The sequence below is a fragment of the Demequina subtropica genome, assembly GCF_000971235.1.
GTDB lineage: Bacteria > Actinomycetota > Actinomycetes > Actinomycetales > Demequinaceae > Demequina > Demequina subtropica.
Map to the genome: position 1 here is coordinate 1 of NZ_BBMB01000013.1, position 114,751 is coordinate 114,751.

The 114,751-nt window shown below is 71.1% G+C and carries 100 protein-coding genes and 3 tRNA genes (1 of these 103 cut by a window edge); 33 read left to right on the forward strand and 70 right to left on the reverse strand.

The genetic code is table 11. From position 1 onward, the window contains the following. The first annotated feature begins 117 nt into the window (after window positions 1–117). A complete protein-coding gene (locus tag AOM06_RS12240; protein WP_062306715.1) occupies window positions 118–1,230 on the forward strand; it encodes a DNA cytosine methyltransferase in 1,113 nt (370 codons plus the stop codon). A 201-nt stretch (window positions 1,231–1,431) separates the two neighbouring features. On the opposite strand, the gene AOM06_RS12245 is transcribed toward AOM06_RS12240, so the two are convergent. The 3 genes from AOM06_RS12245 to AOM06_RS12255 form a co-directional block, all read right to left on the reverse strand. After that, window positions 1,432–2,370 carry an FRG domain-containing protein gene (locus tag AOM06_RS12245; protein ID WP_082105562.1) on the reverse strand — a complete coding sequence of 313 codons (939 nt, stop codon included), beginning with the start codon at window positions 2,368–2,370 and terminating at the stop codon, window positions 1,432–1,434. 77 nt (window positions 2,371–2,447) lie between these two features. Next, window positions 2,448–3,164 carry a TY-Chap2 family putative peptide chaperone gene (locus tag AOM06_RS12250; RefSeq protein WP_062306725.1) on the reverse strand — a complete coding sequence of 239 codons (717 nt, stop codon included), beginning with the start codon at window positions 3,162–3,164 and terminating at the stop codon, window positions 2,448–2,450. After that, entirely contained in the window at window positions 3,164–4,642 is a 1,479-nt protein-coding gene (locus tag AOM06_RS12255; protein ID WP_062306728.1) for an ADP-ribosylglycohydrolase family protein, read from the reverse strand. The genes AOM06_RS12250 and AOM06_RS12255 overlap by 1 nt, the downstream gene beginning before the upstream one ends. A 77-nt stretch (window positions 4,643–4,719) precedes the next feature. Between AOM06_RS12255 and AOM06_RS12260 the strand changes: the two genes are divergently transcribed. From AOM06_RS12260 to AOM06_RS12275, 4 genes are read left to right on the forward strand one after another with little or no spacing between them, the layout of a single operon-like run. Next, complete coding sequence (locus AOM06_RS12260; protein ID WP_062306731.1) at window positions 4,720–5,364, forward strand: NUDIX hydrolase; 645 nt, start codon at window positions 4,720–4,722, stop codon at window positions 5,362–5,364. Next, window positions 5,361–5,732, forward strand: coding sequence for a hypothetical protein (locus AOM06_RS12265; protein WP_062306736.1), 372 nt, complete (start codon window positions 5,361–5,363; stop codon window positions 5,730–5,732). The genes AOM06_RS12260 and AOM06_RS12265 overlap by 4 nt, the downstream gene beginning before the upstream one ends. Window positions 5,733–5,783: 51 nt before the next feature. After that, complete coding sequence (locus AOM06_RS12270; RefSeq protein WP_062306741.1) at window positions 5,784–6,539, forward strand: TY-Chap2 family putative peptide chaperone; 756 nt, start codon at window positions 5,784–5,786, stop codon at window positions 6,537–6,539. A gap of 9 nt (window positions 6,540–6,548) precedes the next feature. After that, on the forward strand, window positions 6,549–7,307 hold the full coding sequence (locus AOM06_RS12275; RefSeq protein ID WP_062306747.1) for an N-formylglutamate amidohydrolase: 759 nt from the start codon (window positions 6,549–6,551) through the stop codon (window positions 7,305–7,307). 269 nt (window positions 7,308–7,576) lie between these two features. On the opposite strand, the gene AOM06_RS12280 is transcribed toward AOM06_RS12275, so the two are convergent. Continuing rightward, window positions 7,577–7,650: transfer RNA gene (locus tag AOM06_RS12280), tRNA-Pro, on the reverse strand. A 176-nt stretch (window positions 7,651–7,826) separates the two neighbouring features. Here AOM06_RS12280 and AOM06_RS12285 point away from each other — a divergent pair. Both AOM06_RS12285 and AOM06_RS12290 read left to right on the forward strand, forming a co-directional pair. Next, window positions 7,827–9,107: a flavin-containing monooxygenase gene (locus AOM06_RS12285; RefSeq protein WP_228372950.1), complete on the forward strand. Its 1,281-nt coding sequence runs from the start codon at window positions 7,827–7,829 to the stop codon at window positions 9,105–9,107. Beyond that, on the forward strand, window positions 9,104–9,988 hold the full coding sequence (locus tag AOM06_RS12290; RefSeq protein WP_062306753.1) for an SDR family NAD(P)-dependent oxidoreductase: 885 nt from the start codon (window positions 9,104–9,106) through the stop codon (window positions 9,986–9,988). The genes AOM06_RS12285 and AOM06_RS12290 overlap by 4 nt, the downstream gene beginning before the upstream one ends. 18 nt (window positions 9,989–10,006) lie before the next feature. Here the strand turns inward: AOM06_RS12290 and AOM06_RS12295 are convergent, their stop codons facing one another. Next, complete coding sequence (locus AOM06_RS12295; protein WP_062306756.1) at window positions 10,007–11,182, reverse strand: GGDEF domain-containing protein; 1,176 nt, start codon at window positions 11,180–11,182, stop codon at window positions 10,007–10,009. Beyond that, window positions 11,179–12,372 carry a GGDEF domain-containing protein gene (locus AOM06_RS12300; RefSeq protein ID WP_062306761.1) on the reverse strand — a complete coding sequence of 398 codons (1,194 nt, stop codon included), beginning with the start codon at window positions 12,370–12,372 and terminating at the stop codon, window positions 11,179–11,181. Before AOM06_RS12300 ends, AOM06_RS12295 begins: the two co-directional genes overlap by 4 nt. A 128-nt stretch (window positions 12,373–12,500) precedes the next feature. Between AOM06_RS12300 and AOM06_RS15140 the strand changes: the two genes are divergently transcribed. Together AOM06_RS15140 and AOM06_RS12310 are read left to right on the forward strand one after the other, a co-directional pair. After that, on the forward strand, window positions 12,501–13,511 hold the full coding sequence (locus AOM06_RS15140; RefSeq protein WP_062306765.1) for a pyroglutamyl-peptidase I: 1,011 nt from the start codon (window positions 12,501–12,503) through the stop codon (window positions 13,509–13,511). A gap of 40 nt (window positions 13,512–13,551) precedes the next feature. After that, window positions 13,552–14,163 carry a nucleoside deaminase gene (locus tag AOM06_RS12310; protein ID WP_062306770.1) on the forward strand — a complete coding sequence of 204 codons (612 nt, stop codon included), beginning with the start codon at window positions 13,552–13,554 and terminating at the stop codon, window positions 14,161–14,163. Between the two features lie 12 nt (window positions 14,164–14,175). Here AOM06_RS12310 and AOM06_RS12315 read toward each other — a convergent pair whose 3' ends face one another. Beyond that, entirely contained in the window at window positions 14,176–15,525 is a 1,350-nt protein-coding gene (locus tag AOM06_RS12315; protein ID WP_062306775.1) for an MFS transporter, read from the reverse strand. 91 nt (window positions 15,526–15,616) lie between these two features. On the opposite strand from AOM06_RS12315, the gene AOM06_RS12320 reads away from it, so the two are divergent. From AOM06_RS12320 to AOM06_RS12330, 3 genes are read left to right on the forward strand one after another with little or no spacing between them, the layout of a single operon-like run. Further along, a complete protein-coding gene (locus tag AOM06_RS12320) occupies window positions 15,617–16,543 on the forward strand; it encodes a serine aminopeptidase domain-containing protein (protein ID WP_062307314.1) in 927 nt (308 codons plus the stop codon). Next, the gene (locus tag AOM06_RS12325; protein ID WP_062306779.1) at window positions 16,540–17,325 is read left to right on the forward strand and encodes a glycerophosphodiester phosphodiesterase family protein; all 786 of its coding nucleotides are present in this window, start codon (window positions 16,540–16,542) and stop codon (window positions 17,323–17,325) included. Before AOM06_RS12320 ends, AOM06_RS12325 begins: the two co-directional genes overlap by 4 nt. Then, entirely contained in the window at window positions 17,322–17,735 is a 414-nt protein-coding gene (locus AOM06_RS12330; RefSeq protein WP_062306782.1) for a DUF1801 domain-containing protein, read from the forward strand. Before AOM06_RS12325 ends, AOM06_RS12330 begins: the two co-directional genes overlap by 4 nt. A 14-nt stretch (window positions 17,736–17,749) precedes the next feature. Here AOM06_RS12330 and der read toward each other — a convergent pair whose 3' ends face one another. Genes der through AOM06_RS12385 form a run of 11 tightly spaced genes read right to left on the reverse strand, consistent with a single transcriptional unit; the run spans window position 17,750 to window position 26,973 of the window. Further along, window positions 17,750–19,228, reverse strand: coding sequence for a ribosome biogenesis GTPase Der (der, locus tag AOM06_RS12335; RefSeq protein ID WP_062306786.1), 1,479 nt, complete (start codon window positions 19,226–19,228; stop codon window positions 17,750–17,752). Continuing rightward, window positions 19,225–19,923 (reverse strand): lysophospholipid acyltransferase family protein, encoded by a 699-nt coding sequence (locus AOM06_RS12340; protein WP_228372951.1) that lies wholly within the window; start codon window positions 19,921–19,923, stop codon window positions 19,225–19,227. The genes der and AOM06_RS12340 overlap by 4 nt, the downstream gene beginning before the upstream one ends. Beyond that, window positions 19,920–20,654, reverse strand: coding sequence for a (d)CMP kinase (gene cmk / locus AOM06_RS12345; RefSeq protein ID WP_062306791.1), 735 nt, complete (start codon window positions 20,652–20,654; stop codon window positions 19,920–19,922). The genes AOM06_RS12340 and cmk overlap by 4 nt, the downstream gene beginning before the upstream one ends. Beyond that, window positions 20,651–21,703: a prephenate dehydrogenase gene (locus tag AOM06_RS12350; RefSeq protein ID WP_062306795.1), complete on the reverse strand. Its 1,053-nt coding sequence runs from the start codon at window positions 21,701–21,703 to the stop codon at window positions 20,651–20,653. The genes cmk and AOM06_RS12350 overlap by 4 nt, the downstream gene beginning before the upstream one ends. Window positions 21,704–21,710: 7 nt before the next feature. Beyond that, window positions 21,711–22,073 carry a chorismate mutase gene (aroH, locus tag AOM06_RS12355; protein WP_062306800.1) on the reverse strand — a complete coding sequence of 121 codons (363 nt, stop codon included), beginning with the start codon at window positions 22,071–22,073 and terminating at the stop codon, window positions 21,711–21,713. Between the two features lie 28 nt (window positions 22,074–22,101). Next, window positions 22,102–22,851 carry a pseudouridine synthase gene (locus tag AOM06_RS12360; RefSeq protein WP_062306805.1) on the reverse strand — a complete coding sequence of 250 codons (750 nt, stop codon included), beginning with the start codon at window positions 22,849–22,851 and terminating at the stop codon, window positions 22,102–22,104. Then, on the reverse strand, window positions 22,851–23,396 hold the full coding sequence (gene scpB / locus AOM06_RS12365) for an SMC-Scp complex subunit ScpB (protein ID WP_062306810.1): 546 nt from the start codon (window positions 23,394–23,396) through the stop codon (window positions 22,851–22,853). Before scpB ends, AOM06_RS12360 begins: the two co-directional genes overlap by 1 nt. Continuing rightward, window positions 23,393–24,250 (reverse strand): segregation and condensation protein A, encoded by an 858-nt coding sequence (locus AOM06_RS12370; RefSeq protein ID WP_062306816.1) that lies wholly within the window; start codon window positions 24,248–24,250, stop codon window positions 23,393–23,395. Before AOM06_RS12370 ends, scpB begins: the two co-directional genes overlap by 4 nt. Before the next feature lies 1 nt (window position 24,251). Further along, entirely contained in the window at window positions 24,252–25,067 is an 816-nt protein-coding gene (locus AOM06_RS12375) for a ParA family protein (RefSeq protein ID WP_062306820.1), read from the reverse strand. A 32-nt stretch (window positions 25,068–25,099) separates the two neighbouring features. Continuing rightward, window positions 25,100–26,017: a site-specific tyrosine recombinase XerD gene (gene xerD / locus AOM06_RS12380; protein ID WP_062306825.1), complete on the reverse strand. Its 918-nt coding sequence runs from the start codon at window positions 26,015–26,017 to the stop codon at window positions 25,100–25,102. Between the two features lie 2 nt (window positions 26,018–26,019). Next, window positions 26,020–26,973: a heme o synthase gene (locus AOM06_RS12385; protein ID WP_082105563.1), complete on the reverse strand. Its 954-nt coding sequence runs from the start codon at window positions 26,971–26,973 to the stop codon at window positions 26,020–26,022. A 174-nt stretch (window positions 26,974–27,147) separates the two neighbouring features. Here AOM06_RS12385 and tkt point away from each other — a divergent pair, with 174 nt between their 5' ends. From tkt to pgl, 4 genes are all read left to right on the forward strand, one after another. After that, the gene (gene tkt / locus AOM06_RS12390; RefSeq protein ID WP_228372952.1) at window positions 27,148–29,211 is read left to right on the forward strand and encodes a transketolase; all 2,064 of its coding nucleotides are present in this window, start codon (window positions 27,148–27,150) and stop codon (window positions 29,209–29,211) included. 228 nt (window positions 29,212–29,439) lie between these two features. After that, window positions 29,440–31,011 (forward strand): glucose-6-phosphate dehydrogenase, encoded by a 1,572-nt coding sequence (zwf, locus tag AOM06_RS12395; protein WP_062306833.1) that lies wholly within the window; start codon window positions 29,440–29,442, stop codon window positions 31,009–31,011. Then, entirely contained in the window at window positions 31,008–31,928 is a 921-nt protein-coding gene (locus AOM06_RS12400) for a glucose-6-phosphate dehydrogenase assembly protein OpcA (protein WP_062306837.1), read from the forward strand. The genes zwf and AOM06_RS12400 overlap by 4 nt, the downstream gene beginning before the upstream one ends. Further along, a complete protein-coding gene (gene pgl / locus AOM06_RS12405) occupies window positions 31,925–32,647 on the forward strand; it encodes a 6-phosphogluconolactonase (protein ID WP_062306842.1) in 723 nt (240 codons plus the stop codon). The genes AOM06_RS12400 and pgl overlap by 4 nt, the downstream gene beginning before the upstream one ends. A gap of 127 nt (window positions 32,648–32,774) precedes the next feature. Here the strand turns inward: pgl and AOM06_RS12410 are convergent, their stop codons facing one another. The 11 genes from AOM06_RS12410 to uvrA form a co-directional block, all read right to left on the reverse strand. Then, complete coding sequence (locus AOM06_RS12410) at window positions 32,775–33,056, reverse strand: SelT/SelW/SelH family protein (RefSeq protein ID WP_062306845.1); 282 nt, start codon at window positions 33,054–33,056, stop codon at window positions 32,775–32,777. A gap of 241 nt (window positions 33,057–33,297) precedes the next feature. Further along, window positions 33,298–33,660, reverse strand: coding sequence for an RNA polymerase-binding protein RbpA (locus tag AOM06_RS12415; RefSeq protein ID WP_062306850.1), 363 nt, complete (start codon window positions 33,658–33,660; stop codon window positions 33,298–33,300). An 18-nt stretch (window positions 33,661–33,678) separates the two neighbouring features. Further along, entirely contained in the window at window positions 33,679–33,924 is a 246-nt protein-coding gene (gene secG / locus AOM06_RS12420; protein ID WP_062306854.1) for a preprotein translocase subunit SecG, read from the reverse strand. Window positions 33,925–34,014: 90 nt separating this feature from the next. Continuing rightward, window positions 34,015–34,803 (reverse strand): triose-phosphate isomerase, encoded by a 789-nt coding sequence (gene tpiA / locus AOM06_RS12425; protein ID WP_062306858.1) that lies wholly within the window; start codon window positions 34,801–34,803, stop codon window positions 34,015–34,017. A gap of 5 nt (window positions 34,804–34,808) precedes the next feature. Beyond that, entirely contained in the window at window positions 34,809–35,999 is a 1,191-nt protein-coding gene (locus tag AOM06_RS12430; RefSeq protein ID WP_062306862.1) for a phosphoglycerate kinase, read from the reverse strand. Between the two features lie 106 nt (window positions 36,000–36,105). Beyond that, window positions 36,106–37,110, reverse strand: coding sequence for a type I glyceraldehyde-3-phosphate dehydrogenase (gene gap, locus AOM06_RS12435; protein ID WP_062306866.1), 1,005 nt, complete (start codon window positions 37,108–37,110; stop codon window positions 36,106–36,108). Window positions 37,111–37,282: 172 nt separating this feature from the next. Next, on the reverse strand, window positions 37,283–38,266 hold the full coding sequence (gene whiA, locus AOM06_RS12440; protein WP_062306871.1) for a DNA-binding protein WhiA: 984 nt from the start codon (window positions 38,264–38,266) through the stop codon (window positions 37,283–37,285). Window positions 38,267–38,286: 20 nt separating this feature from the next. Further along, window positions 38,287–39,234 (reverse strand): gluconeogenesis factor YvcK family protein, encoded by a 948-nt coding sequence (locus AOM06_RS12445; RefSeq protein WP_062306876.1) that lies wholly within the window; start codon window positions 39,232–39,234, stop codon window positions 38,287–38,289. Next, window positions 39,231–40,151: an RNase adapter RapZ gene (gene rapZ / locus AOM06_RS12450; protein ID WP_082105564.1), complete on the reverse strand. Its 921-nt coding sequence runs from the start codon at window positions 40,149–40,151 to the stop codon at window positions 39,231–39,233. Before rapZ ends, AOM06_RS12445 begins: the two co-directional genes overlap by 4 nt. Further along, window positions 40,148–42,031, reverse strand: coding sequence for an excinuclease ABC subunit UvrC (gene uvrC / locus AOM06_RS12455; RefSeq protein ID WP_062306880.1), 1,884 nt, complete (start codon window positions 42,029–42,031; stop codon window positions 40,148–40,150). The genes rapZ and uvrC overlap by 4 nt, the downstream gene beginning before the upstream one ends. Before the next feature lie 16 nt (window positions 42,032–42,047). Next, on the reverse strand, window positions 42,048–44,888 hold the full coding sequence (gene uvrA / locus AOM06_RS12460) for an excinuclease ABC subunit UvrA (RefSeq protein WP_062306884.1): 2,841 nt from the start codon (window positions 44,886–44,888) through the stop codon (window positions 42,048–42,050). A 100-nt stretch (window positions 44,889–44,988) separates the two neighbouring features. Here uvrA and AOM06_RS14830 point away from each other — a divergent pair, with 100 nt between their 5' ends. Further along, window positions 44,989–45,732, forward strand: a complete 744-nt coding sequence (locus tag AOM06_RS14830) for a helix-turn-helix domain-containing protein (protein WP_062306890.1) — start codon at window positions 44,989–44,991, stop codon at window positions 45,730–45,732. Window positions 45,733–45,775: 43 nt separating this feature from the next. Then, complete coding sequence (locus tag AOM06_RS14835; protein ID WP_062306894.1) at window positions 45,776–46,075, forward strand: YciI family protein; 300 nt, start codon at window positions 45,776–45,778, stop codon at window positions 46,073–46,075. Window positions 46,076–46,108: 33 nt separating this feature from the next. Here the strand turns inward: AOM06_RS14835 and AOM06_RS12475 are convergent, their stop codons facing one another. From AOM06_RS12475 to polA, 6 genes are all read right to left on the reverse strand, one after another. Continuing rightward, window positions 46,109–47,140 (reverse strand): TerC/Alx family metal homeostasis membrane protein, encoded by a 1,032-nt coding sequence (locus AOM06_RS12475; protein ID WP_062306899.1) that lies wholly within the window; start codon window positions 47,138–47,140, stop codon window positions 46,109–46,111. Between the two features lie 61 nt (window positions 47,141–47,201). After that, the gene (uvrB, locus tag AOM06_RS12480) at window positions 47,202–49,274 is read right to left on the reverse strand and encodes an excinuclease ABC subunit UvrB (protein ID WP_062306902.1); all 2,073 of its coding nucleotides are present in this window, start codon (window positions 49,272–49,274) and stop codon (window positions 47,202–47,204) included. A gap of 44 nt (window positions 49,275–49,318) precedes the next feature. Further along, window positions 49,319–49,912 carry a dephospho-CoA kinase gene (gene coaE / locus AOM06_RS12485; RefSeq protein ID WP_062306905.1) on the reverse strand — a complete coding sequence of 198 codons (594 nt, stop codon included), beginning with the start codon at window positions 49,910–49,912 and terminating at the stop codon, window positions 49,319–49,321. A 93-nt stretch (window positions 49,913–50,005) separates the two neighbouring features. Beyond that, complete coding sequence (gene rpsA, locus AOM06_RS12490; RefSeq protein ID WP_062306910.1) at window positions 50,006–51,493, reverse strand: 30S ribosomal protein S1; 1,488 nt, start codon at window positions 51,491–51,493, stop codon at window positions 50,006–50,008. Window positions 51,494–51,623: 130 nt separating this feature from the next. Beyond that, window positions 51,624–52,646 (reverse strand): 6-phosphofructokinase, encoded by a 1,023-nt coding sequence (locus tag AOM06_RS12495; RefSeq protein ID WP_062306914.1) that lies wholly within the window; start codon window positions 52,644–52,646, stop codon window positions 51,624–51,626. 10 nt (window positions 52,647–52,656) lie between these two features. After that, entirely contained in the window at window positions 52,657–55,314 is a 2,658-nt protein-coding gene (gene polA, locus AOM06_RS12500) for a DNA polymerase I (RefSeq protein ID WP_082105567.1), read from the reverse strand. A gap of 18 nt (window positions 55,315–55,332) precedes the next feature. Here polA and AOM06_RS12505 point away from each other — a divergent pair, with 18 nt between their 5' ends. The 5 genes from AOM06_RS12505 (at window position 55,333) to AOM06_RS12525 (ending at window position 59,516) form a co-directional block, all read left to right on the forward strand. Then, entirely contained in the window at window positions 55,333–55,743 is a 411-nt protein-coding gene (locus AOM06_RS12505) for a PaaI family thioesterase (RefSeq protein ID WP_062306918.1), read from the forward strand. Window positions 55,744–55,912: 169 nt separating this feature from the next. Continuing rightward, window positions 55,913–56,977 (forward strand): branched-chain amino acid ABC transporter permease, encoded by a 1,065-nt coding sequence (locus AOM06_RS12510; protein ID WP_169747764.1) that lies wholly within the window; start codon window positions 55,913–55,915, stop codon window positions 56,975–56,977. A 1-nt stretch (window position 56,978) separates the two neighbouring features. Next, window positions 56,979–57,953, forward strand: coding sequence for a branched-chain amino acid ABC transporter permease (locus AOM06_RS12515; protein ID WP_062306930.1), 975 nt, complete (start codon window positions 56,979–56,981; stop codon window positions 57,951–57,953). After that, window positions 57,946–58,785: an ABC transporter ATP-binding protein gene (locus AOM06_RS12520; protein WP_062306933.1), complete on the forward strand. Its 840-nt coding sequence runs from the start codon at window positions 57,946–57,948 to the stop codon at window positions 58,783–58,785. The genes AOM06_RS12515 and AOM06_RS12520 overlap by 8 nt, the downstream gene beginning before the upstream one ends. Further along, on the forward strand, window positions 58,785–59,516 hold the full coding sequence (locus AOM06_RS12525; protein ID WP_062306936.1) for an ABC transporter ATP-binding protein: 732 nt from the start codon (window positions 58,785–58,787) through the stop codon (window positions 59,514–59,516). The genes AOM06_RS12520 and AOM06_RS12525 overlap by 1 nt, the downstream gene beginning before the upstream one ends. A gap of 411 nt (window positions 59,517–59,927) precedes the next feature. Here AOM06_RS12525 and AOM06_RS12530 read toward each other — a convergent pair whose 3' ends face one another. Both AOM06_RS12530 and AOM06_RS12535 read right to left on the reverse strand, forming a co-directional pair. Further along, window positions 59,928–61,202, reverse strand: a complete 1,275-nt coding sequence (locus AOM06_RS12530; RefSeq protein ID WP_062306941.1) for an ABC transporter substrate-binding protein — start codon at window positions 61,200–61,202, stop codon at window positions 59,928–59,930. 164 nt (window positions 61,203–61,366) lie between these two features. After that, window positions 61,367–61,996: an ANTAR domain-containing response regulator gene (locus AOM06_RS12535; RefSeq protein ID WP_228372953.1), complete on the reverse strand. Its 630-nt coding sequence runs from the start codon at window positions 61,994–61,996 to the stop codon at window positions 61,367–61,369. Window positions 61,997–62,017: 21 nt separating this feature from the next. On the opposite strand from AOM06_RS12535, the gene AOM06_RS12540 reads away from it, so the two are divergent. From AOM06_RS12540 to AOM06_RS12550, 3 genes are all read left to right on the forward strand, one after another. Then, window positions 62,018–62,091: transfer RNA gene (locus AOM06_RS12540), tRNA-Leu, on the forward strand. 71 nt (window positions 62,092–62,162) lie between these two features. Further along, the gene (locus AOM06_RS12545) at window positions 62,163–62,651 is read left to right on the forward strand and encodes a methylglyoxal synthase (protein WP_062306948.1); all 489 of its coding nucleotides are present in this window, start codon (window positions 62,163–62,165) and stop codon (window positions 62,649–62,651) included. Between the two features lie 175 nt (window positions 62,652–62,826). Next, a complete protein-coding gene (locus AOM06_RS12550) occupies window positions 62,827–64,188 on the forward strand; it encodes an alpha/beta hydrolase-fold protein (protein WP_062306951.1) in 1,362 nt (453 codons plus the stop codon). Between the two features lie 96 nt (window positions 64,189–64,284). Here AOM06_RS12550 and AOM06_RS14625 read toward each other — a convergent pair whose 3' ends face one another. The 22 genes from AOM06_RS14625 to AOM06_RS12660 all read right to left on the reverse strand — a co-directional run bounded on the left by AOM06_RS14625 (window position 64,285) and on the right by AOM06_RS12660 (window position 96,104). Next, window positions 64,285–69,273 (reverse strand): alpha-L-arabinofuranosidase family protein, encoded by a 4,989-nt coding sequence (locus tag AOM06_RS14625; RefSeq protein ID WP_169747765.1) that lies wholly within the window; start codon window positions 69,271–69,273, stop codon window positions 64,285–64,287. 450 nt (window positions 69,274–69,723) lie between these two features. Then, window positions 69,724–71,142: a pyruvate kinase gene (pyk, locus tag AOM06_RS12560; protein WP_062306954.1), complete on the reverse strand. Its 1,419-nt coding sequence runs from the start codon at window positions 71,140–71,142 to the stop codon at window positions 69,724–69,726. Between the two features lie 18 nt (window positions 71,143–71,160). Beyond that, window positions 71,161–72,627: a glutamate synthase subunit beta gene (locus tag AOM06_RS12565; RefSeq protein ID WP_062306958.1), complete on the reverse strand. Its 1,467-nt coding sequence runs from the start codon at window positions 72,625–72,627 to the stop codon at window positions 71,161–71,163. Then, window positions 72,620–77,155, reverse strand: coding sequence for a glutamate synthase large subunit (gene gltB / locus AOM06_RS12570; RefSeq protein ID WP_062306961.1), 4,536 nt, complete (start codon window positions 77,153–77,155; stop codon window positions 72,620–72,622). The genes AOM06_RS12565 and gltB overlap by 8 nt, the downstream gene beginning before the upstream one ends. Before the next feature lie 122 nt (window positions 77,156–77,277). Further along, window positions 77,278–78,207, reverse strand: a complete 930-nt coding sequence (lgt, locus tag AOM06_RS12575) for a prolipoprotein diacylglyceryl transferase (protein ID WP_062306968.1) — start codon at window positions 78,205–78,207, stop codon at window positions 77,278–77,280. Beyond that, window positions 78,204–78,992, reverse strand: coding sequence for a tryptophan synthase subunit alpha (gene trpA, locus AOM06_RS12580; RefSeq protein ID WP_062306972.1), 789 nt, complete (start codon window positions 78,990–78,992; stop codon window positions 78,204–78,206). The genes lgt and trpA overlap by 4 nt, the downstream gene beginning before the upstream one ends. After that, window positions 78,989–80,203, reverse strand: a complete 1,215-nt coding sequence (gene trpB / locus AOM06_RS12585; RefSeq protein ID WP_062306977.1) for a tryptophan synthase subunit beta — start codon at window positions 80,201–80,203, stop codon at window positions 78,989–78,991. The genes trpA and trpB overlap by 4 nt, the downstream gene beginning before the upstream one ends. Continuing rightward, window positions 80,200–81,009 (reverse strand): indole-3-glycerol phosphate synthase TrpC, encoded by an 810-nt coding sequence (trpC, locus tag AOM06_RS12590; RefSeq protein ID WP_062306981.1) that lies wholly within the window; start codon window positions 81,007–81,009, stop codon window positions 80,200–80,202. The genes trpB and trpC overlap by 4 nt, the downstream gene beginning before the upstream one ends. 77 nt (window positions 81,010–81,086) lie before the next feature. Continuing rightward, window positions 81,087–81,323, reverse strand: a complete 237-nt coding sequence (locus AOM06_RS12595) for an HGxxPAAW family protein (protein WP_062306986.1) — start codon at window positions 81,321–81,323, stop codon at window positions 81,087–81,089. Window positions 81,324–81,358: 35 nt separating this feature from the next. Then, window positions 81,359–82,909 (reverse strand): anthranilate synthase component I, encoded by a 1,551-nt coding sequence (locus AOM06_RS12600; RefSeq protein ID WP_062306990.1) that lies wholly within the window; start codon window positions 82,907–82,909, stop codon window positions 81,359–81,361. Then, window positions 82,906–83,271: a phosphoribosyl-AMP cyclohydrolase gene (hisI, locus tag AOM06_RS12605; protein ID WP_062306994.1), complete on the reverse strand. Its 366-nt coding sequence runs from the start codon at window positions 83,269–83,271 to the stop codon at window positions 82,906–82,908. Before hisI ends, AOM06_RS12600 begins: the two co-directional genes overlap by 4 nt. Window positions 83,272–83,415: 144 nt before the next feature. Further along, complete coding sequence (locus tag AOM06_RS12610) at window positions 83,416–83,823, reverse strand: hypothetical protein (protein WP_156163700.1); 408 nt, start codon at window positions 83,821–83,823, stop codon at window positions 83,416–83,418. 158 nt (window positions 83,824–83,981) lie between these two features. Beyond that, entirely contained in the window at window positions 83,982–85,757 is a 1,776-nt protein-coding gene (locus AOM06_RS12615; RefSeq protein ID WP_062307004.1) for an ABC transporter ATP-binding protein, read from the reverse strand. Next, a complete protein-coding gene (locus AOM06_RS12620) occupies window positions 85,754–87,622 on the reverse strand; it encodes an ABC transporter ATP-binding protein (protein ID WP_062307011.1) in 1,869 nt (622 codons plus the stop codon). The genes AOM06_RS12615 and AOM06_RS12620 overlap by 4 nt, the downstream gene beginning before the upstream one ends. Then, on the reverse strand, window positions 87,619–88,389 hold the full coding sequence (hisF, locus tag AOM06_RS12625; protein ID WP_062307016.1) for an imidazole glycerol phosphate synthase subunit HisF: 771 nt from the start codon (window positions 88,387–88,389) through the stop codon (window positions 87,619–87,621). Before hisF ends, AOM06_RS12620 begins: the two co-directional genes overlap by 4 nt. After that, on the reverse strand, window positions 88,389–89,315 hold the full coding sequence (locus AOM06_RS12630; RefSeq protein ID WP_169747766.1) for an FKBP-type peptidyl-prolyl cis-trans isomerase: 927 nt from the start codon (window positions 89,313–89,315) through the stop codon (window positions 88,389–88,391). The genes hisF and AOM06_RS12630 overlap by 1 nt, the downstream gene beginning before the upstream one ends. Window positions 89,316–89,356: 41 nt before the next feature. Next, a complete protein-coding gene (pafA, locus tag AOM06_RS12635; RefSeq protein WP_062307026.1) occupies window positions 89,357–90,766 on the reverse strand; it encodes a Pup--protein ligase in 1,410 nt (469 codons plus the stop codon). A gap of 18 nt (window positions 90,767–90,784) precedes the next feature. Further along, complete coding sequence (locus tag AOM06_RS12640) at window positions 90,785–90,973, reverse strand: ubiquitin-like protein Pup (RefSeq protein ID WP_062307033.1); 189 nt, start codon at window positions 90,971–90,973, stop codon at window positions 90,785–90,787. A gap of 10 nt (window positions 90,974–90,983) precedes the next feature. Then, entirely contained in the window at window positions 90,984–92,498 is a 1,515-nt protein-coding gene (dop, locus tag AOM06_RS12645) for a depupylase/deamidase Dop (RefSeq protein WP_062307038.1), read from the reverse strand. Then, window positions 92,498–93,907, reverse strand: coding sequence for a proteasome ATPase (gene arc, locus AOM06_RS12650; RefSeq protein ID WP_062307042.1), 1,410 nt, complete (start codon window positions 93,905–93,907; stop codon window positions 92,498–92,500). Before arc ends, dop begins: the two co-directional genes overlap by 1 nt. Beyond that, window positions 93,907–94,914 carry a tRNA (adenine-N1)-methyltransferase gene (locus AOM06_RS12655; RefSeq protein WP_062307048.1) on the reverse strand — a complete coding sequence of 336 codons (1,008 nt, stop codon included), beginning with the start codon at window positions 94,912–94,914 and terminating at the stop codon, window positions 93,907–93,909. Before AOM06_RS12655 ends, arc begins: the two co-directional genes overlap by 1 nt. Before the next feature lie 74 nt (window positions 94,915–94,988). Continuing rightward, window positions 94,989–96,104, reverse strand: coding sequence for a M50 family metallopeptidase (locus tag AOM06_RS12660; protein ID WP_062307053.1), 1,116 nt, complete (start codon window positions 96,102–96,104; stop codon window positions 94,989–94,991). Window positions 96,105–96,204: 100 nt separating this feature from the next. Here AOM06_RS12660 and AOM06_RS12665 point away from each other — a divergent pair, with 100 nt between their 5' ends. Further along, on the forward strand, window positions 96,205–97,038 hold the full coding sequence (locus AOM06_RS12665) for a RecB family exonuclease (protein ID WP_082105571.1): 834 nt from the start codon (window positions 96,205–96,207) through the stop codon (window positions 97,036–97,038). 3 nt (window positions 97,039–97,041) lie between these two features. Here AOM06_RS12665 and AOM06_RS12670 read toward each other — a convergent pair whose 3' ends face one another. Both AOM06_RS12670 and AOM06_RS12675 read right to left on the reverse strand, forming a co-directional pair. Next, on the reverse strand, window positions 97,042–98,634 hold the full coding sequence (locus AOM06_RS12670; RefSeq protein ID WP_062307057.1) for a methyl-accepting chemotaxis protein: 1,593 nt from the start codon (window positions 98,632–98,634) through the stop codon (window positions 97,042–97,044). A gap of 106 nt (window positions 98,635–98,740) precedes the next feature. Further along, window positions 98,741–99,430, reverse strand: coding sequence for an HAD family hydrolase (locus AOM06_RS12675; RefSeq protein ID WP_062307062.1), 690 nt, complete (start codon window positions 99,428–99,430; stop codon window positions 98,741–98,743). A gap of 24 nt (window positions 99,431–99,454) precedes the next feature. Here AOM06_RS12675 and AOM06_RS12680 point away from each other — a divergent pair, with 24 nt between their 5' ends. Then, window positions 99,455–100,321, forward strand: a complete 867-nt coding sequence (locus tag AOM06_RS12680) for a PAC2 family protein (RefSeq protein ID WP_062307069.1) — start codon at window positions 99,455–99,457, stop codon at window positions 100,319–100,321. A gap of 66 nt (window positions 100,322–100,387) precedes the next feature. Here the strand turns inward: AOM06_RS12680 and AOM06_RS12685 are convergent, their stop codons facing one another. Continuing rightward, on the reverse strand, window positions 100,388–101,251 hold the full coding sequence (locus tag AOM06_RS12685) for an undecaprenyl-diphosphate phosphatase (RefSeq protein ID WP_062307075.1): 864 nt from the start codon (window positions 101,249–101,251) through the stop codon (window positions 100,388–100,390). Window positions 101,252–101,316: 65 nt separating this feature from the next. Between AOM06_RS12685 and AOM06_RS12690 the strand changes: the two genes are divergently transcribed. Further along, window positions 101,317–102,279 carry an aldo/keto reductase gene (locus AOM06_RS12690; RefSeq protein WP_062307080.1) on the forward strand — a complete coding sequence of 321 codons (963 nt, stop codon included), beginning with the start codon at window positions 101,317–101,319 and terminating at the stop codon, window positions 102,277–102,279. Window positions 102,280–102,343: 64 nt separating this feature from the next. On the opposite strand, the gene AOM06_RS12695 is transcribed toward AOM06_RS12690, so the two are convergent. Then, complete coding sequence (locus tag AOM06_RS12695; protein WP_062307084.1) at window positions 102,344–102,649, reverse strand: hypothetical protein; 306 nt, start codon at window positions 102,647–102,649, stop codon at window positions 102,344–102,346. A 42-nt stretch (window positions 102,650–102,691) separates the two neighbouring features. Here AOM06_RS12695 and AOM06_RS12700 point away from each other — a divergent pair, with 42 nt between their 5' ends. Then, on the forward strand, window positions 102,692–102,949 hold the full coding sequence (locus AOM06_RS12700) for a DUF5703 family protein (protein ID WP_228372954.1): 258 nt from the start codon (window positions 102,692–102,694) through the stop codon (window positions 102,947–102,949). 86 nt (window positions 102,950–103,035) lie between these two features. Continuing rightward, on the forward strand, window positions 103,036–104,103 hold the full coding sequence (locus AOM06_RS12705; protein ID WP_062307089.1) for a hypothetical protein: 1,068 nt from the start codon (window positions 103,036–103,038) through the stop codon (window positions 104,101–104,103). A 77-nt stretch (window positions 104,104–104,180) separates the two neighbouring features. Here the strand turns inward: AOM06_RS12705 and AOM06_RS12710 are convergent, their stop codons facing one another. The 4 genes from AOM06_RS12710 to AOM06_RS14975 all read right to left on the reverse strand — a co-directional run bounded on the left by AOM06_RS12710 (window position 104,181) and on the right by AOM06_RS14975 (window position 107,391). After that, window positions 104,181–105,479, reverse strand: a complete 1,299-nt coding sequence (locus AOM06_RS12710; RefSeq protein WP_062307092.1) for a M20/M25/M40 family metallo-hydrolase — start codon at window positions 105,477–105,479, stop codon at window positions 104,181–104,183. A gap of 19 nt (window positions 105,480–105,498) precedes the next feature. After that, the gene (locus AOM06_RS12715; protein WP_062307096.1) at window positions 105,499–106,899 is read right to left on the reverse strand and encodes a glycosyltransferase family 39 protein; all 1,401 of its coding nucleotides are present in this window, start codon (window positions 106,897–106,899) and stop codon (window positions 105,499–105,501) included. A gap of 133 nt (window positions 106,900–107,032) precedes the next feature. Continuing rightward, window positions 107,033–107,120, reverse strand: a tRNA-Leu gene (locus AOM06_RS12720). A 127-nt stretch (window positions 107,121–107,247) separates the two neighbouring features. Further along, window positions 107,248–107,391 carry a GPGG-motif small membrane protein gene (locus tag AOM06_RS14975; RefSeq protein ID WP_169747767.1) on the reverse strand — a complete coding sequence of 48 codons (144 nt, stop codon included), beginning with the start codon at window positions 107,389–107,391 and terminating at the stop codon, window positions 107,248–107,250. A gap of 233 nt (window positions 107,392–107,624) precedes the next feature. On the opposite strand from AOM06_RS14975, the gene AOM06_RS12725 reads away from it, so the two are divergent. Next, a complete protein-coding gene (locus AOM06_RS12725) occupies window positions 107,625–107,996 on the forward strand; it encodes a hypothetical protein (RefSeq protein WP_062307100.1) in 372 nt (123 codons plus the stop codon). A 2-nt stretch (window positions 107,997–107,998) separates the two neighbouring features. Here AOM06_RS12725 and AOM06_RS12730 read toward each other — a convergent pair whose 3' ends face one another. From AOM06_RS12730 to imuA', 3 genes are read right to left on the reverse strand one after another with little or no spacing between them, the layout of a single operon-like run. Next, entirely contained in the window at window positions 107,999–111,391 is a 3,393-nt protein-coding gene (locus AOM06_RS12730; RefSeq protein ID WP_062307104.1) for an error-prone DNA polymerase, read from the reverse strand. Beyond that, window positions 111,384–113,084: a DNA polymerase Y family protein gene (locus AOM06_RS12735; RefSeq protein ID WP_228372955.1), complete on the reverse strand. Its 1,701-nt coding sequence runs from the start codon at window positions 113,082–113,084 to the stop codon at window positions 111,384–111,386. The genes AOM06_RS12730 and AOM06_RS12735 overlap by 8 nt, the downstream gene beginning before the upstream one ends. Continuing rightward, complete coding sequence (imuA', locus tag AOM06_RS12740) at window positions 113,081–113,767, reverse strand: DnaE2-dependent mutagenesis accessory factor ImuA' (RefSeq protein ID WP_156163701.1); 687 nt, start codon at window positions 113,765–113,767, stop codon at window positions 113,081–113,083. Before imuA' ends, AOM06_RS12735 begins: the two co-directional genes overlap by 4 nt. A gap of 164 nt (window positions 113,768–113,931) precedes the next feature. Here imuA' and AOM06_RS12745 point away from each other — a divergent pair, with 164 nt between their 5' ends. After that, window positions 113,932–114,751, forward strand: the 5' end (the start) of a protein-coding gene (locus AOM06_RS12745) for an alpha-amylase family glycosyl hydrolase (protein ID WP_156163702.1). Its footprint extends 1,013 nt past the window's final position; the window shows 820 of its 1,833 coding nt (coding positions 1–820); the start codon lies at window positions 113,932–113,934; the stop codon falls past the right edge of the window.

Here is a 114,751-nt window from a genome sequence, read left to right on the forward strand (position 1 = left end):
CCTCACGTGCTGCGCCAAGGATGCTCGACCGGCGCGCCTGGAGCGAGCCAACGTTCTCGCTCCAGCGGTCGGAGTGTCGAAGCCCACCGTCGGATTCGCCCGGTAGCATCGTCTGTCGTGGCGCCCCAACCGATTCGTATCCTCGACCTCTTCGCGGGCGCCGGCGGGCTCACTGCAGGATTGACGAAAGCGGACCCACGTTTCGCGAGCGTCGCAGCCGTCGAGATGGACCCTTTCGCCGCGGCTAGCTACGCCCTGAATCACCCCGACGCCGAGGTCTTCGCACTGCCAATCGAGCAGTGGCTCGAGGACCATGAGATTACCCGCGGGGTCGATGTGATCGTCGGCGGACCGCCGTGCCAAGGCTTCTCAACTCTCGGCAAACAGGACGAGCAAGACGAGCGCAACCTCCTGTGGCGGCAGTATGCCGAGACAATCGTCCGTTACCGACCGAAGTACTTCGTGGTGGAGAACGTCGCCGCCTTCGCGAAGTCACCGCAGTTCGAGCAGTTCCGCCGCGAGACGGAGCCTGGCGGCACACTCAGCGAATACAACTTCGAACACACCGTGTTGAATGCAGCCGATTTCGGTGCACCGCAAGCACGCAGGCGCGCGGTCGTCATTGGCCATCTGCGGAACCTTCCCTTCCCTGGTTTCCCCACACCTACGCATGACGCGAAAGGATCCTTCGGACTCCGACCACACCGGACTGTTCGTGAGGCGTTGGCGACGGTGCCGGACCGCCCGGATCGAGACCATCTCTTGGACGAGCGTCGCACCGCAGTCGGGGGTCGACGGGCTCCGGGCCCGTTCCTTCCTCGGGACATGCACTGGAGTCGCGACTACGCGGACATGTCGCTGCAGCGCTTCGCCGCTATCCCGCCGGGCGGAAACCGTTTCGATCTGCCGGACGAGCTGCTCGCGCCCTGCTGGCGTAAGCACCAGTCAGGATCCGCCGACGTGATGGGCCGGATGCATTGGGACAAACCCTCTGTCACCGTCAGGACCGAGTTCTTCAAGCCCGAAAAGGGTCGCTACCTTCACCCTGAGGCGAACCGCGCCATCACGCACTTCGAAGCAGCGATCTTGCAGGGCTTCCCCGCAAACCACCAGTTCGTCGGATCACGCGTAGCAATTGCACGCCAAATCGGCAATGCGGTGCCCATTCCTCTTGGCGAGGCGATAGGCCGCATGATTGCCGCGCAGTTCCCCGTGATGGCGGACGCGTAACACGGTCATCACATGCGAGCTGCCACCCTGTGGCGCACCGCTGTGGAGGGTCGTCGGGTCACTTGCACAGCACTGCGCCCCCAACCCTTTGCAAGGGTGGGAACGCCCCGACGTTGGATTACCCGCCTGTCTCAGATCGGCGTGCGTGGCCCAGTCGGGGCGGCTGCCGTCAAAGCGACGCCAGAGGCCCGGCGCCAGGCGTCAGCGCACTATGACGAGCACGTCGGGTCGCTTCACGAGCCAGTGCGCAAGCCCGTACATGTCCGGGTACATCGCGGACGTGCGGATCCCGTAACGGCGCTCAAGCTGCTCACGGATCTCGGCCTTCGCGTCCAGCAGGATGCGGAACGTGAACACCGGCGCCCGATCAGCCGGAAGAACGCCGTCGCGAGCCCGCGTGAGTTCGAGAGGCATCGAGCTGTAGTCACGCATCTGGTCGATGCTCCATCGCGAGCGCTCGCCGGGTGCCACTCGTCCGATGCCCGTGCGTGCGGCCTCGATCGCAACGCCATCGAGCAGGAATCCTGCGCTCTGAGCGGCGATGCGTGAGTGGTAGACCGGCGGACGCCAGTAGCGCCGAAGCGTGCCGGTGCCCCACCGCTTGTCTGCCCGATGCGCATCGTGCTTGAGGCTGTGCCAGAGCGGCTCGCGGGTGTGCCAGTTCTGATTGAGGGTGACGTCGCTCTTGTCGGGAGCCACGAAGGCGAAGATGCGACCGTCGGCCTCCTCCTCGGGCTCTGCAACCGAAGTCACAGGCCGCTCGGTCGCGAACCAGAGCGCGAACATGGGATTCTCGGTGACGTCGAGCAGCCGTGTGGGTCCCCCGACGTGCTGCAGCTCGGCGAAGATCTCGAGCGCCGGCGTTCCATCGAAGCGCCAGTCTGTGCGCGCATGGTCGAGTATCCGCTTCTCGGCGTCGACCATCTCCTGTTCCGTCGGCGGTCTTCCGAGGACTCCGCGAAGCGTGCGGTAAAGGGAGCTCTCAACACCCCAGTTGGCGTTCCGCGCGCCTCGCCACAGCAGGCGTTGCGCAGGGTAGCTCCCGGTAAGTTCGTTCACCTGCGCCTGGAAGTCCGACCAGCTCGCGATGGGCTCGGACTCCCATTCGCGGAAGAAGTCTGCAGCAAGCATTCCGGCCATCAGCGCCCCTCAGTCGTGTTGAACGGACACTATCGAGGCGGGCGGGTCCATCCGGCCTGATCTCGCTCGTGTCGCGCTCAGGTCCACGCTTCCGCGCCGAGTGCGCGCACGATCGCGGGAGCAAGCCTCGCGCCCATCCCGCGGTAGGTCTCAAGCAGGTTGGTCGACCCGGCCGCAGTCCGCACGAACCCATACCTGTCGATCACCGCGACGGCCTCAAGGTCGCGCATGAGCAGCCACGCATGGGTCACGGGGATCTCGTACAGCGCACCTTCATCGTCGGTCTCCTTCCACCCGCCCTTGAGCTCATCGAGCGACGCCCAACCCGCGGCCTCCCCCATCCACGACAAGTCCTGGAGCACATGCGGATCCCCGGCGCGCTCGCCCCGCAGCGTCCACGAGTATCGCGAGTTGACCATCGCGCCGAGGATCCACGCGATGGCCCGGTAGCCGATGGTGATGCCGGTGGTCGCCGGGGTCTCGGCGGGCTTGCCCATCCCGTGCGCGTCTTCGATCTTGCGCAAGATCGCATGGGGGTTGACCTGCTCGAGCAGCGCGAGCGGTGCGACGCCGAACTCGCGGTCCTTGATCGCGATGCCCGCAATGCGCGAGAACCCGACGCGCACGTGTCGGTCGTCAATGGTGCCGACCGCCTCTACGACCGTGCCGACTTCGTCGTACACCGACTCAATCAGTCCCAGACGTGGGTGGCGCCGGCACAGCTCCGACGCGACCCACCACAGCTGCGCGTCGACGAATCGGTCCGCCGCGCGGAACGCCTTGGCGTTGGTCATCACTTCACCTCCGCGAGGTAGGCACGGAACGCTGCGTTCGGTGAGGCCGCCGGCAGCGCCGCCACGACGTCTGCGAACGCCTGCTCCGGCTCCACGCCGAGGTGTCGCGTCGCGTACAGCGCCGCGACCGTGGGCGTCCGCGACTGCGCCGCGACGCAGTGGAGGTAGACCCTCTTGCCCTCGGCCCGCAGTGCGGCCACCGCATCGGCCGCCTCCTCGAGCACGAAGGCGAGGTGCTCGTTCGCCTCCGGCGACGCATCGTCGATCAACCAGACCTCCGCAACGTCCGCCCGTCCGATACGCGTGGGCACCTCGCGCGCGCCGAGCTGGCACAGGGAAACGACCGCGTCGATCTCGGCGGGCAGGTCGGCGAGGTTGTCGACGCCGCCCATGAGGACGCCGGCGTCGTGCGGATGGACGGCGAGCGCGTCGCGTCCGGTCCACCGCGAGTAGTCGACCCTGTCCCCCGTGAGCCAACCGCGCGAGTCGGGCGTGCCGCCGCGGACCGCGAGCACGGCGAGCCGCGTCAGGTCCCGCGCACCGAGCCCCGGGTAGCCGTGGAGCAGCCGCTGCCAGCCGACAGGGATGGCCGAGGCGCCGACGAGGGCGCCCGCGAGCGCGCCGGCGATCGCGGCGACGGTGTCGGTGTCGTTGTGGATCCGCACCGCCTGCTCCACCACCCGGCGGAACGCGGCGGGCGTGTGCGTCGAGGGGTCGTCGAGGACGATGCCGCCCGCGCGGATCGCGGCGTACGCGGCCTGGACGGCGTCGACCACCCAGCCGTTGTGCGGGAACAGGTCGGGGTCGGCGCCGTCGGCTGCGGCGAGCAGCGCTGCCCACCGCTCGCGGCGTGCCTCGGGGAGGGCGGCGAGCGCATCGTCCAGGCGCACTCGGCCGTCGCGCACGGCGAGGTGGATGAGCACGCTCCACAGGGCGGCGCCGTCGCGGGCGTCGTCCTCCCAATGCGTCAGTGCGGCGATTGCGTCGGCGGCCGCGGCGACGCGGGCGACGCTGTCCACCTCGCCCATGTACGCGAGCCCGACCGGTGCCGTCCGCATGACCGAGCCGTTGCCGCCACTGCGGCCGTTCGCCTCGTGCACCCGGCGCGCCGACGTGGACGCGGCCGCCGCATCGTCCCCCCGCATGCCCCGGAGGACCTGCGAGGTCTGGATGCCGATGTCCTTGGCGCCGCGCGACCAGACGGCCCAGTCCCGGACGATGCGGTCCTGCGCCTCAGTGCTCGCCAGGTCCAGCCCGTCGGCGACGGCACGGAGGATGGGGACCGCCATGGCAGTGTCGTCGGTCCATTCGCCGGGCGCCCAGGTGTGGTTGCCGGTCATGTCGGCGGCGGTGCCGGCGAGGGTGAGGTGCGGGCGGGCGGGGCCGAACTCGTACGGCGCGCCGATCGCGTCGCCGACGGCCGAGCCCAGGATGGCGCCGGCGGCGCGGTGGGCGGTGGAGTTGCTGGTCTTCGTCATGGCGGTCCCCCTCAGATGTCGTTGGCGCAATTTTGCGTCAATTGACAAGTTAACGCAAGGGTGCGACATTCGATGCCGTGAAGAACTTCCGCGACTCCTCCGGCAAGGCGCTGAGCGACTACCCGCGGCCCTCCGTGGCCGTCGACATCGCGGTGCTCACCGTCGTCGGCGGCGCTCTGTCGGTACTACTCGTGGACGACCCCCGCGACGGATCACGCCGACTCCCGGGCACCTTTCTCCACGAGGGCGAGGTGCTGGCCGATGCGGTGCACCGTTCACTGGCCGACAAGGCCGGGGTGGCGGGACTCGAGCCTGTGCAGCTGCGGGTGTTCGACTCGCTCGACCGCGACTCGCGCGGATGGGTGCTCTCGGTCGCGCACCTGGTGGCGGTGCCCGCTCCCCTGCTGGGCGGGGTGACTCTGGTGCCCGTCACCGAAGTCGGCCCGCTCGCATTCGACCACGCCGCGATCCTCGAGCTCGCGGTCGCGCGGCTGCGGGCGGACTACGCGGAGCACCCCGATCCGTGGGGCCTGCTCGGGGATAGGCCGTTCACGCTGCTCGAGCTCGAGCGGCTTCATCGCGCGGTGGATCCCGAGCGCCCCGGTCGCAAGGACACGTTCCGCCGACTAATGGAGCCGCAACTGGTCGACACGGGCGAGCTTGAACAGGGAACCGTAGGCAAACCTGCCAGGCTGTTCATCAGATCTCGGGGGGACTCATGACGAACGCGACACCAGAGCCGATCACTCAGCTCGAACTGATCGCACTGCAGCGGCTTTACCTCGATGCCCGGTACCGGGGCGCAGCGGAGGATGCCTCGACCATCAAGGCGCTCTTCGAGAGCCGCGCCAAGGAGTTCGCCGTCGGGCGCTCTCTCGCGGACATCATGGACGCGATCGATGAGGACGGCGAGAACTACTGCTTCTACCTGTCGTCGCTCGACGAACTGCCGCCTGCTCCGCCGAAGGAGTGTTTCGAGCCGCGGCTCAACCGTGAGGAGCGCGAGCGCTGGTTGCGCGCGTACCAACAGGACGGCGCCGACTGGACCGACACCGACATCCTCATGGCCATGGGATCCGGGATGAACTGACAGCGCCCGCGACCACCACACCACCCCACCACCCGCTGAGGAGCACCCACCATGTCGAACTTCGGTCTGGAAGCGATGGGCGACGAACGCATCCGCATCGCCGCATCATGGGATATCGCCGCACGCGTGGTCGCGATCGACCCCGCGTCCCGCGTCTACGAGTACCACCCGATGGGCGGCATGTACGACTGCCTGGCGATCGGCCGCCAGGGAATGCAGATCGACATCAACCGCAATGGATCGGTTCACGTCCGCGAGAGCGTTGGCGGCGAGGCGAACCCGCTTGTACCGCTGGAGCAGTGGCACGACATCGTGTCGTCGGCACCGGGGACCGCGGCAATCGTGGGCACCATCGCCGCGCACTGCCGCCTCGACGGAGCCAAGAAGCCGTCGCGCGCACCGTGGCCCTTGACCTACCAGGTCGTCGCACGCGTCCTCGCGAGCCGGATCTTCGACTCCGCCGTGTGGGACTGCCGCCTCCAGCTCGATGACTCCTCGGGCCACTACAGCGAGCCGCCGCTGCGCTTCGAATCGCCGTCGCCCGAGGCAAAGTCCATTCCTCCGACCGAGTTCTGGGCGATCATGCGCAACGACGAGCCCATCGCCTACCTGTGGAACGGCTGGGCCTGGAACGGCGTGGGCGAACGCATCAACCTCGCATCCCGGTTCGCGCGCGGCGACTCCATTGACGCGCTCGCTCGCGACCTCGTCACCAGGTCCGGAGTGAAGGCGTCGACCGAGCTACCCCCGGTGCGGGTCCAGGTCGAGCCGCAGGGCTTCGTCACACCGCCGATGTTTCATCACTGAGGCTGGCGCATGACCTCGCCCGTGATCCTCCACGTTCCCCACGCTTCGCGCGGGATCCCGGCGGACGTGCGCAGAGGGATCCTCCTCGACGATGCCGCCCTCGAGCACGAGCTCGACATGATGACCGACTCCTTCACCGACGTCATCGCGGCGCGCGCGACCGAAGCCGCGGGCATCGAGGCGCTGGTGATCACCGCCCCGGTCTCGCGCCTGGTGGTCGACGTCGAACGCTTCGTCGACGGGTCCGAGCCGATGGAGAAGGTCGGCATGGGCCCGATCTACACGCACACCCACGACCAGCGCACCCTTCGCGACACCGTTGATGCGGCGCTGCTCGATCGTTACTTCCACCCGCACACCCAGGCAGTCGAGGACGCCGTGACCGCGGCGCTCGAGGCCCACGGCCAAGTCGTCGTGATCGACTTGCACTCGTACCCGACGCATCGTCTCCCCTACGAGATGGCGGAGCACGATGCGCCGCGTCCGCAGATCTGCCTGGGCACCGATGCGTTTCACACTCCGGCGTGGTTGCTCGACGCAGCACGCTCCGCCCTCGATGGCTTCGAGATCGGGCTCGACTCGCCGTTCGCCGGCACCTACGTGCCACTCCGGTTCTACGGGCACGATGCGCGGGTCGCCTCGATCATGGTCGAGATCCGGCGCGACCAGTACATGGACGAGTCCACCGTCCGCGCGCATGACGGGCTCGAGGCACTAGTTGGCGCGTTGGCCGACCTATGCGCGGGCGTCGACAGCGCGCAGCTCTGATATACGGCCAGCTCGCTCACATCGAGCAGGGGCTCGAGGCCCCAGGAGTTTTCCACGGTGCGGTGTTCGGCGCTCATGCCGCATAGGTGCGGAGCGCGCACCCCAGGCGTCCGGGACCAACCGGCACCAACGCGGGCCTGCCGTGGCGCAGCGGGCCAGGGGCTCCTCAGCGAGCCCAAAGTGATGAGTAAATGATGACCGGGTCATGTCACTCCATGCAAAAAGTCCTGGCAACCCGTGAGTTACCAGGACTTTCCGCTTGCTACACGTCGGGCTGACAGGATTTGAACCTGCGACCCCTTGACCCCCAGTCAAGTGCGCTACCAAGCTGCGCCACAGCCCGTGACAGCCCGATAACTATATCGGAATCCGGAGGCCTCCAAGACCACTTTCGACGCCAAGTCGCAGAAGAAGGCGCATAACTTGGTCAGCCCCGCGTCAACCCAGAAGACCGAGCCGCTTCCGCATCGTCCCTCGTCTCCCCTAGTCTCGGAGCACTGCTCAACGACGAGGAGACACGTGCTCGACACCGCCATCATCGGCGCGGGCCCCGCTGGCCTGGCCGCCGCGTACGCGCTCAAGCAGCGCGGCCTGCCGTATACCCACATCGAGCGCAATCAGGGCATCGGCGGGGTGTGGGACATCGACGCCCCGGGCAGCCCGATGTACGAGTCGGCCCACTTCATCTCCTCCAAGACCCTCTCGGGCTTCCCCAGCTTCCCCATGCCGGACGCCTACCCCGACTACCCGAACCACCGTCAGATCCTCGCGTACCTGCACGCGTTCGCGGCCACGAACGGCCTGGCAGAGGCCATCGAGCTCGACACGGCGGCGGCGAAGGTCGAGCCCACCGGAGACACCTACCGGCTCACGAGGGAGAACGGCCTCACCACCGAGCACGCCCAGGTGATCATCGCGTCCGGCGCCCAGTGGATCCCGAACATCCCCCCACTCCCCGGCACATACGAAGGCGAGATCCGCCACACCGTCACCTACCGCAGCGCCAAAGAACTCGAAGGCAGAAGCGTCCTGGTGGTCGGCGCTGGCAACTCCGGCGCGGACATCGCGTGCGACGCCGCGCGCGCAGCGGACCACGCCGCCATCAGCCTCCGCCGCGGCTACCACTTCATCCCTAAGCACGTCTTCGGGATGCCGTCCGACGTCTTCGCGACGGGCGGCCCGACGCTCCCGATGTGGCTCGAGCAGCGCGTCTTCGGCGCGATGCTGCGCGTCCTCAACGGAGACGTCACCCGCCTGGGACTGCCCAAGCCCGACCACAAGGTCTTCGAGACGCATCCGCTCATGAACACGCAGCTGCTTCACCACCTGGGGCACGGCGACATCACGGCCCGCCCGGCCATCAAAGACACCCACGGCACCACCGTGACCTTCATGGACGGCTCCACGGAGGACGTCGACCTGATCCTGCTCGCCACCGGCTACCGCCACGAGGTGCCGTACGCGCAGGAACTCCTGGGCTACGACGCCCACCCCGATCTCTACCTCACCGCCTTCTCACGCCACGCGGGGCTGTACGGCCTCGGCTTCGTGGAGACCAACGGGGCCTCGTACGTCCTCATGGAGCAGCTCGCGACGATGATCGCGCAGCACATCGAGGATCGCGAGCAACGCCCCGACCGGTGGATCGAGTTCGAGCGCGTCATCGCGACCGACACCCCCGACCTCACGCGCGGCGTCCGCTTCGTCGACTCGCCCCGGCACGTCGGCTACGTCGAGTCGACCGCGCTCACCCGCTACCTGCACCGCACCGCCAGGCGCATGGGCTGGAGCATCCCGTGAGGCGGCCCTTCGACCTCACGGGCCGCATCGTGGTGGTGACCGGCGGCGCTGGCGGGATCGGGCGGGCCTTCAGCGCGGCAGCAGCAGCGCGCGGCGCACGCATCGTCGTGGTCGACATGAGGGACGATGCGGCACGCGCCGCCGTCGATGCCCTTCCGGGCGGCGCCTCGCGCCACAGCGCCGAGGGGGGCGACCTCACCGACCGCGTGCAGGCGGAGGCGATCATCGGTCGCATCGCCGACCGCCATGGCCGCATCGACGTGCTGGTCAACAACGCCGGCATGACCAGCGCCGCCCGCTTCGACGAGCGCAGCGTCGAGAGCATCGAGCACGAGCTCGCCGTCAACCTCACCGCGCCTCTGGTGCTCACCAGGCTCGCGGTCCCGCTCCTGCGCGAGGCGCCCGACCCGCGCGTCATCACCACCGTCTCGCTGGGCGGCATCTTCCCGCTCGGCGAGACCCCGATCTACACAGCGAGCAAGTTCGGACTCCGCGGAGCGATGCTCTCGATCGCGCTCGACATGCGGCACAAGGGCATCACGATGAGCGCGGTGCTTCCCTCCGCGACCGACACGCGGATGCTCCGCCAGGAGGCGCTCGACGGCGGCAACTCGCTCCAGTTCCAGGACCCTCCGCAGACCCCCGAGCACGTCGCACGGACGATGATGGGCCTGCTCGACCGCCCACGCCTCGAGGCGTACCCGCGCCCGTCGGAGTCGTGGCTGGTCCGCGCCGCGATGCTGGCGCCCGGCGCTCTCCCCCGGCTCATGCCTCTGTTCCGGGGCCGTGGAGAGCGCGGACAGGCGCGCTACGTACGCGAGCTCCGTCAACGCGGGCTGGTGCGCACCGTGGACGGCGCGGAGGTCGCGGTCGAGGACTGAGGCGGGAGCGGAAGCGCCTCAGACGCCGCGAGGCGCCTCGTCGGCGGCATGCTCCGGCGCGCGGTAGACGACCTCGGTGTTGCGTCCGGCGCGCTTGGCCTCGTAGAGGGCCTCGTCGGCCCGCGCCATGAGGATCGCGAGCCCGAGGCCGGGCTCCGCGGCGGCGAGCCCGTGGCTCGCGGTCGGCATCGCACCGCATTCGGCCCTGCAGTACTCGCCGTACCGCAGCGTGACCTCGCGGGCGCGGGCCGCGGCTTCCTCGACGTCGATGTCCTGCAGGACGATGACGAACTCGTCGCCGCCCAGGCGTCCCAGGATGTCCTCGGGCCCGAGCGCCTCGCGCCACGCGCGTGCGAACGACACCAGGGCGCGGTCGCCTTCGGCGTGCCCGCGGGAGTCGTTCACGGACTTGAAGCGGTCGAGGTCCGCCATGACGAACACGAGCCGCCGCGAGGAGTCCCACGTCAGGACCGCCTGCTCCGCTCGCTGGTAGAGCTCTCCGCGGTTGAGCACGCCGGTGAGATCGTCGGTGACGGCACGATGCTCGAGCTCGGCCCGCGAGTGCACGTGCGCGAGCTGGCTGACGGCCTGGGTCACCGTGGCGACCGACACCATCTGGATCAGCGCGGTCACGCCGCTGCCCGCGATCGTGGCGAAGGCAGCGCTCTCGGGCCCTTGGAGGAAGAAGATGACCCAACGAACGGTGTAGAAGACCGTGAGGAAGGACGCGACCGCTGCCATCAGCCTGACCTCGGTACGGCCGAGCCTCCCGTTGTGCCGCCACAGCTCGTATGCCGTCGATCCAGCGCAACCGCCGAGTGCGATGAGCATGTACGCGCCGCCGGCCCAGGAGTTCTCCGCGGGGCCCTCGAGCAGCGTCGACACCCCGGCACCGACGACGACCGTCGAGAAGAGCCACCAGGGCAGCGACTCTCCGCGCACGCGTAGCGCGGTCGCGATCATCAGGCATCCGCCCGCCACCGCCGCCATGTTTGCGAGCGGAGACGTGTACGCCTGGACCGGCGTGCCATCGCCGACATACAGGGCTGTCCCCAGCGTGAAGGCGACCAGCGACCCGAGCCACGTCGCCGCGACCGAGCCGCGACCGTCGCGCCGTGCCGCGATCCCGGTGTAGAGCATCGCCAGGAGGACCAGCAGCGCGAGCGCGATCCGCATGCTCAGCTCGTCGATCACGAGGTGGCCTCATGCGGCAGCGCGCCACGTCCGTGGGAGCGGACCGCGCCTCCCCGCGCGGCCTTCGCCTCGTACAGCGCCATGTCGGCACGCCCCACGAGCACCGTGACGCTCGTCTCGGGCTCGACCACAGCGATCCCGTAGCTCGCGGTCGGCACGAGCGTCACATGCTCGGCCGCCGCGTCCTCGAGGCGCGGCGCGAGCGATGCGATGCGAGCACGCGCGCCCTCGACGTCCACGTTGCGCAGCAGCGCGAGGAACTCATCGCCGCCGAGCCGCCCGAACAGGTCGCCCGGCTCGAGAGCCGACCTCCAGGCGTCGGTGAAGGCGATGAGCGCGCGGTCGCCCGCGGCGTGCCCCCACCCGTCGTTGAGCTCCTTGAAATGATCGAGGTCGCAGGCCACGAGGACGCATGGCACCGTGCGCGCATCGGCGACGCCGTCCTGGATCCGCTCCATGAGCGCGGTGCGCGACAGCACGCCCGTGAGGTCGTCGGTGGTGGCGCGCCTGACCAGGTCGACGCGGCGACGGTTCTCGCCGAGCGCCGCCATCGCGAAGGTCACCGTGGCGACCACGCCGATCTGCACGAGCGCCGTCGCGGCGACGCCGAACGAGGTGCCGAACGCCCCTTCCTCCGGACCTTCGATGGTCAGGTCGATCCAGCGCCCGACGTAGACGAGGGCCAGGACTACACCGGCCGCGAAGAAGGCCGTGTAGGCACGCCTCTCGACCAGCGCATCGGCCGCGTCGGCGACGTCCAGGCGCCCCCGCTCGATCCACATCTCGACCGCGACCGTGCCGTAGACCCCCGCGAGCATCGTGTACATGAAGGCGGAGCCCGCCCACTCGTTCGCGCCCGGGCCGTCGACCGCGGCGGCGGCGATGGTGCCGGCGATCATGAAGGCCTCGGGGAACCACGGCACCTTGAGGCCGCGGATGGCACGGGTCGCGTTGAAGACGGACAGGACGGCCGCCACCCCCACGGCATTGCCGAGCGGCACCAGCAGCCACTGCAGCGAGGTGCCGTTGCCCATGTCGAACAGCAGGCTCACGATGGTGAGGATCATGGTCGCGCCCCACCAGCGGGGCGCCGTGGAGGACCACGCACGTGCCACCGAGCCGAGCGTGTGGATGAGCGACAGCGCGACGACGACGCCGAGTGCCACTCGCACGCTCGTCGGGTCGATCATGGTGCTCACCGTAGGCGCGCGAGCGTGCGCGAATCCACGAGTGTGGGGAACCCCACAACCCCTCAACCGGGCGCCGGGACCTTCGCCTTGGGCGCGGCACCTGGAGGCGCAACGCCTACGCTAGTGCCATGTCACGTGTCCTCATCACCGCGTTCGAACCGCTGCCGAGCATCGTGGGCGACGGCGCGGCCGACGCGTCCCGCATCCTGGCGGAGACGTGGCAGGGCTCCGCCGAGATCGTCGCGCGCGACCTCATCCCGGCCTACACCGAGTCCTCACGTCGTCTCCGGGCCTCGGTGGCCAAGCACCTCCCGGATGCCGTCCTGGTGGTCGCCACCGATCCGGAGGCGACCACCATCACGGTCGAGCGGCTCGCGGTCAACCTCGACGACGCCCCCTTCCCCGACGCGCACGGCGCGCAGCCGATCGACTCCCCGGTGGTCGCCGGCGCCCCCGCGGGCCTGTGGACCACGCTGCCCGCGCGCGAGATCGTGGAGGCGCTGGTGGCCCGCGGCCTGCCCGCGCGCCTCTCGGTCAACGCGGGAGGCGGCCTCGCCAACCACGTGTTCTACGTGCTGCAGCGCGAGCTGGCCGAATGGGGCGTGCCGAGCGGGCTGGTCCGGGTGCCTCCGACCGCGCCCACCGCCGCGGGAGCCCTCGCGCTGCCGGTGGAGGTTCTCGCCGAGGCCCTGCGCACGGTGGTCCAGACCGTCCTGGGCGAGGCGCCCCCGGAGGAAGAGCCCGCCCCGGAGCCCGAGCTCGAACCCGCCTTCGACCCCGAGGCCACGCAGCCGTTCCTCATGGCGATCCAGGAGCCGATCGCCGAGGCGCCCGCGGCGCCGCCGCGCATGGTCACGCCCACGCTCGCACCGCTCGCCGACGAGCCGCCGGCCGCGCCGCCCGCGCCCGAGCCGTCCCTTCCCCCGGCCGCGGGACGCCCCGAGGAGCCTCCGGTGCTGGTCCCGCCGTGGGGGCCCACCTCGAGCGACGTGCCCGTGTACGAGCCGCCGGTGCCCGCCCCCACCAGGGAGACGCGCCCGGATACCGCCGCCCGGCCCGACGTCGATGCGGATCCCCAGGACGAGCCGACACGCCACCCCACGTGGGACGAGATCATCTCGGGCAAGACCACCGACTGACGCCACCGCTCCCCCGCACCCCGCCTATCCAGGAGGTTCGATGGCCGACGGCCTCGCGACCAGCGTGACGCTCACCCTGCCCCCGTGGCTCATCGCGGAGCTGCCGTCGCTGCCCGACGTGCTCGCGACGCCCGAGGAGCAGATGGCGCTCGTGCATCGTCTCGCGGACCGCAACTGGCGCGAGGGCGGCGGCGGGCCGTTCGCCGCGATCGTGGTCGAGGCGGGCAGCGGACGGCTTGTCTCGGTCGGCGTCAACGTCGTGCTCGGCACGGGCATCAGCGCCGGCCATGCCGAGGTGGTCGCGCTCGCGCTCGCCCAGCGACGGCTCGGCTCGTGGGACCTCGGCGCGGACCACGACCTCGCGCTCGTGGTGAACTGGCGCCCGTGCGTCCAGTGCTACGGCGCGGCCCTGTGGTCGGGCGTGAAGCATCTGGTGGTCGCCGGAGAGGGACCCGAGCTCGAGCAGCTCACGCGCTTCGATGAGGGTCCCGTGGTCGCCGACTGGGCCGAGCAGTTCGAGGCCCGCGGGATCGAGGTGACCTCGAACGTGCTCCGCGACGAGGCGCTCGCGGTGTACCGCGCCTACGGCGAGTCCGCCTCGACGGTCTACAACGCGCGCGGGACCGGCCCGATCGAGGCACCCCTCTCCTGAGGACGAGGCCCGTCAGCGCGTGGGCACCTTGACGAAGAGCATGCTCACGAACCCCGCGAGGACCACGGCGACGATGCCGAGCACGCCCCAGATGGTCTCGTGGGTGAGGGTGATCGCGACCCACCACATCGCCGGCGCGAGGAACGAGACCGCGCGTCCCGTGGTCGCATAGAGCCCGAAGATCTCGCCCTGCTTGCCCGGGGGGCTGATGCGCGCGAGCAGCGACCGCGACGCCGACTGCACGGGTCCCACGAACAGGCACAGCGTCAGTCCCGCGATCCAGAAGACCACGGGTCCGAGCGGCTCGAGGAACGCGACCGCGAGTCCCGCGACCACCATGCCGGCGAGCGACCACAGGATGAGGCGGCGCGGACCGAAGCGGTCGTCGATCAGGCCCGACGCCATCGTCGCCACGCCCGCGACCAGGTTGGCCGCGACCCCGAAGTACATGACCTGGCTCTCGGAGAAGCCGTACGCGACCGACGCGATGATCGCTCCGAAGGTGAACACGCCGGCGAGGCCGTCGCGGTAGACGGCGCTCGACAGCAGGAACCACAGCGTGTGACGCTCCTCGCGCCACAGCCGCACCAGGTCGCGCCACAGGCGCGCGTAGCCGCCCAGGAAGGACACGGGCGCCCGCCCGGTGCCCGGCGCCTCCGGCACATAGCGGAAGAGGGGCCATGCAAACGCGATGGTCCACACCGCGCACCCCACCGCGATGATCCGGTAGGCCATGCCGTTGGACGTGTCCATGCCGAACCAGTCCAGCTCGGTCAGCACCACCACCAGCACCAGGGCGACGATGCCACCCGTGTAGCCGAAGCCCCAGCCCAGACCCGACACGCGGCCCATGGTGCGCGGCGTGGTCACCTGGGTGATCAGCGCGTTGTAGTGCACGCCGCCGATCTCCGAGAAGATCGAGCCGATCGCGATGAGCCCGGCGCCGACCACGAAGTACGCGGGCGCCGCCTGCACGAAGTACAGGCCCGCCATGCAGACCACGAGCAGCGCGGTGCACCACGCGAGCCAACGCTTGCGCCGGCCCGAGGTGTCCGCCCGCTGACCGATCACCGGGGCGAGCACCGCGATCACCACGGCCGCGAGCGTCATCGCGAGCCCGAAGGATCCGGACAGGTCCGCCTTGGCCGCCTCGTAGGCAGGGTCGTCCTCCCCGAGCGCCACGACCGCGGGATCCATGAACGAGTCCGAGACGAGGTAGAGCGCGGCGAACACGAACGTGATGATCACGGAGTTGTACGGCTGGGTCGCCCAGTCCCACAGCGCCCACGCGAAGACCCGGCCGCGCGGGACGCGACGGTCCTCGACGCCGGGCTCCGGTGACGTCGTCGTCTCGGATGTCATGCGCCAAGAGTGCCCGGCCCCGGTGAAGGATGCACGACCAACACGCGAACGAGGGATGAACACCGGCCGCCGAGGTGGCACGATCGGAGGCATGGACCCCATCGCGACCTGGGATGACGATGTGCTCGCCGGGTTCGAGGCGCGCGCCCTGGGCCCCGCGACGCTGGTGCGCTCCGCCGCTCCCCCGGCTGCGCCGCGCTGGGCCGTGCTCCACGTCCACGGCTACAACGACTACTTCTTCCAGGCCCACCTCGCCCGGTTCTTCGAGGAGCATCGCCTGGCGTTCCACGCGGTCGACATGCGCCGCGCCGGACGGTCGCTCCGGGAGGGCGACGTTCCTCACCTCATCGCGAGCATCGACGAGCTCGGCGACGACATCGCGGCGGCGGCCGATGCGGTGGCCGGCGCGCATCCCGGCCTCCCCCTGGTGGTCCACGCGCACTCCAACGGGGGCCTCGCGGCCGCGATCTGGGCCTCGGCGCGGCCTCACGCCGCCCTCGCGGGCCTGATCCTCGACAGCCCGTACTTCGCGCGCGCCGGCACGCGCGCCGAGCGCATCGGCCTGCGCGCCGTGCCGCTGCTCGCGCGGGCCAGGCCTCGCATGATCCTGCACGACGCGCCGTCCCACTACGCCGCCCATCTGCTCACCGAGGCGGGCGGCGCGTGGGGCTTCGACGTCGCCTGGAAGAACCCCGCCGGGGTGCCTGCGCGCGCCGCGTGGCTCGCGGCGGTGCTCGACGCCCAGTCGCGCGTGGCGCGCGGGCTCGACATCGCGGTGCCGGTGCTCGTCGCGCGCTCGCACTCCACCGGACCGGACTCTCCCGACAACCCCCTGCTGGGGCTCCAGGACACCGTGGTCGACGTGAGCGCGATCGCGCGGCTCGCTCCGCGGCTCGGCCCCCGCGTGCGCGAGGCCCTCGTCACGGGCGGGGTCCACGAGCTCTCCCTGTCCTCCCCCGTTCCCCGCGCGGCCTACCTAGCCGCCATCGCATCCTGGTTGCCGGAGGTGATCGCATGACCCCGACCCGCACGCCCCACCCCTACTTCGACGCACCGTTCGCCGCGCTCGCGCATCGCGGGTTCTCGCGCGACGGGCTCGAGAACTCGATGGCCGCGTTCCAGGCCGCCGTCGACTTGGGCTTCCGCTACCTCGAGACCGACGCGCACGGCACCGCCGACGGCGTGGCCGTCGCCCTCCACGACTCGTCGCTCGACCGCACCACGGATGCCGACGGCGACGTCGCCGACCTGCCCTGGGAGCAGGTCCGCCACGCGCGCATCGGCGGCGTCGAGGCGGTGCCGCTGCTCGAGGACGTGCTCGGCACGTGGCCCGGGGTACGGGTGAACATCGACGTCAAGGCCGAGTCGGGCATCGTCCCCGTGGCCGAGGCCATCGAGCGCACCGGCGCGCACGACCGCGTCTGCCTCGCCTCGTTCTCGGCGCAGCGCCGGGAGGCGACGCTCGCGCGCCTCACCCGACCGGTCGCGACCTCCGCGGGCACCTCCGAGGCGGCGCGCTTCTTCGCGGGGGGCCTGCTGGGGCTCGGGACCCTCAGGTCGCTTCGCACCGTCGACGCGCTCCAGATCCCGTGGCGTGTCGGCATGGTCCCCGTGCTCACGCAGCGCCACATCCGGCTGGCGCACGAGGCCGGCCGCACCGTGCACGTGTGGACCGTCAACCGTCGCGAGGAGATGGAGTCGCTCATCGACGCCGGCGTCGACGGCATCGTGACCGACCGGGCCGACCTCCTCAAGGAGGTGCTCGTGGCTCGCGGCATGTGGTCGTGGTTCGACCGATGAGCGCGACGGTTCCGACCGACGTGCCCGTCGAGGCCTTCGTCGCCGCGGTGAAGCCCGAGCGCAGGCGCCTCGAGGCCGAGCGCGTGGTCGCGCTCATCACCGAGGTCACCGGCGTCGAGCCCGCGATGTGGGGCCCGTCGATCATCGGCTGGGGCTCCCTCCACTACCGCTACGCGAGCGGTCGCGAAGGGGACACGATGGCGGTGGGCTTCTCGCCCCGGAAGGCCCAGCTCGTGTTCTACGGGCTCAAGGACACGCCGGAGGGCGCGGGGCTGCTCCCCGCCCTCGGCGAGATCACCGAGGGCAAGGGCTGCGTGTACGTCAGGCGCCTCGACCTGGTCGACCTCGAGGTGCTCGAGGACCTGGTCGAGATCGCGTTCGCGCGAGGCGATCTCGACGCCTCCGCCTGACGCGCCGCACGGGGCTACTTGCGCTTGGCTCCGCGCTTCTCGCGCACGCGCACCGAGATCTGGATGGGCGTGCCCTCGAAGCCGAAGTTCTCGCGCAGGCGACGCTCGATGAAGCGCCGGTACTGCGGCTCGAGGAAGCCCGAGGCGAAGATCACGAACCGCGGCGGCCGCGTCGCGGCCTGCGTGGCGAACAGGATCTTGGGCTGCTTGCCGCCGCGCACCGGGTGCGGATGCTCCGCGACCAGCTCGCCCAGGAACGAGTTGAGCCGACCGGTGGAGATGCGCTGGTCCCAGCTCGACAGCACCAGGTCGAGCGCCGGGAGCAGCCGGTTGGTGTGCCAGCCCGTCTTCGCGGACAGGTTCACGCGCGGCACCCACTGGTGCTGCACCATGTCCTTCTCGATCGAGCGCTCGAGGAGGAACCGCTGGTCCTCGTCCATCAGGTCCCACTTGTTGAACACGAAGATCATCGCGCGGCCCGCGTCGACCACCTGCTGCACCACGCGCAGGTCCTGGTCAGTGAGCGGGAGCGAGGCGTCGAGAAGGACCACGCCCACCTCCGCGCGCTCGATCGCGGTCTGGGTCCGCAGCGAGGCGTAGAAGTCGGCACCCTTCGCCATGTGCACGCGGCGGCGGATGCCCGCCGTGTCGACGAGCGTCCAGGGGCGCCCGCCGATCTCGACCTGCTCGTCGACCGGGTCGCGCGTGGTGCCCGCGAGCTCGTTGACCACCGCGCGCTCGGCGCCGGCCAGCTTGTTGAGCAGCGAGGACTTGCCCACGTTGGGGCGGCCCACGAGCGCGATGCGACGCGGCGCGTCCTCGTCCACCTCGACCTGGTGCATCTCGGTGGGCAGGATCGCCATCGCGGCGTCGAGCAGGTCGCCGGTGCCTCGTCCGTGCAGGGCCGAGATGGGGAACGGCTCGCCCAGCCCCAGATTCCACAGCGCGGCCGCCTCGAGCTCGCCCTGGGGGCCGTCCACCTTGTTGGCGGCGAGCACCACGGGCTTGTCGGCCTTGCGCAGCAGCCGCACCACCTGCTCGTCGGTGGCAGTCGCGCCGACCATGGCGTCCACCACGAACAGGACGGCGTCCGCCATCTCGATCGCGGCCTCCGCGGCCTGCGCCACGGAGAGGTCGATGCCGGTGACGTTCTTCTCCCAGCCGCCGGTGTCGAGCAGCGTGAAGTCCCGACCGGCCCACTCGGCCCGGTAGGCGACGCGGTCGCGCGTGACGCCGGGCTTGTCCTCGACCACCGCGAGGCGCTTGCCGATGATGCGGTTGACCAGGGTGGACTTGCCCACGTTCGGGCGGCCGATGATCGCGAGGACCGGCAGGGCCTCCTCGGTGAGCGGCTCGGGTTCGCCGGCGAGGTCCGCGAGGTCCTCGGGGCTCAGGTCGTAGGCGTCGAGGCCGGCGCGCAGCGCCGCCTCGCGGATCTCGTCGAGCGACTCGGGCGCGTCCGACTCGTGGGGCGCGGGAAGCTCGTCAATCATGCGGGGTCCTTCTCTTCGCGCGCGGAACGGCGCGGGTCGTCGAGCGGAAGCTCGAGGTCTGTCGTGTCAAGGGTACGGGCCACCTGGTCGCGAAGCGCCTCGGCGAGCCTCTCGGCCGCCCACGCCTGCTTCGCGCGGCCGCCCCGCACATCGTCCGGAGGGGTGAGCACCACCGGCTCGCCGAACGCCACCACGAGGCGGCGGCCCGGCTTGGGCCACACGTTCACGGACTCGCCCGTGCGGCGCGAGCCGATGATCGCCGTGGGCACCACGGGCGCTCCCGACTGGATGGCCAGCCAGGCCGCGCCCCCGTGGACCGCCTCCGCGGTCCCCACGCCGCGCGTGCCCTCGGGGAACACCCCGATGACGTCCCCGCGCCGCAGCACCGCGAGGCCCTGCGCGAGCGCGTCGCGCCCGGAGCCCTCCACCGTGATCTGCTGCGCCGCCCGCAGGATGGCCCCCAGCGGTCCCGTCATCATGCCCTTGCGGATGAGGAAGTGCGAGCCGCGCGGGATCACGCCGTGCACCACCGGGCCGTCGATGAGGCCCACGTGGTTGCAGACGATGATCGCGGCGCCCGTGCGCGGGACGTTGGAGCGACCCCGCACCTCGGTGCGCCACAGGACGCGCGCGAGGAACCGACCCACCCAGCGGGACCAGCGCGGCCCCCACCGGCTCGGGACGGTTGCGCTCACTCGGCGGGCTCTTCGGGAACGGTGCCGGCGGACGATGCGTCGGTCCCGGGCTCCTCGCCTCGCACCTCCGCGACGAGGTCGAGCACGGCCTGCACCGCCTCCTCGATGGTGAGCTCCGAGGTGTCGAGCGTGTGGACGCCGTCGGCGGCGGTGTGGAACTGCACCACCGTCGCATCCTTCTTGTCGCGGCCGAGCACGGCCTCGCGGACCGTCGCGAGGTCGGCGCCCTCGCCGGCGCGACGGGCGACGCGGATCTCCTCGTCGGCGGTCATGAGGATCCGCACGTCCGCGTCGGGCGCGATCACGGTCGTGATGTCGCGACCCTCGGACACGATGCCGCGGCCCTCGGACAGCCCGCCCTCGAGCTCGGACGCGATGACGTCGCGCTGCCACTGGCCGAGCGCGGCGCGCGCCTCGAGGTTGGTGGCCACCTTCGACACCGTGAGCGCGACGGCGTCGGAACGGATGAGCGAGCTCACGTCCTCGTCCTCGAGCACCACGCGCGGGTTGCGCGGATCGAGCACGAGCGCGACGTTCATCGTCTCCACCAGCGCGGCGACGTCGGACTCCTGCGCGAGGTCCACGCCCTCGCGCATGCACCACAGCGTCGCGACGCGGTACGTCGCACCCGTGTCGAAGTACGCGAGCTTGAGTCGCTGGGCGACCTCGCGGGCCACCGTCGACTTGCCGGTCCCCGCGGGGCCGTCGATCGCGATCGAGATTCCGGTCATGATGCAGCGATCTCCCAACCCTGCCGTTCGAGCGCGGCGACCAGGTCGCCCGCGCTCGCGGGCAGCACGTAGAGCGTCGTCAGACCCACCGGCTGCCGCGGCGAGTGCTCGATGGAGATGTCCTCGACGTTGACGTCGACCTCGGCGGTGTCCTGGAGGAGCCGCAGGAGCTGGCCGGGCGTGTCGGGGACGATGACGGTGACCGACGCCCAGTCACGCGTGGCCCCGCCGTGCTTGCCGGGGATGCGCGCGACCTCGTAGCGGCCGCGGTCGATGAGGTCGGTGAGGGCCTCGCCGATGTCGTCGGCCTCCCTCACCTCCTCGAGGTCGGCGATGATGTGGTCGAGCGTCTCGATGAGGTGCGACCGGTTCATGCGCGCGATGTCGGCCCACATGCCGGGCAGCGAGCCCGCGATGCGCGTGACGTCGCGCAGGCCCTGGCCCGCGAGGGCGACATCGTCCGCGGAGAGGATCCCCAGCGCCGCCGCGACGGCGGAGGCCGCGACCTGCGGGGCGTGGGACACGCGGGCCACCGCCGCATCGTGCGCCGCGGCGTCCATGGTGACCACGTCGCACTGCAGCGCGGCGGGCACCGAGGCGACCAGGGCGAGCGCCTCCGCCGTCGCGCCGTTGGGGCACAGCACCCACGGGCGCGCCTTGAACAGGTCGCCCTGGGCGCCGAGGCCGCCCGAGATCTCGCGGCCCGCCATCGGGTGGGAGCCGACGTAGCGGGACGAGGCGCCGGTCGCGGCGGCGGCGTCCGCGATGGGCGCCTTCACGCTCGCGACGTCGGTGACGACGGCGTCCGGGTAGCGCCCGAGCGCGGCCGCGACCACGGCGGGTGCGGCCGACGGCGGGACGGCGACGATCACGAGCTCGGGAGCGGCCTCCGTGGGCGCCGCTCCGGCCCCGATCGAGCGCGCGAGGGCCTGCGCCTCGGCGTCGTTGTCCTCGATGGTGACGGTCCAGCCCTCGGCGCTGAGGCCGAGCCCGATGCTCGCCCCGATGAGGCCGGCGCCGATGATGTGCGTGCGCGGGTGGTTCTGCATGTCGCTCCTACTGCGCGAGGTCGCGACGCAGGCTCACGGCACCGCGCAGGTACACGTGCGCGATCTCGTCGCGGGGACGGTCGAGGTGCGCGTGCATCATGACGCGCACCACGAGCGGCAGCGCATGCGGGACGGCCATCTCCTGCGCGCACATGAGCGGCACCGCGCCGAAGCCGAGCGTGCGCGCGGCGGCCGCCGGGAAGTCGCTCACGATGTCGGGGGTGCACGTGAAGATCACCGAGATCAGGTCGTCCGTGTGGAGCGCGTTGTCCGCCATCATCGCCTCGACGAGCTCGATGGTGCGGGCGTGCAGGTGGTCCTTCTCGTCGCGGTCCAGGGTGATGGCGCCACGGATCGCACGGATTGTCATGGCGTCATCGTATCGGTCGGGGCGCCGGCTAGAGCCCGGCGATGTCCATGAGGCGCCCGACCTCGCCGGGCGACAGCTCACGGATCTCCCCGGGCGCCATGGTGCCCAGGCGGATCGGACCGAACTGCGTGCGCACCAGCTCGAGGACGGGGTGGCCCACCTTGTCGAGCATGCGGCGGACGATGCGGTTGCGGCCCTCGTGGAGCTCGACCTGCACGAGCGACGAGTCGCTCGCGACGTCGAGCACCGTGCACGCGGTCGCACGCACCGGACCGTCGTCGAGCTCGACGCCCTGCTTGAGCTGCGTGGGCAGGTGCTTAGAGACGCGGCCCTTGACCTTGGCGACGTACACCTTGGACACGCCGTGGGTCGGGTGCGCGAGGCGGTTGGCGAGCTCGCCGTCGTTGGTGAGCAGGAGCAGGCCCGTGGTCTCGGCGTCCAGGCGGCCCACGTGGAACAGGCGCTCCTCGTACTGGCTCACGAACCGGTCGAGCGCGGGACGGCCCTGCGGGTCGCTCATGGTCGACACGACGCCCCACGGCTTGTTGAGGACCACGGTGACATGACCGGCGTCGACGGAGATGCGCTCGCCGTCGACGGCGATCACGACCTCGTCGGGGTTGACGCGCACGCCCAGCTGGTCGACCACCTCGCCGTTCACGGTGACGTGGCCGCGCTCGATGAGCTCCTCGCACTTGCGGCGGGAGCCGACGCCGGCCGCGGCGAGCACCTTCTGCAGCCGGGTCCCCTCGGGACGGTGGATCTCGAGCTCGGACATCAGCGGCCCTCCCCATCGATATCGGCCAGGTCGGGCAGGTACGGCGCGAGCGGCGGGAGGTCGTCGAGCGTGGACATCCCCATGCGCTCGAGGAACTCGGTGGACGTGCCGTAGAGCACCGCTCCCCCGAGCTCCCCCACCTCGGTGACCAGCCCGCGCGCGGCGAGCGTCTTCATCACCGAGTCGACGTTGACGCCGCGCACCTGCGACACCTGCCCCCGCGTCACGGGCTGGCGGTACGCGACCACGGCGAGCGTCTCGAGCGCCGCCTGGGACAGGCGCGCGGACTGCCCGTCCACGATGAAGCGGCCCACCACGTCGGCGAACAGGCGCGACGAGTAGATGCGCCACCCGCCGTCGACCTCGCGCAGCTCGAAGCCGCGCGGCGCCTCGGGGTCGGCGTACTCGTCGCGGAGCGCCTCGATCGCGGCCTGGACCTCGCCCAGCGGCACCTCGAGCGCCGCGGCGAGCTCCGCGGCGGGGACGGGCTCGTCCACCACCATGAGGACCGCCTCGAGCGCCCCGCGCAGCGTCACGTCGTTCACACCGTCTCCCCGTCCTCGGTACCGATGCCGGCGGCCTGCGTGGCCACGCCCATGGCATCGTCCTCGTCGAACTCCGCGGACACCTCGACCGCGGAGTCGCCGCCGGTCCAGCGGACCGTCAGCTCGCCGAGGGAGCGTACCTGGTCGAAGGCGACCACGGCCTCCCGGAAGAGCTCGAGCAGCGCGAGGAAGCGCGCGACGACCACGCTGACGTGCCCCGCATCGTGCACCAGGGAGCGGAAGCTCACGGCGCCCTCGCGCTGGAGGCGCGTGGTGATGACCACCGCCTGCTCCCGCACGCTCACCGCGGGGTTGTGCAGGTGCGCGATGCTCACCGTCGGCACCGCCTTGGGCTGCAGCGCGTGCGCCGCGAGCTGGGCCAGCATCTCCGGCGTCACCGTCCACACGAGCTCCGGCAGCAGCATCGCGAACTGCGGCTCGAGCGGCACATCGCGAGGGATCCGCCGCGGCGCCGCGAGCATCGTCTCGAAGGCGACGGCGGCCTGCTTGAACGCGCGGTACTGGAGCAGGCGCGCGAACAGCAGGTCGCGCGCCTCGAGCAGCTCGAGGTCCTCGACGTCGTCGACCTCTCCCTGCGGAAGCAGCCGCGCCGCCTTGAGGTCGAGCAGCGTCGCCGCCACCACCAGGAACTCGGAGGCCTGCGAGAGGTCCCAGTCCCCCTCGCGCGCCGCGATGGTCGCGAGGAACTCGTCCGTGACGCGCGCGAGCGACACCTCCGTGATCTCGAGCTGATGCTTCGAGATGAGGCTCAGCAGCAGGTCGAACGGACCCTCGAAGTTGTCGAGGTGGACCTCGAAGCCCCGGGGGGCCTCGGGTGCGGCCTGCTCGGTCACGCTAGGCGGCGACCCCGCGCGCCACGAGCTCGCGCGCGAGCTGACGGTAGGCCTCGGCGCCGGCGTGCGCGGGCGCGAAGGTGGTGATCGGCTCCGCCGCGACCGTCGCGTCCGGGAACTTCACGGTGCGGTGGATCATCGTGTCGGTGACGCGCTCGCCGAATGCGTCGCGGACCCGCTCGACCACCTCCTGCGCGTGCAGCGTACGGCCGTCGTACAGCGTCGGCACGATCGCGTCGATGGTGAGGCGGGTGTTGAGGCGGTCCTGCACCTTCTGGATGGTGTCCACCAGCAGCTTGACGCCGCGCATCGCGAAGTACTCCGAGGCGAGCGGGATCACCACGCCGTGGGCGGCGACCAGCGCGTTCACGGTGAGGAGGCCCAGCGAGGGCTGGCAGTCGATGAGGATCGCGTCGTAGTCGTCGAGCACGGGGCGCAGCGCGCGGGCGAGCGCGCTCTCGCGGGCGACCTCGCCCACCAGCTGGACCTCGGCCGCGGACAGGTCGATGTTCGCGGGCAGCAGGTCGAGCCCCGGGATCTTGGTCTCGAGGATGACGTCCTTGGTCGCGACACCCGTCTCCATGAGCAGGTCGTAGACCGTGCGGTCGAGCGCGTCGGCGTTGATGCCGAGGCCCGCGGAGGCCGCGCCCTGCGGGTCGAAGTCGATGAGGAGCACCTTGCGGCCGTACTCGGCGAGCGCCGCGGCGAGGTTGACCGAGGTGGTGGTCTTGCCCACCCCGCCCTTCTGGTTGCACAGCGCGACCACGCGCGCGGGACCGTGGCTGGGAAGGGGTTCAGGTGCAGGGAAGTCGGTCACGCGCCAACCTTACCGCCCGGCGCCGACGCTCCTCAGCGGGCGCGCGGATGCGCCGCGGCATAGACCTCGCGGAGCGTGTCGCGGGTCACGAGCGTGTAGATCTGGGTGGTCGTCACGGACGCGTGGCCCAGCAGCTCCTGCACCACGCGGACGTCCGCACCGCCCGTGAGCAGGTGCGTCGCGAACGAGTGACGGAGCGTGTGCGGCGACACGTCCTCGACGCCCGCGCGCTCGGCGGCGGCCCGCAGGATCGCCCACGCGGACTGGCGCGACAGCCGCCCGCCGCGCGTGTTGAGGAACAGGGCGGGCGTGCCGCCGCCGGCCTGGACGTACGTGGCCCGCGCGCGCACCAGGTACGCCTCGAGCGCCTCCACGGCGTAGCCGCCGACGGGCACGATGCGCTCCTTGCGTCCCTTGCCCCGCAGCAGCACGGTCTCCTGGTCCGGGACCAGCTCGACATCGTCCACGTCGAGGCCCACGGCCTCGGAGATGCGCGCGCCGGTGGCGTACACGAGCTCGAGCAGCGCGCGGTCGCGCAGCGGCGCGAGGCCGTCGCCCGTCCCCGCCTGGGCGAGGATCCGGCCCACATCGTCGATGCTGATCGCCTTGGGCAGCCGCTTGGGGATCGCGCGCGGCTTCACCTGCGCGGAGGGGTCCGCCTGCGTCCAGCCCTCGAGGACCGCGAAGCGGTGCCAGCCGCGCACGGCGACCACGGTGCGGGAGGCCGATGCGGGGGCCAGGGCACGCCCGCCGTCGTCCCCCGAGCTCACGGCCTGGGCGAACTCCGCGACGTCCCCGCGCTCGACCTCCTTGAGGTCGTCGAGGCCCCGCGCACGCAGGAAGGCCGCGTAGCGGTCGAGGTCGCGCCGGTACGCCGCGACGGTGTTCGGGCTCAGCCCGCGCTCCACGGCGACGTGCGCCAGGTAGGCGTCACGCTGCCGCGTCAGCATCCTCAGCGGACCGCGAGGACGTCGGTGATGAAGGGATCGACCATGACGGCGGCGAAGACCACCGAGAGGTACGTGATCGACGCGTGGAACAGGCGCATCTCCTTGAGACGCTCCTCGCCTCGGCTCGAGCGCAGGTACAGCGAGACGCAGCCCCAGAGGAACCACGCGCCGGCGCCGGCGGCCGCTGCCACGTACACCCAGGTGAGGTTCGCGACCCACGCGAGCGTCAGGCTGGTCACCACCATCGCCGCCGCGTACCCGACCATCTCCACCGCGACCTTGCGGACCGGGGCGACCACCGGGAGCATCGGCACGCGGGCCTGCTCGTAGTCGCCCTTGAACTTCATCGACAGCGGCCAGTAGTGCGGCGGCGTCCAGAAGAAGATGATGAGGAACAGCAGGAACGGCGTCCAGGACAGCTCCTGGGTCACGGCGGCCCAGCCGATGAGCACGGGCATGCAGCCCGCGATCCCGCCCCACACGATGTTCTGCGCCGTGCGGCGCTTGAGGATCATCGTGTAGACCACCGCGTAGCCGAAGATCGCCAGGACGTTCAGCACCGCGGCGAGCGGCGAGCCGACCACGAGCCAGAACCACAGGGTCGAGACCACCGACAGCACCCACGCGAACACGAGCGCGCCGCGCGGCGAGGCGGCGCCGGTCACCAGCGGGCGACGGCGCGTGCGCTTCATCACCGCGTCGATGTCGCGGTCGAGGTAGCTGTTGAACACCTGGGCGCCGCCCGCGGACAGCGCGCCGCCCACGAGCGTCCCGAGCAGCAGCCCGAGCGAGGGCCAGCCGTCGGCTGCCAGGACCATCGTCGGGACGGTGGTGACGAGCAGCAGCTCGATGATCCGCGGCTTGGTGAGCGCGATGTACGCACCGACCGTCGCGGCCACCCGGCGGGGTGCCGCGACGGGCACGGCGGCAGGAGCCTCGGTGGTGGCGATCGGCATGCGGACAGTGTAGCCGCGGCGACCGGGACCGAGGTCCGGGGAGGCGGGGGCTCGCCGTGCGGGGGCCGCAGGGCGTCCGGGATGCAAGCGTTCACAGAAATGTGAACGTCCTACAAAGCCGACCGGCACGGGTAGGCTGGCCCCCGTACCCGCAACCTGTCGAGGGAGACACCTGTGACCATCAACTGGACCGACACGGACCGTCGCGCTGTCGACACGCTCCGTGTCCTGGCAGCCGACGCCGTCGAGAAGGTCGGCAACGGCCACCCGGGCACCGCGATCTCGCTGGCGCCCGCCGCGTACCTGCTCTTCCAGAACGTCATGCGCCACGACCCGTCCGACTCGCACTGGCTGGGCCGCGACCGGTTCGTGCTGTCCGCCGGCCACTCGTCGCTGACGCTGTACCTCCAGCTCTTCGCCTCCGGCTACAACCTGGGCCTGGACGACCTCAAGGCGCTGCGCACCGAGGGCTCGCTGACCCCCGGCCACCCCGAGTACGGCCACACCGACGGCGTCGAGATCACCACCGGCCCCCTGGGCACCGGCATCGCGTCCTCCGTCGGCATGGCCATGGCCGCCCGCCGTGAGCGCGGCCTGCTCGACCCCGACGCGGCACCCGGCACGTCGCCGTTCGACCACTTCGTGTACGTCATCGCCGGCGACGGCTGCCTGCAGGAGGGCGTGGCGCACGAAGCCTCGGCGCTCGCCGGCACGCAGGAGCTCGGCAACCTCATCGTCATCTGGGACGACAACAAGATCTCGATCGAGCACGAGACCGACATCTCCTTCACCGAGGACGTCCTCGGCCGCTACGAGGCCTACGGCTGGCACACCCAGTCCGTCTCGTGGGTCAAGGAGGACGGCTACCAGGAGGACCCGCAGGCCCTCTTCGACGCCATCGAGGCCGCCAAGGCCGAGACCGGCAAGCCCTCGATCATCGCGCTCTCGACCATCATCGGCTGGCCGTCGCCCACCAAGCAGAACTCGGGCGGCGTGCACGGCTCCGCGCTCGGCGCCGCCGAGGTCGCGGGTCTCAAGGAGGTGCTCGGCTTCGACCCCGAGCAGTCCTTCGCGGTCGAGCCCGAGGTGCTCGCCCACATGCACCAGGTGAAGGAGCGCGGCCAGGCCGCCCACTCCGAGTGGAACGCCCAGTTCTCGCGCTGGGAGGCCGAGAACCCCGAGCGAGCCGCGCTGCTGTCGCGCCTGGTGACCCGCTCGCTCCCCGAGGGCTGGGACGAGGCGCTCCCCGCCTTCGAGCCCGGCGCCAAGGTCGCGACCCGCGCCGCGTCCGGCAAGGTCCTGACGGCCCTCGCGCCGGTGCTGCCCGAGCTCTGGGGCGGATCTGCTGACCTGGCCGGCTCGAACAACACCACGATGGATGGCGAGCCGTCCTTCCTGCCCCCGCGTCGCTCGACCCACTCGTACCCCGACGGCCAGTGGTACGGCCGCACGCTGCACTTCGGCATCCGCGAGTTCGGCATGGGCGCGATCATGAACGGCATCACGCTGCACGGCCTCACCCGCGTGTACGGCGGCACCTTCCTGGTGTTCTCCGACTACATGCGCGCCTCGGTCCGTCTCGCGGCCCTCATGCAGATCCCCACCACGTTCGTGTGGACGCACGACTCCGTTGGTCTGGGCGAGGACGGCCCGACGCACCAGCCGATCGAGCACATCGCGACGCTGCGCGCGATCCCCGGCCTCGACGTGATCCGCCCCGCGGACGCGAACGAGACCGCGGCCGCGTGGAAGGCGATCCTCGAGACCACCGACCGTCCGTCGGCGATCATCCTGTCCCGCCAGAACCTCCCGGTCCTCGAGGGCACCTCGACCGAGGGCGTCCTCAAGGGCGCGTACGTGCTCGCGGGTGCCGACGAGGACGCCGACGTGGTCATCATCGCCACCGGCTCCGAGGTCTCCGTGGCCGTCGAGGCGCGCGAGCTCCTCGCGGCCGAGGGCGTCAAGGCCCGCGTGGTCTCGATGCCGTCGCGCGAGCGCTTCGCCCGCCAGGACGCCGAGTACCGCGAGTCGGTCATCCCGGCCGCCCTCAAGGCGCGCGTGTCCGTCGAGGCCGGCTCGGCCCTCGGCTGGCGCGACCTGGTCGGCGACGCCGGCCGCACGGTCTCCGTCGACCACTTCGGCGAGTCCGCCGACGGCGCGCTGCTGCTGAAGAAGTACGGCTTCAACGCGGAGAATGTCGCCGCCGTGGCCCGCGAGTCGATCGCGGCCGCCGGCTGACGCATCGTCCTCACCGGAAGGGGCCTCGCATCGCACGATGCGGGGCCCCTTCCGCGTCTCCCCTCCCCTCCCCGCCTGACAGTCGCAACGGAGTTCGGGCCGACACGCCGCAGGATCGGTCACGATGCGTCCCTCGCCCCGGCGTGTCGGGCCCGATTCCGTTCGTGCTGTCAGGACGAGCGGGGCGTCTCATCTGGTGGCGACGCCTGGGAGGAACCTCGCAATAGGATGGCCCCAGCATCGTCGCCGCCCCTTCGACGTCCCCCCTGGAAGGTCTCTCGAGTGAACAATCCCTTGCGCGATCCCCGCGACCGTCGCCTGCCCCGCATCGCCGGGTCGTGCGGGCTGGTCATGTTCGGAGTCACGGGCGACCTCGCCCGCAAGAAGCTCATGCCCGCGGTGTACGACCTCGCGAACCGAGGCCTGCTGCCCCCGGCCTTCGCGCTCACCGGCTTCGCGCGCCGCGACTGGGACGAGCAGGACTTCGCGCAGGTGGTGCACGACTCGGTGAAGAAGTACGCGCGCACGCCGTTCCGCGAGGAGACGTGGCAGCAGCTGTCCGAGGGCATCCGGTTCGTGCAGGGGACGTTCGACGACCCGGAGGCCTTCGCGCGCCTGCGCGAGACCGTCGAGACGCTCGACCGTGAGCGCGGCACGGGAGGCAACCACGCGTTCTACCTCTCGATCCCGCCCTCGGCCTTCCCGCAGGTGGTGACGCAGCTGCGCGAGTCCGGCCTGTCCGCGCCGCGCGAGGACACGTGGCGCCGCGTGGTGATCGAGAAGCCCTTCGGCCACAACCTGGAGTCGGCGGAGGAGCTCGACGCCGTGGTCTCCGAGGTGTTCCCGCCGGACTCGGTCTTCCGCATCGACCACTACCTCGGCAAGGAGACGGTCCAGAACCTGCTCGCGGTGCGCTTCGCGAACCAGCTGTTCGAGCCCATCTGGAACTCGCAGTACGTCGACCACGTCCAGATCACGATGGCGGAGGACATCGGCATCGGCTCCCGTGCGGGCTACTTCGACGGCATCGGCACCGCGCGCGACGTCATCCAGAACCACCTGCTCCAGCTCTTCGCGCTCACCGCGATGGAGGAGCCGGCCTCGTTCGAGGCCGACGACCTCCGCATGGAGAAGGAGAAGGTCCTGCGCTCCGTCCGGCTTCCCGAGGACCTCGGCCTGGGCACGGCGCGCGGCCAGTACGCCGCCGGCTGGCGCGGCGGGGAGCAGGTGGGCGGCTTCCTCGACGAGGACGGCATCTCCGCCGACTCGATCACCGAGACCTACGCCGCGATCCGCCTCGACGTCCCCAACCGCCGCTGGGCCGGCACCCCGTTCTACCTGCGCGCTGGCAAGCGCCTCGGCCGTCGCGTCACCGAGATCGCGCTGGTGTTCAAGAAGGCGCCCTCGCCGTACTTCCAGGAGATCAGCGGATCCGACGTGGGCACCAACGCCCTGGTGATCCGCGTCCAGCCCGACGAGGGCGTGACGCTGCGCTTCGGCTCCAAGGTGCCCGGCACCGCGATGGAGGTCCGCGACGTGACGATGGACTTCGCGTACGGCAACGCGTTCACCGAGAGCTCCCCCGAGGCCTACGAGCGGCTCATCCTCGACGTCCTGCTCGGCGACCCGCCGCTGTTCCCCCGCCAGGAGGAGGTCGCGCTCTCCTGGAAGATCCTCGACCCCATCACGTCCTTCTGGGAGACCCAGGGCCAGCCCGAGCCGTACCGCTCCGGCACGTGGGGCCCGCCCGGCTCCGACGAGATGATGGCCCGCGACGGACGCGTCTGGAGGCGCCCATGATCATCGAGCTTCCCCACACCACCACGGGCGCGATCAACAAGCGCCTCATCGACTCGCGCAAGGAGGGCGGCGTCATCACGCTCGCCCGCGTGATGACGCTGGTGATCGACGCGACCGGCGCCGATGCCGAGCAGGCCATCGCGACCGCGAACGTCGCCTCGCGCGAGCACCCGTGCCGCATCATCGTCATCGCCCCCGGGACCGCCTCGGAGGCACGCCTCGACGCGGAGATCCGCGTGGGCGGGGACGCCGGCGCCTCCGAGGTGGTGGTGCTGCGTCCGTGCGGCGACCAGATCGGCCACGACGACACGCTCGTGACGCCGCTCCTCCTGCCCGACGCCCCCATCGTCGTGTGGTGGCCCGCGGGGGTGCCGTCCGACCTGGGCAAGCGCTCGCTGGGCCGCATGGCGCAGCGTCGCATCACGGACACGAAGGGCGAGTCCGACCCCGCCGGCGTCCTCCTGGGCCTCGCCCACTGCTACCGCCCGGGCGACACCGACCTGGCCTGGACCCGGCTGACGAGGTGGCGCGCGCTCATGGCGGCCGCGCTCGACCAGGTCAAGGTGCCCGAGGTGACCCTCGCGCGCCTCCACGGCGACACCAACAGCCCGTCGATCCTGCTGCTCGGCGCGTGGCTGCGCAGCACGCTCGGTTGCGAGATCGTGGCGACCTACGACGACTCGGTCGCGGCGCTCGAGAACGTGGTCCTCGAGACCCCGTCGGGCTCGATCGAGATCTCGCGCCCCGACGGCCACAACGCGACGATCCGCCAGCCCGGCCAGCCCGACCACCAGATCGCGCTGCCTGCCCGCTCGCTCGAGGAGGCGCTCGCGGAGGAGCTGCGCCGCCTGGATGCCGATGCGGTCTACGGCGAGGTCCTCGCGGCCTTCGCCGAGGACACGGCGGTGCCGCTGTGAGCGGCAACGCTCGCGTGGTGGTGCACGCCTCCGCGGACGCGCTCGCCGAGGCGACCGCCGCGCGCCTGCTGCTCGCCCTGGTGGACACGCTGTCCCTGCAGGAGCGCGCGGACGTGGTGCTCACCGGCGGCACGGTGGGGATCGCCACGCTCGCGGCGGCGGCCCGGTCTCCCCTGGCGGCCTCGATCGACTGGACCAGCGTGCACGTGTGGTGGGGCGACGAGCGCTTCGTCCCCTCCGGCGACGCCGACCGCAACGAGGGACAGGCCCAGGCCGCGATGCTGCGCGCGCTGCCGCTGCCCGAGGAGAACATCCACCGGATGGGAGCGTCCTCGGACTTCGCCACGGTGGAGGAGGCAGCGTTCTCGTACGCCGAGGACATCGCGGCCGAGGGCGCGCCCGCCTGGGATGTGCTCATGCTCGGCATGGGACCCGACGGTCACGTCGCGTCCCTCTTCCCGGGCCACGAGGGGTACGGCGCGACCGGCGCGGGCGTCATCGCCGTGCACGGCTCCCCCAAGCCCCCGCCCACGCGCGTGTCCCTCACGCTCGAGTGCATCCGGCGCGCGAAGCGGGTCTGGGTGGTGGCCGCCGGCGCCGCGAAGGCTGAGGTCACGGCGCGTGCGCTGCACGGAGACCTCGAGCTGCCCGCGGCCGCGGTGCGCGGCACGGAGGAGACGCTCTGGCTGGTCGACGCGGAGGCCGTGGCGGAGGTCTGACCCGACCCGCCCTCCCCGACAGCTCCAACGGATCTCGATCCGACACGCCGATGGCCGGCCCCGAAACGGGGCCGGCCATCGGCGTGTCGCGCTGAACTCCGTTGCGACTGTCAGGCGAGGTGCGGGCTCAGTGGCGCTTGCCCATGAGCAGGTCACGGCCGTCGGGCTGGATGCCCTCACGCTCCGGGAGCCGCTCGCGCACCGTCGCGACGATGCCCTCGATGTCGAACTCGGCGGGCTTCGCGTAGATCTCCTCGCCGTCGGCGCGGAACGTGAACACGCCCTTGCGGCCCGTCTTGAGCGTCACGCCCTCGATCGCGTTGCCGAACTCCTCCAGCAGGCGGGTCTGGGCGGCGGTCGCCTTCGGCAGGTAGCCGCAGGGCACGCAGTACTCGATCTCGATCTGCATCGTCTCTCCTTCTCGGTGGCGGGGATCGGGTCCCACTCTCCCCTACGTCGGGCAGGCGGCGCGAATTCCCGCCGGCTCCGCCACACGCATTCGCGGCTCCGCCACACAGGGCCCGGCGTGTCGACGGCGTGTCGTGGTCCCAGAGCCCCTATTCGGCACCGATGCGAGCCGCTTGTGTGGCGGAGCCGTGGGGGACGACGAAGGCCGGCCACCCGTGCAGGTGACCGGCCTTCGTGACGTGTTACTCGGCGACCGCGAGGTCGCCGCGGCGAGCCCGCAGCGCGGCGAGCGCCTCGTCGAGGAGCTCCTTGCCCTCGTCGTCCGAGCGACGCTCCTTCACATACGCGAGGTGCGTCTTGTAAGGCTCGTTGCGCATCGGCTCCGGCGGGTTCTCCGCGTCGAGACCGCCGGGGAGCCCGCAGCGCGGGCAGTCCCACTCGACCGGGATCTCCTGGTCGTCACCGACCGCGAAGCTCGGCGAGGTCACGTGACCCCGCGCACAGTAGTACGAGACGACCTGACGCGGCGCGGATTCGCCCCGCTCGTCCTCTCCCATAGGTCCCGCGCCGACGCGCGAGCCTCGGATGGCGTTGCCCCCTGCCATGGGTGCGACCTCCGTTGCTTAGATGGAGAACCGGGACACGAGCCCCAGCAGAACGACCACGGCGCCCCAGGCGATGGCGACACCCCACGTGATGCGCGAGAGGTTGCGCTCGCCGACGGCGGACGACTGGACGCCCGACGCGAGGCCTCCGCCGAACATGTCGGTGATGCCGCCGCCGCGTCCGCGGTGGATGAGCACCAGGCCGATGATCAGCAGCGATGTCACGACCAGCATGACCCAGAGGATGGTCTCGAGGATGTCCACGGTTCTCCCAGATGATGGATTGCGCTCACAAGGATACGCGACGTGAGAAGCGGGGCCGGACCCCCATGGCCCGACCCCGCTCCTGTGTGCTTACGCGGCGTTGTGCTGCTTGAAGCGCGCGATCTTGGAGAACTCCTCCGGGTCGAGCGAGGCTCCGCCGACGAGGCCGCCGTCGACGTCCTCCTCCGCCATGAGCTGCGCGATCGACGAGGACTTCACCGAGCCGCCGTAGAGCACGCGGACGCCGTCCGCGAGCTCGGCGTCGTAGAGCTCCGCGAGGCGGCCACGGATGGCCGCGCAGACCTCCTGCGCGTCCGCGGGGGTCGCGACCTCGCCGGTGCCGATGGCCCACACGGGCTCGTAGGCGATGACGACGTCCTTGGCCTTGTCGGCCGGGAGGCCCTCCAACGCACCGTCGACCTGGGCGAGCGTGTAGGACACGTGCTCGCCGGCCTTGCGGATGTCGAGGCCCTCGCCCACGCAGACGATCGGCACGATGCCGTGCTCGAACGCCGCCTTGGTCTTGGTGGCCACGACCTCGTCGGTCTCGCCGTGGTACTGGCGACGCTCCGAGTGGCCCACGGCCACGTACGAGACGCCGAGCTTCGACAGCTGCGTGCCGGAGACCTCGCCGGTGTAGGCGCCCGAGACGTGCGCGGAGATGTCCTGCGCGCCGTACTTGAGCTCGAGCTGGTCCGCGTCCACGAGCGTCTGCACGGAGCGCAGCGACGTGAACGACGGGAGCACCGCGACCTCGACCTCGGAGAAGTCGTGCTTGGCGTCACGGAGCAGCCAGGCGAGCTTCTGGACGGTGTGCGTCGCCTCGAGGTGGTCGAGGTTGAGCTTCCAGTTGCCTGCGATCAGGGGGGTACGTGCCATGGGTATCAGTCCTCCAGAACGGCGAGGCCCGGCAGGACCTTGCCCTCGAGCAGCTCGAGCGACGCGCCGCCGCCCGTCGAGATGTGGCCGAAGCCGGCCTCGTCGAAGCCGAGCAGGCGCACGGCCGCGGCCGAGTCGCCGCCACCGACGACCGAGAAGCCGTCGGAGTCGATCATCGCCTGGGCGACGGCCTTGGTGCCGGCCGCGAAGGCCTCCATCTCGAACACGCCCATGGGGCCGTTCCACACGATGGTCTTGGCGTCGGCGAGCTTGGACGCGAACAGCGCGGCCGAGTCGGGGCCGATGTCGAGGCCCATGCGGTCCGCGGGGATCGCGTCCGCGGCGACCACGAGCGCATCTGCGTCGGCCGCGAACTTGTCCGCCGCGACGATGTCGGTCGGGAGGACGATCTCGACGCCGTTCTCCTCGGCCGTCTTGAGGTAGCCCTTGACCGTGTCGATCTGGTCGGCCTCGAGGAGCGAGGTGCCGACCTCGTAGCCCTTGGCCGCGAGGAAGGTGAAGACCATGCCGCCGCCGATGAGGAGACGGTCGGCCTTGGTGAGGAGGTTCGCGATGACGCCGAGCTTGTCGGAGACCTTCGAGCCGCCGAGGACCACCGCGTACGGGCGGGCCGGGTCGGTGACGGCCTTGCCCAGCGACACGACCTCCTTCTCGACCAGCGTGCCGGCCGCGGCGGGCAGCACCTGCGCGACGTCGTAGACCGACGCCTGCTTGCGGTGCACGACGCCGAAGCCGTCCGAGACGAACGCGTCCGCGAAGGCCGCGAGCTCGGCGGCGAGCGCCTGGCGCTCCTCGTCGACCTTCGAGGTCTCGCGCGCGTCGAAGCGCACGTTCTCGAGCATGGCCACCTGGCCGGGCTCGAGCGCGTCGGTGACGGCCTTCGCCGACGGGCCGACGAGGTCGTCCGCGAGGGTCACGGGCTTGCCGAGCAGCTCCGCGAGGCGGGCCGCGGCGGGCGCGAGCGAGTACTTGGCCTCGGGCTCGCCCTTGGGGCGGCCGAGGTGCGCGGTGACGATGACGGCGGCGCCGGCGGCGAGCAGCTTCTCGATCGTGGGGACCGAGGCGCGGACGCGGCCGTCGTCCGTGATGGTGGTGCCGTCGAGCGGGACGTTGAGGTCCGAGCGGACGAGCACCTTCTTGCCGGCGAGGTCGCCGAGCGAGTCGATGGTCTTCATCAGTGTTCCTGTTCCTGTGAGAGCGGAAGGGAGAAAGAGGGTGACGCGACGACGGCCGCACACGCCAGAGCGTGCGCGGCCGTCGAAGCGATCACATCGAGAGTGCTTAGAGGCGCTCGCCGACGTAGTTCGTCAGCTTGGCGAGCGAAGCGGAGTAGCCCCACTCGTTGTCGTACCAGGAGACGACCTTGACGGTCGAGCCGTTCACCTTGGTGAGCTTCGAGTCGAAGATCGACTGGTGCGGGTCGCCCACGATGTCCGAGGAGACGATGTCGTCCTCGACGTAGGACAGCGTGCCGGCCATGGGGCCCTCGGCAGCGGCCTTGATCGCGGCGTTGACCTCCTCGATGGTGGTCTCACGCGAGGCCTCGAAGGTGAGGTCGGTGGCCGAGCCGGTGATGGTCGGGACGCGCATCGCGAAGCCGTCGAGCTTGCCCTTGAGCTCGGGGAGGACGAGCGCCACGGCCTTCGCCGCACCGGTCGAGGTGGGGACGATGTTCTGGGCGGCGGCACGCGCACGGCGGAGGTCCTTGTGCGGGCCGTCCTGGAGGTTCTGGTCGCCCGTGTAGGCGTGGATCGTGGTCATGAGGCCACGCTCGATGCCGATGGCGTCGTTGAGCGCCTTCGCGAACGGCGCGAGGCAGTTCGTGGTGCAGGAGGCGTTCGAGATGACGTGGTGGGCGGCCGGGTCGTAGTCGGTGTGGTTCACACCCACGACGAAGGTCGCGTCCTCGTTGCTCGCGGGGGCCGAGATGATGACCTTCTTGGCGCCGGCGGCGATGTGGGCCTGCGCCTTGGTCGCGTCGGTGAAGAAGCCGGTCGACTCGATGACGATGTCGGCGCCCAGCTCGCCCCAGGGAAGGTTGGCGGGGTCACGCTCGGCCAGAGCCTTGATCGCCTTGCCGTCGACGTAGAGGTTCTCGTCGTCGAAAGTCACCTCGCCCGGGAACTTGCCCAGGACGGTGTCGTACTTGAGGAGGTGCGCGAGGGTCTTGTTGTCGGTGAGGTCGTTGACACCCACCACCTCGAAGTCGAAGCCGAGCTCGCGCGCGGCGCGGAAGAAGTTACGTCCGATGCGGCCGAAGCCGTTGATACCGACCTTGATGGTCACAGTGTGTCTCCTCCGGTGCGCCGCCGGGGCGACGCGATTGTGGATGTTGTGTGGTGCGCACCGCTACGTGCGCCGGACGCCGCTCGGGAGCGGGCCACTGCTGATGAGCCTACAACGAATCCGAGGACGCACCCAGCGGACAGAAGTCCCAGGTGGGAACGTTCACAGACGGCTATTCGTCGTCGAGGAGGTCCTGGTTGATGCCCGCCTCGGTGTCCGGGATCCCCAGCTCCTCGGCGCGCTTGTCCGCCGTCGCGAGGAGGCGTCGGATGCGCCCCGCGACGGCGTCCTTGGTGAGCGGCGGATCGGCGAGCTTGCCGAGCTCCTCGAGCGACGCCTCACGGTTCGCGAGGCGCAGCTCCCCCGCCTCACGGAGGTGCTCGGGAAGGTCGTCGCCGAGGATCTCGAAGGCGCGCGCCACGCGCGCCCCGGCCGCCACCGCGGCGCGGGCGCTGCGCCGCAGGTTGGCGTCGTCGAAGTTCGCGAGCCGGTTTGCGGTCCCCCGCACCTCGCGACGCGTGCGCTTCTCCTCCCACGCGAGCACGGACTCGTGCGCGCCGAGGCGCGTGAGCAGCGCCGCGATCGAGTCGCCGTCGCGGATGACCACGCGGTCCACGCCGCGCACCTCGCGCGACTTGGCGCTGAGCCCGAGGCGGCGCGCGGCACCGACGAGCGCGAGCGCGGCCTCAGGCCCGGGCGACGTCACCTCGAGCGCCGAGGAGCGTCCGGGCTCGGTGAGCGAGCCGTGGGCGAGGAACGCGCCGCGCCAGGCGGCGACGGTGTCCTCGATCGCACCGCCGACCACATGGGGCGGGAGCCCGCGCACGGGCCGGCCGCGGTGATCGAGGAGGCCGGTCTGACGCGCGAGCGCCTCGCCCTCCTTCACCACGCGGACCACGTAGCGGTTGCCCTTCTTGAGGCCGCCGCCGGAGACCACGATGATCTCGGAGCCGAGCCCGTAGGTCTCGTGGATGAAGCCGCGCAGGCGGCGCGCCGCGGCGGCGGTGTCGAGCTCGGCCTCGATGACGATGCGTCCGGAGACGATGTGCAGACCGCCCGCGAATCGGAGGGTCGCCGCGATCTCCGCCTTGCGTGCGGAGACCTTCTCGAGCGGGACCCTTGCGAGCTCGTCCTTCACCTGTGCCGTCAAAGCCATGGCGACAATGATGGCATCACTTACCGCGCGAGCGCGCCGCCGCTCGTGACCCAGGTCACCAGGGCCCGGTACTCGCCGCTCAGCCGCACCACGTCGTGGCGGTCGAGCGTGCCCTCCTCGCGCATCGGCACGCACACATAGCGCGCCCCCCAGTCCTCCACCGCGGAACGGAGCGCCGCATCGTCCTCGGCCGCGTCGACGAGCACCGCCGCGGGGCGGAAGTCCGGGGCCGTGGCGCGCAGGGCCGCGATGTCGTCCACCCGGTTGGTCCCGGCGGTCTCCTCGTCCTCGTCGGCGATGTTGAGCGTGAGGATGGTGCGGGGCCCCGCCGCGACGAGCGCCTCGGCCACGCGCGGCACCAGGAAGTGCGTGAGCACGGAGGTGTACCAGCTGCCCGGCCCGAGGATCACGGCATCCGCCTTCGCGATCGCGTCGAGCGTCGCCGCGGGCACCGCGGGATCGGGCGGGTCGATCGCGAGCGAGCGGACCCGCCCGGGCGCGGTCGCGACCGCCACCTGACCCACGACGCGCCGCGGGCCGTCGGCGCAGGCCACCTCGGCGCTCACGGTGATGGGTTCGGTGGAGACCGGGAGCACGCGGCCCTCGGCGCGCAGCAGGCGCGCCACCCAGTCGAGCCCCTCGACGATCCCGCCGGTGCGGTCCCACAGGCCCGCGATGAGCAGGTTCCCCACCGCATGCCCGTCGAGCGGCCCGCCGGTGGCGAAGCGCCACTGGAGCACGTCGCGCCACGTGCGACCCCACTCGGTGTCCTCGCACAGCGCGGACAGCGCCATGCGCAGATCACCCGGCGGAGGCACGGGCATCTCGGCCCGGATGCGGCCCGAGGATCCGCCGTCGTCCGCGACCGTGACCACGGCGGTGAGCTCCTCGCACGTGCCGCGCAGCGCGGTGAGCGAGGCGTAGAGCCCGTGGCCGCCGCCCAGCGCGACCACGCGAGGACCGGTCATCGCACCTCCCGGTCACGATGCGTGACGCGCACCTGGTAGCCCCGGTCCGTGAGCACGCGGCCGAGCTCGGTCGCGATCGCGACGGACCGATGCTTGCCGCCGGTGCAGCCGACCGCGATGGTCACCGAGTGCTTGTCGTGCGCGCGATAGCGATCGAGCACTAGCCCCATGACGTCCGCGTACCCGGAGACGAACTCGCGGGCGCCGTCCGAGGCGAGCACGTAGTCGCGCACGGGAGCGTCCAGCCCGGTCAGCGGGCGCAGCGCCGGCTCCCAGTGCGGGTTCTGGAGGAAGCGGACGTCGGCGATGAAGTCCGCGTCGTGGGGCGCGCCGTTCTTGAAGCCGAAGGACTGGACGTTGACCTGGAGGGTCGGCTCGCCCTCCCCCGCGATCTCGGTCATGGTGTCCCGGAGCTGGTGGACGTTGAGCCGCGACGTGTCGACCACCTCGGTCGCCCGCTCCCGGACCGCGGCGAGCGCGTCCCGCTCGCGCGCGATGCCCTCGACGATCGTGCCGTCGCCCTGCAGCGGATGCGGGCGGCGTGCCTCCTCGAAGCGACGCACGAGCGTCGCGTCCGAGGCGTCGAGGAAGACGGTCCGCACCGCGATGCCGCGCGTCTCCAGGTCGTCGAGCACGGCCTCCACGTCCTGGAAGAACGATCCTCCGCGCACGTCGACCACCGCGGCGAGGCGACGATGCGGCCCTCGCCCGATCATCTCGACCAGGCCGGCGAGCAGCTGCGGTGGGAGGTTGTCGACCACGTACCAGCCGAGGTCGGCGAGCGCGGCCGCGGCGCGTGTGCGGCCGGCGCCCGACATGCCGGTGAGCACCATGACCTCGGCGTCGACCCCGGTCATGTCGAGCTCCGGGCGCGGGATGCCCGACGGGTACGTGACTGGCGGGACCTCTTCCATCATGGCTCCAGCATGCCAGCCTCACCCCGGAGAGCCTGGTAGACCGTCCGCGCGGTGCCGTCACCGACCCCGGGCACCAGGGCGATCTGCTCGATGGACGCCTCCTTGAGGCGGGCGAGCGACCCGAAGTGCGTGAGCAGCGCCTTCGCCCGTCCCGGGCCGACCCCGGGCACCTGGTCGAGCGCGGACACCTTCATGGCCTTGCCGCGCTTCGCGCGGTGATGGCGGATCGCGAAGCGGTGGGCCTCGTCGCGGACGCGCTGCAGCAGGTACAGGGCCTCGGACCCGCGCGGCAGGATCACCGGGAAGTCGTCGCCAGGGACCCACACCTCTTCAAGGCGCTTCGCGAGGCCGACGACGGCGATCTCCGGGACGCCGACCTCGTCGAGGGTGCGCCGCGCGGCGTTGACCTGCGGCAGGCCGCCGTCGACCACCACGAGCTGCGGCGGGTACGCGAACCGCGCGGACTCGCGCTCCTCGGGTGGCAGCTGGGACTCCTCGAGGTACCGGCGGAAGCGGCGCGAGAGGACCTCGTGCATCGCCGCGGTGTCGTCGACCGCATCGGCGATCGAGAACTGCCGGTACTCGGGCTTGCGCGCGATCGCGTCCTCGAACACCACCATCGAGCCCACCTGGTTGGTGCCCTGCGTATGGGAGATGTCGTAGCACTCGATGCGCAGCGGAGCCTCCGCCAGGCCGAGCGTCTCCTGCAGCTCCTGGAGCGCGGCCGATCGCGTCGTGAGGTCGGACGCCCGCTTGAGGCGGTGCTGCTCGAGCACCTGGACCGCGTTGCCGTGGCCCGTGCCCGCGAGCTCCGCCTTCTTGCCCCGCGCCGGGACGCGCATCGTCACCTTGGCGCCGCGCAGCCCGGACAGCCACTCGGTGAGGATCGCGTGCTCGTCGGGCAGGTGCGGGACCAGGACCTCGGGCGGGATCTCCTCGGCATCGGCCGCGCCGTACGCCTCCTCGAGCAGGCGCACCACCATCCCTGCCGGACCGAGCGGCTCGGGCTTGTCGACCACCCAGCCGCGCTCGCCCGCGATGCGGCCGTCGCGGACGTGGAACACGTGGGCCGCGGCCTCGAGCTCGTCGTCCTCGAGCGAGAAGATGTCGGTGTCGACCCCCGCGTCGAGCACGATCGCGTTGCGCTCGAGCACGCTGTCGAGCGCGCGGAGCCTGTCGCGCGCCCGCGCCGCGGCCTCGAAGTCCTCGCGCTCCGCGGCGTCGTGCATCGTCCCGGTGAGGTCGCGCACCAGCGGCTTGGCATCGCCGGCGAGCACCTGGCACACCCGCTCGGCCAGGTCGCGGTGGTCCTCGGGGCTGATCCGTCCGACGCAGGGGGCGGCGCACTTGTCGATGTAGCCGAGCAGGCACGGCCTCCCCTGCCGCTCGGCCTTGCGGAACACCCCGGGCGCGCAGGTGCGCACGGGAAGCGCGGTGAGCAGCGTGTCGACGGTCTCCCGGATGGCCCAGGCCTTCGCGTACGGGCCGAAGTAGCGCACGCCCTTCTTGCGCTCGCCGCGCATCACCTGGATACGGGGGAACCGTTCGTTCATCGTGACCGCGAGGTAGGGATACGACTTGTCGTCGCGGAAGACCACGTTGAAGCGGGGGTCGTACTGCTTGATCCAGGTGTGCTCGAGGATGAGCGCCTCGACCTCGTTGCGCACCACCGTCCACTCGACGGACGCCGCGGTGGTCACCATGGCGCGCGTGCGGGGGTGCAGCTGCGCCGGGTCCTGGAAGTAGTTGGCGAGCCGCGCGCGCAGGCTCTTGGCCTTGCCGACGTACACGACGCGCCCGTGCGGGTCCCGGAACCGGTACACCCCGGGCTTGGTCGGGATGGTGCCCGGGGCCGGGCGGTACGAGGCGGGGTCGGTCACGCGGCCAGCCTACGGATCACACCGGCGCGGGCGTGCCGAGGATCTCCGCGAGGAAGGTCCCCGTGTGAGACTCCTCCACCCGCGCGACCTCCTCGGGGGTGCCCTCGGCGATCACGATGCCTCCGCCCGAGCCGCCCTCGGGACCCATGTCGATCACCCAGTCGGAGGACTTGATGACGTCGAGGTTGTGCTCGATCACGATGACCGTGTTGCCCTTGTCCACGAGCCCCTGGAGCACGCCGAGCAGCTTGCGGACGTCCTCGAAGTGCAGCCCGGTGGTGGGCTCGTCGAGCACGTACACCGTGCGTCCCGTCGAACGGCGCTGGAGCTCCGACGCGAGCTTGACGCGCTGCGCCTCGCCGCCCGAGAGGGTCGGTGCCGGCTGGCCCAGGCGCACGTAGCCGAGCCCGACCTCGACGAGCGTGGTGAGGTGGCGCGAGATCGCAGGGATGGCCTCGAAGAAGTGCGCGGCCTCCTCGATCGGCATGTCGAGCACGTCGGCGACGTTCTTGCCCTTGAAGTGCACCTCGAGCGTCTCGCGGTTGTACCGCGCGCCCTTGCACACCTCGCACGGCACGTAGACGTCTGGGAGGAAGTTCATCTCGATCTTGAGCGTGCCGTCGCCCGCGCACGCCTCGCATCGTCCGCCCTTGACGTTGAAGGAGAAGCGGCCGGGGCCGTAGCCCCGCACCTTCGCCTCCTGCGTGTCCGCGAAGAGCTTGCGCACCTTGTCCCACACGCCCGTGTAGGTGGCGGGGTTCGAGCGCGGGGTGCGGCCGATAGGGCCCTGGTCCACGTGCACGGTCTTGTCGAGCTGGTCGGTGCCCGTGATGCGCGTGTGGCGACCGGCGACCTGACGCGCACCGTTGAGGGTGTTCGCGAGGCTCGTGTAGAGGATCGAGTTGACCAGGGTGGACTTGCCCGAGCCCGACACGCCGGTCACGGATGTCAGCACGCCAAGCGGGAAGTCCACGTCGATGTCGCGCAGGTTGTTCTCGCGCGCACCGACCACCGTGACCTTCCGGCCGCGATCGATGGCGCGCCGCGCCTCGGGCAGCTCGATGGAGCGCCGGCCGGCGACGTAGGCGCCCGTGATTGAGCGCTCGTTGGTGAGCAGGTCCTCGTAGGAGCCCGAGTGGACCACCTCTCCCCCGTGCTCGCCCGCGCCCGGGCCGATGTCCACCACCCAGTCCGCGGTGCGGATGGTGTCCTCGTCGTGCTCCACCACGATGAGCGTGTTGCCCAGGTCGCGCAGCCGCGTGAGCGTCTCGATGAGGCGGCGGTTGTCGCGCTGGTGCAGGCCGATGCTCGGCTCGTCGAGGACGTAGAGCACGCCCACGAGCCCCGAGCCGATCTGCGTGGCCAGGCGGATGCGCTGCGCCTCGCCACCGCTCAGGGTCCCCGCGGCGCGCGCGAGCGTGAGGTAGTCGAGGCCCACGTCGAGCAGGAAGCCCAGCCGCGCGTCGATCTCCTTGAGCACCTGGACCGCGATGTGGCGGCCGCGCTCGTCGAGCTCGGCGGTCACCAGGAAGTCGCGGGCCTCGGCGATCGACAGCTCGCAGACCTCCGCGATCGACCGCCCGCCGATGAGCACCGAGAGGACCTCGGGCTTGAGGCGCGCGCCGCGGCACACGGGGCACGGGACCTCGCGCATGTAGGACTCGTACTTCTCGCGGGAGAAGTCCGACTCCGTCTGCTCGTGAAGGCGCTCGATCCAGGTGATCGCGCCCTCGAAGCCCGTGGTGTACTGCCGCTCACGGCCGTAGCGGTTCTTGAACCGGACGTGGACCTTGTAGTCCTTGCCCGTGAGGATCGCCGCCTGGACGTCCTTCGGGAGGTCCTTCCACGGGGTGTCCATCGAGAAGCCGAGGTCGTCGGCCAGAGCGGTGAGGGTGCGCGAGAAGTAGTCGGAGCTGGTCGCGGCCCACGGCGCCACGGCGCCGTTCGCGAGCGAGAGCTCGCGGTCGGGGACCACCAGGTCGGGGTCCACCTCGAGCTTGATGCCGATGCCCGTGCACTGCGGGCACGCACCGTACGGGGCGTTGAAGGAGAAGGTGCGCGGCTCCATCTCCTCCAGCGTGAGCACGTGATCGTTCGGGCACGCACGCTTCTCCGAGTAGCGGCGCGGCTCGATCTCGCCGTCCACCGGATCGATCACCACCAGGCCGTCGGCGATCCGCAGCGCGGTCTCCACGGAGTCCGTGAGGCGTCGGCGCACACCGTCGCGGGCCACCAGGCGGTCGACGACCACCTCGATGTCGTGCTTGAGCTTCTTCTCGAGCTTCGGCGGGTCGGTCAGCTGCACCGTCTCGCCGTCGACGCGGGCACGCGCGAAGCCCTGCTGCTGGAGGTCCTCGAAGAGGTCCTGGTACTCACCCTTGCGGCCGCGGATCACCGGCGCGAGCACCTGGTACCGCGTGCCTTCGGGAAGCGCGAGCACCGAGTCCACGATCTGCTGCGGAGTCTGCGCCTGGATGACCTCGCCGCAGACCGGGCAGTGCGGGGTGCCCACGCGCGCGTAGAGCAGGCGGAGGTAGTCGTAGACCTCGGTGATGGTGCCCACCGTCGAGCGAGGGTTGCGGTTGGTCGACTTCTGGTCGATCGACACCGCGGGGCTCAGCCCCTCGATGAAGTCGACGTCGGGCTTGTCCATCTGCCCCAGGAACTGGCGCGCATAGGCGCTCAGCGACTCGACGTAGCGGCGCTGCCCCTCCGCGAAGATCGTGTCGAACGCAAGGGAGGACTTGCCGGAGCCCGACAGGCCGGAGAAGACGATGAGGGCGTCGCGCGGGAGGTCGAGGTCGACACCCTTGAGGTTGTGCTCGCGAGCACCGCGGACGAGGAGACGGTCGTTCACCCGGCCATGCTACGCGGAAACCGCTTCGAACACACGTTCGATCGCGCGTGTCGCGGCACGATGCCGCCGACCGGGGGCGCGCAGGCGCTAGCTTGCGCCTGTGGAGACCTCCGACACCCCTGCTCGCACGCTCGCCGATCTCGCGGAGGCGCAGGTGAAGGTGGTGGACACGGCGCGCCCTCCCGTGTGGCGCTCGGCGTCCGTCGCTCTCGGCCTCGGCGGCTCGATCGCCGCGCTGTCCCTGGGATCGCCGTTCCCGTGGGCCCTCCTCACCCTCGGGCTCCTCATCCTCCCGAGCATGGTCAGCCTGCGGGACACGATGCGCCCCCAGGTGCGCTCCTGGCGCGCCTACGGGTGGTGGGCCGCCTGGTTCGTCGGCATCGTGGCACCTGCCGCAGCGGCCGCGATCTCGCTCGGGTGGAGCGGGGATGCGTCCTGGGTGGGCATCGCCCTCGGCGGCGCGACGGGCGCGGCGACGTTCGGCGTCTTCCTCCGATGGGGCGCGGAGGCGGTGCTTCCCGTGCTGCCTGACGCATCCACACCGGCGCGCCTCGACCCCGCGCTCGCCGACCCGCTCACCCTCCGCCTCCTCGGCGTGCTCGCGTGCTACCAAGGCATCGTCGCGGGCCCGGCCGCCGCACGCATGCTCGAGTGCGATCGTGACGCGGTCGACGCCACCGCCGCCGCGCTCGCCGCCGCGGGCCACGCGGAGCTCGCGCACCCGGACGCGGCATGGGGAGGGCACCGCCCGTGGATGCGCGCGACGCCGGCGGGACGCACGGCGTTCGACGCGCACGTCGCCGCCCTGCGCGAGGCCGCAGGCGGGGTCGCCGCGCCGCGCTGACGCGCGCATCGTCCCCACGCCGCGGATCAGGCAGGATGACCCCATGAGCCTCTACGCGATCCATTACGTCTACGACGAGCGCGCCGACGAGCGCGCAGCGCGGCGCCCCGAGCACCTCGCGCACTTCCGCACGCTCGCGGACGCGGGCACCGTGACCGCGATCGGACGCTACGGCGACGACCTCGAGCCGGGCGCGCTCATCATCGTCGACGTCGAGACGAGGCAGGACGCCGAGCGGATCATCGCCGGCGACCCGTACGTGCGCGCGGGCCTGGTGCCCCGGCACTCCGTCCGCGAGTGGCCGGCCTTCGGCGCGTGGCCCGGCCGGGACTTCCCCGCCTGAGCGTGCCGCGACGCGGCGCCCAGCGCTCGAGGATCAGACCTCGTCGGCCTGCGCGTCCTGGTGCCGGTGGTGGTGCTCGCGCGGCAGCTCCTCGCCCGTGCGTGCCGAGACGATGACGGACACCAGCGCCGCGCCGCCGATCGCGACGATGATGACCGCGAGCGACATCCACGTGGGGATCTCGGGCGCCCATGCCACGGGCTCTCCCCCGTTGATGAACGGCAGCGAGTTCTCGTGCAGAGCGCTCAGGACCAGCTTGACGCCGATGAACGCGAGCACCACCGACAGGCCGTAGGAGAGGTACACGAGCCGCCGCAGCAGGCCCTCGACCACGAAGAACAGCTGACGCAGGCCCATCAGCGCGAAGGCGTTCGCGGTGAAGACGATGTACGGGTCGTCGGTGAGGCCGAAGATCGCGGGGATCGAGTCGAGCGCGAACAGCACATCGGTGGTGCCGATCGCGATCATGACCATGAGCAGCGGGGTGACGAGCCGCTTGCCGTGCTCCTTCACCAGCACGGCGCCGCCGCGGTAGCCGTCCGTGGCGGGCAGGAAGCGCCGCGCCAGCGCCACGAGCGCGGTCTCCTTGTACTCGACCTCGCCCTCCTCGGCGCCGCCCTCGCGCGCCACGCTCACCGCGGTCCACAGCAGGAAGAACCCGAAGAGGTAGAAGACCCACGAGAACGCGTGCAGCGCTGCCGCGCCGGCCGCGATGAAGAGGCCGCGCAGCACCAGCGCCAGCACCACGCCGAACAGCAGCACGCGCTGCCGGTAGCGCGGGGGTACCTGGAAGCGCGCGAGGATCACCAGGAAGACGAAGAGGTTGTCGACCGAGAGCGACCACTCCGTGACGTAGCCGGCGAAGAACTCGACGCCCTTGCCAGGGCCCGCCCACGCGAGCATCGCCACGCCGAAGATCACGGCGAGGCCCACGTAGAACAGGGTCCAGCGCACCGACTCCTTGAAGCTCGGCTCGTGCGGACGCCGCACCACGACCAGGAAGTCGAACGCGACGACGGCGAGGACGCCGAGGATGGTCACCAGCCAGACGGTCGTCGATTCCACCGGACCATCGTAGAGGCGCGCCGCGGTCGCTCGATGCGCACACCGGCGCTCGTGCCGCCGCTCAGCCGGCGTTGATCATCTGACGCAGCTCCTTCTTGAGCTCGCCGATCTCGTCGCGCAGGCGCGCCGCGAGCTCGAACTGGAGCTCCGCCGCCGCGCCCTTCATCTGCGTCGACAGGTCCTCGATGAGCTGCGAGAGCTCCTCGGCCGGGCGCTGCGCGAGCAGCCCGCCGCCGGCCTTGGCCGCCTTCTCCCCCGCCTGGCCGCCGTGCTTCGCCAGCTCGAGCGTCTCCGCCGTGTCGGCCTCCTCGCGCGCGAGCATCTCGGTGATGTCCCCGATGCGCTTGCGCAGCGGCTGCGGGTCGATGCCGTTCTCCCGGTTGTAGGCGACCTGGAGCTCGCGACGACGGTTGGTCTCGTCGATCGCGGACGCCATCGAGTCCGTGATCGAGTCCGCGTACATGTGGACCTCGCCCGAGACGTTTCGCGCGGCGCGCCCGATGGTCTGGATGAGCGACGTGCCGGAGCGGAGGAAGCCCTCCTTGTCCGCGTCGAGGATCGACACGAGCGACACCTCGGGAAGGTCGAGGCCCTCGCGGAGCAGGTTGATGCCCACGAGCACGTCGTAGCGCCCCATGCGCAGCTCGCGCAGCAGCTCGACGCGGCGCAGGGTGTCGACGTCGGAGTGCAGGTACTCGACGCGCACCCCCCGATCTCCCAGGTACTCCGTAAGGTCCTCTGCCATCTTCTTGGTGAGCGTGGTGACCAGCACGCGCTCGTCCTTGTCCACGCGCTCGCGGATGCACTCGAGGAGGTCGTCGATCTGCCCTTCGGTGGGCTTCACCACCACCTTGGGATCCACCAGCCCCGTGGGCCGGATGATCTGCTCGACCACGCCGTCCGAGCGTTCGAGCTCGTACCTGCCGGGCGTCGCGGAGAGGTAGACCGTCTGACCGACGCGATCCTGGAACTCGGGCCACTTGAGCGGTCGGTTGTCGAGGGCGGAGGGCAGCCGGAAGCCGTGCTCGACGAGGGTGCGCTTGCGCGACGTGTCGCCCTCGTACATCGCGCCGATCTGCGGCACGGTCACGTGCGACTCGTCGATCACCAGGAGGAAGTCGTCCGGGAAGTAGTCGAGCAGCGTGTGGGGCGGCGTGCCCGGCTCCCGCTGCTCGATGTGCCGCGAGTAGTTCTCGATGCCCGAGCACGTGCCCACCGAGCGCATCATCTCGAGGTCGAACGTGGTGCGCATCTTGAGGCGCTGCGCCTCGAGCAGCTTGTTCTGCCGCTCGAGCTCGTGGAGCCGCTCCCCCAGCTCGAGCTCGATGGTGTGGATGGCGCGGTTCATCCGCTCCTCGCTCGCGACGTAGTGGGACGCGGGGAAGATGTGCACCTGCTGCCGCTGCTCGACCACGGTGCCGGTGAGCGGGTGCAGCGTGTAGAGCGCCTCGACCTCGTCCCCGAACATCTCGATCCGGATCGCGAGCTCCTCGTACACCGGGATGATCTCCACGGTGTCGCCGCGCACGCGGAACGTGCCGCGCGTGAACGCGATGTCGTTGCGCGAGTACTGCATCTGCACGAACTCGCGCAGGAGCGAGTCGCGGTCGACCACGTCGCCCACGGCGAGCGTCACCATCCCCTGGATGTACTCCTCCGGCGTGCCGAGCCCGTAGATGCACGAGACGGAGGAGACCACCACGACGTCGCGCCTGGTCAGCAGCGAGTTGGTGGCCGAGTACCGCAGCCGCTCGACCTCCTCGTTGATCGACGAGTCCTTCTCGATGAAGGTATCCGTCTGCGGGACGTACGCCTCGGGCTGGTAGTAGTCGTAGTAGCTGACGAAGTACTCGACGGCGTTGTTCGGCAGCAGGTCGCGGAACTCGTTCGCGAGCTGCGCCGCCAGCGTCTTGTTGTGGGCCATCACGAGCGTGGGGCGCTGCAGCCGCTCCACGAGCCACGCGGTGGTGGCGGACTTGCCCGTACCCGTCGCACCGAGGAGCACCACGTCCTGCTCCCCTGCCTGGAGTCGACTCGCGAGCTCGTCGATGGCCTTGGGCTGGTCGCCGGAGGGCTGGTACTCGGAGATCACCTGGAACGGTGCCTCGCTGCGGCGGAGGTCGGGGCTGCTCATGCGACTACGGTACGCCGGGCCTCCGACAGCGGATCGCGGCGCTCTCAGGCCGGGACGTGGAGCGCCCAGAACGCGTCGACCTGAGCGTCGAGGTCGGCGACCCGGCCGGAGCCGTCGAGCACGGCATCGGCCACCGCCTCTCGCTCCAGGTCCGTCGCCTGCGAGGCGATCCGCGCGGCGGCGTCGGAGGCCGCCATGCCGCGGGAGTCGACCATCCGCCTGACCCGCACGTCCTCGGGCGCGGCCACCGTGACGACGAGGTCGAAGTCCTGCCCCAGGCCGCTCTCGACGAGCAGCGGGATGTCGTGCACCACCACCTTCGCGCCCTCACGGCGCGCCTGCCGGTCCGCCGCCGCTCCCATGGCGAGCACGTACGGGTGCACGATCGCGTTGAGACGGCCGCGCGCGTGATCGTCGGAGAACACGATCTGCGCGAGCGCCGCACGGTCGAGCGCGCCGCCGCTGAGCACGCGGTCGCCGAACTCGGAGACGATGTCCACGAGCGCCGCGGACCCGGGCTCGACAGCCCGGCGGGCCAGCTCGTCGTGGTCGATCACCCGCGCGCCGAGCGCGCGGAAGCGCGCGGAGGCCGTGGACTTGCCCGAGGCGATCCCCCCGGTGAGGCCGATGCGTAGCACGGGTGAAGTCTCACACGCGGCGCTGACAGCCGCAAAGCCCAGGACGCGACGAAGGCCGCCACCCCAGGGGTGACGGCCTTCGTGCGGTTCCGACTAGTTGCCGGTGAGCTTCTCGCGAAGCGCCGCGAGGCGCTCGTCCGAGGCAAGCGTGCCCATGTCCGTGGACTCGTCGTGCGACGAGTAGGACGCGGGCGCGTCGTTCTTGCGGCCGCCCTTGCGGGGAGCCGACGCGGCCGGAGCGGTGGCCTCGGCCTCGGCGGCTGCAGCGTCCTGCTTCGCGACGAACGACTTGTGCGCCTCCCAGCGCTCGTGCGCCTTGGCGTACTCGGCCTCCCAGGCCTCGCGCTCGGACTCGAAGCCCTCGCGCCACTCCTGGGTCTCCGGGTCGAAGCCCTCGGGGTACTTGTAGTTGCCCTGAGCGTCGTACTCGGCGGTCATGCCGTAGAGCGCGGGGTCGAAGTCCTCGCCCTGCGGGTCCACGCCCTCGTTGGCCTGCTTGATGGACAGCGAGATGCGGCGACGCTCGAGGTCGATGTCGATGATCTTGACGAACACGTCCTCGTCCGCGGAGACGACCTGCTCGGGCAGCTCGACGTGGCGGGTGGCGAGCTCGGAGATGTGCACCAGACCCTCGATGCCCTCGTAGACGCGGACGAACGCGCCGAACGGGACGAGCTTGGTGACCTTGCCCGGGACGATCTGGCCGATCGCGTGGGTGCGGGCGTAGACCGCCCACGGGTCCTCCTGGGTCGCCTTGAGCGACAGCGAGACGCGCTCGCGGTCCATCTCGACGGTGAGGACCTCGACCTCGACCTCCTGGCCGACCGAGACGACCTCGGACGGGTGGTCGATGTGCTTCCACGACAGCTCGGAGACGTGCACGAGGCCGTCGACGCCGCCGAGGTCCACGAACGCACCGAAGTTGACGATCGAGGAGACGACACCCTTGCGGACCTGGCCCGGCGCGAGCGCGGTGAGGAACGACGAGCGCACCTCGGACTGCGTCTGCTCGAGGAAGGCACGGCGCGACAGGACCACGTTGTTGCGGTTCTTGTCGAGCTCGATGATCTTGGCCTCGATGGCCTGGCCGATGTAGGGCGCGAGGTCGCGGACGCGGCGCATCTCGACGAGCGAGGCCGGCAGGAAGCCGCGGAGGCCGATGTCCACGATGAGGCCGCCCTTGACGACCTCGATGACGGTGCCGGAGACGACGCCGTCCTCGTCCTTGATCTTCTCGATCGAGCCCCACGCGCGCTCGTACTGCGCACGCTTCTTCGAGAGGATCAGGCGACCCTCCTTGTCCTCCTTGGTGAGGACGAGCGCCTCGATGGTGTCGCCGACGTTGACGACCTCATCCGGGTTGGCGTCGTGGCGGATGGAGAGCTCGCGCGAGGGGATGACACCCTCGGTCTTGTAGCCGATGTCGAGGAGGACCTCGTCACGGTCGACCTTCACGATGGTGCCCTCGACAAGGTCACCGTCGTCGAAGTTCTTGATGGTCGCGTCAACAGCAGCGAGGAAATCCTCAGCGGTGCCGATGTCGTTGACTGCGATGCTGGACTCGGGGGTGGAAACGGACATTAAGGAATTGCTCCGGTGGACAGGGAATCGAATGGATAGTTGTGGTCAGGCACGCAGGCGCGCCAGACCAACGAACATGCTACCTCGTCCCGGGCGCACAGGGCAATGCGGCGCGCCCGGCGACGAAGCTTCAGAGACCGCGTGCGGCGCTGAGGAGCTCCTCAGGCACCCACTTGGTCTTGCCCATCATCGTGTCGAAGGGCTCGAGCACGATGTGGCCGCTCTGAAGAGCGGTGAACTTGTGGCTCTCCCCCGCGACGATGCCGTCGATCGCCGCGACGCCCATGCGGGTGCCGAGCAGGCGGTCCGCGGCCGTGGGGACGCCGCCGCGCTGGGTGTAGCCGAGCACCGTGAGGCGCGTGGTGAAGCCGGTCGCGGCCTCGATGGCCTTGGTGACCTCGTGGCCGATGGACCCCGCGATCGGGTTGCCCTTGGCGTCGATGGTCTGCTTGCCCGTCCAGTTCGAGCCCTCGGCCGGGATCGCTCCCTCCGCGACCGCGACGATCGAGAAGTTCTTGTAGCGGTGACGGTGCTTGATGCGCTTCGCGATCACGTCGATGTCGAAGGGCTCCTCGGGCGCAAGGATGATGTCTGCGCCGCCGGCGATGCCCGCGGTGACGGCGATCCAGCCCGAGTGGCGGCCCATGAGCTCGACCACCATGACGCGGTTGTGGGACTCGGCGGTCGAGTGGAGACGGTCGATCGCCTCGGTCGCGATCGACACCGCGGTGTCGAAGCCGATCGCGGCGTCGGTGCCGACCACATCGTTGTCGATGGTCTTGGGGATGCCGATGACCGGGACCCCCAGCGCCTTCGACACCTTGCCGGCCGCCTTGAGCGTGCCGTCGCCGCCGATGCAGATGAAGCCGTCGAGCTTCTCGTTCTCGAACGTCTCCTGCACGGCCTCCATGCCGCCCTCGACCTTGTGAGGGTGGCAGCGGGCGGTGCCGAGCATCGTGCCGCCGTGGACCAGGATGCCGGAGACGTCGTCCCGGGTGAGCGGCCTGGCGTCGCCGTCGATGACGCCCTGCCAGCCGTTGTTGAAGCCGACGATCGAGCAGCCGAGCTCGGAGGTTCCCCTCTTCACCACCGCCCGGATCGCCGCGTTCAGACCGGGGCAGTCGCCGCCACCCGTGAGAAGACCGATTCGCATGCCACCAACCCTAGTGTCCAGCGGTGCGCCAGTCAGCGCCCGTTCCTACGTTCACGTCGAGAGGGACGCTCAGATCGCCTGCGGCGTGCATCTCCTCCCGGAGGATGGTCTCGACCGCCGCACGCTCTCCGGGGGCTGTCTCGACCACGAGCTCATCATGCACCTGAAGTACCTGCCGTGATGCCAGACCTTCGTCCTTCAGACGACGCTCGACCCCCAGCATCGCGCGCTTGATGAGGTCCGCCGCCGAACCCTGGATGGGGGCGTTGAGCGCGACCCGCTCCGCGATGTCCCGCCGCTGGCGGTTGGTCGAGGTGAGGTCCGGGATGTAGCGGCGCCGTCCGAAGATCGTCTCCGTGTAGCCGTCGCCCCGCGCCTTCTCCACCACGCTGTCGAGGTACTCGCGGACCCCGCCGAACCGCTTGTAGTAGTCGTCCATGAGCGCCTGCGCGGCCCCGACGGGCAGGCTCAGCTGCCTCGCGAGCCCGAACGACGACAGCCCGTAGGCGAGCCCGTAGGACATCGCCTTGACCTGCGAGCGCATCTCGGGGGTGACGTCGGCGGGCGCGACGCCGAAGACGCGGGAGCCCACGAAGCGGTGGAGGTCCTCGCCTCCCTGGAACGCCTCGATGAGGCCCGCGTCACCCGACAGGTGGGCCATGATGCGCATCTCGATCTGCGAGTAGTCGGCCGTCACGAGCGTCTCGAACCCCTCGCCCACCACGAACGCCTCGCGGATCCGGTGGCCCTCGGGCGTACGGATCGGGATGTTCTGGAGGTTCGGGTCCTTGGAGCTGAGCCGGCCCGTCGCCGCGACCACCTGCGAGAAGGTCGTGTGGATGCGGCCGTCCGCCTGCACGGACTGGATGAGCGTCTCGATGATCTGCGACAGCTTGGTCGCGTCCCGGTACGCGAGCAGCGCCGTGAGGAACGGGTGCGGCGACTTCTCGTTGAGGTCGTGCAGGGACGAGGCGTCGGTGGTGTAGCCGGTCTTGATCTTCTTGGTCTTGGGCATGCCCAGGCGGTCGAACAGGACCTCCTGCAGCTGCTTCGGCGAGCCGAGGTTGACCCGGTCGCCGCCGATCGCCGCGTACGCATCCTCGGCGGCGCGGTCCGCGCGTCCGCGCGCCTCGTCGGCCAGGGTGCGGAGGTGCGTGGAGTCGACCGCCATGCCCGCGTGCTCCATGCGCGCCAGCACGCTCAGCAGCGGGATCTCGAGCTCGGCGTACAGCTCCCCCATGCCACGTTCGGCGACCATCGGATCGAGCACGGCGGCGAGCGTGCGCACATGCGCCGCGCGCTCCGCCGCGGTCTCCGCGGCCGACGCGCCCAGGCCCAGGTCGAGCTCGCCGGCCACCGACGCGCCCTCGAGCGAGAGTCCCAGATGGCGCTGAAGGATCTGCTCGAGCTCGAATCCGCGCTGATCGGGGTTCACCAGGAAGGCCGCGATCTGGGTGTCGCCCGCGATGCCCGCGAGCTCCCAGCCGCGCGCCGCGAGCGCATGCCACGCGTCCTTGGCCGCGTGAAGCACCTTGGGGACGTCCGCATCGGCCAGCCAGGAGGCGAGCGCGCGCTCCTCGGCCGCGCTGAGCGCGCCGAGGTCGACGCCCCACGCCGCATCGGCGGCGTCGGTCACGCCGAGCGCCCAGGCATCCGCGTCCGCGCCCCCGCGGCCCTCGACGTGGAGGGCCACGGGCCCCGTCATGGCGGTGATCGCCGCCACGGCGCCCTCGGTGCGCACCACGACGGCCGGCGTCTCCACCGGAGCGTCCTCGTGCGCGTCGGCGGCGAAAGGCATCAGCCGGTCGCGCAGCGTGCGGAACTGCAGCGCGTCGCACACCTGGTGCACCGCCGCCGCGTCCGCGCCCGCGTACTCGAGATCGCCCAGGGGGACCGCGACCTCGAGATCCGTGAGCAGGTGGTTGAGCTCGCGGTTGAGCCGCACCTGGTCGAGGTGGTCGCGCAGGCTCTGGCCCGCCTTGCCCGGGACGTCGTCCGCGCTGTCGAGGATGCCGGCGAGCCCGCCGTACGTGACGATCCACTTGGCCGCGGTCTTGGGTCCCACGCCCGGCACCCCGGGAAGGTTGTCGCTCGTCTCGCCGACCAGCGCGGCCATGTCCGGGTACTGGTCGGGGCGCACGCCGTACTTCTCCTCGACCGAGGCGGGCGTGAAGTGCACGAGGTCGGAGACGCCCTTGCGCGGGTAGAGCAGCGTGACGTCGTCGTTGACCAGCTGGATGGTGTCGCGGTCGCCAGAGACCACGAGCACCCGCAGGCCGGCCTCACGGCCCATCCGAGCGTACGTCGCGAGCAGGTCGTCGGCCTCGAAGCGCTCCTTGTCGACCGCAGCGACGCGCAGCGCGCCGAGCATCTCCCGGATGAGCGGTACCTGAGGCTCGAACTCCGGCGGCGTCGCGTCGCGCGTCCCCTTGTAGGAGGGCAGCCGCTCGGTGCGGAAGGTCCCGCCGGGAAGGTCGAACGCGACCGCGACGTGCGTGGGCTGGTGGTCCTTGAGCAGCGTCGCCAGCATCGTGGTGAAGCCGTAGACGGCATTGGTGGGCACCCCTGTCGACGTCGCGAAGTTCTCGACCGGAAGGCCGAAGAACGCGCGGAAGGCCATGGAGAGGCCGTCGACGAGGAGGAGTGTTCCCTTGGTGGATTCGGTCACAGGTGCCAACCTATCTTCATGTCAGACGCCGAGGTCCCCCTCCTGAACGCGCCCGCCGACGGGCTGATCGCCCGGATGGGCATCTCCATCCTGAAGGTCACCCCTGACATCGCGATCGGCACGATGCCCGTCGAGGGGAACACGCAGCCGTACGGCCTGCTTCATGGCGGGGCATCGGCCGTCCTCGCCGAGTCGCTGGCCTCGCTCGCCGCGATGGCGCATGCCCTCACGCTCGACCCCGAGGGGATCGCGGTGGGGGTCGACCTCAACATCACGCATGTGCGTTCCGCGCGCACCGGGACCGTGACCGGCACGGCCACCGCGATCCACCTCGGCCGCACCATCGCGAGCTACGAGGTGGTCGTCGAGGACGATGCGGGGGCGAAGCTCGCCGTCGCGCGGCTCACCTGCGCGCTGCGGACCCGCTGACGAGCCGCTGGTCCCGTGAAGGCCTGTTGATGCACCGATCGAGGTCCGAACGCCCCGAATCCGCGACGTTTCGGGCGCAAAGGTTGCAGTTTGGCCTCGCTGACGTGCGTCGAAAACACTCCGGAAACACGATCGGTCTAATGTGTGGGCCAACTCGGAGGGGAGAACGGTGTTCACCAGACCTGATACGCGGTTTTACAAAGCCGCGGGCCTGCTGCTGATCGCAGCGGCCGCATTCGTGATCGCGACGCTCGTGCTCGGCGGTGGTCCCGCCGAGGCCGAGACGGTGGAGCCCGTGGCAGCGGGCACCTCCACCGCCACGCTCGTGATCCAGAACGTCATCAACGGCCTCGCGTTCGGAGTGCTCCTCGCGCTCGCCGCGGTGGGCCTCTCGCTGATCTTCGGCACCACCGGCCTGAGCAACTTCGCTCACGGCGAGCAGGTGACGTTCGGCGCGCTCCTGACGTTCTTCCTCAGCACGAACGAGCAGGTCACCATCCCGCTCGTCCCCGGCTCGTTCACCATCGGTCTGCCGCTGTGGCTCGCCGCGATCATCGCGGTGATCGTCTCGGGCTTCACGGGATGGCTGCAGGACAAGATGCTGTGGGGCCCGCTCCGCAAGCGCCGCGTCGCGGTCCTCCAGCAGATGGTCGTCAGCATCGGCCTCTCGCTCGCGCTGCTCAACCTGCTGCAGTGGTGGATGGGCGGCACGCGCCATCGCCTCACCAACGCGTCGGGCGGGCGCATCACGTTCGGCAACTTCTACGTCGGCACCCTGACGCTCATGTCCGTGGTGATCGCCGCGATCGCCCTCGCGGGAGTCGCGCTGTTCCTGCTGAAGACCCGCCTGGGACGCGCGACGCGCGCGATCTCGGACAACCCGGCCCTCGCCGCCGCCTCCGGCATCCGCGTCGACTCGATCATCCGCCTCGTGTGGGTGATGTCCGCGGCGCTCGCCGGCCTGGGCGGCATCCTGCTCGCGCTGTTCGACAACGGCGCGGGCTTCGACTCGGGAGCCCGCATCCTGCTGCTCATGTTCGCCGCCGTGACGCTGGGCGGCCTGGGTCAGGCCTTCGGCGCGCTCGTGGGCGCGCTCGTGGTCGGCGTGGTCTCCGAGGTCTCCACCGTGGTCATCGCACCCGACATGCGCTACGCCTCCGCGCTGGCGATCCTCATCATCGTCCTGCTCGTGAGACCGCAGGGCATCCTGGGCAGGAAGGAACGGGTGGGCTGACATGGACATCCTCATCAATGCGCTCGAGCAGATGTTCACGCCCGCGACGGCGGCCTTCGCCATCGCCGCGATCGGCCTGAACTTCCACTTCGGCCTCACCGGCCTGCTCAACATGGGCCAGGCGGGCTTCATGCTCCTCGGCATGTACGGCTACGCGATCTCCGTGCGCGAGGGGCTGCCCATGTGGGCCGCGATCCTCGTCGCGATGGGTGCCGCGATCCTCTTCGGCCTCCTGCTCGGCTGGCCGACGCTGAAGCTGCGCGGCGACTATCTCGCGATCGTGACGATCGCCGCGGCCGAGATCGTCCGCTACGTCGGGCGATCCAACACGCTCGTCGAGGTCACCGGAGGCTCGCTCGGCATCAAGGGCAAGGACTACAAGGGCCCGCTCGAGGACCTGTCGCCCTTCCCGGACGAGCGGATCACGGTCGGCCCGTTCACCTATCACGGCTCGGCCTCCGACTCCTGGTGGCTCCGCGTGGTCGCCTGGGTGCTCGTCGCGCTGTTCCTGCTGCTGTTCTGGCGACTCTCGAACTCCCCCTGGGGCCGCGTGCTCAAGGGCATCCGCGAGGACGAGGACGCGGTGCGCTCGCTCGGCAAGAACGTCTACTGGTACAAGATGCAGGCGCTCATCATCGGCGGTGTCATCGGTGCGCTGGGCGGCGTGATCTGGGCGCACGGGTCCGCGGTCGTCGCGGATGCCATGGGCCGTCCCACCACCTTCTGGGTGTGGACGATCCTGCTCCTGGGTGGCGCGGCCACCGTCATGGGGCCCGTGGTCGGGTCGGTGGTCTTCTGGGCCGCGCTGTCGCTGATCCGCGCGGTCGCGAAGGCCTTCATCCCCGAGTCCATCCTCCCGTCCACCGCCATCGAGCCGTTCGGCCTCATGCTGGTCGGTATCGCGCTGATCCTCCTGGTGGTGTTCCGACCACAGGGGATCCTCGGCAACAAGAAGGAGCTTGCGTTCCATGCCTGACACGACAGTCCTGGACGGAGTCGCCCACGAGCCGGGCGTCGCCAAGCCCGACCCGATCCTCATCGCCGACGGCGTGGTGCGGCGCTTCGGCGGCCTCACCGCGGTCAACGTGGGGCACTTCGAGGTGCAGCGCAACACGATCACCGCGCTCATCGGGCCCAACGGTGCCGGCAAGTCCACCTTCTTCAACCTGCTCACCAGCTTCGACACCGCGCAGGAGGGCTCCGGCACCTTCGACGGCAAGCCGCTGCGCAAGGTCTCGCCGCACAAGGTCGCGCGCTCCGGCATGGTGCGCACGTTCCAACTGACCAAGGCCCTCGAGGGCATGTCGGTCATGGAGAACATGCGCCTCGGTGCGCAGGACCAGCCCGGCGAGTCGCTGCTCACCGCCTTCGTGCCCCCGCTGTGGAAGTCCCGCGAGCGGGAGATCACGGAGCAGGCGCACGACCTCCTCCACCGATTCAAGCTCTACGAGAAGCGGGACGACTCCGCGGGCTCGCTCTCGGGAGGCCAGCGCAAGCTGCTCGAGATGGCTCGCGCGCTCATGTCGAAGCCCACGATGGTGATGCTCGACGAGCCGATGGCCGGCGTGAACCCCGCGCTGACCGAGTCGCTTCTCGAGCACATCATCGAGCTCAAGGACGAGGGCATGACCGTCCTGTTCGTCGAGCACGACATGCACATGGTGCGCCGCATCTCGGACTGGGTCGCCGTCATGGCCCAGGGCGAGCTCATCGCGGAGGGCCCCGCGTCCACCGTGATGCAGAACGCGGCGGTCCAGGACGCGTACCTGGGCGCGCACCACGACACCGACCTCGGAGAGGACCTCTGATGCCCGAGACGCAGGACGTGCTCATCACCGCGGACGACGTGTGGGCCGGCTACATCCCGGGCGTCAGCATCCTCAACGGCTGCACGCTCGAGGTGAAGAAGGGCGAGCTGGTCGGCATCATCGGCCCCAACGGCGCCGGCAAGTCGACCTTCCTCAAGGCGCTGTTCGGGCTCGTGCCGGTCACCGGCGGGACGTTCCACCTGGACGGGGAGGACATCACGAACCTCCGCGCCGACCAGCTGGTGAAGCAGGGCGTCGGCTTCGTGCCGCAGACCAACAACGTCTTCCCGTCGCTCACCATCGCGGAGAACCTCGAGATGGGCGCCTACCAGCGCCCCAAGGCGTACAAGGAGCGGCTCGACTACATCGGGGACCTGTTCCCCGTGCTGATCGAGCGCAAGGACCAGCGTGCAGGCTCGCTCTCGGGCGGTGAGCGTCAGATGGTCGCCATGGCCCGCGCGCTCATGATGGACCCGAAGGTGCTGCTGCTCGACGAGCCCAGCGCGGGCCTCTCCCCTGCCCGTCAGGACGAGACCTTCGTGCGCACCAAGCAGATCAACGCCACCGGCGTCACCGTGATCATGGTCGAGCAGAACGCGCGCCGCTGCCTGCAGATCTGCGACCGCGGCTACGTGCTGGACCAGGGCACAGCGGCGTACTCCGCCACGGGCCGCGAGCTCCTCAAGGACCCCAAGGTCATCGAGCTCTACCTCGGCACGCTCGGCGCCTAGCAGCGCCCGACAGCGCCTCTCAAGGGCCCGGCTCCCCACGGGAGCCGGGCCCTTCTGCATTCGTGGCGCAACGTCTTGGCGGGACATGGGGGCCGTTTCGCGGTCGGATCCTGCACTCATGTCCCGCTGGGGTGAGGGGACGATGCGGGGCGCGCCCGGGCACGCGGGAGGCCCCCGGGGCGGACACGCACGCGTGGCGCATCGTCCTGGCGGGACATAGGGGCCGTTTCGCGGCTGGATCCCGCACTCATGTCCCGCTGGGGTGAGGCGACGACGGGGGCCGGGCCGATGCAGGGGCTCGCGAGGGGACGATGCGGGACTCGGCTGATGCGGCGGGGCGCCCGGGCACGCGAAAGGCCCCCGGGGCGAACCCCGGGGGCCTTCTGCGACCTAGGTCAGACGGTCAGGCGATCACTCGCCGGCCGACCACTCCACCTCGCCGATGCGCGAGATGTTGTTGTCGGCGTCGTACTCCCACACGCCGATGACGGCCGCGGTCGGGTCGTTCATGTCGTCGAACGGGCCCGAGAGCGACAGCGCCTGGTAGTTGATGGTCTCGCCCTCGTTGATGAGGCCCGAGCACTCCACCCAGCCGGAGCACTCCGTGCCACCGTCGGCGCCCGAGACCGAGGCCATGTTCTCCTGGATCACGGCCGGGTCGGACGAGCCACCCTGGAGCGCCGCGAGAGCGACCAGCATGACGGCGTCGTAGGACTCGTTCGCGTAGGAGACGTCCTCGAGCTCCGAACCGTTGGCCTCGTCGAGGAGGGCCTTGAACTCGTCGGACGGGGCCGAGCCCGGGATGGTGCCCTTGCCGCCCTCGAGGGTGCCCGGCGCGAAGGTGTCGCCCCAGTTCGAGGTGTTGCCGTCGGACATGTAGACCTTCGACATGTCGTAGCCGGCGTCGGCGATCGCCGGGACGATCTGCGCGGTCACGTCGAACGCGATCATGAGGATCGCGTCGGGGCTGGTGGCCAGGGCCGCCTCGACGTTGGCGTTGAAGTTGCCGCCCGCGGGGTCGACCTCCTCGCCCGAGGTGCCGTAGGTGATGGTGCCACCGGCGGCCTCGACGCGCGCCTGCACGACGTCGCGGAAGGACACGCCGTAGTCGTCACCCTGGACGAGGATGGCGATGTTCGAGGCGCCGTCCTCCATCATGAGGTCGGCGACAGCGGCACCCTGCGCGGTGTCCGGCGGAGCGGTACGGAAGTAGAAGTCCGAGTAGCCCGAGAGCGAGGTCGAGGTGTTCGCGGGCGACACCATGACGATGCCGGCGGCGTCGACGTCGTCGAGCACGAGCAGCGTCGAGGCCGACGAGGCGGCACCGATGATGGCCGAGACCTCGGCGTTGATGAGCTCGGAGATCGACTGGTCACCGATCGTGGGGTTGTTCGCGTCGCCCGAGTCGGTCTCCATGAGCTCGACCGGGGCGCCGAAGATGCCGCCCGCGTCGTTGATCTCGTTGACCGCGACCTTGACACCCGCGACCTCGGGCGGGCCGAGGAAGGCGAGCGAGCCGGTCACCGGCAGGAAGCTGCCGATCTTGAGCGGGTCACCGGAGGCCGCGCCCCCGTCGGTCGGGTCCGCGCTCGAGCCGCCATCGGAATCCGTGGAGCACGCGGCGAGAGACAGCGTCGCGACGGCGGCGAAGGCCGCGCCACGGGCGATGGAGTTCCATCGTGCCATGTTTTCTTCCTCCCACTTCGGCGGGGCCAGCCCCGCCTCGGTCACAGCACCGGGAGGTGAGTCCCCCCGGCGGTAACCGTCACGCTAGCGAAGGAAGATTTCACGTTCGCGTCGTGTCCATCACGATTTCGTGACACAACCCGGCGCGCACGTGGGCGTTTGCGCTACTTTCCGCCCATCTGCTCGATGACCGCCTCGGCGACCTCTCGCATCGTGAGACGACGATCCATCGAGGTCTTCTGGATCCAGCGGAAGGACTCGGGCTCGTTGAGCTTCATCTTCTCCATGAGGAGGCCCTTCGCACGCTCGACCTTCTTGCGGGTCTCCATGCGCTCGTTGATGTCGGCGATCTCCGACTCGAGGGCGCGGATCTCGACGTAGCGGGACGCGGCGATCTCCACGGCGGGCAGCAGGTCCCCCGGCGTGAACGGCTTGACCACGTAGGCCATGGCGCCCGCGTCACGCGCGCGCTCGACCAACTCGGTCTGCGAGAAGGCGGTCAGCAGGACCACCGGCGCGATGCGCTCCTTGGCGATGATCTCCGCCGCGGTGATGCCGTCCATCACGGGCATCTTGACGTCCATGACGACCACGTCGGGCTTGTGCTCGCGCGCGAGCTCCACGCCCTCCTCGCCGTTGGCGCCCTCGCCAACGACGTCGTAGCCGCCCTCCCGGAGCGTCTCGACGATGTCCATGCGGATCAGCGCCTCGTCCTCTGCGACGACGGCGCGGCGCGCGCGCTTGGTGGGCTGGGTCTGCTGCTCCGCCGCGGGAGTGTCGTTCACGTCAGTCACAGGCGCTAGCCTAGTGCCCTCGCCCCGGTAGCCCAACTGGCAGAGGCACGCGGCTCAAACCCGCGGTGTTGTGGGTTCGAGTCCCACCCGGGGTACTCGCCGATCCTGCGCCGACCCGTGCCGCGCACGCGCATCGTCCGGGACCACCCCGTGCCATGCTCGACACGTGAGCAGAGACGACACCTCCCCGCGTACGGCCCCGGCGCGACGCCTCCACATCGCGCTCGTGGCGCATGACAACAAGAAGGCCGAGCTCCTCGAGTGGGCCTCCTTCAACAAGGGCTCCCTCGCCCCGCACGAGCTCTACGCGACCGGCACCACGGGCACGATGCTCGAGTTCGAGCTCGGGATCAAGGTCCACCGCTTCCTGTCGGGCCCGGTCGGCGGCGACCAGCAGATCGGCGCGAAGATCGCCGAGGGCGCACTCGACATGCTGATCTTCTTCTGGGATCCCCTCGAGCCGCAGCCCCACGACCCCGACGTGAAGGCGCTGCTGCGCCTGGGCGCCCTGTGGAACATCCCGATTGCGTCGAACGTCGCGACGGCCGACTTCCTCATCTCCTCTCCCCTGTTCCGCGACGGCTACGAGCGCAAGGTCCCCGATCTGGGCCCGCGCGACTGGGAGGCCATGCGCCCCGGCGAGGACCAGGACTGACGCCTCCCGGGCCGCAGATCTTGCGGCGAACACGACAGTTCGTGCATTCAGGCACTGTGGGACAAACCCTCGCACGCCGGGGTCGCTAGCGTCCGAGGCGTCGGCCGGGCTCATCCCCGGCCGGCGTCCCGACGAAGACGCCGGGACCCAGCGATCTCAACGAGGAGAAGCACCCATGCCAGTTCCGTGGACCCGTACCGCGGCGGTCACCACCGCCGCGATCGCCGTGACCGCGTGCGGCGCCGCCGCATCGGCGAGCCCCGCCCACGAGGCCTCCGCAAGCGTCGTCGACGCGACGGTCATCACCGAGGTGGCGCCGTCCGGCCTCAAGGTGACGGCGATCGCCGTCGAGTACGACCGCGTGCTCAAGCTCGGAGGCACCGGCGTCGACGTCGATGCGTTCGACGTCGAGGTCGACCTGGGCGCGGGCGGCATCGCCCCGCTCGTCGGCGAGCGCACCGTGACGGCCGCCTACACCAGCGACACGCCGGACATCACCGGCAAGCAGCGCGCGGGCCGCTACGTGATCCTCGAGCTCGACGAGGACGATGCGGCCGCGACCGCCTCGTACGTCGACTGGTCGACCACCATCACGCACTACTACGACCTCGCGGGCGGCTACACCGTCGCCCAGGTGGGCGACATCGTGTCGCCCCGCGTGACCGTCGACGCGCAGCCCGGGAACGTCGTGGCCAACAGCGACGTGGAGAACCTGCTCATCGACGAGTACGCGTCCGGAACGCTCGCGACGGAGGCGGGACCGGTGCTCGACTACCGCTACTACACGCCCGAGAAGAGCGGCGAGAAGAAGGGCAAGAAGTACCCGCTGGTCGTGTCGCTGCACGGCTTCGGCGAGAGCGGGTCGAACAACTTCAGCCAGCTCGCGGGCAACCAGATCTCCACCGTCTTCGCCTCGGACGAGCGGCAGCTCACGGACCCCGCCTACGTCCTCTCGCCGCAGGCCGACCCGTTCGACGGCACCAAGGGCGCGTGGTGGGCGCCGCAGATGCAGGAGGCCGTGATCGACCTGGTCGAGGACTTCATCGCATCGCACCCGGACGTCGACACCTCACGGGTCTACCTGACGGGCCTGTCGATGGGCTCGTACGGCTCGTGGGCGATCCTCGGCGAGCACAGCGACCTGTTCGCGGGCGCCGTGGTGGTCTGCGGCGGCGGCGTCGCCGATGTCGAGGCGGCCGCCGCGGAGCTCGCGGACTTCCCGATCTGGGCCGTGCACTCCGAGGACGACTTCGTGGTCGACTACTACGCCGACGGCTCGGACTTCCGCGTCTTCGAGGCGTTCGAGGCCGCCGGCACGCCCGTCGTGTGGACCGAGTGGTCCGGCCTGCTCGCCGACGACACTCAGGAGGCCCTGGCCAAGGCCGCCGTCAAGGAGGCGCGTCACAGCGGCAGCGAGCACCTGTTCACCACCATCGAGTCCGGCACGACGCCGATCTTCAGCCACCTGTCGTGGATCCCGACGTACTCCAACGACGTGATCCTCGACTGGCTGTTCGACCAGGACCAGGACCGCTAGCGAAGGGCGGTCGCGCATCGTCCCTCGACGATGCGCGACCGCGCAGAGAGGCCCCGCCGGCATCCGCCGACGGGGCCTCTCGTCATCGCCCAGGGATCAGGCCGTGGTCTTCACCGCCTTCGCCTTGGTCGCCTTGGGCTCCTCCCCCGGCCGATGCGCGGGGCACGGGTTCGGCTTGTCCCAGCCCTTGGCACGCAGCTCGAAGGTCGCGGTGACCCCGGTCGATGCCGGCGCTCCCGCCACCGTCGCGGTGACGGCGTAGCAGGTGCCGGCCTCCTTCTTGTCCGTCTTCCAGATGTAGACGAACTGCCCGGAGCGCTGGTCGTACCGGATCCGGGACGAGTCGACGACCACGCCGTCGCCCGCCTCGGACGGGTCCGCGCCGCACTCCATCTCCGCGACCGCGACCCGCACCTGCTCCGGATCGGTGACCGCCTCGCCGGCGAGCTCCGCGGAGAACTTCAGCGGGACCGCGCTGCCTGCCTGCACGACGTTGACGTCGCGCATGTCGACGGGCGGGGCGAAGCCCGTGACCTTCGCGGTGCTGATCCGCAGGAACGTCACCGAGTTGCCCGGGAACGTCCACTCGAACTGCGACGCGATGCCGTCGACCGTGGTGGTCTCGGGCTTGACTGGGGTCGAGACCCGCGTGTTGACCGCCGCCTGCTTGGCGACGATCTGCGTCATCTCGGCCTCGGAGGCCACGAACCGCTCCCCGAGGTCGATCTGCGTGGTCGCGGCGCGGCGCTGCGCGTTCACGACCTTGAGGATGAGGTCACCGGTCGCATCGTCCTCGGTGAGGACCTGGGCGAACGGCTCGGTCACCGCGTCGTCGTCGAACGAGCCCTCGAGCACGCCATCGAGGTAGAGGTCCACGTGGGTGCCCCTGACCGAGATGGTGATGTCGTACTCGTGACCGGTCTCGACGCTGCGGCCCTCCTGCGCGAACAAGGTCTCCTTCGCGCCGTTGGTCGCCTTCTCGATGACCTGACGGGTGTTGTTCCACCCGCCGAGGTTCCACCAGTAGAAGTTGCCCGAGTCCTTGACCCCGAAGCCGATGAGGAAGCCCTCGGCGCCGGAGATCTTGGTGGCCTTGAGGTTGAGGTCGTACTCCTCGGCCTCGAACGACGGCGCCGAGACCAGCGTGTTGAGCGCGCTGGTGCTCGACTGGACGTAGGCGCCGTCCTGCACCGCCCACGAGCCGATGCCCGCGAGGGAGGTCCAGCCGTCGGCGTCGCCGTCCTCGAAGTCGTCCTCGAAGATGACGTTGCCGTCGGGGTCGGTCACCACGACGTCGTCGTAGCTGGCCGCGGTCGCCCAGGTGGACAGGCCGACGGTGCCGCCGACCGGGGTCGGCTCGATGACATCGCCGGTGGCGTCGGTCGGGATCACCCGGTCGCCGACGTTGTTCATGAAGAGCTTCTGAACCTCGTAGTCGGCCGAGCCCCACGACTCGTCGTTGTCGAACCAGATCATGTCGGGCGACCACTGGTAGTGGCTCGCGTTCGCGAGCAGCGGCGCGTAGGACGCCATCTGCACCACGTCGGCGTTGCGCTCGAGACCCGTCATGTAGGCGGCCTCCGACAGCGCGTTGAACCAGCGGTTGTCGAGCGAGGCGTACTCGCCGACCCAGACCAGCGGACCCTCACGGTCGTACGAGTCGTAGCGATCGTTGTTCTGAAGGAACCAGTTCGGGCTGTTGTAGTAGTGCTCGTCGACCATGTCGACCCCGGCCGCGACGTTCTGCTCCCAGTGGAGGTCGAACGCGAAGCCCTGGTCGTCCGGACCCGAGTTGCTGATCACCATGACGTCCGGGTAGACCGCCTGGATCGCGTCCCGGAACTGCACGAAGTTCGCGATGAACTCCACCGGGTAGTTCTCCTCGTTGCCCACCTCGAGGCGGTCGAGGAAGAACGGCTCCGGGTGGCCCATCTCCGCACGCAGCGCACCCCACTCGGTGGTGACGTCGCCGCGGGCGAACTCGATGAGGTCGAGCGCGTCCTGGATGTGCCGGTCGAGCAGCTCCTGGTTGTCCCACTCGCCGGACCGCAGCGACTGGCCGCAGCCGTTCATGAGCGCCGGCACCACCGGCACCGCCATGGCGCCGATGTCCTCCGCGAACTGGAAGTACTCGAAGTACCCCAAGCCGTAGGACTGGTTGTAGCCCCAGAAGTTGGTGTTCGTCGCCCGCTCCTCGACAGGGCCGACGGTGTCCTTCCACTGATACGAGCGCGAGCGCTCGTAGTCCGAGTCCTCGGAGTAGTCCTGGTGGCTGTCGACGTTGACGATGCAGCCGCCGGGGAACCGGATGAAGCCGGGGTCGAGCGCCTCGATCTTCTCCGCGAGGTCCTTGCGCAGGCCGTTGGTGCGGCCCTTGTAGGTGTCCTCGGGGAACAGCGAGACCATGTCGAGCCGCAGCGTCCCCGTGCCGCCCGCCTGGACGTCGAGACGTCCGGACGTGGTGGTGGCCGAGGCGGTGAGCACGCCCTCGTACTTGGCCCAACCGTCGTCGCCGACGGTGAGCTCGAGCGTGTCGGACAGTGCCGTCCCGTCCGCGGACACCAGGGACACCGCCAGCGGTGTGCCGGCCTCCGCGGTGGTGCGGGCGAACACGGAGAAGTCGTACAGGTCGCCCTCCTTCAGGGCGACGCCGTCGAAGCCGCCGTTGCGCACCCCGTACGTACCCCCGTCGGGGTTGTCGAGCTCGACCTGCAGGTACGTGCGGTTGCGCTCGTTGAGGCGCTCGTCGTCGTTCACGGTGGCAGCCGTGCCCGCGCCGTCGCCGGTGGCCGTGGTCGACCACGCGGTCATGCCGGTGTACGACGAGTTGTCGATGGGCAGGAACTCGAAGGACCGGTTCCGCACGAGCTCCGCGTAGAGCCCGCCGTCGGCCGCCCAGTTGATGTCCTCGAAGAACACGCCGTACATGCTGTCGGAGATCTCCGCGCCCGTCGCCGCATCGTCCACCGTGATGGTGTACTCCGCGGGCTCGTCGTCCGGGTAGGCGGCCAGCAGCGCCGCCTGCTCGTCCGCCGTGATGGGCAGCACGGTGCCGTGACGCGCGCTCGACGGGAGCTGGGCCGACGGGATCGACGTCCAGTCGCCCGAGGCGATGTCGTCGGTCTCGAACAGCATGTAGCCCTCGCCGCCGTGGTAGCTCGGCTGGTCGATCAGCATGTACCAGTGGCCGGGCTGCTCGTTGTCCTCGAACACGGTGGGGCCCTCGCCCTGCGTGAACGTGCCGCCCCATGGGTTGGGCTCGCCCACGCCGATGTGCTCCTTGACCAGCTGCCAGCCCTCGGAGTCCTCCGTGGGAAGGGTGCCGGACACGGTCGCGGTCAGGTCGGTCGAGCGCTCCTGGCGGATGTCGAACGTGGCCTCGTCCTTGATGAAGCGGTAGTAGGTCCCGCCGTCCTCGACCACGGTCGCGTCGATCATGCCGCGACCGGTGCCACGCTTGACGTCGACCCACACCTGCGGCTCGGTGAACGTCACGAAGTCGCGCGTGGTGACGTACATCATGCGGTTGTAGGTGGTGGTGTAGTCGCGCGACGTCGTGTCGGAGGTCTCGTAGAGGTTCGACGCCCAGTAGACGACGTACTCCCCCGCGTCGGCGTCGAAGAACGCCTCAGGGGCCCACGTGTTGCCCGCGAGGTCGCTCGACACGGTGATGGACCGCTGCGCGCTCCACGTCACCAGGTCGTCCGACTCCCACACGTTGAGGCGACGGCTGCCCGTCTCCTGCGCGGTGCCGAAGTCGTAGCTGCCGTAGCGGTCGAACATGTTGAGGTCCGTCGACAGCATGTAGAAGCGGTCACCCTCGGGCGAGCGAATGATGAACGGGTCCCGGACGCCCTCCTCGCCCATGGTCGACCGGAGCACCGACTCCGCGTTGTTGAGCTCCTTCCAGCTCGTCGGGTCGTCGCCTACGCTCGTCGCGAAGTAGATCTCCTCGCCGACGGTGGTGCTCTCACCCTCGAAGTACGGGAAGAAGTAGCCCTCGTAGTCGGCGGCCTCGGGCAGCGGCACCACCGTGGCGGTGAGCACCTTCGTGTCCGTGACGTCGCCCTTGGCGACCGTGGCCGTGAGCTCCACGGAGACCGCGGATGCGCCGGTCGCGGGACGCGTCACCTCGCCGGTGGCGGTGATGACGGACTCGTCCGAGGACTCCCAGGTGATCGCCGAGCCGTTCGCCCCGGCGGACGCGAGCGTGATGTTGCCGCGGACGTCGTCGAGGTTCGGGATGGTCAGCGCGGCGAGGTCGGCCGCGACGGCCTCCTCGTCGGTGAGGTCTCCCAGGTAGAGCTCCGACACCTGGGCGTCGGAGAGCGCCTCGGTGTAGATCGCGACGTCGCGGACGCCGCCCGCGTAGAACATGTCGGGGTAGGACGAGCGACCGATGTACCCGACCAGGTCCGTGCCGAAGTCGCTCACGGTGCGCGAGGTGGCGACCGTGCCGACCTTCTCGCCGTCGAGGTAGCCGGTGATCGAGGTCGGGGTGATGACCGTGGTGTACATCTGCCAGTCGGCCGTGGTCACCGGCCCCGCGATGCCCTTGGCCGCGTCGGTCGGGCTGATCCCCACCTCGGTCCACCACGGGGCGGCGGCGTCGAGGCTGCCGGTCACGACGGTCTTGAATCGACCCTCGGTGGGCGTCGCCGGGTTGAGGAGCCAGTACTGGCTGGGCAGGGTCTCGGTGGTGCCGAAGAACATGGCGGCGTAGTAGCCGGTCCCGGTCTCGTTGCGCAGCCAGGTGTTGATGGTGAGGGTGTCCTGGCCGTCGAACATGCCGGTCGGCATCTCGACGTAGGCCGCGCCGCTGCCGCTCGCGCCGCCGGGCAGCGTGAGCACATCGCCGTCGAGGCTCGCGCCGGCGCCCTGGATCACGGCGTCGTTGCCGTTGCCGCTCGCGTCCGGCACCGTGGTGCCGTCGCTCGCGGAGAAGTCGTACTGCGCGAGCAGCGTCGCGGATACCGCCGCGCGCGCCGGGCTCGCGGGATAGCTGAGAGTGATCACGAACGCCGCGATCACCGCCGCCGTGAGCAGCGCCGTCGCGCGGCGCCGCTCCCCGATGATGGCTGTCATCTGTCTTCTCCTCCTGAGGTGGGATGCACGGCCGCGGGCGCGCATCTTCGCGCGCCCTGCCGTCGGCTGAGGGGTCGCCTCGACGGGCCGTCTGCCGCGCATGCGCCGCTACGCAGGGTCTCCCGCCGCGCATCGTCCATGCCCACGTCCTCCTTGACGCTCGACATCCGCCCGTACCCGGATGGTTGGCCACCCGGACTTGCGTATGTGATCGCTCACTTTCGCCGCTCCACTGATCCCCGACGACTGTGTAGGGGTGGGGGTTCGCGAATTGTGCGCGTTCACACAGTTACGCATCCTTGCGAGGTTTCGCCCGCTTTGTCAATCGTTGTAGAAGACTTCTGCCGCTCGGATCGTTTCGACCCCGCTCGGAGGCTCATCCGCCCCACGGGACGGCGAAGGGCCCCGCCGGCCGAAGCCGACGGGGCCCTCGCTTAGGGGCGCTGGCGCTTAGCCGCGCACCTGGCCGACCTTGTGCACGAAGATCGAGTTCGTGGTGCCGGGAACGCCCACCGGGGTGCCCGAGACGACGACCACGTACTCGCCGTCGACCGCGCGACCCGAGGACTTCAGGTAGCCGTCCACCAGGTTCACCATCTCGTCGGTCGACTCGACACGCTCCACGAGCTCCGCCTGGATGCCCCACGAGAGCGCGAGGCGCTTCTGCGTGTCGGCCGACGGGGTGAAGGCGATCATCGGGGTCGACGGGCGCAGGCGCGACATGCGCAGCGCCGAGTCGCCCGACTGGGTGAACGTGACGATGTACTTGATGTCGAGGTTCTCGGCGATCTCGGCGGCCGCGTGCGTGATGGCGCCACCGCGGGTGTGCGGCGTCGACAGGTACGGCGCGATGCGCGAGTAGCCCTTCTCCTCGGTGTTCTTGACGATGCGGGCCATCGTCTCGACCGTGACGATCGGGTAGTCACCGACCGAGGTCTCGCCCGAGAGCATGACCGCGTCGGTGCCGTCGAGGATCGCGTTCGCGCAGTCCGAGGTCTCGGCACGCGTCGGGACCGGCGAGTGCGTCATCGACTCGAGCACCTGCGTGGCGACGATGACCGGCTTGGCCTGCGAGCGGCACAGCTCGATGGCGCGCTTCTGGACCAGCGGCACCTCCTCGAGCGGGAGCTCGACGCCCAGGTCGCCGCGGGCGACCATGACGCCGTCGAACGCGTCGACGATCTCGGCGAGGTTCTCGACCGCCTGCGGCTTCTCCACCTTGGCGATGACGGGGACCGTGCGGCCCTCCTCATTCATGATGCGGGCGACGTCCTCGTAGTCCGCCGCGTTGCGCACGAACGACAGCGCGATGAAGTCGGCGCCGAGCTTGAGGCCCCAGCGCAGGTCCGCCTCGTCCTTGTCCGACATCGCCGGCACGGAGACCGCGACGCCGGGCAGGTTGATGCCCTTGTTGTTCGACACGGGGCCCGGCACGACGACCTTGGTCACCACGTCGGTGTCGGTGACATCGGTCACCTCGAGGCGCACCTTGCCGTCGTCGATGAGGAGCGTGTCGCCGGGGTTGCAGTCGCCCGGGAGGCCCTTGAACGTGGTGCCGCAGATGTCCTTGGTGCCCTCGACGTCACGCGTGGTGATGGTGAACACGTCGTCCACCGCGAGGTCGTGCGGGCCGTTCGCGAACTTCTCGAGACGGATCTTCGGACCCTGGAGGTCGACGAGGACGGCGACGTTGCGGCCGGTCTCCTCCGCGGCCTGACGGATGTTGCGGTAGACCTGCTCGTGCTCCTCGGCGGAGCCGTGGCTGCGGTTGATACGGGCGACGTCCATGCCCGCCCCCACGAGCTTGCGCATCTGGTCGATCGGCGCGGTGGCCGGTCCGATCGTGCAGACAATCTTCGCGTTACGCATGTTCTCCAACCTTGGTATTCAGGCGCGAAGCGCCGTTGTGTGCGCCGTCACCGGCGCCGGGAGCTCGGTGCTCCCTGTCAAGTATTCATCGATGGCGGCCGCAGCCGCCCGGCCTTCCGCGATCGCCCAGACCACGAGCGAGGCGCCGCGACCGGCATCGCCGGCCACGAACACACCGTCCTGGGTGGTCGCGTAGTTGTGCGCCCGCTCGATCTGAGCGCGCGGGGTCAACGCTACTTGCGACTGTGCCTGCAGGTTCGTGACCTCAGGCCCAGTGAAGCCCATCGCGATGAGCACAAGGTCCGCCGGGATCTCCCGCTCGGTCCCCGGCGTGGGGGTGCGAGAGCCGTCGGCGTTGTACTGCGTCACGGCAACCTTGAGCGCTGTCACGTGACCATTGTCATCACCGATGAACTCCACCGTCGAGGCGAGATAGTCGCGCTCGCCGCCCTCCTCGTGGCTCGAGGACACCTCGAACAGGCGGGGGTCGGTGGGCCAGGGCTGGCTCGACGGGCGATCCGTCGGCGGCTTCTTGCCGATCGCGAGGGTCGTGACGCTCGCCGCGCCCTGGCGCAGGGCCGTGCCGATGCAGTCCGAGCCGGTGTCGCCGCCACCGATCACGATGACGTGCTTGCCGTCCGCGTGGATCTGGTCCGCAACGTCCTCGCCCGCCACCACCTGGTTGCCCTGGTACAGGTACGGCATCGCGAAGTGGATGCCGTCCAGCTCGCGTCCCGGCAGCGGAAGGTCGCGCGGCACCGGGGCGCCGGTCGCGATGAGAACCGCGTCGTAGCGCGCGCGCAGGTCGTCCCACGTGATGTCCTCGCCGATGGTGATGCCCGTGCGGAAGCGCGTGCCCTCGCGCTCCATCTGGACGACGCGACGGTCGATGACGTGCTTCTCCATCTTGAAGTCCGGCACGCCGTAGCGCAGCAGGCCGCCCACGCGGTCGTCCTTCTCGTACACCGCGACGGTGTGCCCGGCGCGCGTGAGCTGCTGCGCGGCCGCCAGGCCCGCGGGGCCGGAGCCGACCACGGCGACCGTCTTGCCGGTGTGCCGCTGCGCGATGTGGGGCGTGACGTTGCCGTCCTCGAACGCGTGCTCGATGATCTCGACCTCGACGTTCTTGATGGTCACCGCGGGCTGGTTGATGCCCAGCACACACGACGTCTCGCACGGCGCCGGGCAGATCCGGCCCGTGAACTCCGGGAAGTTGTTGGTCGCGTGCAGGCGCTCGATCGCATCGGCGTACTGGCCGCGCCACACGAGGTCGTTCCACTCGGGGATGAGGTTGCCCAGCGGGCAGCCCTGGTGGCAGAACGGGATGCCGCAGTCCATGCAGCGGCCCGCCTGGCGCTTGAGCACCACCTCGTCGCGACCCAGCTCGTCCTTGACCTCCGCCCAGTCGCGCAGGCGCACCGGGACGGGGCGATACGCGGGGACCTCGCGATCGCGAACCTTCAGGAATCCACGCGGGTCAGCCACCCGTCACCTCCAGGAACTCGGCCCACGCGCCGGGAGCGGAGAGGTCCCCGCCCTTCGCATCGAGCTCGGCCAGCGCCTCACGGACGCGTGCGTACTGTGCCGGCAGGACGCGCGTGAAGCGCGCCACCGTCATGCCCCAGTCGGCGAGCAGCTCGCGCGCCACCGGCGACTGGGTCTCGTGCTCGAACCGCTCGATCAGCGTGCGGACGATCACCTGGTCCTCGGCGTCGAGCGCGCTCAGCGTGAGCTCGCCCGAGGCGATGGCCTGCGCGTTGACGCGCTCGGGCCGGAGATCGAGCACATACGCCGTGCCGCCCGACATGCCCGCACCGAGGTTGCGACCGGTGCGGCCGAGGATCACCGCGGTGCCGCCGGTCATGTACTCGAGACCGTGGTCGCCCACGCCCGAGACCACCGCGGTCGCGCCCGAGTTGCGCACCAGGAAGCGCTCGCCCACCTGGCCGCGCAGGAGGATCTCGCCGCCGGTCGCGCCGTAGCCGACCACGTTGCCCGCGATGACGTCGCGGGTCTCGTCGAGCATCGACTCGCGCGCCGGGCGCACGATGACGCGGCCGCCGGACAGGCCCTTCGCCACGTAGTCGTTGGTGTCGCCCTCGAGGCGCAGCGTGATGCCGCGCGGGACGAACGCGCCGAACGACTGGCCCGCGCTGCCCGTGAAGGTGACGTCGATCGTGTCGTCCTCGAGACCGGCGCCCCGGTAGCGGCGCGTGACCTCGTAGCCGAGCATCGTCCCGACCGTGCGGTTGATGTTGCGGACCTCGCGCGAGATGCGCACCGGCTCGCCGCGCTCGAGAGCGGGCTCGGCCGCGGCGATGAGCTCGTTGTCGAGCGCGGCGTCGAGGCCGTGGTCCTGCGTGGTCGAGTTGAGCAGCGCGGCACCCTCCTTGGGGCGCGCGAGCACCGGCGTGAGGTCGAGCCCCTGCGCCTTCCAGTGGTCGATCGCGGCGCGGGTCTCGAGCGCCTCGACGTGACCCACGGCCTCCGCGATCGAGCGGAATCCGAGCGCCGCGAGGTGCTCGCGGACCTGCTGCGCGATGAACTCGAAGAACGTCTCGACGAACTCGGGCTTGCCCGAGAACCGCGACCGCAGCTCCGGGTTCTGCGTCGCCACGCCGACCGGGCAGGTGTCCAGGTGGCACACGCGCATCATGATGCAGCCCGAGACCACGAGCGGCGCGGTCGCGAAGCCGAACTCCTCCGCTCCCAGGAGCGCCGCCACGACCACGTCGCGACCGGTCTTGAGCTGGCCGTCCACCTGGACCACGATGCGGTCCCGCAGGTCGTTGAGCACGAGCGTCTGCTGCGTGTCGGCCAAGCCGATCTCCCACGGGGCGCCCGCGTGCTTGAGCGAGTTGAGCGGGCTCGCGCCCGTGCCGCCGTCGTGGCCGGAGATGAGCACCACATCCGACTTGCACTTCGCGACGCCGGCCGCGATGGTGCCCACGCCGACCTCGGCCACGAGCTTGACGTGGACGCGCGCCTTCGGGTTCGCGTTCTTGGCGTCGTGAATCAGCTGCTTGAGGTCCTCGATCGAGTAGATGTCGTGGTGAGGCGGCGGGGAGATGAGCCCCACGCCCGGCGTCGAGTGACGCGTCTGAGCGACCCACGGGTACACCTTGTTGCCCGGCAGCTGACCGCCCTCGCCGGGCTTGGCGCCCTGCGCGAGCTTGATCTGGATGTCGTCGGCGTTGACCAGGTACTCGCTGGTGACGCCGAAGCGGCCCGAGGCGATCTGCTTGATCGCGCTGCGACGCTCGGGGTCGTAGAGGCGGTCCACGGACTCGCCGCCCTCACCCGTGTTCGACTTGCCGCCCAGGCGGTTCATCGCGATCGCGAGCGTCTCGTGAGCCTCCTGCGAGATCGAGCCGTAGGACATCGCGCCGGTGTTGAAGCGCTTGACGATCTCGCTGACGCTCTCGACCTCGTCGATGTCCACCGGCGTGCGGCCCGAGTTGAACTCGAGCAGCCCGCGCAGGGTCATCGCGCGCTTGGACTGGTGGTCGACGCGGTCCGTGTACTGCTGGAACACGTCGTACTGGCGCGTGCGGGTGGAGTGCTGGAGCTTGAAGACCGTCTCGGGGTCGAACAGGTGCTCCTCGCCGTCGCGGCGCCACTGGTACTCGCCGCCGGTGCGCAGCGTCTGGTGCGGGGGCAGCTCGCCCGATGCGGGGTACGCGTCGGCGTGCCGCGCCTCGACCTCGGCAGCGATGACGTCGAGGCCGACGCCGTCGATCTGGGACGGGGTGCCGTTGAAGTGGAGGTCGACCAGCTCCTTCGACAGGCCGATCGCCTCGAACACCTGCGCGCCGCGGTAGGACGCCATGGTGGAGATGCCCATCTTGGACATGATCTTCAGCACGCCCTTGCCGAGCGCCTTGATGAGGTTGTAGGTCGCCTGCGCCGGCGTGATGTCGCCCAGGTACCCGCGCTTGGTGAGGTCCTCGACCGTCTCCATCGCGAGGTACGGGTTGACGCAGCCCGCGCCGTAGCCGATGAGCAGCGCGACGTGGTGCACCTCGCGCACGTCTCCGGCCTCGACGACCATCGACAGCTGGGTGCGACGGTGGGTGCGCACCAGGTAGTGGTGCACCGCGGAGGTCAGCAGCAGCGACGGGATGGGCGCGAGGTCGGGGTTCGAGTCGCGGTCGGACAGCACCAGGAAGGACACGCCGTCCTCGATGGCCTCGTCCACCTCGCGGAAGATCTCCGCGAGGCGCGCGTCCAGGGCCTCGGCACCGCCCTTGACCGGGTAGAGGCCGCGGATCTTGCGCGCCGAGAACATGCCGCGGCGCTTGGGGTCGCGGTCGATGTGGAGGATCTTCGCGAGCTCGTCGTTGTCGATCACCGGGAAGTCGATGATGATCTTGCGCGCGTGCTCGGGGGTCGCGTCCAGGAGGTTGGGCTCGGGGCCCAGCGCGCCACCGGTGGCGGTGACGATCTCCTCGCGGATGGCGTCGAGCGGCGGGTTCGTGACCTGCGCGAACATCTGGACGAAGTAGTCGAACAGGAGCCGCGGGCGCTGCGACAGCACCGCGATCGGGGTGTCGGAGCCCATCGCGCCGATGGGCTCGATGCCCTCCTTCGCCATGGGGCCGAGCAGGATCTTGAGCTCCTCCTCGGTGTAGCCGAACGCGCGCTGACGGCGCTGCACCGAGCGCGCCGAGTGCGAGATGTGCTCGCGGTCCGGCACCTCGGACAGGCGGATCGCGTTGTCCGCGACCCACGTCTCGTAGGGCTGCTCGGAGGCGAGGGCGGACTTGATCTCCTCGTCCTCGACGATGCGGCCCTCGCGGGTGTCGACCAGGAACATGCGGCCGGGCTGCAGGCGGCCCTTGCGGACCACCTTCGCCGGGTCGATGTCGAGCAGGCCCGCCTCCGAGCCGCACACGACGAGGCCGTCGTCGGTCACCCAGAAGCGCCCGGGGCGCAGCCCGTTGCGGTCGAGCGTCGCGCCGATGACGGTGCCGTCGGTGAAGTGCAGCGCGGCGGGACCGTCCCACGGCTCCATGAGCGCCGAGTGGTACTCGTAGAACGCGCGACGGGCCGGGTCCATCGACTCGTTGTTCTGCCACGCCTCGGGGATCATCATGAGCAGCGCGTGGTGGATGGGACGGCCGCCCAGGTGCAGCAGCTCGAGGACCTCGTCGAACGAGGCGGTGTCGGAGGCGCTCGGCGTGCACACGGGCATGAGCGGCGCCATGTCGCCGAGCAGCTCGGACTTGAGCATGCCCTCCCGCGCCGCCATCCAGTTGCGGTTGCCGCGCACGGTGTTGATCTCGCCGTTGTGCGCGATGCCGCGCAGCGGCTGCGCGAGCGGCCACGAGGGGAACGTGTTGGTCGAGAAGCGCGAGTGGACCAGCGCCAGCTCGGAGGCGAACAGCGGGTGCAGGACATCCGGGAACACCTGCTCGAGCTGATACGTGGTGAGCATGCCCTTGTAGGTGAGGGTGCGGCTCGACAGCGAGGCGAAGAAGGGCCCGCCGTTGTTCTCCGCGCGCTTGCGCACGCGATAGGCCCGACGGTCGAGCTCGATGCCCGACTGCCCGTCGGCCGCGAGGAACACCTGCCGGAAGGTCGGCATCGCGCCCCGCGCGCTCGGGCCGAGCGGCTCGGGGTTCACCGGCACGTCGCGCCACCCGATGACGCGCACGCCCTCGATCTGCGCCGCGCGCTCGACCGCCGAGACCTCGGCGGCCTCGCGGCCGGGCGTGAGGAACGCGATGCCCACGGCGTACTCGCCGGCGGCGGGCAGCTCGAAGCCTGCGACCTCGCGCAGGAACGCGTCGGGCACCTGCGTGAGCAGCCCCGCGCCGTCGCCGGTCTCCGTCTCGGCGCCCACGGCACCGCGGTGCTCCAGGTTCTTGAGCGCGGTGAGGCCCGCATCGACGATGTCCCGACCTGCCGTGCCGCGCAGGGTAGCCACGAAGGCGACACCGCACGCGTCATGCTCGTACGCGGGGTCGTAGAGCCCCGCTGCGGGCTGGGGAGCGCCAAGATGCGCGACCATCACACCGTCCTTAAGCGTCCCCGCGCACACGGGGACATTCGTAGATTTCGGGGCGCCTTCGACCCGGTGTTGACACGGGCGTTCAGCCTATCGCGAACGCCCACCGACGGGAAAACCCCTTCCTAGCCCCGCTCGGGGCCGTCGCCGGGGGTGTCGGCGACATGGGACGGCTCGTCGTCGTCGGTCAAGGCGGCGCCCTCAGGGTGCGGGACACGTGCCGCGAGCTGCGACCGATCCGGTCGCACGGCAGCCTTGCGTTGACGCAATCCTAGGGCCACGAACGCGAGCGTCGAACCGGCCAGGGCGATGAGCGACACCCACTCGTTGATGCGCAGGCCCGCGATGTGCACCGCGTCGTCGATGCGGACGTGCTCGATCCACAGGCGGCCGGACACGTAGACCATGACGTAGAGCCAGAACACACGCCCGCCGCGCAGGTCGAGCTTCTTGTCCAGATAGATGATGAGCGCCGCACCCGCGAGGTTCCACAGCAGCTCGTACAGGAACGTCGGGTGGAAGGTCGCGAACTGCTCGTAGCCCTCAGGACGGAAGCCCGGGTCGATCTCCAGCGCCCACGGCAGGTCCGTGGGGCGCCCGAAGAGCTCCTGGTTGAAGTAGTTGCCCATGCGTCCGATCGCCTGCGCGATGAGCACACCGGGGGCGGCGGAGTCGGCGAAGGCCGTGAAGCTGGCACCCGCGCGGCGCGCGCCGATCCAGGCACCCAGCGCGCCGAGCGCGACGGCGCCCCAGATGCCGAGGCCGCCCTCCCAGATCTTGAGGGCGTCCCACGGGTTCCCGTCCGGGCCCCAGTACGGGGCGGGCGTGGTGATGACGTGGTAGATCCGCCCGCCGAGGATGCCGAACGGGATCGCCCAGAAGGCGATGTCCCAGACGACCTCGGGGTCGCCGCCGCGCTCGACCCAGCGGCGGGACGTGAGCCACAGCGCCACGAAGATGCCGAGCAGGATCCACAGCGCGTAGGCGTGGATGGTGAGAGGGCCGATGCTGAACGCGCTCCACTCGGGAGGCGGGCTGGGGAACGACAGGATCATCGGGCCGCGCGCACCCCCTCGGCGAGCTCGGTCACCTTGGCACGGAGGCGCTCGAGGTCGCCCTCGTCGCCGAGCGCGCGAACAAAGGCAGTGCCGACGATGACACCGTCGGCGAATCCGGCGATCTCGGTGGCCTGCGCGCCCGTCGAGACCCCCACGCCGATGCACACGCGTGCGGCGCCGGCCGCGCGGGCCTCGCTCACCACGCGCTGCGCGGCGTCGCCGAGCGCCGCGCGCTCGCCGGTGACGCCCATGAGCGGCGTCGCGTAGACGAAGCCGGTCGAGGCGTCGCACGTGAGCCTCATGCGCTCGCGGGTGGTGGACGGCGCCACCAGGAAGATCGTGTCGACCCCCTCCTCGCGTGCCGCCTCGACCCACTCGGGCGCGGCGTCCGGCGTGAGGTCAGGCGTGATGACGCCCGCTCCCCCGGCGGCCTTGAGATCGGCCGCGAAGCGCGACCAGCCGCGCTGCAGCATGAGGTTGGCGTAGCTCATCACCACGGGCACCGCGCCGGCCTCGGCCACGGCGCGCACCGCGGCGAACGCATCGTCCACCTTGACCCCGCCCTCGAGCGCCTTCGCGGCGGCGTGCTGGATCACGGGGCCGTCGAGGACCGGGTCCGAGTACGGCGGGCCGATCTCGACGATGTCGCAGCCCGCCTCGACGAGCACACGCATCGCGGCGAGGGACGTCGGCACGTCGGGGTAGCCGACCGGCAGGTACCCGACGAGCGGAACGCGTCCCTCCGCCTGGCACGCGTCGAACACCTCAGCAAGCGCGCTCACGCGTCTCCCTCGCCCTCGGGGAGCATCTCGAACCACCGCGCGGCCTGCTCCACGTCCTTGTCGCCGCGCCCGGACAGCGTCACCAGCAGCGTCGACCCGGGGCCGAGCTCGCGGCCCAGGCGGATCGCGCCGGCGAGCGCGTGCGCGGACTCGATCGCGGGCAGGATGCCCTCGGTGCGGGTGAGGAGGCGGAACGCCTCCATCGCCTCCGCGTCCGTCACGGGCCAGTACTCCGCGCGGCCGATCGAGGACAGCCAGGTGTGCTCGGGGCCCACGCCCGGGTAGTCCAGCCCCGCCGAGATGGAATGCGAGGGCTGCGTCTGGCCGTCCTCGTCCTGCAGGATGTACGACATCGAGCCGTGGAGGATGCCGGGGCGCCCGCCGGTGAGCGTCGCGGCGTGGCGGCCCGTCTCGACCCCGTCGCCCGCGGCCTCGCAGCCGATGAGGCGCACGCCCGCATCGTCCAGGAAGGCGTCGAAGGAGCCGATCGCGTTGGAGCCGCCGCCGACGCAGGCGAGGACCGCGTCCGGCAGCCCGCCGAGCTCGAGCATCTGCGCGCGGGACTCGACGGAGATGACGCGCTGGAAGTCGCGCACCATCGCGGGGAACGGGTGCGGTCCGGCGGCGGTGCCGAACACGTAGTTGGTGGTCTCGACGTTGGCGACCCAGTCGCGGAACGCCTCGTTGATCGCGTCGCGCAGCGTGCGCGTGCCCGTCGCGACGGGGATCACCTCGGCGCCGAGCAGGCGCATGCGGGCGACGTTGAGGGACTGCCGCTCGGTGTCCTCCTCGCCCATGTAGATCACGCACTCGAGGCCCATGAGGGCCGCCGCGGTCGCGGTCGCGACGCCGTGCTGGCCGGCCCCGGTCTCCGCGATGACGCGCGACTTGCCCAGGCGCTTGGTCAGCAGCGCCTGTCCCAGCACGTTGTTGATCTTGTGCGAGCCGGTGTGGTTGAGGTCCTCGCGCTTGAGGAGGACGCGCGCGCCGCCGCAGTGCGCCGCGAAGCGCGGCACCTCGGTGATGATGCTCGGGCGTCCCGTGTACTCACGCGCGAGGCGCTCCAGCTCACGCGTGAACTCGGGGTCGATGCGCGCCTTGTCGTAGGCGTCCGTGAGCTCGTCGAGCGCCGCCATGAGCGCCTCGGGGACGAACCTCCCGCCGAACTCCCCGAAGTACGGCCCGGGGGCCTCCTGGAGCGAGCCCGTCACGGACGGACCGACCGCAGCGCGGGGTGGGCGCCGGCGGCGACCATCTCGGCCACCGTCGCGCGCGGGTCCCGGTCCTTGACCAGGGCCTCGCCCACGAGCACCGCATCGGCGCCCTGACGTGCGTACTGCACCACGTCGTGGCTGTCGCGCACGCCGGACTCGGCGATGCGCAGGATCCCGTCGGGGATGGTCGGGGCGACCCGCGCGAACGTGTTGCGGTCCACCTCGAGCGTGCGGAGGTTGCGCGCGTTGACGCCGATCACGGTCGCGCCCGCGTCGGCGGCCCGCTTGACCTCCTCCTCGTCGTGCACCTCGACGAGCGCGAGCATCCCGAGCGAGTGCACCCGCTCGATGAGGCTCTCGAGCGCGAGCTGCTCGAGCGCGGCGACGATGAGCAGGACCACGTCCGCGCCGTGCGCGCGCGCCTCCCACACCTGGTACGGGGTGACGATGAAGTCCTTGCGCAGGATCGGCACGTCGACCTTCGCGCGGACCTCGTCGAGGTCCTGGAGCGAGCCGTTGAAGCGGCGCTGCTCGGTGAGGACCGAGATGACGGAGGCGCCGCCCGCCGCGTACTCGGTGGCGAGGAGCGCGGGATCGGTGATGTCCGCGAGCTCGCCCTTGGACGGGCTCGAGCGCTTGACCTCGGCGATGATGCCGACCTCGTCCTGCGCGAGGATCGCCCGGGCGTCGAGCGCCTCGGGCAGCCGTGCGGCGCGCTCCTTGAGCGCGTCCATGGTCGTCAGCTCCTTGCGGACCTCGAGGTCCTCCAGGACTCCTGAGACGATGCTGTCAAGTACGCTCACGCCGCTCCCACCCATAACGCCCACTGTACCGCCGGGCGTGGGTCGGCTCTGACGGCCGAGGCGCACGGCGGGCAACCTCACGAGAGCGGCTGGCCGTGGCCCAGCGCACGCAGCGCGGCGCCCGCAGCGAGCGCCACCACGGCGACGCCGATGCCGGCGAACGTCAGCGCGTGCACCGGGATCGCGATCCCCACGGACGCGAGCAGCGCCGCGAGCACGAGGCCCCAGTTGGTCACCCACGCGGCGGTGGTCTTGCCGTGGTTGTGCGGGGCGATGTCGGGAAGGTCCTGCGGCTCGAGGTGCACGCTCGACATGGGGTTCTCCTTGGGGACTTAAGGTGAAGTGCGCGTCAGTCTAGCGAAGCCGGGGCGGGCTCCAGGCGCGATGCCGTGGCGATCGCGCGGATGAGCGCGGCCGCCTTGTGGCGGGTCTCCGCCGCCTCGGTCTCGGGGACCGAGTCGGCGACGATGCCCGCGCCGGCCTGGACGTGCGCGGTGCCGTCCTCGATGAGCGCGGTGCGGATCGCGATGGCGGTGTCCATGTTGCCGGCGAAGTCGAAGTAGCCGACCGCACCGCCGTAGAACGCGCGTCGCGTCGGCTCGATCTCGTCGATGAGCGCGATGGCGCGCGGCTTCGGCGCGCCCGAGAGCGTGCCCGCGGGGAAGACCGCGGTGAAGACGTCGAGCGCGGTGTGCTGAGGCTCGACCTCGCCCACCACCGTCGAGCAGATGTGCATGATGTGCGAGTAGCGGTTGACCACCATGAACTCGACCACCTCGACCGAGGTGGGCTCGCAGACCTTGACCAGGTCGTTGCGCGCGAGGTCGACGAGCATGACGTGCTCGGCGAGCTCCTTGGGATCGGCGAGCAGCTCCTCCTGGAGGCGCTTGTCCTCGGCGGGCGTCGCGCCGCGCGGACGCGAGCCGGCGATGGGGAACGTCGACGCGCGGCCGTCCTTGACGGTGCACAGCGACTCGGGGCTCGCACCCACCACCGCGAACTCGCGACCCTGATCGTCCTCGAGCTGGAAGTAGTACATGTACGGGCTCGGGTTGAGCGTGCGCAGCACGCGGTAGACCTCGAGCGGGCTCGCCTCGCACGGCACGTCGAAGCGCTGCGAGGGCACCATCTGGAACACCTCGCCGTCGCGGATCGCCTCCTTGGCGAACTCGACCGCCTTCTCGTACTCCCCCGGCGCGCTGCGCTGGGTGACTGCGGGCTCCTCGCCGTCGGTGAGGATCGAGACAGGGCCGGTGGTCGCGTTGGCGAGCGCACGCTGCATGCGGTCCAGGCGCGCCACGGCATCCTCGTACGCGTTCTCGATGCCCGTCTCCTGGGCATCGGCGTTCACCGCGTTGGCGATGAGCCACACCGAGCCGTCGCGGTGGTCGATGGCCGCGATGTCGGTGGCGAGCAGCAGCAGCACGTCCGGCACGTCGAGCTCGCGCGGCGCCTTCATGGGCAGCGTGGGCTCCCACTGGCGGATGATGTCCCAGCCGAGCACGCCCACCATGCCACCCGTGAGGGGCGGCAGGCCCTCGATGGCCTCCGAGCGCATCTCGGCGAGCACCTGGCGGATGGCGTCCAGGGGCGCCCCGTCCGCGAGGCCCACGGGCACGTCCCCGCTCCACCGCGCATCGTCCCCGTCCACCGTGAGCATCGCGCGGCTGTGGACGCCCACGAAGGACCAGCGGGCGCGCGACCCGTCGGGCTCGGCGGACTCGAGGATGAAGGTGCCGGGGCGCTCCTGCGCGAGAGCCTGGTAGACGGCCACCGGCGTGAGGGAGTCGGCGAGCAGGCGCCGGACCACGGGCACCACACGGTGCGACGCGCCGATCTCGACGAAGCCCTCGAGCGACGGCCAGGTCTGGCCCCACTCGATCCGCGGTGCCTGGGTCATGCCTGCGCTCCCAGGCCGTCGACCGCGCCGAGGTCTCCCCCGGCCTCGAAGCACGTGCGCGTGCCCGTGTGGCAGGCCGGACCCTGCTGGTCCACCTCGAGCAGCAGCGCGTCGCCGTCGCAGTCGAGGCTCGCGCGCACCACGCGCTGGACGTTGCCCGAGGTGTCGCCCTTGCGCCACAGCTCGCTCCTGGACCGGCTCCAGTAGACCGCGCGCCCCGAGGTGAGGGTCTCGTGGAGGGCGTCGTCGTTCATCCACGCCACCATGAGGACCTCACGGGTGTCGTGCTGCTGAACCACGGCGCACACGAGGCCGTTCGGGTCGCGCTTGAGGCGCGCTGCGATGTCCGCGTCGAGAGGCATGCGGCTTATCCTTCCACGCGCTCCCCTCTGACAGCGCCAACGGAGTTCGCGGCGACACGCCGGGGAGAAGGGACGATGCCGGGGTTCAGCGCGGCGTGTCGGCTCGAGATCCGTTCGGAGTGTCCGAGAGGAGGGCCCGGCGGCTCAGGCCTCGAGCGGCTCCGAGACCACGCAGTGGCGCTCCATCACGAACCGCCACGGCTCGGAGAGCCGAAGGTGGATGCCCACGGGGACGTCCGAGCCGAACAGGCGCGCGAGGCCCTGGCACGCGGCGGCGTCCGCGGCCGCGGAGCAGACGGCGGGCAGGCCCTCGAGCCCATGCTGGAAGCAGACCTCCTGCACCGCGTCGTGCGCGAGCTTCCACGAGGCGTGCCAGTCGCCCACCAGGAAGTCGGTGTCGGACAGCAGGTCGAAGACCTCGGTGAGACCCATCCGACGGGCCTTCGAGAGCTCGATGACCTCGCGGATGGAGAGGCCGGGAAGGCGCTCCATGTGGTCGTCGAACGCCTCGAAACGCAGCCCGCGCACACTGGCCGCCAACGACTCCGACACTTTCCGCTCCTCCAGCTGTGGGACGCCCCTCAATGCGTCCCTGGGCGATATCAAACCACTGCTCCCGGCGGATGACACGCAACTCGTCCGGGTTTGTTCGCCCGGGGTGAGCAACGTCACGCCGGGCGAACCGGACACGGCCTCGCGACCAGGGGACCTCAGTCCCGAGTCTGCGCGACCCAGGCCGCGTGAAGGCCCGCGTAGATGCCCCCTGCGGCGACCAGCTCCGTGTGGTTCCCGAGCTCGACGAGCTCGCCCTGCTCCATCACGCCGACCACGTCCGCGCGCTCCGCCGTGGAGAGACGATGCGCGATCACGACGGCAGTGCGGCCCTGCATGAGCGACTCCAGCGCGCGAGAGATGCGCACCTCCGTCGCGGGGTCGACCGCCGACGTCGCCTCGTCGAGGATGAGCAGGTCGGGGTCGCGCAGGTAGGCCCGCGCGATCGACACCAGCTGACGCTCGCCTGCGGACAGCAGCTCGCCCCGCGGACCCACGTGGGTGTCGAGGCCGTGCGGGAGGGTCTTGACCCAGCCCTCGAGGCCCAGCGACTCGAAGGCCGCGTGGGAGCGCCGCGAGACGTCCTCGGGCGAGGCGCCCGGGAGCGCGTAGGCGAGGTTCGACAGCACCGAGCCGTCGAACAGGAAGCCCTCCTGAGGGACCACGGCGACGGAACGGCGCAGGGAGCTCATCGGCACCTCGCGCAGGTCGACGCCGCCGACCTTGACCACGCCCTCGGTCGGGTCGAAGAACCGCGACATGAGCCGCGCGAGCGACGTCTTGCCCGAACCGGTCTGACCCACGAGCGCGAGCCGCTTGCCCGCATGCAGCTCGAGGTCGACGCCCTTGAGCACCTCGGGGCCGCCGGGGTACGTGAGGCGGATGCCCTGCATCGAGAGGTCGCCGCGGCCATGCGGGATGGGCGTGCCGTCCTCGGCCGGGTCCGCGATGGTGACCTCCTCGTCGACCAGCTCGACCACGCGGCGCCAGCCCACGAGCGCGCGCTGCATCTCCGCGAGCATCTCGATGATCCACATGAGCGGGCCCGAGAACATGTACACGAGGAAGGCGAACGCGACCACGGTGCCCACGGAGATGTCCCCGCGCAGCGCGAGGTGCGTGCCGCCGATGAGCGCGATGCCCGTCGCGAGCGACTGGCCGAGCACGGTCGACGAGAAGTTGAGCGACGCGAGCACCGAGGCGCGCTTCTCCGCCTTGAGGATCGCGTCGATCTCCTCGCCCAGCTGGTCGCGCATGCGCTGCTGCACGCCGTAGGCGCGGATGGTCGAGATGCCCACCAGCTGCTCGGAGGTCTTGCCCAGCAGGTCCGCCATGCGGGTGCGCGTCGCGTCGAACGCGGCGCGCACGCGCGGCTGGATCCACAGCAGCGACATCACCATCGGGATGAACGCGAGCAGCACCAGGAGCGACAGCTGCCACGAGTACGCGAGCATCACGAGGAACACCACGGCGGACTCCATCGCGGCGATGATCATCGCCGCGCCGGTCCACTGCATGAGGTCGCGCATCGTCTCGACGTCGCCCGTGACGCGCGAGACGTAGCGCCCCCGCTGCTCCTCGTTCTGCGTCAGCACGCTGAGCTCGTGGACCTTCCCGAAGGCACGGATGCGCAGCGTCGCCAGGCCCGCCTCGGCGGCCGACACCATGCGCATGCGTACGCGCCACGCGAGCAAGGCTGAGATCAGCAGGATCACGGATCCTGCGGCCGCGTAGCGCACCACCACGCCCGTGTCGACGCCGCCGGGCGCGAGGAGCCCCAGGTCCGTCACGCGCTGCGTGAGGAACGGGGACACCGCCCGGCCGGTGGCCGCGAACGCCGCGAGCGTGAGCGTCACGCCGAGCCCCTTGCGGAACTCGGGGCTCAGCTGCAGGCCGCGCTTGAACAGCTGCCGCGTCGTCATCTGCTCGCTCATCCCACGTACCCCGCCTGCTCCTCGGCCTGACGGCGCGAGTCCTCCTCATATGCCAGCACCAGCTCGCGGTAGCCCGCGTCGCGGCCGATCAGGTCGGCGTGCGCGCCGGCGTCCACCACCCGCCCGCGCTCCACGTGGACGATGTGGTCGGCCAGCATGATCGACGCGAGGCGGTAGGCGATCACGAGCACGGTCGGGCCGTCCTCGCCGGCGAGCCCCGTGAGGATCTCCCGCTCGACGCGGGGGTCCACGGCGCTCGTCGCGTCGTCGAGCACCAGCACGCGCGGCTCGCGGACCAGGGCGCGCGCGAGCGCGAGGCGCTGGCGCTGCCCGCCCGAGAGGTTCATGCCGCGCTCCGCGAGCACCGCGTCGAGCCCCTCGCGGCCGTCCCGCGAGAGCTTCTCGACCACGTCGACGACGTTCGCGCGGCGCAGGGCCTCCCACACCGCATCGTCCGTGTGGTCCTCCCCCAGCGTGACGTTGTCGCGCACCGTGCCGGCGAACACGAAGGCCGTCTGCGGGACGAGCGCCACATGCGAGCCGAGGCGCGCGATCTCCTCGAGGTCGGTCGCGTCGAGCGTGACCGTGCCCTCGGACGGGCGCGCGAGGCGCGCGGCGGCGAGCGCCACGGTCGACTTGCCCGATCCCGTGGAGCCCACGAGCGCCGTCACCGTGCCCGGCGTCAGCTCGAGCGTGATGTCGCGCAGGATGACGGAGAGCTCGCCGTCGCCGTCGTCGGCCGCGATCGACGCGCCCTCGAAGCGCACCGCGCCCGCGCCCTCGCGCGGCAGCTCGCGGTGGCCGGGCTCGTCGACCTCGGTGGCCGCCTTCGCGATGCCGCCGATGCGCCCGAAGGCGACGAGCGCCTGCGGCATCTGGCCGAGCACCCAGCCCAGACCGCGGATCGGCACCGCCATGAGCGTCACCAGGTAGATCGCGGACACGACGTCGCCCACGGACACCGCGCCGGCAGCGGCACGGAACGAGCCGACGACCATGAGCGAGACCGCGCCGAGCGGCACGACCACGTCCATGAGCGGCTCGAACCACGCCGAGGTGTGGCCCACGCGGGTGTCCGCGTCACGCAACTCGTTGGCCACCTTCGCGAAGCGCTGCGTCTCGCGCTCCTCGGCGCCCAGCGCCTTCACCACGGTGCCGCCCTCGAAGGACTCGTGCGCGATGGTGGAGACGTCCGCGCGCAGGCTCTGCCCGAGGTCCCAACGCGGCGTGATGACCTTCTCGTAGACCACGTTCACCGCGAAGATGATGGGCACCACGGCGAGGCCCGTGACCGCGAGCCACGGGTCCATGCGCCACATGCTGATGCCCGCCGCGATCATCATGACGAACGAGCCGACGGTGAACGCGAAGGGGTGCAGCGGCGACGTCGCGGTCTCGGAGTCCGAGGACATCGCCGACAGCATGCGACCGGACGGGTTGGACCGGTGCCAGCCGAGCGGGAGCGACGCCAGCGCATCGGCCACCACGCGGCGGTGCTTGGCGCCGACTCCGGCGACCCCGAAGCCCTGGACAGTGCGGCGCACGCCGACCAGCACCGCGTTCGCGATGCCGATGAGCAGGAAGGCCGCCCCGGCGACCCAGATCGCCTGGGACGGGTCCTGGGTGACGGAGCCCCAGTACCCCTCGATGGGCTCGCCCGCGACGCCCGGGATCACCACCTCGTCGGTGATGTCGCCCAGGAGCGTGCCGAACAGCACCGTGAGCAGGCTGAAGGCCGCCGCGGCTGCGACGGCGATGGCGAACTGCCACGGCTGCTCGCGCACGGCATGGCGCAGCAGCTGGGCAGCCTTGCGGGTGAAGCGGCCGGACGTCTCGTACCGGCGCGCCTGATCGCGCGACGTCATCGGACCTCGATCCCTGCCTCTCGCATCGCGTCCTTGACCTCCTGGATGGTGAGCGTCCCGAAGTGGAACACCGAGGCCGCGAGCACCGCATCGGCGCCGGCCTGCGCGGCCTGCACGAAGTGCTCGACCTTCCCCGCGCCGCCCGAGGCGATGAGCGGGACGCTCACCACGGCGCGCACCGCCCGGATCATCTCGAGGTCGAAGCCGTCGGTGGTGCCGTCCGCGTCCATCGAGTTGAGCAGGATCTCCCCCGCGCCCAGCTCCGCGCCGCGCCGGGCCCACTCGACCGCGTCGATGCCCGTGCCCTTGCGACCGCCGTGGGTGGTGACCTCGTACCCCGACGCGGTGACGGTGTCGGGGCCGCAGCGGCGCGCGTCGACGGACAGCACCAGCACCTGGTTGCCGAACCGCTGGGCGATCTCGGAGATCAGCTCCGGGCGCTCGATGGCGGCCGTGTTGACGCCCACCTTGTCCGCGCCCGCACGCAGCAGCCTGTCGACGTCCTCGGGCGCGCGCACGCCGCCGCCCACGGTGAGCGGCACGAACACGGTGTCCGCGGTGCGGCCCACCACGTCGTAGGTGGTGTCGCGGCCGTCGGACGATGCGGTGACATCGAGGAACGTGACCTCGTCCGCCCCCGCGGCGCCGTAGGCCGCGGCGAGCTCGACGGGGTCGCCGGCGTCGCGGAGGTTCTCGAAGTTGACGCCCTTGACCACGCGGCCGGCGTTGACGTCGAGGCACGGGATGAGTCGGACTGCCACGCCCATCAGGCGCTCCCTTCCGGGTTCCAGACATCGAGGATGTCGACGACGAAGACCAGCGTGCCCTTCGTGGCGTAGCCGTAGCTCGCGGGCACCACCAGGAGGACCTGGGAGCCGGCTGTCTGATCCAGCAGGCCCTCGTCGAGCCCCCGGATCACCTGACCGGAGCCGATCTGCAGCTCGAACGGCGCCGCCTCGACGGGCCAGGACGAGTCGAGCACGTCGCCCTTCTTCCAGCTGCCGTCCGCGTCCGAGCCCTTCGCCCAGTACCAGGCCGTGTAGTTGACCGTGAGGTACGAGCCGTCCCTGACCTGCGCGCCGGCGCCCTTGATGAGCGTCGCCACCTGAAGGTCCGCCGGCGGGTCGGCCTTGGGGATCTCGACCGACGGCTCGCCCGTGACCTCGTCGAGCGTGACGGCGGGCAGGTCCGGGTTGGCGGCGACCTCGTCCCCGATCGCGTGGTCGGGCAGCACGTCGACGACCATGGCGATCGGCGGCTCGTCGGTCGCGTCGGCGCTGGAGCCCGGCGCCACCACGAGCAGCCGCGCACCGACGCGCGCGTGGAGAAGCCGCTGGTAGAGCTCCTCCCCCACGACCTCGGGGGCCAGCAGGAACGAGCGCGGCAGGCCGTCGTAGGTGTTGATGAGCGTCGTGCCGTCGTCGAGCGACGCGCCGTAGATGTCGAGCAGCAGCGGCTGGCCGTCCTCGAGGGTCTCGCCGTCGCCGTCCCACACGAGCTCGGACTGCTCGGTCGTGTAGTCCAGCCCGGGGATGAACTCGAGCGACGGCGCGAGCGTGTCGGATCCCCCGATGACGATGTCGGCGATGTCCCCACCGGTCGAGGAGCTGGGCTCCGCGGACAGCGGGGACGCGCTGCAGCCGCCCAGGGCCAGGGGCACGAGGGCGAGCGCAAGCACGGCGAGGCGACGCATCACAGGGGATTCCTTTCGGGACCCGTCGAGTCTACGACTGGTCAGGGGGTCGCGAGCGCGTCCACGAGCGCGTCGACGCGCGCGTCCTCGGAGCGGAAGGGGTCCTTGAGCAGGACGGTCGTGCCGGAGGCCCCCGCGATCTTGAGGTGCACCCAGTCGACCGTGAAGTCCCGGCCCGACGCGAGCGCCCTCGTCACGAACTCGCCCCGCAGGCGCGCCCTGGTGGTGGACGGCGCGGCGGTCATCGCCCGCACGATCGCCTCCTCGGGGACGATGCGCGTCACCAGCCCCTGCGCCTGCAGCTTCGCGAACAGCCCGCGCTCCGGGGACACGTCGTGGAACGCGAGCTCGAGGCGTGCGAGACGCGGATCGTCGAGCGCGCAGCCAAGGCGGTCCTGGTAGCGCATGAGCAGCCGGTGCTTGATCGCCCAGTCGAGCTCGGTCTCCACGCCGCTGAAGTCCTGCGTGCGCACGGCGTCCACGCCGCGCTGCCACAGGTCCAGGATCTGGTCGACCTCGTCCGTGCGCTCGATCACGCCGCCCAGGTGCGAGCGCACCAGGTCGATGTAGGTCTGCTGCACCTCGACCGCGGTGAGACGGCGGCCATCGGCGAGCTCGACGGTCGCCTTCCCGGTGAGGTCGTGCGCGACGTCGCGGATCGCCTGCATCTCCCGCGCGAGCGTCAGCTCGGGAAGGATCGCACGCGCCTCCATGATGCGGAGGATGAGGTCGGTCGCGCCCACCTTCACCAGCGTGGTCGGCTCCGCCATCGTGGAGTCGCCCACGATCACGTGCATGCGGCGGTAGAGCTCGGCGTTCGCGTGCGGCTCGTCGCGCGTGTTGATCATCGGGCGCGAGCGCGTGGTCGCGGAGCTCAGCCCCTCCCACATGTGGTCCGCGCGCGGCGAGAAGCTGTAGTGCGCCCCCTGGGGCGTACGCGTGATGGTGCCGGCGCCCGTGACGATCTGCCGCGTCACCAGGAAGGGCAGCAGCGCGGAGGCGAAGGCCTTGAAGTCGGCGCGGCGGCGGACCAGGTAGTTCTCGTGGCAGCCGTACGAGTTGCCCGCCGAGTCGGTGTTGTTCTTGTAGAGGTGGATCTGGCCCTCGACGCCCGCGGCGCGCAGGCGCTCCTCTCCCCCGGCCACCAGGTCCTGGACGATGCGCTCGCCCGCCTTGTCCATCGCGATGAGGTCGGTGAGCGAGTCGCACTCCGCGGTCGCGTACTCGGGGTGAGCGCCCACGTCGATGTACAGCCGGGACGCGTTGGTGAGGAACACGTTCGACGAGCGCCCCCACTGGACCACGGAGTGGAACAGGTGGCCGGCGACCTCCTCGGGCGTGACGGCGCGCGAGGCCGCGGAGTCGAGGTGCAGGCCGAACTCGGTCTCGAGCCCGAAGATGCGGCGGGCGGGATCGACCTCGAGCGGCGGCGGGATGTCGGTCGGGATCATGGGCGCGAGGCCTGGGGCCTACTGACCGCCCTTCTGCACGAAGGACCGCACGAACTGCTCGGCGTTGACCTGGAGCGAGCCGTCGATCTCCGCCAGGAGGTCGTCGAGGGCGTCGCCGCTCGTCTGCGCGGCCGGCGTGGGCGCAGGCGCGTCCGGCTCCGGGGTCTCGTCCTCGTAGGGCTGTCCTTGCGCGTTGAGCTGGGCCATGCTCGCGAGTCTATCCGGCCATGAGGGCGTCGAGGAGGGGGTGACGCGCCGCGAGCGGCTCGTCCAGATGCACCACCTCGAGGTGCCCGTGATCGGTCTCGCGGTCGAGCACCACGGTGCTCCAGCCGGCCGCGTCGACCACGTCCGGCCGCGCAGCGACGATGCCTCCGCGCAGCCGCGCCCGCGTGTCCTGCGGCGCGGTCGCGACGGCCGCGGCGACCTCCTCGTCGGAGGCGATCCGCTCGACCTGGCCCGCGGCGGCGAGCCGCGTCGCGAGCCCGTCGCCCAGGCGCGACCACTGGAGGTCCATGGCCGCCAGCCGCGCATCGTGCCACGGCAGCCCGTCCGGTGCCTCGGGCGAGGCGTGGCGCGCACGCATGCGGCCCATGAGCTGGAGCTTGGCCACCCACTCGACCTCGCGCGCGGCGCTGAAGACGTCCGTGGCGAGCCTCTCGAGGACGCCCTCCCACCGCGCGATCACGGCCGCCTCCCCCGCATCGGTCGCGTAGCTGCGGCAGATCTCCAGCAGCGCGCGCTGCACCTCGAGCGCGGACGCGGTGTCGCCGTCGGCGAGCGCGAGGCGCTCGCGCAACGTGAGGTCGCGGCTCACGGTCTGCACCGCCTCGACGGGCGCGGCGAGCGCGAGCGTGTCGAGCCGCTCGTCATCGGCCTCGATCGCGGCGAGCACCAGCGACGTGGTGCCGATCTTGAGGTAGGTGGCGACATCGAAGGTGTTCGCGTCGCCGATGATGACGTGCAGGCGGCGGTAGCGGTCGCGCGTCGCGTGCGGCTCGTCCCGCGTGTTGACGATGGGCCGGCGCAGGGTGGTCTCGAGGCCCACCTCCGCCTCCATGTAGTCGGCGCGCTGCGAGAGCTGGAACCCCGCCGCCTCGCCGAACTGCCCCAGGCCCACGCGCCCCGCACCCGCGAAGACCTGCCGCGTCACCAGGTGCGGCGTGAGGCGACGCGCGAGGTCGTCGAAGCTGGTGGAGCGGCGCACCAGGAAGTTCTCGTGCGTGCCGTAGCTCGCGCCCTTGCCGTCGACGTTGTTCTTGTACAGGTGGACCTGCGAGCCCTCGTGCTCGGCGTACCGCTGCGCCGCGGCGAGCGCGATGGCGTCGCCGGCGCGGTCCCACACCACCGCATCGTGCGCGCTCGTGACCTCGGGGCCGGAGTACTCGGGATGGGCGTGGTCCACGTAGAAGCGCGCGCCGTTCGCGAGCACCGCGTTGAGGTGCGCCGGATCCTCCCACGAGCCCCGCCGGCGGCGCAGCGTCACCTCGCCCGCGGACTCGTCGAACTCGGGCGCGTCCGTGAGCAGCTCCGGCGTGGCCTGAGCCCGGGAGCGGCGGAAGCCGCGCTGGTCCTGCAACGGGTCCTCGCCGCCGTAGTCCCAGCGCGCCGTCCTGTCGCCTGCCCACGAGCGGCACGCCTGCACCAGTCGCGAGGACATGAGGATCGGGTTAGCGCGCGGCTCGTCGGGGTCGACGATGCCGTACTCGGTCTCGATCCCGACGACGCGCATCAGGCGCCCGCGAGGGTGCCGGCCGCGACCGCGCGGGCCTCGGCGAGCTCCTGGTCCGCCGCGTGCTCGAGGTGCGCGCGCGTGAGGCCCTTGGGGTGCCCGGCGACCACGCCCTTGATGGCGGCGGTCTTGGCGCGGTCCACGATGTTGCGCACCACCGCGCCGGAGACGTGGCGGTCGGCGTCGGCGTGCGCGAAGATCCGCGCGACGCCCGTGTCGATGAGCGCGCGGGTCGTGGCGTCACGGTCGCCGCCGTGCGCGTCGAGCTCGACCTGCGCGAGCGGCAGGTCGCTGCGCAGGTACTTGCCGAAGATGTCCGCGGTCGCGGCCTGGCTGGGGCGCGAGATCTCGATCTTCACGTCGAGGCGGCCCGGACGCAGGATGGCGGGGTCGATCATGTCCTCGCGGTTGGAGGCGCCGATGACGATGACGTTGCCCAGCGCCTCGACGCCGTCGAGCTCCGTGAGCAGCTGCGGGACGATCGTGGTCTCCATGTCGGAGCTCACGCCGGAGCCGCGCGCGCGGAACAGCGCGTCCATCTCGTCGAAGAACACCACCACGGGGGCGCCGCCGTGCGCCTTCGCGCGCGCCCGCTCGAAGATGGTGCGGATGTAGCGCTCGGTCTCGCCCACGTACTTGTTCAGCAGCTCGGGGCCTTTGACGGACAGGAAGTAGGAGCGGTCGGCGCCCACGGCCTCCGCGAGCGAGTGCGCGACCGCCTTGGCGATGAGCGTCTTGCCGCAGCCGGGAGGGCCGTAGAGGAGCAGGCCGCGCGGCGGGCGCAGCGCGTGCTCGCGGTAGAGCTCGGGATGCGTGAGCGGCAGCTCGATCGCGTCGCGGATGCGCTCGATCTGCGGGGCCAGGCCACCGATCGACCCGTAGTCGATGTCGGGGACCTCCTCGAGCAGCAACGCCTCGACCCCGGTGCGCTCCACCTTCTCCGAGGCGAAGCCGGTGCGCGGGTCGATGATGACCGTGTCGCCCTCGTGCACGCGCCGCGCGGCGTCGCCCCCGATGAGGGTGACCACGCGCTCGTCCTCTCCGCGGGAGACGACGAGGATGCGGTCCTCGTCGACGACCTCGCGGACGATCGCCGCCTGGCCGGTGCGCTCGGGCCTCGCGACGTCCACGACGACGCTCATCGCGTTGAGCAGCACCTCGTCGCCCGGCGCGAGATCCGCCTCGAGGGTCGGGATCACCGCGACGCGCATGCGGCGGCCGCTCGCGACCACGTCCGCGTTGCGGCCGTTCCACTCGACGAAGGTCGCGAAGGTCTGCGGGGGCTGCGAGGCCTCTGCGAGCTGGGTGCGCATCTCCCCCAGCTGGTCACGCGCGAGCGTGAGCAGGCGCTGGAGCTCGGAGTTCTGCCGCTCGAGGCGTGCGATGACGTCCTGGGCCTCGGCGACCATCAGTCCTCCTCGCCGTCGCGGTGCAGCACGATGTCCGCCACGGCGGTCGCGTCACGGCGCACCTTGCGGATCTTCTTGTCGGACACGCCGCGCTCGCCCAGGTCCTCGGGAGTCCACTGCTCCTCCGCGGGGTAGGAGCCCTTCGCGGGACGGCGGTGACGCAGCGGGGCGTCGACGCCGGGCGCCATGCGGCGTGCGGTGATGAGGAAGCCGGTGTGGCCGACCATGCGGTGGTCGGGGCGCACCGCGAGGCCCTCGAGGTGCCACGTGCGGACGATCGTCTCCCACGCGCGCGGCTCGGTGTAGCCGCCGTGCTCGCGCAGGTCCTCGGCAAGGCGCGACAGCTGCGTGGTGGTCGCGACGTACGCGAGGAACACGCCGCCCGGCGCCAGCGCATCGGCCGCCGCGTCGATGTTCTCCCACGGAGCGAGCATGTCGAGCACGATGCGGTCGACCGTGCCGGGCTCGAACGCGTCGCCCACGCGATCCGCGAAGTCACCGATCTCCAGGCGCCACGCGGGGTGCGTGCCGCCGAAGTGCGACTCGACGTTGGCGCGCGCGATGTCCGCGAAGTCCTCGCGGCGCTCGATGCTCACCAGCTGGCCGGCATCGCCGACCGCGCGCAGGAGGGACATGGTGAGCGCCCCCGAGCCCACGCCGGCCTCGACCACGCGCGCGCCAGGGAAGATGTCCGCCATCTGGATGATCTGGCCCGCGTCCTTGGGGTACACGACAGCGGCGCCGCGCGGCATCGACAGGACGAAGTCGCTCAGCAGCGGACGCAGCACCAGGTACTCGATGCCCGCGGTGTTGCGGATGACGCAGCCCTCGGGCTGGCCGATGACGTCGTCGTGGTGGAACAGGCCGCGGTGGGTGTGGAACTGCTTGCCGTGACCGAGGACGATCGTGTGGTGACGGCCCTTCGGATCGGTCAGCTGGACACGGTCGCCGGCGCGGAGCGGGCCGCGGCGCTCGGACGCGCCGACGGGCTCGGAAGTCTGGGTCATGCGGCCAGTCTAGGGCGCGCGCATGAGGCCGAACGCGGTCCCGGTGGCCCGTGCTCGCGCCGGTCACGGTGCGCTCAGCTGAGCGCCTCCTTGACGTCCTCGAGCTTCGCGATGCCCACCGGCAGCCCGTCCTTGTCCGTCACCACCAGCACATCCGTACGCCCGAGCCAAGGCACCACGGCCTCGACCAGCTCCTGTCCCGTGGCATCGCCCGGGATCGCGGCGCCCCGAGCGAGAGGCATCGTGACGGAGATCAGCGTGGTGGAGCCGCGGGCCTCCTCCGGCACCGCCTCGGTGAGGCTCACCGGGAAGTGGCCCGCAGGCTGCCCGTCGGCGGCGAGCACGACGACCTCGCGCGCCCCCGCCGCGGCCGCGAGCTCGCGCGCCTCCGTGACGGTCGAGTCGAACGGGATCGCGACGGCCGGAACCGCGAGGGACAGCGCGGTGACCTGCTCACGCCTGCCGAGCACCGTCGCCGCGCGCAGCTCCGCGGAGGACGCCGGCCAGATGACGGAGAACAGGAACATGGCCCACACCGCGGAGATGAGGTCGACGCCCCGGCCCTGGAGGAGCGGCCACCCCACGGCGAGCACCACCACGGCGACCGCGACGATGCGCCCGCCCTGTGCGGCCCACCGATGGCCCTTCCAGCGGTCGCCCGAGGCTCCCCACACGATCGCGTTGACCACGCGGCCGCCGTCGAGCGGGGAGCCCGGCAGCGCGTTGAAGGCGGCGAGGATGAAGTTGAGCAGGCCCGCGTACCAGAGCACCTCCGCGGCGGTGCCCTCGAACGAGTTCGCGACGACGATCGCGATGCCGCCGAGCGCGGCGTTCGCGAACGGGCCGGCGGCGGCGATCACCCCGGTCTCGAGGGGCTTCGGGTCGGCGCTCCTGAACTGGGTGTGGCCGCCGAAGAACGTCAGCACGATCTCCTCGACCTCGCGGCCGAAGGCCCGCGCGGCGGCGGTGTGCGCGAGCTCGTGCACGAACACCGACACGAAGAGCAGGATCGCGACCGCGAGCCCGAGCGCGAAGCCGCGCTGGGTGAGCCCGTCCTCCCCCGTGCCGTAGAAAGCCGCCAGGATGAGCGCCATCACGAGCGTCGAGGGGGTGAGCACGATGCGCGCGCCCAGCACGCTGCCGAGCCTGATGCCGCGGGTCGCCCGGGTCCGGGGAGGGGGCCTGTCCATGGCTCCACGGTAGCGGCGCGCGCCGACACCCCAGGGACGCGCGCGTCGGGCCCTGGGGACGGGCGCGGCGCTGTCGGACGGTGGTTCTAGTGTTGTCGGCATGGCTCGACCTCCCGCACTGTCCCCCTCGCGCGCCGGCGACTTCCAGCAGTGCCCGCTCATGTTCCGCTACCGCGTGGTGGACCGGCTGCCCGAGCCGCCGTCCGCCGCCGCGACGCTCGGGACGCTCGTCCACGCGGTGCTCGAGAAGCTCTACGACCTCCCGGCCCTCGAGCGCACCGTCGACGCCGCGCACGCGCGCCTCGAGCCGCAGTGGCGGTCGATGATCGCGAAGGACCCCGCGCTGGCGGCGCTCCACGAGGACGGGGCGGCCGAGGAGGCGTGGCTCGCGGACGGGCGCCAGCGCCTCGCGACCTACTTCGAGCTCGAGAACCCGCAGCGCCTCGAGCCCGCGGCGCGCGAGGAGTTCATCGAGCTCCAGCTCGAGGACGGTCCCCTGCTCCGCGGGATCGTCGACCGCGTCGACATCGCGCCCGACGGCGCGATCCGCATCGTCGACTACAAGACGGGCAAGACGCCGGATCCGCGATGGGGCGAGAAGAAGGAGCGCTTCCAGATGCGCTTCTACGCGCTCGTGGTCGAGCGCCTTCGCCAGCGCCGGCCCGCGCTGCTCCAGCTGCTGTTCCTCAAGGACGGCGGGCGCCTCGAGATCCGGCCCACGGGGGACGACATCGCTCAGATCGAGTTCGAGATCCGCGAGATCTGGGGCGAGATCACCGCCGCCGCGGCCGCGGGCCGCTTCCGCACCCGCAAGTCGAAGCTGTGCGGCTGGTGCAGCTTCCAGGACCAGTGCCCGGAGTTCGGCGGCGTGGAGCGCCCGCTCGACCCGGATGCGGTCGAGCGGGCGCTCGGCGTGCGGCCTGTGACCGCCTAGCCTCTACGCGTCCGCACCCGCGACGGCCGCGCTGAGCCGACGCGACGTGGCCGCGAGCACCTCCGCCGCGGAGTTGACCTCGAGCAGGCCCGCGGTGGTCCGCCGCGTCGTCTGGCTGACGGACTCGAGCGCCTCGGCGATCTCGCGGCTCGACCCCGCGACCCGCTCGGTGCTGGTCGCCATCTCCGCCGTGGTCGCCGTCTGCTCCTCGACGGCGCCGGCGATGGTCGCCTGGTAGTCGGAGATCTGGCGGATGATCTCGCCGATGCGGGTGATCTCGTCCGACGCGCGCTCGACCGTCGCCTGGATGCCCTGGACCCGGTCGGCGATACCGCCGGTCGCGCGAGCGGTCTCCTGCGCGAGGTCCTTGACCTCGCCTGCGACCACCGCGAAGCCCGCGCCCGCCTCGCCCGCACGCGCGGCCTCGATCGTGGCGTTGAGCGCGAGGAGGTTCGTCTGCTCGGCGATCTGCGTGATGACCTTGACCACCGAGCCGATCTCCTCGCTCGACGCGCCGAGCTCGATGACGGTCCTGCTGGTGGCCTCGGAGACGGCGACCGCCTCGTGAGCCATCTGCGCGACACGCTGCGCGTTCTCGGCGATCTCCGCGATGGAGGCCCCCATCTGGCCCGTGGCGGACGCGATGGTGTCGATGCCGGTGCTCACCTGCTGCGCGGCGTCGGAGACCTCGGCGGTGCGGTCGTTCGCGCCGTCGGCGTCCCGCGACATCCCGTCGGAGGTGGCAGCGAGCGACGTGGCGGCCGAGTCGAGCTCCGCGACCGCCGACCGCACGCCCTCCGCCATCGCGGAGGCGCGATCGAGCGTGCCGTTGAGCGCGACCGCGAGGCGCTCGAGCTCCGTGGTGCCGCGGCCCGTGTCGCGGCCCGTGTCGAGGCGCGTGTCGAGGTCCCCCGAGGAGAGCGCAGCCGTGGCCGAGCCGATCGCGCGCACGATCGAGCGGCCCACGAGCCACGCGAGGCCCGCCACCACGATCAGGATGCCGAGCCCCCAGCCTGCGAGCCGCGTCGCCTCCGCGATCGCCGCCGACTGCACGTCGTCGACATAGATGCCGGAGCCCACGACCCAGCCCCAGGCGGGAACGCCCGCGACGTAGGACACCTTGGGGGCGGGGTCCTCCTGGCCCGGCTTGGGCCAGTTGTAGTCGACGAAGCCGGCGCCCTCGGCCTCCACGACGTCCACGAACTCGACGAAGATCGCGGTGCCGTCGGTGTCGGTGATGCCGCTCACGTCCGTGCCGTCGAGCTCGGGCTTGACCGGGTGCATCACCATGACCGGCGTCTGGTCGTTGATCCAGAAGTAGTCGTCCTCGGAGTAGCGCAGGTCGCGCAGCTTCGCCGCGGCGAGCTCCTGCGCCTTCTCACGCGGGAGGTTCCCTGCCTGCTCCTCGCCCACATAGGAGTCGACGATCTGCACCGCGAGCTCGACCACCTGCTGGGTGGCGTCCTTGCGCTCGCTCATCATGCGGTTCTCGATGGTGACCGAGCCGAGCGTGATGAGCATGCCCATGCCGACTGCGATGAGCGCGACGATCCCGAGGATCCGCGCCTGGATGGAGAGGCCCTTGATCAGCGCCATTGCCGTGCTTCCCTTCCCTCAACGTGATGGTTGCGGGGCCCATCGGCACGCGCGCGACGGCGATGAGGGAAAACCGGGACCTTGGTCCCGGCGGGCTAGGGGCGCCCTACGCGGTGTCGCCGAACTCGTCGATCACATGGCCGTCGACGAGCCGGCCCAGCAGGTCCACGTCCAATCCCGCGAGCGACGCCATGCGCGACAGCCCGGGGCGCTTCTCCACCGGGATGAGCCGACGCACGCCGATGGTCGCGGCGCCGGAGGCGTGGGCGGAGCCGATGCCCGCGGGCGAGTCCTCGATCGCGGCGCATCGCGTGATGTCGACGCCCAGCCGCTCCGCGGCCGTGAGGTACGGCTCCGGATGGGGCTTGCCGTGCGTGACCTGGTCGCCCGTCACCACCACCGCGAACGCGTCCGGCACGCGCGACACGAAGGCGTCGGCGAGCATCGAGTACGACATGGTCACGAGCGCGCAGGGGATGCCCGCCGACACGACGTCGTCGAGCAGGCCTCGCGCATCGTCCATCCAGGGCGTGCGCTCGCGCACCTGCGCGGTGACGCGTCCGAGCAGGTAGGTGATGACCTCCTCGGGCTCGAGATCGACCCCGCGCTCGATCAGCACCTGGGCGGAGACGAGCAGCGGGTTGCCCACCAGCTGGAGGCCGTCCTCGTGCGACCAGCCCACGCCGAAGCTGCGGCACAGCTCCGTCTCGGCCGCGATCCAGTACGGCTCCGAGTCGATGAGCGTGCCGTCCATGTCCCAGAGGACAGCGGCCGGGTGAGTCGCCTTCTCATTCATATGGGCCGAGTCTAGGCTGGCCGAATGACCCACGAGAGCGACCCCGCCGCCCTGGCCGCCGACCAGTCCGTCATGATCGCCGCCTTCGAGGGCTGGAACGACGCAGGCTCCGCGGCCTCGGCCGCGCTCGACCACCTGTCACGGATGTGGAAGGCGCGCGAGTACGCGGCGCTCGACCCCGAGGAGTACCACGACTTCCAGGTGAGCCGCCCGACGATCCAGTCGGTGAACGGCGGCGAGCGCGTCATCTCGTGGCCCGGCACGGTGCTCTCGACGGCCACGGGCCCGTGGGTCGGGGACCGCGAGATCGCCCTGGTCCGCGGCATCGAGCCGTCGATGCGCTGGCGCAGCTTCTGCCGCGAGATCCTCGACTACGCCGAGGACCTCGACGTCCACACGCTCATCACGTGCGGAGCGTTGCTGGTCGACGCGCCCCACACGCGGCCGCTGCCGACCTTCGTCACCACGGAGGACGACCGCGCGGGCAAGGCCTTCGACCTCGAGCGCTCCGACTACGAGGGCCCCATCGGCGTCCTCGGCGTGCTCGGCCACGAGGCCGCGCTGCGCGGCATCACGGTCGTCTCCGTCTGGGTGGGCGTGCCGCATTACATCGCGCACCCGCCGAGCCCCAAGGCCACCATCGCGATCCTGTCCCAGCTCGAGCGCTTCCTGGGCGAGCCGATCGACCTCGACGACCTCCCCGAGGAGCTCGAGGCGTGGCAGCACGGCGCCGACGAGCTCACCGAGGACGACGAGGAGATCGCCGCGCACGTCGAGCAGCTCGAGTCCGTCATGGACGAGACGAGCCTGCCGGAGGCCTCCGGCGACGCGATCGCCGCGGAGTTCGAGAAGTTCCTGCGCCGCCGGGACCTGGGCAACGGGAAGGCCTGACCTTCCGCCGCATCGTCCCAAGGGGCTGAGCGTCCCGACCCTGCGGCCGGGAGGACGATGCGCGGGTCAGGTCGCGCTGATGGCCCCGGCCGCGAGCAGGCCCACGATCACGCCAGAGAACGCGAAGCGGTAGAGCACGAACGGCGTGTAGCTGTGGTGCGAGATGAGCCGCAGGAACCACACGATCACCGCGTAGCCCACACCGAACGCCACGACGGTCGCGATCGCCGTGTTGACCAGCCCCGCGGCGCCGGGCTCGCTCAGCGTGTCCCACTCCGTGAGCAGCTCGAAGAAGCCCGAGCCGAGCACCGCGGGGATCGCGAGCAGGAACGACACGCGCGCCGCGGCCTCGCGGGTCAAGCCGAGCAGCAGGCCCATCGAGATCGTGCCGCCAGAGCGGGACACGCCCGGGATCAGCGCCATCGCCTGCGCGAACCCGAGCAGGATGCCGTCCTTGATGGTGAGCGACTCGAGGTCGCGCCGCTTCGAGCCGATGCGGTCCGCGAACCACAGCACGGCCGCGAAGGCCGCGAGCACGAACGCGGTGATGTAGAGGTTGCGCAGGCTCGTCTCGATGACGTCCTTGAACAGCACGCCGAGGATCACGATCGGGAACGAGCCGATGATGACGTACCAGCCCATGCGCGCATCGTGATCGGGCGCGAAGAGGGTGCGCTGCCTCCAGCCCTCCGCGCTCTTGTCCAGCAGCGCGCGGAACCACGCGGCGATGATGCGCGTGATGTCCTTCCAGAAGTAGACGAGCACGGCGGCCTCGGTGCCGATCTGGATGATCGCGGTGAAGGCCGCCCCCGGGTCCTCCCCGTGCGGCAGCAGGGCGCCGATCACGCGGATGTGAGCGCTGGAGGAGATGGGCAGGAACTCCGTGAGCCCCTGCACCAGTCCGAGGATGACCGCTTCCCACCAACCCATGGCGGCAACACTAGCGCCCGCGCGTCGCGCGCCGACCGAGCGCCCGCCTTCGATAGCGTCTCCCCATGCAGCGCGCACGGTTCGGCACCACGGGTCTCGAGGTGTCTCGCGTCGCGCTCGGCACCATGACGTGGAGCCGCGACACGGACGCGGAGCAGGCCGGCGGCCAGCTCGACTCGTTCCTCGAGGCAGGCGGCACGCTTCTCGACACCGCGGCGTCGTACGCCGACGGCGGCTCGGAGGAGCTCATCGGCGCTCTGCTCGGCGGCTCGGTGTCCCGCTCCGACGTGCAGATCTGCACCAAGGCCGGCATCCGTCGCACCGCGACGGGCGGCATGATCGACGCCTCGCGCGACACGATGCTCGACACGCTCGACGCGTCGTTGCGCCGCCTGGGCACGGACCACGTGGACCTGTGGCTGGTGCATCAGTTCGACGGCGCGACGCCTCTCGACGAGACGCTGCATGCGCTCGAGATCGCCGTCAACAGCGGCCGGGCGCGCTACGTCGGGGTGTCGAACTACCCCGGCTGGGCCACCGCGAGCATCGCGACGCTTGCGGGCACCCGGCCCTCGCTCGCCGCGACCCAGGTCGAGTACTCGCTGCTCCAGCGCGGGATCGAGCGCGAGGTGGCGCCGGCCGCGTCGGCCCTGGGCCTCGGCGTGATGGCGTGGTCGCCGCTGGGCCGCGGGGTGCTGACGGGCAAGTACCGCCACGCGATCCCGGCGGACTCGCGTGCCGCCTCGGAGCACCTGTCCGGGTTCGTCGAGCCCTACCTGGACGAGCGCGCGGGCGCGATCGTCCAGGCGCTCGCCATCGCCTCGGAGGGCCTCGGGGTCACCCCGCAGGAGGTGGCGCTGGCCTGGGTGCTGGCCAAGCCCTTCATCGCGTCCGCCGTGGTGGGAGCGCGGACCACGGAGCAGCTCGAGCCCTCGCTCGCGGCGGCGTCGCTCAAGCTGCCACCCGCGATCGTCGACGCGCTCGACGAGATCTCCGCGATCGACCTGGGATACCCGGAGCGCCGATGAGCACGGCGCGCGCGGGCCTCAGCGGGATGGGCACGTGCGCGCGGAACCGCGGCGATGAGGCGTCTCAGCGTAGCTGGAAGTCGTCGAGGTCGTCGTCGAGCGCGTCCTCGTCCTCGCCCGCGTGGGCGTCGAGCGAGTCGTCCTCGTCCTCGTCGGGCTCCTCGAGCTCGACGTCGTCGAGCAGCATCGGGAGGGTCTCGCCGTACTCGACGTCGAGGACCGCCTCGTACCGGTCGAACGCGTCCGCGAGGGCGTCGTATGCATCGTCGACCGAGGCGTCCTCGTCGCCGCGTCGCGCAAGGATCGCGGCGAGGTGCTCCTCGTATGCCGCGACCAGCAGCCTCAGCGCCTCATGCGCGTTCGAGTCCATGGCTATGACGTTACCTGCGGAACAGGGAGAATGGGAGGCGAGATGAACCACGACAAGCAGCGCACCACCCACGTCGTCACTCCGACGCGTGGCATGCCGTCGCAGGACAGCCGTTACCACTGGCGCGTGGTGGACATCCCGAGCGAGATCACCCGCTCCGAGGCGCGAGCCCTCCTCACCGAGCAGGCCGAGTACGGGCGGTGGGAGCTCATCCGCTCGCAGCGGTTCGTCGGGGGCGCACGGCGAGTGTGGCTGCGCAAGCGCGTGATGAACGTGCGCCGCACCGACGACGCGGCCTGACGTCCTCCTCTCGGCTCGCTCGCACGTCCGGCGGGTCGCGGGACGATGGACGTGCGGCGGTGGCGCGCCACGGTAGGTTGCGCTCCATGCCGACGCGCCTGGGACCGACCCGCTCGATGCGGACCTTCTTCCTCGTCCTCACCGGGATGGGCGCGGTTTTCCTGGTGTTCGCCGTCTTCGCCGCCGCGGAGCAGCGTGGAGCGGCCATCGGCCTTGCCGTCATCGGCGGCGGGTTCGCCGCGGCGTTTCTGCGGGGTGCGACCAGCTCGGTGGTCGTGCAGGGCGGCAGGGTGCGCGCACGCTCCGGCTTCCTCACCCTCGACGCGCCTGCCAAGGCCGTCTCTTCGCTGCGGCTCAGCGAGAACGGCCACCAGGTGGTGGTCGAGACGACCACGGGCGCGTCGCTCAAGGTGATGGTCGCGCTCGAGCACGAGGGCCCATGCAGCGCCGCGTGCCCCACGGTGAGAGATCTGGCTGAGGCGCTCGACCGGAGTCGCGCCGACACCGCGCCGACCGCGTCGCCCGCACCGGTCCCGCGCGTACGCATGCGCGGCATCGGCTGGACGGACCTGGCGGTCGCGGCGACGGCCGTTGCCGCAGTGCTCTACGGCACCGATGCCGGGCTCTCGGACGCGGACTTCTCGACGCTCGTGGGACGAGGGCTTGGGACCGCCTTGCTGCTCTGTCCCCTGTGGGCCGCGATGCTGCCGCGGTGGTGGGACTCGCCGGCGGCCTTCTGGCGGTTCGCGGTGGATCACCCGTACCGCCCGCCGTACCTCGCCGACATCCTCTGGCGCGTGCTGCGAGCGGTGATCCCGGGGTGGCGGCGGCTCGAGGAGGCCGTCGTGGGCCCGCTCGACCGGCATCTGGATGTCCGCACGCCCGACGGCGAGCTCGCGCTGCATGTCGCACGCGGCTACTACGCCTTCGCCGCCGCAGGTGCACTCCTCGGCGCTGGCCTCCTGGTGGAGTCCTTCGATGAGGCGTACCCGAGCTATGCGGCCGCATCCGGCGCCACCCAGATCGCCTTGGGGGTCATGTGCGCCGCGTCGCTCGCCGCGGGCATCGTCGCTGTCCTCCGCGGCCACCCCGCCTGGCTTGTGCCCACCGTCTATCGCCACGATGGCGGGGAGGCGCTCCCCGACGAGGCCTGAAGGCGAAGACGACCACCGCCCAGCCGCCCGCGAGGCACGCGGCGACCCGCGCATCGTCCTCGCGAACGACCAGGACGTCAGCAGTCGCTCAGGAACCGCACCATCACCTCGGTGCCGAACTCCAGCGAGTCGATCGGCACACGCTCGTCGATGCCGTGGAAGAGCCCCGGGAAGTCGAGCTCGGGAGGCAGGCGCAGCGGCGCGAAGCCGTAGCCCGCGATGCCGAGGGTCGCGAGGTGCTTGTTGTCGGTGCCGCCCATCATCGTGTACGGCAGCACGATCGCGTCCGGGTCGTCGAACGTCACCGCCTCGATGGCCTTGTGGACCAGCGGGACGTCGAACGGCAGCTCGATCGAGGCCTCGGTGATGTACTGCTCGACCTTGACGTGCGTGCCCGCGAGCTCCTCGATCTTGCGCAGCACCTGCTCCTGCTGGCCGTGGAGGAAGCGCGAGTCGACGTAGCCGCCCGCGGTGTCGGGGATGACGTTCACCTTGTAGCCGGCGTCCATCATGGTCGGGTTCGAGGTGTTGCGCAGCGACGCCTCGACCATGCGGCCCACGGCGCCGAGACCCGCGACAAGCCTGTCGACGGTCGCGGGGTCCGCCGCGTACTCGATGCCCAGCAGGTCCGCGGTACCGCGCAGCAGGTGCTCGGACGTGGGCGAGATCTCCATCGGCCACTCGTAGGCGCCGATGCGCGCCATCGCGCCACCCAGGTGGGCGACGGCGTTGTCGTGGTGCACCAGCGACCCGTGCCCTTGCACGCCGGAGGCCGCGAGCCGCAGCCACTGCATGCCCTTCTCCCCCGTCTGGAACAGGTAGACGCGCTTGCCGGCGACCTGGATCGAGAAGCCGCCCACCTCGGACACGGCCTCGGTGGCGCCTCGGAAGTCGTCGGGGTGGTTCTCGACCATCCACTTGGCGCCGCGGTGGCCGCCGTGCTCCTCGTCGGCGAAGAACGCGATGACGATGTCGCGTGCCGGCTTGACCCCGGCGGAGATCATCCTCCCGATCGCCGCGAGGTACATTGCGTCGACGCCCTTCATGTCGACGGCGCCGCGGCCCCAGATCATGCCGTCCTTGACCTCGGCGCCGAACGGGTCGACCGTCCAGTCCTCCGGGAACGCCGGGACCACATCGAGGTGGCCGTGCAGCACGAGCGGCGGACGCGTGCGGTCGGAGCCCTCCCACAGCGCCGTGAGCGAGGCGCGCCCGGGCGCCGCCTCGCGGATCACGGGCTCGAGCCCCAGGTCGCTCAGGAACGACGCGACGTACTCGGCTGCGACGCGTTCGCCGGGACCCTCCGCGTCGCCGTAGTTCGAGGTATCGATGCGCATGAGGTCACGCGCGAGGCGGACGACGTCGGACTCGGTCATGGCGACCAGGCTAGCGGTCTCACATCACCATGAAGCCGTTGGAGATGACGATTCCCAGCACCACCAGCCCCGCGAGCGAGAGCACGTAGACCAGGCGCCGGTACCCCGCCTTCCACGCGGCGATCACGATGCATGCGACGGTGCCCGGGATGAGCGCGAGGCCGTACCGCCCGGTGACGTTCGGGAAGTACTGGGGCACGGCGGTGTTGAGGTAGGCCTGCATCTGGACGATGGTCGGGTACAGGGCCGTGCCGGCGAGCACCATCCAGCCCAGCGAGCGGCGCGCGGGCTCCTTGGCGCACGCGACGATCACCGCGAAGATCGCGCCGATGACCAGCACGTTGAGCAGCCGCGTCCACGCCACCATGAGCGCGACGTTGAGCGGCTCCTGGAGGTAGTAGTCCGAGGACAGGTTGAGGCCGCTGAACAGCGTCTCGAGCCATTCCGAGCCCGGCAGGCCCAGCACGTCGCGCGTGTTGAGCCCCACGAGCGGGTTCTGCCAGTTCGGGTCGCCGCGCCCGCCCTGCCAGACCTGCCACAGCGCGTACGGCACCAGGATCGCGGCGGCCATCGCGCCCACGATCGCGGCGTCGCGGCCCCGAGGCCGATGCTGCGTCCAGTCGCGCACCATGCGGAACGCGAGCAGCGCGCCGAGCGCGATGAACGGGATCGCCGCGATGGTCTTGGTCATGCCCGCGATGCCGGCGAGCGCCGCCGCGAGCCTCCAGTCCGCATCGTCGTCGACGAAGATGCGCGCCGCTAGCCACACGGCCGAGGCGCCGATCACCACGGTCGCGGCGTCGGGGTTCACGGTCGTGACGGCATGCAGGACCCGCGGGAACGCCGGCAGCAGCAGGGGCGCGATGATCGCCGCGGCCGGGTCGATGCGCCAGCGCCTCAACGCGATGAACATCACGTGCATCCCGAAGCCGAGCCACAGGACGCCGAGCAGGCGCGCAGCGGTCAGGAAGTCGGCCGTCGGGATGAGCGCGTCGACGGCTCGAGCCGGCAGGCCGACCGCGAGGTAGTACAGCGGCGGATGCGAGAAGTTGTACTGCTGGCCCTCGTAGGGGAACTCCCACGCCTCCGCATGGGCGCCGCACTCGGGGAGCTCGTAGCGCTCCTGCCCCACGCACGCCCAGGTGTCGCGGATCTCGGGGGCGATGATCGAGCCCGCGTACGGGACCTCGACGTGGGCGGCTCGCCACGCGTAGTCCGCGTGCGTGGGCTCGTCGATGCGGGACATCGCGGTCCCCGGGCCGAGCACCACCGGCACGACGATCGCGGCGGCGACCGCGAGGTACAGCGCGAGGACCGCGAGCCGCGAACGGCGCGAGTCGCGGAACGACGCCGCCCACTCCTCCGCCATCCCGAGCCACTCGGAGGGCAGACGGCCCCTCTTCGCGTGCGTGACGGTCAACGGCGCTCCTCGCGTCGGGTGCGGCGCCGAGGTCCGGCGCGTTCACCGAATCGTAGCGGCGAGCGCAGGGACGATGCGCGCCGCGGCCCCCGGGAACGCCGAAGGCCCCGACCTTGCGGTCGGGGCCTTCGTGTGGTGTCCGAGGGGGGACTTGAACCCCCACGCCCTATACGGGCACTAGCACCTCAAGCTAGCGCGTCTGCCAATTCCGCCACCCGGACAGGTGGTCCGAGGTGCTCTTCCGAGCGCCTCAGCGCGAGAAGAACTGTAGCACGGTCTCGGGGCCACCATTTTCACCTTTGGCGTCCAAGTGCCAGAAATAGGCCGTCTACCAGGGACGCCGCCCGGTCATGTGAAGATGCTGACGCCTCCCGGCCCCACGAGCAGCCCGACGACGATGAGCACGATGCCCCAGAGGATCTGCTTCTGGAACAGCCGGATGATGCCGGCGACGACGAGGATCACGGCGAGGATCCACAGGATGAGCTCCATGGTGGTTCTACCTTCCTTCTCTGTCCTTCTTCTGTTGCGGTCATGCGAGTCCCGGGCACTGCGTGGTGGTCAACCGCTTGCGACGCCCCAGGTATTCCCGTCCTCGCTCATCGTCGCTCAGAAACGCCTGGCGCGCGCGTCGACGCCTGGGGACCTTCGACCCGCGCGCGCGGGCGCCTCGGCGTAGCGTGAAAGGTGGGTCGCAGGGTCCGCGCGGATGCAGGGGGTGCGTCGTGATCGCGTCGGCGAAGGATGTGGTCGCCACGGTGTTCGTGGCGGGGGCGGCCGCGCTCACGTGGGCGCACGTCACGGGCGCGGACCTCCCCTTCACGGACTCGGCGCGCATGACGGCCGGCCTCGTGTTCGTCTTCGGCCTGGGAGCCTGCACCACCGGCTCCGCCGACGCGTGGGAGTCGGATCCGGCCCGGAAGCGGTGGTACCACCGCGTGGGGTCGCTGCTCAGCATCGTCGCGGTGGCGGCGCTCGTGTGGGCGCTCGTCTCGGGGACCACCGAGGCGGTGATCGCGCTCGCGGCGGTCGTGGTGGTGAAGTGGGCGCTCGCGACGGTGCGGCACCTGCTCACGCCGAGGCCGGCGTCCGCCTGACCTCACTGGAAGTCCCGGCTCCGCGACGGCACCTTGAGGGACATCGGGGCCAGGTGCTCCGCGACCAGGTTGGTCGCGTTGTCCGCGCGCTCGATCCGGCCGCGGATGATGAGCGCGGGCGAGCGCCGCGCGACCGCCTGGAACCTCTTCCACACCCCGACCGAGCAGATGACGTTGAGGAAGCCCGTCTCGTCCTCGAGAGAGATGAACGTGACGCCGCGGGCGGTGCCCGGGCGTTGACGATGCGTGACCACCCCGGCGACGGTGACGCGCCGCTCCGCCTCATGCGTGAGCACGTCCGCGACCCGCAGCACGCCGGCGCGGTCCAGCCCTTCGCGCACGAACATCGTCGGGTAGCCGTCGACCGACACCCCCGAGGCCCACACGTCGGCCACGGCCTCCTCGACCACGCTCATGCCCGGCAGCATGGGGGCCTGCGCACCCGGCACCGTGCCGGGCAGCGTGTCCGGCCCCTCGCGCGACAGCACACCAGAGGCCCACAGCCCCTCGCGACGCGTGACGCCGAGCGCCTCGAGCGCGCCAGCCGTCGCGAGCGCCTCCCACTGCGCTGTCGAAAGCCCTCGGTCGGAGCCGAACACCCCCTGATGAGACGTGCCAGCCTTCCCGGAGACGCCCTTGGGCCTGATGCGCACCCGCCGCGCCATGTCGTGCAGGTCCGTGAACCGCCGCTCCTCACGCGCCCTCACGATGGCGGCCGCGGCATCGTCCCCGAGCCCCCGCACCGCAGCGAGCCCCATGCGCACCCCGAGCATGCGGTCCACGCGGACCAGGCTCGCCATGTCCTCGCGCTGCTCCCCCGGCACCGCGAACGGCACCTCGAGCTCCTCGACCCGCGCGAGCACCTCGGAGCGCACCACGCACGGGCGCAGGATCGCCTGACCGTGGCGGCGCGCGTCCGCGGCGAGCGACTGCGGCGAGTAGAACCCCATGGGCTGCGCCGCGAGCAGGCCGGCGTAGAAGGCCGCGGGACGGTGCACCTTGAGCCAGCTCGACGCGTAGACCAGGTAGGCGAAGGAGAACGAGTGCGACTCCGGGAAGCCGAAGTCCGAGAACGCCTTGAGCTTGTCGAAGATCTGGTGCGCGACGTCCGCGGTGATGCCGCGCTCGTTCGCGCCGACCATGAAGCGCGCGCGCAGCGCCTCCATGCGCTCGGGGCTGCGCTTGGAGCCCATCGCGCGCCGCAGCTGGTCCGCGAGGGCGCCGTCGAAGCCGGCTGCGTCCATGGCCATCTGCATGAGCTGCTCCTGGAACAGCGGCACCCCGAGGGTCTTGCCCAGCGACTTCTCGAGCAGCGGGTGCAGGAACGTGACGGGCTCGCGACCTCGCGCCCGGTTGATGTACGGGTGCACCGAGCCGCCCTGGATGGGGCCCGGACGGATGAGAGCGACCTCGATCACGATGTCGTAGAACCGCCGCGGCCGGAGCCTGGGCAGGGTCGCCATCTGGGCGCGCGACTCGACCTGGAACACCCCGACCGTGTCCGCGGCGCACAGCAGGTCGTAGACCGCGGGGTCCTCCTGCGGCAGCGAGTGCAGGCCGAGGTCCTCGCCGCGGACCTCCTGCATGTACCGGAACGCGTACTTGAGCGCCGAGAGCATCCCGAGGCCCAGCAGGTCGAACTTCACCAGGCCCGCATCGGCGCAGTCGTCCTTGTCCCACTGGAGCACGGTGCGGCCGGGCATGCGTGCCCACTCGACCGGGCAGACGTCGATGACGGGCCGGTCGCACAGCACCATGCCGCCGGGGTGGATGCCCAGGTGGCGCGGGAGCCGCATCAATCGGTCGGCGAGGTCGAGCACGTTCTCGGGGATGTGGTCGAGCTCCTGCGTGGGCGGCGGCTCGGGCCACATCGCGTCGCGCTGCTTGGCGGCCCACTCCTCCTGCTTCTCCGGCGGGACCCGCAGCGCGCTCCAGCGGTCGATCGACTTGGACCACGCGTCCTGCTGGCCTACGTCGAAGCCGAGCGCCCGCGCGGCGTCCCGCACCGCGGAGCGCGGCCGGTACTGGATGACGTTGGCCACCATCGCGGCATTGATGCGCCCGTGACGCGCGAAGACGTACTGGATCACCTCCTCGCGACGGTCGGACTCGATGTCGACGTCGATGTCCGGCGGCCCGTCGCGCTCGGGCGCGAGGAAGCGCTCGAACAGCAGCCCGTGCGTGACCGCGTCCACGGCCGTGACGCCGAGCGCGAAGCACACGGCGGAGTTGGCCGCCGAGCCGCGGCCCTGGCACAGGATGTCCGCACGCCGGCAGAACGCGACGATGTCCTGGACGATGAGGAAGTAGCCGGGGAAGTCGAGCGCCTCGATCACCGCGAGCTCGTGCTCGATCTGCTTCCACGCCCCCGGCACCCGCTCCGCATCGGGCGGGCCGTAGCGCTCGCGCGCGCCGCGATAGGTGAGCTCGCGCAGCCAGGTCGCCTCGGTGTGCCCGGGCGGCACGGGGTACGGCGGCAGGTTCGGGGCGACCAGGTCGAGGTCGAAGGCGCACTCCGCGGCCAGCCGCGCCGCGGTGGTCACCGCCTGCGGGTGGCGACGATGCCGGAACGCCATCTCGCCCGCGCTGCGCAGGTGCTGGCCGGGGGACCCCGGCAGCCACCCGTCCATGTCGTCGAGCGAGGACCGCGCACGCACGGCCGCGAGGGCGCCGGCGAGGTCCGCGTCCCGGGGTGTCGCATAGTGCGCGTTGGTGGTCGCCACGAGCGGTAGCGAGGCGTCGAAGGCGAGATCCGCCAGGGCGGCGTTCACCTCGGAGTCGTACGGGGAGCCCGTGTCGGTGATCTCCACCGCCACGCCCTCGCGCCCGAACAGCGCGACCAGCCTGTCGAGCTCCGCGCCCGCGGCCGCATAGCCGTCGCGCGAGACTCCCCCGGGCATCGCCGCGCCGCCGGGTCCGGTCAGCGCGGAGCGCACGGCGCCCTTGCGACAACCGGTGAGGACCAGCAGGTCCCCGCCGCCCGCATCGGCGAGCGTCTCGAGCGTGTAGCGCGCGAGGCCCTTCTCCCCCGTCGCGAGGTGCGCCATGCCGATCGCGTGGCTGAGCCGCGAGTAGCCCCGCGCGCCCCGCGCGAGCACCACGAGGTGCGACGCGCGTGGATCGGGCACGCCCGTGGGCGGGTCGAGCACGGGCCGCCCACCCGGGCCGTCGACGGCGAGGCTGAGCTCCGCGCCGAACACCGTGGGCAGCCCGATCCCCTTCGCGGCCCCCGCGAAGCGCACGGCGCCGTAGAGGCCGTCATGATCGGTGATCGCGAGCGCGGTCAGCCCCAGCCGTCCCGCCTCCGCCGCCATCTCCTCCGGCTGGCTCGCGCCGTCGAGGAAGCTGAAGGCGGAGTGCGCGTGGAGCTCGGCGTACTCGGGAAGGTCAGTCATAGACGGCCTCCAACGCCCATTCCCCGCCTCCGTAGGCGAGCAGCACCGCGGTCACGGCGTCCTCGCCGTCGCGCAGCGCGACCTGGACGTAGGCGCGCCGCGAGGCGTCCTCGGACCACCACCGCTCCGAGACGGGCCACGGACCTGCCCAGGACTCGACCGGCCGGGGGCGATCCCACACCGGCCCGACGAGGCGTCCCACATGCCCCTCGGAGGGATGGCGGTTCGCGGCGCGGGCGCGCTCGTCGGAGGCGTCCGCCTCGAGCCGTACCCACGTGGGCGGTGCGCTGATCGCGAGGCGCCTGCTGATGGTGACCGGGCTGCCGCCCGCGTCCAGCACGAGCGCGGGCCGCGCCACCGGGGGCACCGTCGCGGGCGGCGGGTCGGGGATGCGTCCCGGCCACGGATGCGCGATCGCGCGAGCGGGTGGCGCCTCCTGGCCCCAGGGCGCCATGAGCGCCCTGTCACGGGGAGAGCGCCCGCCTTGCTCGGCGACCGCGAGCACGCCCTCGAGGCCGAGGAGCCCCTGGACGCGTTCGAGGGCACGATGCGCGCGCGAGTCCGCGCCCGACACCCCGCCCCACAGATAGGACTGCTCGGCCCCGAGCGGGACCACGTCCTCGGCCACCAGCCCGAGCGACACGAGCGGCGACGGCTCAGGACCCTTGCCGCCGTCCGCGACCCCGGCCGTGCCCGACAGCCAGCCCTCGAGCTGCCACCGCACGCGATCGGTCATGTGCCGCGCGAACGCGCCGGCACGGGTGCCCACGTCGGTACGCCAGACCCGCTCGAGCTCCTGCCCCTTCTCGGTGCGCGCCGTGATGCGCACGCGCCCGCAGCGCACCCCCGCATCGAGCAGGGCACGGTCGAGCGCGGTCGCGGCCTCCTTCGCCACGTGGACCAGCTGCTCGATCCGCTCGGCGGGGTCCTCGAACACGTGCTCGACGGCGATGTCCTCCTCGCTGCGACGCAGCACAGGCGGCGCGAGGTCCTCCCCCGAAGCGAGCCGATGCGCCCACACCCCCACAGGCCCGAAGCGCGCGAGCACGTCCCCGAACGGCAGTGCCGCGAGGTCGCCCAGCGTGGCGATGCCGAGCCGGGTGAGGACGCTGGTGAGCCGCTCGACCTCCTCGCGCTGCACGCGCTCCATGGCCGCGAGCGCGAGCGAGCCGACGGGCGCCGGCGCGAGGTAGTCGCGCGAGGCACCCGAGGGCACCAGCTCCGAGGACCGGGCCGCGAGCACGGCCGCGAGCAGTCCGTCCGCGGCGCCGACCGCGCATTCGACCCCCGCGTGCTCGGCGACCGCGCTCACGAGCGCCTCCGCGAGCGCCTCCTCCGAGCCGTGGAAGCGGGAGGCTCCGTCCGCGGGGACGATCATGAGGCCGGGGCGGGAGATCTCGACCCCCGAGACGGCCTGCTCGGCGGCCGCCGCGACGGCCTCGAACAGGCGCGAGTCGCGGCCCTCGTCGTACGGCAGGATCGCGATCTCGGGGCAGACCCGCTGCGCGAGCCTGCGCGTGCTGCCCCGCCTCACCCCGGCGGCGCGCGCCGCGGCAGAGACCGCCACGAGCCCGCGCCCGTGCAGCACCGCGGCCGGGGCGTCGGCACCCAGCCCCGCCTCCGTCATCGCGGCGACCGCGGGCCAGTCCGGCACCCACAGCACGGCGCGCCGCACCACGGTCACCACGCTCATGCCGCACCCCCGAGGGAGCGCACGGGAGCGAGCACCGGCGTGCCCCTCCGCAGCGGCGCGTCCGCCTCGATCGGCAGGGTGACCATCCGGGCGAGGCCTCCGCGCCGCTCCTCGACCCGCACCACGAGCTCGTGCCCGCGCAGCCTCCCGTCGCCCGCGCCGAGCCCGTGCCAGCGGGACCCCACCGCGGTGAGGCTCACGTGCGCGCCCGTCCACGGACCCTCCGCGACGATGACGGAGCCCCGCTCCCTCGCCCGCGAGGCCAGCCGGCGCCGGTCCGCCTCGGACAGCGCGAGGCGCGGCCCCATCAGGACCACGTCCATGCCGTCGACGCACGCGCCCGCCACGGCCGCGGCCTGCGCACCCGGGTGCGGCATGAGCGCGACACGCGCGAGATCGAGCCCGCGCCTCGCCGCCGCGACCACGCCGAGCGCCGGCATGCCCACCGCGGCGGTCCACGAACCTGCCTCCGAGGCTGCGGAGGCGAGCGCGAGCATCAGTGACGTGGAGCCGACCACCGAGACCACCTGGCCGCGTCGCAGCCCCTGGGGCAGCACCTGGTCGAGCACCGGCGCGAGAGGGAGCGTGGGGGCCTCCCAGCGGTCGCGGGTGGTCCCCACCCGCCGCTGCACCCCCGCGAGCGCCTCACGCGCCCGGGCGAGCCTCGCCTCGGCCGTCTCCATCGCCGCGCACCTCCCGCATCGTCCCGCGCCATCGATCATCCGTTCGAACACATGTTCGAACGATCCCTCGATTATGGCCCCACCCTCCGACAGCGGGCAAGGCGGCCCGGGTGCCAGGAGGAACGGGCGCGCCCCCTGTCGAAGAGGCCCTACGATGGACGACCATGGCATCGATGCAAGCGCTTGCATGGGCTCACCACGACGGCTCGGCCCTCTACGCCCCCGACGGTCCTGTCGCGCTCGGGGACAAGGTCGCGCTACGGGTGCGCACCGCCGCATCGGCGAACGTCGAGCGCGTCTGGCTGCGCACGGTCCTCGACGGCGAGCCCGCCTTCGTCGAGGCGGAGCCGACGGACGAGCGCGGCGGCGAACGGTGGTTCACCGCGCGGCTCGTGCTCCACAACCCCCTCACCCCGTACCGCTTCCTGCTCCAGGCCCACGGCGACACCGTCTGGCTCAACGGCACGGGCCTGCACCACCGCGACGTCACCGATCACCACGACTTCCGCCTCCACACGGAGGACTCCGCCCCGGCATGGCTCCGCGACGCGGTGATCTACCAGGTCTTCCCGGACCGCTTCGCCCCCGATCCGTCCGGGGCCCGCCCCAGGGACCTGCCCGGCTGGGCGCTCCCGAAGGCGTGGGGCGAGGAGCCCGCGACCGACGGCCCCGCCGCCGTCACCGAGGTCTACGGCGGCACGCTGTCGGGCATCGAGGCCCGCCTCGACCACCTCGTCGCCCTCGGGGTCACCACCCTCTACCTCACGCCGTTCTTCCCCGGGCGCTCGAACCACCGCTACGACGCGACCACCTTCGACCACGTGGACCCGCTGCTGGGCGGCGACGAGGCGCTCGCCTCCCTCGCCCGCGCCGCGGACGCCCGCGGCCTGCGCGTCATGGGCGACCTCACCACCAACCACACCGGGGACGGCCACGACTGGTTCGCCGCCTCGCGCGACGCCTCGTCCCCGGAGGCCGGCTACT

What these genes read in the sequence shown, in the direction of transcription:
- AOM06_RS12700 (WP_228372954.1), top strand. Translation starts at nt 102,692, where the DNA reads ATGAACCACGACAAGCAGCGCACCACCCACGTCGTCACTCCGACGCGT.
- dop (WP_062307038.1), bottom strand. Translation starts at nt 92,498, where the DNA reads ATGCGCGTCGTCGGGATCGAGACCGAGTACGGCATCGTCGACCCCGAC.
- AOM06_RS12670 (WP_062307057.1), bottom strand. Translation starts at nt 98,634, where the DNA reads ATGGCGCTGATCAAGGGCCTCTCCATCCAGGCGCGGATCCTCGGGATC.
- der (WP_062306786.1), bottom strand. Translation starts at nt 19,228, where the DNA reads ATGATTGACGAGCTTCCCGCGCCCCACGAGTCGGACGCGCCCGAGTCG.
- AOM06_RS12330 (WP_062306782.1), top strand. Translation starts at nt 17,322, where the DNA reads ATGAGCGCGACGGTTCCGACCGACGTGCCCGTCGAGGCCTTCGTCGCC.
- AOM06_RS12665 (WP_082105571.1), top strand. Translation starts at nt 96,205, where the DNA reads ATGGCTCGACCTCCCGCACTGTCCCCCTCGCGCGCCGGCGACTTCCAG.
- xerD (WP_062306825.1), bottom strand. Translation starts at nt 26,017, where the DNA reads ATGCTGACGCGGCAGCGTGACGCCTACCTGGCGCACGTCGCCGTGGAG.
- AOM06_RS12620 (WP_062307011.1), bottom strand. Translation starts at nt 87,622, where the DNA reads ATGACGTCGCGCGATCAGGCGCGCCGGTACGAGACGTCCGGCCGCTTC.
- AOM06_RS12275 (WP_062306747.1), top strand. Translation starts at nt 6,549, where the DNA reads ATGACCTCGCCCGTGATCCTCCACGTTCCCCACGCTTCGCGCGGGATC.
- gltB (WP_062306961.1), bottom strand. Translation starts at nt 77,155, where the DNA reads ATGGTCGCGCATCTTGGCGCTCCCCAGCCCGCAGCGGGGCTCTACGAC.
- AOM06_RS12640 (WP_062307033.1), bottom strand. Translation starts at nt 90,973, where the DNA reads ATGGCCCAGCTCAACGCGCAAGGACAGCCCTACGAGGACGAGACCCCG.
- AOM06_RS12730 (WP_062307104.1), bottom strand. Translation starts at nt 111,391, where the DNA reads ATGACTGACCTTCCCGAGTACGCCGAGCTCCACGCGCACTCCGCCTTC.
- AOM06_RS12595 (WP_062306986.1), bottom strand. Translation starts at nt 81,323, where the DNA reads ATGTCGAGCGTGCACCTCGAGCCGCAGGACCTTCCCGACATCGCCCCG.
- zwf (WP_062306833.1), top strand. Translation starts at nt 29,440, where the DNA reads ATGGCCCCAGCATCGTCGCCGCCCCTTCGACGTCCCCCCTGGAAGGTC.
- AOM06_RS12655 (WP_062307048.1), bottom strand. Translation starts at nt 94,914, where the DNA reads ATGACCCAGACTTCCGAGCCCGTCGGCGCGTCCGAGCGCCGCGGCCCG.
- aroH (WP_062306800.1), bottom strand. Translation starts at nt 22,073, where the DNA reads ATGACAATCCGTGCGATCCGTGGCGCCATCACCCTGGACCGCGACGAG.
- AOM06_RS12410 (WP_062306845.1), bottom strand. Translation starts at nt 33,056, where the DNA reads ATGCAGATCGAGATCGAGTACTGCGTGCCCTGCGGCTACCTGCCGAAG.
- whiA (WP_062306871.1), bottom strand. Translation starts at nt 38,266, where the DNA reads ATGGCTTTGACGGCACAGGTGAAGGACGAGCTCGCAAGGGTCCCGCTC.
- AOM06_RS12515 (WP_062306930.1), top strand. Translation starts at nt 56,979, where the DNA reads ATGGACATCCTCATCAATGCGCTCGAGCAGATGTTCACGCCCGCGACG.
- pyk (WP_062306954.1), bottom strand. Translation starts at nt 71,142, where the DNA reads ATGCGTAACGCGAAGATTGTCTGCACGATCGGACCGGCCACCGCGCCG.
- AOM06_RS14835 (WP_062306894.1), top strand. Translation starts at nt 45,776, where the DNA reads ATGAGCCTCTACGCGATCCATTACGTCTACGACGAGCGCGCCGACGAG.
- AOM06_RS12360 (WP_062306805.1), bottom strand. Translation starts at nt 22,851, where the DNA reads ATGTCCGAGCTCGAGATCCACCGTCCCGAGGGGACCCGGCTGCAGAAG.
- AOM06_RS12680 (WP_062307069.1), top strand. Translation starts at nt 99,455, where the DNA reads ATGACCCACGAGAGCGACCCCGCCGCCCTGGCCGCCGACCAGTCCGTC.
- AOM06_RS12415 (WP_062306850.1), bottom strand. Translation starts at nt 33,660, where the DNA reads ATGGCAGGGGGCAACGCCATCCGAGGCTCGCGCGTCGGCGCGGGACCT.
- AOM06_RS12310 (WP_062306770.1), top strand. Translation starts at nt 13,552, where the DNA reads ATGGCCGACGGCCTCGCGACCAGCGTGACGCTCACCCTGCCCCCGTGG.
- AOM06_RS15140 (WP_062306765.1), top strand. Translation starts at nt 12,501, where the DNA reads ATGTCACGTGTCCTCATCACCGCGTTCGAACCGCTGCCGAGCATCGTG.
- AOM06_RS12710 (WP_062307092.1), bottom strand. Translation starts at nt 105,479, where the DNA reads ATGACCGAGTCCGACGTCGTCCGCCTCGCGCGTGACCTCATGCGCATC.
- uvrB (WP_062306902.1), bottom strand. Translation starts at nt 49,274, where the DNA reads ATGAGCAGCCCCGACCTCCGCCGCAGCGAGGCACCGTTCCAGGTGATC.
- pafA (WP_062307026.1), bottom strand. Translation starts at nt 90,766, where the DNA reads ATGATCCCGACCGACATCCCGCCGCCGCTCGAGGTCGATCCCGCCCGC.
- hisF (WP_062307016.1), bottom strand. Translation starts at nt 88,389, where the DNA reads ATGGGCGTGGCAGTCCGACTCATCCCGTGCCTCGACGTCAACGCCGGC.
- AOM06_RS12675 (WP_062307062.1), bottom strand. Translation starts at nt 99,430, where the DNA reads ATGAATGAGAAGGCGACTCACCCGGCCGCTGTCCTCTGGGACATGGAC.
- AOM06_RS12660 (WP_062307053.1), bottom strand. Translation starts at nt 96,104, where the DNA reads ATGGACAGGCCCCCTCCCCGGACCCGGGCGACCCGCGGCATCAGGCTC.
- AOM06_RS12400 (WP_062306837.1), top strand. Translation starts at nt 31,008, where the DNA reads ATGATCATCGAGCTTCCCCACACCACCACGGGCGCGATCAACAAGCGC.
- imuA' (WP_156163701.1), bottom strand. Translation starts at nt 113,767, where the DNA reads ATGGAGACGGCCGAGGCGAGGCTCGCCCGGGCGCGTGAGGCGCTCGCG.
- AOM06_RS12705 (WP_062307089.1), top strand. Translation starts at nt 103,036, where the DNA reads ATGCCGACGCGCCTGGGACCGACCCGCTCGATGCGGACCTTCTTCCTC.
- AOM06_RS12505 (WP_062306918.1), top strand. Translation starts at nt 55,333, where the DNA reads ATGTCAGACGCCGAGGTCCCCCTCCTGAACGCGCCCGCCGACGGGCTG.
- AOM06_RS12525 (WP_062306936.1), top strand. Translation starts at nt 58,785, where the DNA reads ATGCCCGAGACGCAGGACGTGCTCATCACCGCGGACGACGTGTGGGCC.
- AOM06_RS12265 (WP_062306736.1), top strand. Translation starts at nt 5,361, where the DNA reads ATGACGAACGCGACACCAGAGCCGATCACTCAGCTCGAACTGATCGCA.
- AOM06_RS12325 (WP_062306779.1), top strand. Translation starts at nt 16,540, where the DNA reads ATGACCCCGACCCGCACGCCCCACCCCTACTTCGACGCACCGTTCGCC.
- AOM06_RS12600 (WP_062306990.1), bottom strand. Translation starts at nt 82,909, where the DNA reads ATGACCCAGGCACCGCGGATCGAGTGGGGCCAGACCTGGCCGTCGCTC.
- AOM06_RS12245 (WP_082105562.1), bottom strand. Translation starts at nt 2,370, where the DNA reads ATGGCCGGAATGCTTGCTGCAGACTTCTTCCGCGAATGGGAGTCCGAG.
- hisI (WP_062306994.1), bottom strand. Translation starts at nt 83,271, where the DNA reads ATGCCTCTCGACGCGGACATCGCAGCGCGCCTCAAGCGCGACCCGAAC.
- AOM06_RS12255 (WP_062306728.1), bottom strand. Translation starts at nt 4,642, where the DNA reads ATGACGAAGACCAGCAACTCCACCGCCCACCGCGCCGCCGGCGCCATC.
- AOM06_RS12530 (WP_062306941.1), bottom strand. Translation starts at nt 61,202, where the DNA reads ATGGCACGATGGAACTCCATCGCCCGTGGCGCGGCCTTCGCCGCCGTC.
- AOM06_RS12320 (WP_062307314.1), top strand. Translation starts at nt 15,617, where the DNA reads ATGGACCCCATCGCGACCTGGGATGACGATGTGCTCGCCGGGTTCGAG.
- AOM06_RS14975 (WP_169747767.1), bottom strand. Translation starts at nt 107,391, where the DNA reads ATGGAGCTCATCCTGTGGATCCTCGCCGTGATCCTCGTCGTCGCCGGC.
- tpiA (WP_062306858.1), bottom strand. Translation starts at nt 34,803, where the DNA reads ATGGCACGTACCCCCCTGATCGCAGGCAACTGGAAGCTCAACCTCGAC.
- AOM06_RS12385 (WP_082105563.1), bottom strand. Translation starts at nt 26,973, where the DNA reads ATGCCGATCGCCACCACCGAGGCTCCTGCCGCCGTGCCCGTCGCGGCA.
- AOM06_RS12495 (WP_062306914.1), bottom strand. Translation starts at nt 52,646, where the DNA reads ATGCGAATCGGTCTTCTCACGGGTGGCGGCGACTGCCCCGGTCTGAAC.
- AOM06_RS12445 (WP_062306876.1), bottom strand. Translation starts at nt 39,234, where the DNA reads ATGACCGGTCCTCGCGTGGTCGCGCTGGGCGGCGGCCACGGGCTCTAC.
- AOM06_RS12550 (WP_062306951.1), top strand. Translation starts at nt 62,827, where the DNA reads ATGCCAGTTCCGTGGACCCGTACCGCGGCGGTCACCACCGCCGCGATC.
- AOM06_RS12695 (WP_062307084.1), bottom strand. Translation starts at nt 102,649, where the DNA reads ATGGACTCGAACGCGCATGAGGCGCTGAGGCTGCTGGTCGCGGCATAC.
- AOM06_RS12430 (WP_062306862.1), bottom strand. Translation starts at nt 35,999, where the DNA reads ATGAAGACCATCGACTCGCTCGGCGACCTCGCCGGCAAGAAGGTGCTC.
- rpsA (WP_062306910.1), bottom strand. Translation starts at nt 51,493, where the DNA reads ATGTCCGTTTCCACCCCCGAGTCCAGCATCGCAGTCAACGACATCGGC.
- AOM06_RS14625 (WP_169747765.1), bottom strand. Translation starts at nt 69,273, where the DNA reads ATGACAGCCATCATCGGGGAGCGGCGCCGCGCGACGGCGCTGCTCACG.
- AOM06_RS12690 (WP_062307080.1), top strand. Translation starts at nt 101,317, where the DNA reads ATGCAGCGCGCACGGTTCGGCACCACGGGTCTCGAGGTGTCTCGCGTC.
- AOM06_RS12270 (WP_062306741.1), top strand. Translation starts at nt 5,784, where the DNA reads ATGTCGAACTTCGGTCTGGAAGCGATGGGCGACGAACGCATCCGCATC.
- AOM06_RS12735 (WP_228372955.1), bottom strand. Translation starts at nt 113,084, where the DNA reads ATGAGCGTGGTGACCGTGGTGCGGCGCGCCGTGCTGTGGGTGCCGGAC.
- AOM06_RS12315 (WP_062306775.1), bottom strand. Translation starts at nt 15,525, where the DNA reads ATGACATCCGAGACGACGACGTCACCGGAGCCCGGCGTCGAGGACCGT.
- AOM06_RS12685 (WP_062307075.1), bottom strand. Translation starts at nt 101,251, where the DNA reads ATGGGTTGGTGGGAAGCGGTCATCCTCGGACTGGTGCAGGGGCTCACG.
- AOM06_RS12300 (WP_062306761.1), bottom strand. Translation starts at nt 12,372, where the DNA reads ATGATCGACCCGACGAGCGTGCGAGTGGCACTCGGCGTCGTCGTCGCG.
- AOM06_RS12615 (WP_062307004.1), bottom strand. Translation starts at nt 85,757, where the DNA reads ATGAGCGAGCAGATGACGACGCGGCAGCTGTTCAAGCGCGGCCTGCAG.
- rapZ (WP_082105564.1), bottom strand. Translation starts at nt 40,151, where the DNA reads ATGATGGAAGAGGTCCCGCCAGTCACGTACCCGTCGGGCATCCCGCGC.
- arc (WP_062307042.1), bottom strand. Translation starts at nt 93,907, where the DNA reads ATGGTCGCCGAGGCCCAGGACGTCATCGCACGCCTCGAGCGGCAGAAC.
- AOM06_RS12520 (WP_062306933.1), top strand. Translation starts at nt 57,946, where the DNA reads ATGCCTGACACGACAGTCCTGGACGGAGTCGCCCACGAGCCGGGCGTC.
- AOM06_RS12350 (WP_062306795.1), bottom strand. Translation starts at nt 21,703, where the DNA reads ATGCAGAACCACCCGCGCACGCACATCATCGGCGCCGGCCTCATCGGG.
- AOM06_RS12630 (WP_169747766.1), bottom strand. Translation starts at nt 89,315, where the DNA reads ATGCGTCGCCTCGCCGTGCTTGCGCTCGCCCTCGTGCCCCTGGCCCTG.
- cmk (WP_062306791.1), bottom strand. Translation starts at nt 20,654, where the DNA reads ATGACCGGAATCTCGATCGCGATCGACGGCCCCGCGGGGACCGGCAAG.
- AOM06_RS12250 (WP_062306725.1), bottom strand. Translation starts at nt 3,164, where the DNA reads ATGACCAACGCCAAGGCGTTCCGCGCGGCGGACCGATTCGTCGACGCG.
- lgt (WP_062306968.1), bottom strand. Translation starts at nt 78,207, where the DNA reads ATGATCCTGTCGTTCCCCAGCCCGCCTCCCGAGTGGAGCGCGTTCAGC.